The 115,343-nt window shown below is 70.0% G+C and carries 91 protein-coding genes, 1 tRNA gene and 18 pseudogenes (1 of these 110 running past the window's edge); 57 read left to right on the top strand and 53 right to left on the bottom strand.

Annotated elements, in window-relative coordinates; all coding sequences use genetic code 11:
* Positions 1-36 precede the first annotated feature (36 nt).
* From ACZ8ZB_RS00850 to ACZ8ZB_RS00835, 4 genes and pseudogenes are all read right to left on the bottom strand, one after another.
* Positions 37-639 (bottom strand): TetR/AcrR family transcriptional regulator, encoded by a 603-nt coding sequence (locus ACZ8ZB_RS00850; RefSeq protein ID WP_470735784.1) that lies wholly within the window; start codon positions 637-639, stop codon positions 37-39.
* 167 nt (positions 640-806) lie between these two features.
* A pseudogene (locus ACZ8ZB_RS00845) lies at positions 807-1,079 on the bottom strand (DUF3000 family protein); the annotation flags it as partial.
* Positions 1,080-1,168: 89 nt separating this feature from the next.
* Positions 1,169-2,167 (bottom strand): hypothetical protein, encoded by a 999-nt coding sequence (locus ACZ8ZB_RS00840; RefSeq protein ID WP_470735783.1) that lies wholly within the window; start codon positions 2,165-2,167, stop codon positions 1,169-1,171.
* A gap of 389 nt (positions 2,168-2,556) precedes the next feature.
* Positions 2,557-3,423, bottom strand: coding sequence for a GNAT family N-acetyltransferase (locus ACZ8ZB_RS00835; RefSeq protein WP_470735782.1), 867 nt, complete (start codon positions 3,421-3,423; stop codon positions 2,557-2,559).
* Positions 3,424-3,811: 388 nt separating this feature from the next.
* On the opposite strand from ACZ8ZB_RS00835, the gene ACZ8ZB_RS00830 reads away from it, so the two are divergent.
* From ACZ8ZB_RS00830 to ACZ8ZB_RS00820, 3 genes and pseudogenes are all read left to right on the top strand, one after another.
* The gene (locus ACZ8ZB_RS00830; protein ID WP_470735781.1) at positions 3,812-4,327 is read left to right on the top strand and encodes a winged helix-turn-helix domain-containing protein; all 516 of its coding nucleotides are present in this window, start codon (positions 3,812-3,814) and stop codon (positions 4,325-4,327) included.
* Positions 4,285-4,575: pseudogene (locus ACZ8ZB_RS00825) on the top strand (hypothetical protein); the annotation flags it as partial. The gene ACZ8ZB_RS00830 and the pseudogene ACZ8ZB_RS00825, both read left to right, overlap by 43 nt.
* A 65-nt stretch (positions 4,576-4,640) precedes the next feature.
* On the top strand, positions 4,641-4,913 hold the full coding sequence (locus ACZ8ZB_RS00820; protein WP_470735780.1) for a transposase: 273 nt from the start codon (positions 4,641-4,643) through the stop codon (positions 4,911-4,913).
* Here the strand turns inward: ACZ8ZB_RS00820 and ACZ8ZB_RS00815 are convergent.
* Positions 4,907-7,159: an MMPL family transporter gene (locus tag ACZ8ZB_RS00815; protein ID WP_470735779.1), complete on the bottom strand. Its 2,253-nt coding sequence runs from the start codon at positions 7,157-7,159 to the stop codon at positions 4,907-4,909. The two genes, ACZ8ZB_RS00820 and ACZ8ZB_RS00815, sit on opposite strands and share 7 nt — an antisense overlap.
* A 236-nt stretch (positions 7,160-7,395) precedes the next feature.
* Here ACZ8ZB_RS00815 and ACZ8ZB_RS00810 point away from each other — a divergent pair, with 236 nt between their 5' ends.
* The 3 genes and pseudogenes from ACZ8ZB_RS00810 to ACZ8ZB_RS00800 form a co-directional block, all read left to right on the top strand.
* Entirely contained in the window at positions 7,396-8,127 is a 732-nt protein-coding gene (locus ACZ8ZB_RS00810; RefSeq protein WP_470735778.1) for a response regulator transcription factor, read from the top strand.
* A gap of 128 nt (positions 8,128-8,255) precedes the next feature.
* A complete protein-coding gene (locus ACZ8ZB_RS00805) occupies positions 8,256-9,257 on the top strand; it encodes a sensor histidine kinase (protein ID WP_470735777.1) in 1,002 nt (333 codons plus the stop codon).
* A gap of 285 nt (positions 9,258-9,542) precedes the next feature.
* Positions 9,543-9,641, top strand: a pseudogene (locus tag ACZ8ZB_RS00800) (short-chain dehydrogenase); the annotation flags it as partial.
* Positions 9,642-9,685: 44 nt separating this feature from the next.
* On the opposite strand, the pseudogene ACZ8ZB_RS00795 reads toward ACZ8ZB_RS00800, so the two are convergent.
* Positions 9,686-10,760 (bottom strand): annotated as a pseudogene (locus ACZ8ZB_RS00795) (IS630 family transposase); the annotation flags it as partial.
* A gap of 298 nt (positions 10,761-11,058) precedes the next feature.
* A complete protein-coding gene (locus ACZ8ZB_RS00790) occupies positions 11,059-11,784 on the bottom strand; it encodes a leucine-rich repeat domain-containing protein (RefSeq protein WP_470735776.1) in 726 nt (241 codons plus the stop codon).
* 416 nt (positions 11,785-12,200) lie between these two features.
* Here ACZ8ZB_RS00790 and ACZ8ZB_RS00785 point away from each other — a divergent pair, with 416 nt between their 5' ends.
* On the top strand, positions 12,201-12,392 hold the full coding sequence (locus ACZ8ZB_RS00785) for a hypothetical protein (protein WP_470735775.1): 192 nt from the start codon (positions 12,201-12,203) through the stop codon (positions 12,390-12,392).
* Positions 12,393-12,512: 120 nt separating this feature from the next.
* Here ACZ8ZB_RS00785 and ACZ8ZB_RS00780 read toward each other — a convergent pair whose 3' ends face one another.
* The gene (locus ACZ8ZB_RS00780) at positions 12,513-13,232 is read right to left on the bottom strand and encodes an IS6 family transposase (protein ID WP_470735774.1); all 720 of its coding nucleotides are present in this window, start codon (positions 13,230-13,232) and stop codon (positions 12,513-12,515) included.
* 67 nt (positions 13,233-13,299) lie between these two features.
* Between ACZ8ZB_RS00780 and ACZ8ZB_RS00775 the strand changes: the two are divergent.
* Together ACZ8ZB_RS00775 and ACZ8ZB_RS00770 are read left to right on the top strand one after the other, a co-directional pair.
* Positions 13,300-13,431, top strand: a pseudogene (locus ACZ8ZB_RS00775) (IS6 family transposase); the annotation flags it as partial.
* Positions 13,432-13,557: 126 nt separating this feature from the next.
* Positions 13,558-13,820: pseudogene (locus ACZ8ZB_RS00770) on the top strand (transposase); the annotation flags it as partial.
* Positions 13,821-13,898: 78 nt separating this feature from the next.
* Here ACZ8ZB_RS00770 and ACZ8ZB_RS00765 read toward each other — a convergent pair.
* A complete protein-coding gene (locus tag ACZ8ZB_RS00765) occupies positions 13,899-16,256 on the bottom strand; it encodes an ATP-binding protein (RefSeq protein ID WP_470735773.1) in 2,358 nt (785 codons plus the stop codon).
* 518 nt (positions 16,257-16,774) lie between these two features.
* Between ACZ8ZB_RS00765 and ACZ8ZB_RS00760 the strand changes: the two genes are divergently transcribed.
* From ACZ8ZB_RS00760 to ACZ8ZB_RS00715, 10 genes and pseudogenes are all read left to right on the top strand, one after another.
* A complete protein-coding gene (locus ACZ8ZB_RS00760; protein ID WP_470735772.1) occupies positions 16,775-19,330 on the top strand; it encodes a metallophosphoesterase family protein in 2,556 nt (851 codons plus the stop codon).
* A complete protein-coding gene (locus ACZ8ZB_RS00755; RefSeq protein WP_470735771.1) occupies positions 19,327-22,992 on the top strand; it encodes a DUF6603 domain-containing protein in 3,666 nt (1,221 codons plus the stop codon). The genes ACZ8ZB_RS00760 and ACZ8ZB_RS00755 overlap by 4 nt, the downstream gene beginning before the upstream one ends.
* A 61-nt stretch (positions 22,993-23,053) precedes the next feature.
* Positions 23,054-29,149 (top strand): hypothetical protein, encoded by a 6,096-nt coding sequence (locus tag ACZ8ZB_RS00750; RefSeq protein ID WP_470735770.1) that lies wholly within the window; start codon positions 23,054-23,056, stop codon positions 29,147-29,149.
* Positions 29,150-29,226: 77 nt separating this feature from the next.
* Positions 29,227-33,750: a hypothetical protein gene (locus ACZ8ZB_RS00745; protein WP_470735769.1), complete on the top strand. Its 4,524-nt coding sequence runs from the start codon at positions 29,227-29,229 to the stop codon at positions 33,748-33,750.
* 3 nt (positions 33,751-33,753) lie between these two features.
* Positions 33,754-35,418, top strand: coding sequence for a hypothetical protein (locus ACZ8ZB_RS00740; protein WP_470735768.1), 1,665 nt, complete (start codon positions 33,754-33,756; stop codon positions 35,416-35,418).
* Positions 35,419-35,639: 221 nt separating this feature from the next.
* Positions 35,640-36,442 (top strand): annotated as a pseudogene (locus tag ACZ8ZB_RS00735) (IS5 family transposase).
* 387 nt (positions 36,443-36,829) lie between these two features.
* The gene (locus tag ACZ8ZB_RS00730) at positions 36,830-37,363 is read left to right on the top strand and encodes a pyridoxamine 5'-phosphate oxidase family protein (protein WP_470735767.1); all 534 of its coding nucleotides are present in this window, start codon (positions 36,830-36,832) and stop codon (positions 37,361-37,363) included.
* A complete protein-coding gene (locus tag ACZ8ZB_RS00725; protein WP_470735766.1) occupies positions 37,245-38,486 on the top strand; it encodes a hypothetical protein in 1,242 nt (413 codons plus the stop codon). The genes ACZ8ZB_RS00730 and ACZ8ZB_RS00725 overlap by 119 nt, the downstream gene beginning before the upstream one ends.
* Positions 38,487-38,823: 337 nt before the next feature.
* The gene (locus tag ACZ8ZB_RS00720) at positions 38,824-39,750 is read left to right on the top strand and encodes an RNA polymerase sigma-70 factor (RefSeq protein WP_470735765.1); all 927 of its coding nucleotides are present in this window, start codon (positions 38,824-38,826) and stop codon (positions 39,748-39,750) included.
* Positions 39,751-39,932: 182 nt separating this feature from the next.
* Positions 39,933-40,097: pseudogene (locus ACZ8ZB_RS00715) on the top strand (IS6 family transposase); the annotation flags it as partial.
* A gap of 91 nt (positions 40,098-40,188) precedes the next feature.
* On the opposite strand, the gene ACZ8ZB_RS00710 reads toward ACZ8ZB_RS00715, so the two are convergent.
* Positions 40,189-40,503, bottom strand: a complete 315-nt coding sequence (locus tag ACZ8ZB_RS00710) for a hypothetical protein (protein ID WP_470735764.1) — start codon at positions 40,501-40,503, stop codon at positions 40,189-40,191.
* Here ACZ8ZB_RS00710 and ACZ8ZB_RS00705 point away from each other — a divergent pair.
* Complete coding sequence (locus ACZ8ZB_RS00705; RefSeq protein WP_470735763.1) at positions 40,502-41,041, top strand: hypothetical protein; 540 nt, start codon at positions 40,502-40,504, stop codon at positions 41,039-41,041. The genes ACZ8ZB_RS00710 and ACZ8ZB_RS00705 overlap by 2 nt on opposite strands.
* 26 nt (positions 41,042-41,067) lie before the next feature.
* On the opposite strand, the pseudogene ACZ8ZB_RS00700 reads toward ACZ8ZB_RS00705, so the two are convergent.
* Positions 41,068-41,327, bottom strand: a pseudogene (locus ACZ8ZB_RS00700) (transposase); the annotation flags it as partial.
* Between the two features lie 114 nt (positions 41,328-41,441).
* Between ACZ8ZB_RS00700 and ACZ8ZB_RS00695 the strand changes: the two are divergent.
* A complete protein-coding gene (locus ACZ8ZB_RS00695) occupies positions 41,442-41,819 on the top strand; it encodes a peptidase inhibitor family I36 protein (RefSeq protein WP_470735762.1) in 378 nt (125 codons plus the stop codon).
* A gap of 23 nt (positions 41,820-41,842) precedes the next feature.
* On the opposite strand, the pseudogene ACZ8ZB_RS00690 reads toward ACZ8ZB_RS00695, so the two are convergent.
* The 7 genes and pseudogenes from ACZ8ZB_RS00690 to ACZ8ZB_RS00660 all read right to left on the bottom strand — a co-directional run.
* Positions 41,843-42,058 (bottom strand): annotated as a pseudogene (locus tag ACZ8ZB_RS00690) (IS630 family transposase); the annotation flags it as partial.
* A gap of 69 nt (positions 42,059-42,127) precedes the next feature.
* A pseudogene (locus ACZ8ZB_RS00685) lies at positions 42,128-43,275 on the bottom strand (IS3 family transposase).
* A 417-nt stretch (positions 43,276-43,692) separates the two neighbouring features.
* On the bottom strand, positions 43,693-44,712 hold the full coding sequence (locus ACZ8ZB_RS00680; protein ID WP_470735761.1) for a pectate lyase family protein: 1,020 nt from the start codon (positions 44,710-44,712) through the stop codon (positions 43,693-43,695).
* Between the two features lie 14 nt (positions 44,713-44,726).
* The gene (locus tag ACZ8ZB_RS00675) at positions 44,727-45,749 is read right to left on the bottom strand and encodes a pectate lyase family protein (RefSeq protein WP_470735760.1); all 1,023 of its coding nucleotides are present in this window, start codon (positions 45,747-45,749) and stop codon (positions 44,727-44,729) included.
* A gap of 10 nt (positions 45,750-45,759) precedes the next feature.
* Complete coding sequence (locus ACZ8ZB_RS00670) at positions 45,760-46,782, bottom strand: pectate lyase family protein (RefSeq protein ID WP_470735759.1); 1,023 nt, start codon at positions 46,780-46,782, stop codon at positions 45,760-45,762.
* 15 nt (positions 46,783-46,797) lie between these two features.
* Entirely contained in the window at positions 46,798-47,853 is a 1,056-nt protein-coding gene (locus ACZ8ZB_RS00665; protein ID WP_470735758.1) for a pectate lyase family protein, read from the bottom strand.
* Positions 47,854-48,354: 501 nt separating this feature from the next.
* A pseudogene (locus ACZ8ZB_RS00660) lies at positions 48,355-49,445 on the bottom strand (integrase core domain-containing protein).
* A gap of 54 nt (positions 49,446-49,499) precedes the next feature.
* On the opposite strand from ACZ8ZB_RS00660, the gene ACZ8ZB_RS00655 reads away from it, so the two are divergent.
* The 4 genes from ACZ8ZB_RS00655 to ACZ8ZB_RS00640 all read left to right on the top strand — a co-directional run bounded on the left by ACZ8ZB_RS00655 (position 49,500) and on the right by ACZ8ZB_RS00640 (position 51,646).
* Positions 49,500-49,943 carry a hypothetical protein gene (locus tag ACZ8ZB_RS00655; RefSeq protein WP_470735757.1) on the top strand — a complete coding sequence of 148 codons (444 nt, stop codon included), beginning with the start codon at positions 49,500-49,502 and terminating at the stop codon, positions 49,941-49,943.
* Positions 49,913-50,398: a DUF6292 family protein gene (locus ACZ8ZB_RS00650; protein ID WP_470735756.1), complete on the top strand. Its 486-nt coding sequence runs from the start codon at positions 49,913-49,915 to the stop codon at positions 50,396-50,398. Before ACZ8ZB_RS00655 ends, ACZ8ZB_RS00650 begins: the two co-directional genes overlap by 31 nt.
* A 193-nt stretch (positions 50,399-50,591) precedes the next feature.
* Complete coding sequence (locus ACZ8ZB_RS00645; protein ID WP_470735755.1) at positions 50,592-50,930, top strand: ArsR/SmtB family transcription factor; 339 nt, start codon at positions 50,592-50,594, stop codon at positions 50,928-50,930.
* Positions 50,927-51,646 (top strand): cation efflux transmembrane domain-containing protein, encoded by a 720-nt coding sequence (locus ACZ8ZB_RS00640; protein ID WP_470735754.1) that lies wholly within the window; start codon positions 50,927-50,929, stop codon positions 51,644-51,646. The genes ACZ8ZB_RS00645 and ACZ8ZB_RS00640 overlap by 4 nt, the downstream gene beginning before the upstream one ends.
* 296 nt (positions 51,647-51,942) lie before the next feature.
* Here ACZ8ZB_RS00640 and fabG read toward each other — a convergent pair whose 3' ends face one another.
* Together fabG and ACZ8ZB_RS00630 are read right to left on the bottom strand one after the other, a co-directional pair.
* Positions 51,943-52,737, bottom strand: coding sequence for a 3-oxoacyl-ACP reductase FabG (gene fabG / locus ACZ8ZB_RS00635; RefSeq protein ID WP_470735753.1), 795 nt, complete (start codon positions 52,735-52,737; stop codon positions 51,943-51,945).
* A 216-nt stretch (positions 52,738-52,953) separates the two neighbouring features.
* Positions 52,954-53,187, bottom strand: a complete 234-nt coding sequence (locus tag ACZ8ZB_RS00630; protein WP_470735752.1) for a hypothetical protein — start codon at positions 53,185-53,187, stop codon at positions 52,954-52,956.
* Positions 53,188-53,313: 126 nt separating this feature from the next.
* On the opposite strand from ACZ8ZB_RS00630, the gene ACZ8ZB_RS00625 reads away from it, so the two are divergent.
* On the top strand, positions 53,314-53,682 hold the full coding sequence (locus tag ACZ8ZB_RS00625; protein WP_470735751.1) for a hypothetical protein: 369 nt from the start codon (positions 53,314-53,316) through the stop codon (positions 53,680-53,682).
* Positions 53,683-54,108: 426 nt separating this feature from the next.
* Here the strand turns inward: ACZ8ZB_RS00625 and ACZ8ZB_RS00620 are convergent, their stop codons facing one another.
* From ACZ8ZB_RS00620 to ACZ8ZB_RS00605, 4 genes are all read right to left on the bottom strand, one after another.
* On the bottom strand, positions 54,109-54,339 hold the full coding sequence (locus ACZ8ZB_RS00620) for a hypothetical protein (protein ID WP_470735750.1): 231 nt from the start codon (positions 54,337-54,339) through the stop codon (positions 54,109-54,111).
* A 256-nt stretch (positions 54,340-54,595) separates the two neighbouring features.
* Positions 54,596-54,904, bottom strand: a complete 309-nt coding sequence (locus tag ACZ8ZB_RS00615; RefSeq protein WP_470735749.1) for a hypothetical protein — start codon at positions 54,902-54,904, stop codon at positions 54,596-54,598.
* 196 nt (positions 54,905-55,100) lie between these two features.
* Entirely contained in the window at positions 55,101-55,586 is a 486-nt protein-coding gene (locus ACZ8ZB_RS00610) for a hypothetical protein (RefSeq protein WP_470735748.1), read from the bottom strand.
* 195 nt (positions 55,587-55,781) lie between these two features.
* Positions 55,782-56,339: a DUF6461 domain-containing protein gene (locus ACZ8ZB_RS00605; RefSeq protein ID WP_470741388.1), complete on the bottom strand. Its 558-nt coding sequence runs from the start codon at positions 56,337-56,339 to the stop codon at positions 55,782-55,784.
* 656 nt (positions 56,340-56,995) lie between these two features.
* Between ACZ8ZB_RS00605 and ACZ8ZB_RS00600 the strand changes: the two genes are divergently transcribed.
* Positions 56,996-57,068: transfer RNA gene (locus ACZ8ZB_RS00600), tRNA-Gly, on the top strand.
* Positions 57,069-57,135: 67 nt separating this feature from the next.
* Here ACZ8ZB_RS00600 and ACZ8ZB_RS00595 read toward each other — a convergent pair.
* From ACZ8ZB_RS00595 to ACZ8ZB_RS00575, 5 genes are all read right to left on the bottom strand, one after another.
* Entirely contained in the window at positions 57,136-57,534 is a 399-nt protein-coding gene (locus ACZ8ZB_RS00595) for a peptidase inhibitor family I36 protein (protein ID WP_470735747.1), read from the bottom strand.
* A gap of 512 nt (positions 57,535-58,046) precedes the next feature.
* The gene (locus ACZ8ZB_RS00590; RefSeq protein WP_470735746.1) at positions 58,047-60,308 is read right to left on the bottom strand and encodes a M4 family metallopeptidase; all 2,262 of its coding nucleotides are present in this window, start codon (positions 60,306-60,308) and stop codon (positions 58,047-58,049) included.
* A 533-nt stretch (positions 60,309-60,841) separates the two neighbouring features.
* Positions 60,842-61,132 carry a hypothetical protein gene (locus tag ACZ8ZB_RS00585; RefSeq protein WP_470735745.1) on the bottom strand — a complete coding sequence of 97 codons (291 nt, stop codon included), beginning with the start codon at positions 61,130-61,132 and terminating at the stop codon, positions 60,842-60,844.
* Between the two features lie 500 nt (positions 61,133-61,632).
* Positions 61,633-62,064 carry a DUF4262 domain-containing protein gene (locus ACZ8ZB_RS00580; protein WP_470735744.1) on the bottom strand — a complete coding sequence of 144 codons (432 nt, stop codon included), beginning with the start codon at positions 62,062-62,064 and terminating at the stop codon, positions 61,633-61,635.
* A 53-nt stretch (positions 62,065-62,117) separates the two neighbouring features.
* Positions 62,118-62,923, bottom strand: a protein-coding gene (locus ACZ8ZB_RS00575; RefSeq protein ID WP_470741387.1) for an IS5 family transposase whose coding sequence is annotated in 2 segments (ribosomal slippage) — positions 62,118-62,593 and positions 62,593-62,923 — 807 coding nt in all. Because the reading frame shifts where the segments join, the coding sequence is not laid out codon by codon here.
* Between the two features lie 175 nt (positions 62,924-63,098).
* On the opposite strand from ACZ8ZB_RS00575, the gene ACZ8ZB_RS00570 reads away from it, so the two are divergent.
* On the top strand, positions 63,099-64,799 hold the full coding sequence (locus ACZ8ZB_RS00570) for an IS1182 family transposase (RefSeq protein ID WP_470735743.1): 1,701 nt from the start codon (positions 63,099-63,101) through the stop codon (positions 64,797-64,799).
* Positions 64,800-65,038: 239 nt separating this feature from the next.
* Positions 65,039-65,695, top strand: a complete 657-nt coding sequence (locus ACZ8ZB_RS00565; protein WP_004993909.1) for a class I SAM-dependent methyltransferase — start codon at positions 65,039-65,041, stop codon at positions 65,693-65,695.
* Positions 65,696-65,731: 36 nt separating this feature from the next.
* Here ACZ8ZB_RS00565 and ACZ8ZB_RS00560 read toward each other — a convergent pair whose 3' ends face one another.
* Positions 65,732-66,295 carry a site-specific integrase gene (locus ACZ8ZB_RS00560; RefSeq protein WP_470741386.1) on the bottom strand — a complete coding sequence of 188 codons (564 nt, stop codon included), beginning with the start codon at positions 66,293-66,295 and terminating at the stop codon, positions 65,732-65,734.
* Positions 66,296-66,375: 80 nt separating this feature from the next.
* On the opposite strand from ACZ8ZB_RS00560, the gene ACZ8ZB_RS00555 reads away from it, so the two are divergent.
* Positions 66,376-66,642 carry a hypothetical protein gene (locus ACZ8ZB_RS00555; RefSeq protein WP_470735742.1) on the top strand — a complete coding sequence of 89 codons (267 nt, stop codon included), beginning with the start codon at positions 66,376-66,378 and terminating at the stop codon, positions 66,640-66,642.
* Positions 66,643-67,023: 381 nt separating this feature from the next.
* Here the strand turns inward: ACZ8ZB_RS00555 and ACZ8ZB_RS00550 are convergent, their stop codons facing one another.
* The 3 genes from ACZ8ZB_RS00550 to ACZ8ZB_RS00540 all read right to left on the bottom strand — a co-directional run bounded on the left by ACZ8ZB_RS00550 (position 67,024) and on the right by ACZ8ZB_RS00540 (position 70,459).
* A complete protein-coding gene (locus ACZ8ZB_RS00550) occupies positions 67,024-68,394 on the bottom strand; it encodes an amidohydrolase family protein (protein ID WP_470735741.1) in 1,371 nt (456 codons plus the stop codon).
* A gap of 98 nt (positions 68,395-68,492) precedes the next feature.
* Positions 68,493-69,446 (bottom strand): DMT family transporter, encoded by a 954-nt coding sequence (locus tag ACZ8ZB_RS00545; RefSeq protein ID WP_470735740.1) that lies wholly within the window; start codon positions 69,444-69,446, stop codon positions 68,493-68,495.
* Between the two features lie 143 nt (positions 69,447-69,589).
* Entirely contained in the window at positions 69,590-70,459 is an 870-nt protein-coding gene (locus ACZ8ZB_RS00540; RefSeq protein ID WP_470735739.1) for an NAD-dependent epimerase/dehydratase family protein, read from the bottom strand.
* Between the two features lie 130 nt (positions 70,460-70,589).
* Between ACZ8ZB_RS00540 and ACZ8ZB_RS00535 the strand changes: the two genes are divergently transcribed.
* Positions 70,590-71,489, top strand: a complete 900-nt coding sequence (locus ACZ8ZB_RS00535) for a LysR family transcriptional regulator (RefSeq protein WP_470735738.1) — start codon at positions 70,590-70,592, stop codon at positions 71,487-71,489.
* A gap of 314 nt (positions 71,490-71,803) precedes the next feature.
* Here the strand turns inward: ACZ8ZB_RS00535 and ACZ8ZB_RS00530 are convergent.
* Positions 71,804-72,841 (bottom strand): annotated as a pseudogene (locus ACZ8ZB_RS00530) (MFS transporter); the annotation flags it as partial.
* 269 nt (positions 72,842-73,110) lie between these two features.
* Here ACZ8ZB_RS00530 and ACZ8ZB_RS00525 point away from each other — a divergent pair.
* Entirely contained in the window at positions 73,111-73,902 is a 792-nt protein-coding gene (locus tag ACZ8ZB_RS00525; RefSeq protein WP_470735737.1) for an IS5 family transposase, read from the top strand.
* On the opposite strand, the gene ACZ8ZB_RS00520 is transcribed toward ACZ8ZB_RS00525, so the two are convergent.
* The gene (locus ACZ8ZB_RS00520; protein ID WP_470735736.1) at positions 73,859-74,353 is read right to left on the bottom strand and encodes a hypothetical protein; all 495 of its coding nucleotides are present in this window, start codon (positions 74,351-74,353) and stop codon (positions 73,859-73,861) included. The genes ACZ8ZB_RS00525 and ACZ8ZB_RS00520 overlap by 44 nt on opposite strands.
* Complete coding sequence (locus ACZ8ZB_RS00515) at positions 74,256-75,887, bottom strand: ISL3 family transposase (protein ID WP_470735735.1); 1,632 nt, start codon at positions 75,885-75,887, stop codon at positions 74,256-74,258. Before ACZ8ZB_RS00515 ends, ACZ8ZB_RS00520 begins: the two co-directional genes overlap by 98 nt.
* Before the next feature lie 267 nt (positions 75,888-76,154).
* Here ACZ8ZB_RS00515 and ACZ8ZB_RS00510 point away from each other — a divergent pair, with 267 nt between their 5' ends.
* Complete coding sequence (locus ACZ8ZB_RS00510) at positions 76,155-77,357, top strand: MFS transporter (protein WP_470735734.1); 1,203 nt, start codon at positions 76,155-76,157, stop codon at positions 77,355-77,357.
* A 143-nt stretch (positions 77,358-77,500) separates the two neighbouring features.
* Here the strand turns inward: ACZ8ZB_RS00510 and ACZ8ZB_RS00505 are convergent, their stop codons facing one another.
* Complete coding sequence (locus ACZ8ZB_RS00505) at positions 77,501-77,737, bottom strand: hypothetical protein (protein WP_470735733.1); 237 nt, start codon at positions 77,735-77,737, stop codon at positions 77,501-77,503.
* Positions 77,738-78,973: 1,236 nt separating this feature from the next.
* On the bottom strand, positions 78,974-79,273 hold the full coding sequence (locus ACZ8ZB_RS00500) for a hypothetical protein (RefSeq protein ID WP_470735732.1): 300 nt from the start codon (positions 79,271-79,273) through the stop codon (positions 78,974-78,976).
* A 179-nt stretch (positions 79,274-79,452) separates the two neighbouring features.
* Here ACZ8ZB_RS00500 and ACZ8ZB_RS00495 point away from each other — a divergent pair, with 179 nt between their 5' ends.
* The 4 genes from ACZ8ZB_RS00495 to ACZ8ZB_RS00480 all read left to right on the top strand — a co-directional run bounded on the left by ACZ8ZB_RS00495 (position 79,453) and on the right by ACZ8ZB_RS00480 (position 83,151).
* Entirely contained in the window at positions 79,453-81,087 is a 1,635-nt protein-coding gene (locus tag ACZ8ZB_RS00495; protein WP_470735731.1) for an IS4 family transposase, read from the top strand.
* A gap of 42 nt (positions 81,088-81,129) precedes the next feature.
* Positions 81,130-81,651, top strand: coding sequence for a Mu transposase domain-containing protein (locus ACZ8ZB_RS00490; RefSeq protein ID WP_470735730.1), 522 nt, complete (start codon positions 81,130-81,132; stop codon positions 81,649-81,651).
* Between the two features lie 109 nt (positions 81,652-81,760).
* Complete coding sequence (istB, locus tag ACZ8ZB_RS00485; protein ID WP_470735729.1) at positions 81,761-82,528, top strand: IS21-like element helper ATPase IstB; 768 nt, start codon at positions 81,761-81,763, stop codon at positions 82,526-82,528.
* A 26-nt stretch (positions 82,529-82,554) separates the two neighbouring features.
* Positions 82,555-83,151: a hypothetical protein gene (locus ACZ8ZB_RS00480; protein ID WP_470735728.1), complete on the top strand. Its 597-nt coding sequence runs from the start codon at positions 82,555-82,557 to the stop codon at positions 83,149-83,151.
* A gap of 223 nt (positions 83,152-83,374) precedes the next feature.
* Here ACZ8ZB_RS00480 and ACZ8ZB_RS00475 read toward each other — a convergent pair whose 3' ends face one another.
* Positions 83,375-84,181 (bottom strand): transposase family protein, encoded by an 807-nt coding sequence (locus tag ACZ8ZB_RS00475; protein WP_470735727.1) that lies wholly within the window; start codon positions 84,179-84,181, stop codon positions 83,375-83,377.
* 161 nt (positions 84,182-84,342) lie between these two features.
* Here ACZ8ZB_RS00475 and ACZ8ZB_RS00470 point away from each other — a divergent pair.
* The 4 genes and pseudogenes from ACZ8ZB_RS00470 to ACZ8ZB_RS00455 form a co-directional block, all read left to right on the top strand.
* Positions 84,343-84,468, top strand: a pseudogene (locus tag ACZ8ZB_RS00470) (IS5/IS1182 family transposase); the annotation flags it as partial.
* 23 nt (positions 84,469-84,491) lie between these two features.
* Complete coding sequence (locus ACZ8ZB_RS00465) at positions 84,492-84,836, top strand: hypothetical protein (RefSeq protein ID WP_470735726.1); 345 nt, start codon at positions 84,492-84,494, stop codon at positions 84,834-84,836.
* A gap of 927 nt (positions 84,837-85,763) precedes the next feature.
* On the top strand, positions 85,764-87,110 hold the full coding sequence (locus ACZ8ZB_RS00460; protein WP_470735725.1) for an IS4 family transposase: 1,347 nt from the start codon (positions 85,764-85,766) through the stop codon (positions 87,108-87,110).
* 21 nt (positions 87,111-87,131) lie between these two features.
* Positions 87,132-87,387, top strand: a pseudogene (locus tag ACZ8ZB_RS00455) (ISAzo13-like element transposase-related protein); the annotation flags it as partial.
* Positions 87,388-88,269: 882 nt separating this feature from the next.
* On the opposite strand, the pseudogene ACZ8ZB_RS00450 reads toward ACZ8ZB_RS00455, so the two are convergent.
* Positions 88,270-88,536 (bottom strand): annotated as a pseudogene (locus tag ACZ8ZB_RS00450) (transposase); the annotation flags it as partial.
* Between the two features lie 192 nt (positions 88,537-88,728).
* Between ACZ8ZB_RS00450 and ACZ8ZB_RS00445 the strand changes: the two are divergent.
* A complete protein-coding gene (locus ACZ8ZB_RS00445; RefSeq protein ID WP_470735724.1) occupies positions 88,729-89,787 on the top strand; it encodes a tyrosine-type recombinase/integrase in 1,059 nt (352 codons plus the stop codon).
* A 439-nt stretch (positions 89,788-90,226) separates the two neighbouring features.
* Here ACZ8ZB_RS00445 and istB (ACZ8ZB_RS00440) read toward each other — a convergent pair whose 3' ends face one another.
* On the bottom strand, positions 90,227-91,000 hold the full coding sequence (istB, locus tag ACZ8ZB_RS00440) for an IS21-like element helper ATPase IstB (protein ID WP_470735723.1): 774 nt from the start codon (positions 90,998-91,000) through the stop codon (positions 90,227-90,229).
* Complete coding sequence (gene istA / locus ACZ8ZB_RS00435; RefSeq protein WP_470735722.1) at positions 90,997-92,595, bottom strand: IS21 family transposase; 1,599 nt, start codon at positions 92,593-92,595, stop codon at positions 90,997-90,999. Before istA ends, istB (ACZ8ZB_RS00440) begins: the two co-directional genes overlap by 4 nt.
* A 281-nt stretch (positions 92,596-92,876) precedes the next feature.
* Here istA and ACZ8ZB_RS00430 point away from each other — a divergent pair, with 281 nt between their 5' ends.
* From ACZ8ZB_RS00430 to ACZ8ZB_RS00405, 6 genes are all read left to right on the top strand, one after another.
* Complete coding sequence (locus ACZ8ZB_RS00430) at positions 92,877-93,461, top strand: ArsR/SmtB family transcription factor (protein ID WP_470735721.1); 585 nt, start codon at positions 92,877-92,879, stop codon at positions 93,459-93,461.
* Positions 93,462-93,475: 14 nt separating this feature from the next.
* Positions 93,476-93,664: a hypothetical protein gene (locus ACZ8ZB_RS00425; RefSeq protein WP_352375624.1), complete on the top strand. Its 189-nt coding sequence runs from the start codon at positions 93,476-93,478 to the stop codon at positions 93,662-93,664.
* A gap of 176 nt (positions 93,665-93,840) precedes the next feature.
* Positions 93,841-95,733, top strand: a complete 1,893-nt coding sequence (locus ACZ8ZB_RS00420; RefSeq protein ID WP_470735720.1) for a tyrosine-type recombinase/integrase — start codon at positions 93,841-93,843, stop codon at positions 95,731-95,733.
* A gap of 1 nt (position 95,734) precedes the next feature.
* Positions 95,735-96,223 carry a protein-tyrosine phosphatase family protein gene (locus tag ACZ8ZB_RS00415; protein WP_470735719.1) on the top strand — a complete coding sequence of 163 codons (489 nt, stop codon included), beginning with the start codon at positions 95,735-95,737 and terminating at the stop codon, positions 96,221-96,223.
* Complete coding sequence (locus tag ACZ8ZB_RS00410) at positions 96,220-96,867, top strand: hypothetical protein (protein ID WP_470735718.1); 648 nt, start codon at positions 96,220-96,222, stop codon at positions 96,865-96,867. The genes ACZ8ZB_RS00415 and ACZ8ZB_RS00410 overlap by 4 nt, the downstream gene beginning before the upstream one ends.
* Before the next feature lie 35 nt (positions 96,868-96,902).
* Positions 96,903-98,113, top strand: a protein-coding gene (locus tag ACZ8ZB_RS00405) for an IS3 family transposase (RefSeq protein ID WP_470735717.1) whose coding sequence is annotated in 2 segments (ribosomal slippage) — positions 96,903-97,149 and positions 97,149-98,113 — 1,212 coding nt in all. Because the reading frame shifts where the segments join, the coding sequence is not laid out codon by codon here.
* Positions 98,114-98,142: 29 nt separating this feature from the next.
* On the opposite strand, the gene ACZ8ZB_RS00400 is transcribed toward ACZ8ZB_RS00405, so the two are convergent.
* Positions 98,143-98,472 carry an ankyrin repeat domain-containing protein gene (locus tag ACZ8ZB_RS00400; protein WP_470735716.1) on the bottom strand — a complete coding sequence of 110 codons (330 nt, stop codon included), beginning with the start codon at positions 98,470-98,472 and terminating at the stop codon, positions 98,143-98,145.
* A gap of 75 nt (positions 98,473-98,547) precedes the next feature.
* Positions 98,548-99,441, bottom strand: coding sequence for a hypothetical protein (locus tag ACZ8ZB_RS00395; RefSeq protein WP_470735715.1), 894 nt, complete (start codon positions 99,439-99,441; stop codon positions 98,548-98,550).
* A gap of 374 nt (positions 99,442-99,815) precedes the next feature.
* Between ACZ8ZB_RS00395 and ACZ8ZB_RS00390 the strand changes: the two genes are divergently transcribed.
* Complete coding sequence (locus tag ACZ8ZB_RS00390) at positions 99,816-100,007, top strand: hypothetical protein (RefSeq protein WP_470735714.1); 192 nt, start codon at positions 99,816-99,818, stop codon at positions 100,005-100,007.
* 127 nt (positions 100,008-100,134) lie between these two features.
* Here the strand turns inward: ACZ8ZB_RS00390 and ACZ8ZB_RS00385 are convergent, their stop codons facing one another.
* From ACZ8ZB_RS00385 to ACZ8ZB_RS00375, 3 genes and pseudogenes are all read right to left on the bottom strand, one after another.
* Positions 100,135-100,269 (bottom strand): hypothetical protein, encoded by a 135-nt coding sequence (locus ACZ8ZB_RS00385; RefSeq protein ID WP_470735713.1) that lies wholly within the window; start codon positions 100,267-100,269, stop codon positions 100,135-100,137.
* Between the two features lie 432 nt (positions 100,270-100,701).
* Positions 100,702-100,986: pseudogene (locus tag ACZ8ZB_RS00380) on the bottom strand (transposase); the annotation flags it as partial.
* Between the two features lie 31 nt (positions 100,987-101,017).
* A protein-coding gene (locus ACZ8ZB_RS00375) for an IS3 family transposase (protein ID WP_470735712.1) occupies positions 101,018-102,255 on the bottom strand; the annotation gives its coding sequence in 2 pieces (ribosomal slippage) (positions 101,018-101,923 and positions 101,926-102,255; 1,236 coding nt in all).
* A gap of 1,558 nt (positions 102,256-103,813) precedes the next feature.
* Here ACZ8ZB_RS00375 and ACZ8ZB_RS00370 point away from each other — a divergent pair.
* From ACZ8ZB_RS00370 to ACZ8ZB_RS00355, 4 genes are all read left to right on the top strand, one after another.
* Positions 103,814-104,704 carry an ISL3 family transposase gene (locus ACZ8ZB_RS00370; RefSeq protein ID WP_470735711.1) on the top strand — a complete coding sequence of 297 codons (891 nt, stop codon included), beginning with the start codon at positions 103,814-103,816 and terminating at the stop codon, positions 104,702-104,704.
* A gap of 66 nt (positions 104,705-104,770) precedes the next feature.
* Positions 104,771-105,840 (top strand): IS630 family transposase gene (locus tag ACZ8ZB_RS00365; protein WP_470735661.1). Its coding sequence is split into 2 segments (ribosomal slippage): positions 104,771-105,217 and positions 105,220-105,840, totalling 1,068 coding nucleotides; the frame shifts between segments, so codons are not numbered across the junction.
* A 59-nt stretch (positions 105,841-105,899) separates the two neighbouring features.
* Complete coding sequence (locus ACZ8ZB_RS00360) at positions 105,900-106,202, top strand: hypothetical protein (protein ID WP_470735662.1); 303 nt, start codon at positions 105,900-105,902, stop codon at positions 106,200-106,202.
* Positions 106,203-106,340: 138 nt separating this feature from the next.
* A complete protein-coding gene (locus ACZ8ZB_RS00355) occupies positions 106,341-107,063 on the top strand; it encodes a transposase (RefSeq protein ID WP_470735710.1) in 723 nt (240 codons plus the stop codon).
* Here ACZ8ZB_RS00355 and ACZ8ZB_RS00350 read toward each other — a convergent pair.
* Both ACZ8ZB_RS00350 and ACZ8ZB_RS00345 read right to left on the bottom strand, forming a co-directional pair.
* Complete coding sequence (locus tag ACZ8ZB_RS00350) at positions 106,969-107,418, bottom strand: SCO4402 family protein (protein WP_470735709.1); 450 nt, start codon at positions 107,416-107,418, stop codon at positions 106,969-106,971. The two genes, ACZ8ZB_RS00355 and ACZ8ZB_RS00350, sit on opposite strands and share 95 nt — an antisense overlap.
* Before the next feature lie 16 nt (positions 107,419-107,434).
* A pseudogene (locus ACZ8ZB_RS00345) lies at positions 107,435-108,384 on the bottom strand (IS630 family transposase).
* A gap of 683 nt (positions 108,385-109,067) precedes the next feature.
* On the opposite strand from ACZ8ZB_RS00345, the gene ACZ8ZB_RS00340 reads away from it, so the two are divergent.
* The 4 genes from ACZ8ZB_RS00340 to ACZ8ZB_RS00325 all read left to right on the top strand — a co-directional run bounded on the left by ACZ8ZB_RS00340 (position 109,068) and on the right by ACZ8ZB_RS00325 (position 113,089).
* The gene (locus tag ACZ8ZB_RS00340) at positions 109,068-109,562 is read left to right on the top strand and encodes a hypothetical protein (RefSeq protein ID WP_470735708.1); all 495 of its coding nucleotides are present in this window, start codon (positions 109,068-109,070) and stop codon (positions 109,560-109,562) included.
* A 48-nt stretch (positions 109,563-109,610) separates the two neighbouring features.
* On the top strand, positions 109,611-110,360 hold the full coding sequence (locus ACZ8ZB_RS00335) for a DsbA family protein (RefSeq protein ID WP_470735707.1): 750 nt from the start codon (positions 109,611-109,613) through the stop codon (positions 110,358-110,360).
* Positions 110,357-111,223, top strand: a complete 867-nt coding sequence (locus ACZ8ZB_RS00330; protein WP_470735706.1) for a cytochrome c biogenesis CcdA family protein — start codon at positions 110,357-110,359, stop codon at positions 111,221-111,223. Before ACZ8ZB_RS00335 ends, ACZ8ZB_RS00330 begins: the two co-directional genes overlap by 4 nt.
* Positions 111,224-111,640: 417 nt before the next feature.
* The gene (locus ACZ8ZB_RS00325) at positions 111,641-113,089 is read left to right on the top strand and encodes an MFS transporter (protein WP_470735705.1); all 1,449 of its coding nucleotides are present in this window, start codon (positions 111,641-111,643) and stop codon (positions 113,087-113,089) included.
* A 121-nt stretch (positions 113,090-113,210) separates the two neighbouring features.
* On the opposite strand, the gene ACZ8ZB_RS00320 is transcribed toward ACZ8ZB_RS00325, so the two are convergent.
* The 4 genes from ACZ8ZB_RS00320 to ACZ8ZB_RS00305 all read right to left on the bottom strand — a co-directional run.
* Positions 113,211-113,786 carry a rhodanese-like domain-containing protein gene (locus ACZ8ZB_RS00320; RefSeq protein ID WP_470735704.1) on the bottom strand — a complete coding sequence of 192 codons (576 nt, stop codon included), beginning with the start codon at positions 113,784-113,786 and terminating at the stop codon, positions 113,211-113,213.
* Positions 113,787-113,970: 184 nt separating this feature from the next.
* Positions 113,971-114,708, bottom strand: a complete 738-nt coding sequence (locus ACZ8ZB_RS00315; RefSeq protein WP_470735703.1) for a sulfite exporter TauE/SafE family protein — start codon at positions 114,706-114,708, stop codon at positions 113,971-113,973.
* Entirely contained in the window at positions 114,705-115,070 is a 366-nt protein-coding gene (locus tag ACZ8ZB_RS00310) for a rhodanese-like domain-containing protein (protein WP_470735702.1), read from the bottom strand. Before ACZ8ZB_RS00310 ends, ACZ8ZB_RS00315 begins: the two co-directional genes overlap by 4 nt.
* A 36-nt stretch (positions 115,071-115,106) precedes the next feature.
* Positions 115,107-115,343, bottom strand: the 3' end of a protein-coding gene (locus tag ACZ8ZB_RS00305; protein WP_470735701.1) for a rhodanese-like domain-containing protein. 1,128 nt of this gene lie beyond the right edge of the window; only the last 237 of its 1,365 coding nucleotides appear in the window; its start codon lies off the right edge, out of view; the stop codon is at positions 115,107-115,109.

Raw genomic sequence — 115,343 nt, 5'->3', positions numbered from 1 at the left:
CGCGGAAACCGGACCGGACCCGAGTCGTCTCGGTGCCTACGCGTCCACCGGGAGGTCGGCCCGCCAGCCGCGAAGCAGTGTGTGCATCGCCTTCCGGGCGAGCTGCTGGGCGCGCTCGTTGCCGACGGTGCCGATGCGGCCGAGCGACGCCATGCCGGACAGCGTGCCCCAGACGATGTCGCAGGCTTCGTCGAAATCGGCCAGGACCACGTCGTGGGCGTCCGACCACGTGGTGAGGAGTTCCCTCAGGAGGCCGATCATGGGGGCCGCCGCGCGCAGGCGCTCATCCGCGTCGACGGTGTGGTCGTTCATCACCTGGTACAGGTGCGGATGCTCGCCGGCGAACCGGACGCTCTCGGACGCGAGCAGCAGGAAGCGCCGGTCGATGTCGGGCTCCTCGGCGGCCCGCCGCAGCTCGGCCAGCATCAGACGGTAGCCGTGAGCGACGAGCTCCAGCACGAGCGCGTCCTTGTTGGCGAAGTGCTGATAGACGACGGGTGCGGAGTACTCGACGGCGGTTGCTATGCGCCGGATCGTCAACGCCGTGACACCCTCGTTCTCGAGGATGTGCAACGCGGCCTCGATGATTCGTTCACGGGTGCTCGCGCGTTCGCGGGCCCGTCTGGCGCTGGTCGGCATCGTTGGCACCTCGCTTCCAGCGTGTCCTCGGCACGAGCCACCGGCTCGGCGGCACCGTCACGGCACAGCCATCCTAACAACGTTAGAAGGTCGCGGCGGAACGCGCCGTGCGCGGCACGACCGGCTCCGCGGGGTGCACCGCCACCCCGGGCGGACCCCCGCCGCTCCCGAGGCTGCGGACTCCGCCGCTGAGGAAGGGTGACCACCGAGGCGTCGCCTGGCGCGGCCGGTGGCTGGCCCGCGACCTGGGCCAGTAGACCGCACCACGAGGACAGGTGCGCCGCGGTGTCCTGGACACCGTCCAGCCCTTCGCGCGGTGTCCAGGACCCCCGGATTTCGATCTGCGAGGCCGACGGGCGCGCCGAGAGTCCCCTGGAATAGTGGTAACTCACGCGCGCGACCGTGCCGCTGGGCTCCCCGTACGTCAGTCCGCGCGCCTGCGACCGTCACGGCCCGCCTGCACCGCGCCAGCGGGCCGCCGACCACCGTCTCCCTCCCCGATGGATCCGAGAAGACGTCAACGCCCATCTCAAGTTGGAACCGTGGCCGGGCGAATGACGACTGTGCACGTGGCAGCCCTGGCACTTCTTCGCACGTTCAATGACCGCATCTCATTCGGCGACAGGGCACGGCGGGGCAACATCGGATGCCGCGATCCGTCGCGCTCCCGTCCCTGCCAACCGCAGACGATCCACTCCTGGAACATCTCGGCCAGCTGAGCCGGCGTCCACACCGCCTCGCCCTCGGCGTCCTTCCCGCGCCCGCCGGTGTGCGAGGCCGTGCAGGCGGCCACGTGCTGGACGAACGGCGTGTTGATCGAGGAGAAGGAGCGCTCCACGTGCCCCTTGGCCGGCCCGTTGCCCGGTGGCGCGGGCTGCACGGAAATGCCCAGCGACTCGCAGGCGGCGATGAACGAGGACGAGACGAACACATTGCCCTGGCCGACCACGATGGTCTGCGGGGTGGTCACCGACCGCGCCGCGGCACCTTCCAGCCGGGCATCCACGCTCAGCAGCCGCTTGTAAGGCACCACCGAGGGGTCCACCGCCGGCACCTCGGCCCAGCCTGGCCGCATCGGCGCCGGGACCATCATCTGCGCCAGCAACTGCGCCCCGTCCACGCTGCGGGTCCCTTTCGCACGCAGCACGGCCACGCAGATGGTGCGGGTGGCCACATCCAGCGCGATGGTCAGCCCCGGACGCTCCACCACCCCGTCATCGAGCACCACGAAGGCGTCCAGCACGGTGCTGTCCATCATCACCAGCTCACCCGGCGCCATCACCGTCGTCGGGACGGACGGAGGAGCCGGCCGGGCCGAGCGCCAACGGCGCTGCCGCGCACTGCCCAGCAGCCCGCGGCCGTCAGCGAGGGCGCGCGCGAGCCGGTTGAACGTCACACTCGAGGGCAGCGGCACCACCCCGGCCCCGTACTGCTCGGCCAGCAGCCGCTCGGTGTATACCCGAAGCCGCCCCAGCATCCCGCCGGAGCGCTCTCGCCCGGTCGCCAGCACCTCCCGCAGGGCGGCCACCGCCCGCCCGCTCGCACGCACGCCCCAGCACCGTCCGCAGCCGGGTGACACGGTGGTCCACCAGCCCCCACACCCCGTCCTGCCGGTAGCGGGATCACATCCGCCGCCCCGTCACCGCGCCGGCGGACATGCCGACGCCGGTTCCGCCGCCTTCGCCTCCTCGCGCTGCGTCGTCCCGCTCAGCCCGCACCTCGGACAGCTGCTTGACCAACTGCTCCTCGACTGCATCCGGCTCCGCGCAGCGCGCGGTGATCCGCTCATGCGCCTCGGGGCCCACCGTGCGCCGCGGCGTACGAGCGCAATCCGCGACGGCGTACGAGAAACCGCAAAACCCGCACCTGCCAGATGATCCACGCCCCAGACTGCCGCCTTACCGAGCAGCCCCGGCGTCAGGCCGTCCGGATCCGGTCCCGCACCTCCGGCCGCACCTCGAACCCGGCCGCCTTGTACGTGGCGACGCCGCCGACGTTGGAACTCGGCGTGCATACACGTACGCTCGACGAGCCCATCTCCCGCAGCGCGGCCGCCCCGGCCACGGTGATCGCCCGGCCGTAGCCGCGGCCACGGTGGGCCTCGTGGACGCCCATCGGCTCGACCAGCCCCGGCTTCCCCGGGCCGGCCGACCACACCGTCACCACCGCCGCCACGCTGCCCTGGTCGTCATAGGCGCCCAGGCAGCGGGCGTCGGCGTAGAACGGTCCCGCCGACATCGCGTGCCAGTACGCGCGCGTGGGCCGCGAGGTGTTGAACGCCGACCGCAGGACGTCGGCGAAGTCCTGAGCCTGCTCCGGGCCGATCGACTCGATCCGCACGCCGGGGTCCTCCACCGGCTCGGTGAGGTCGCGGAAGAGCGGCGTCCACGGCTCGTCGACGCCCCAGCCCTCCTTGTTCAGCAGGTCGTGGAGCAGCAGGCCCAGCGGCGCCTCGACGGACACCGCTCCTTCCGGCAGCACGCCGCGCTCAGGCAGCGAGAAGTCCTCGACAAGCCGCCGCGCCAAGTCCTCATCCTGGAAAGCGTCCGGAGCGACCGTCATCCGCACCAGCGTCGGCGAGTCGAGCATCCCGACCGCGAGAATCCGCCCGTCCCGACTCCAGGTCCGGACCACCGCGGCCGTCTCGACCGTCCCGAACCGGTAGTTCCAGCCGATGTCCCCGGAATGCAACTGCATCGGCGCTTCGTCGTCCTGCCACACCCGCAGCGCGGCCATCGCCTCGCGTACCCCGTCGGCAGTCGGCGTACCCAGCACAATCGTCATAGCCGGGATCAGACACTCCATCCCGAAGCTCCACAACCGATTAACCGGGCCGGCCGCTGCTCCCGCAATAGCCCAGCAGCTTCGGTACCCCCCCGTTCCGCACGGCGCGCGGTGATCCGCTCATGCACCTCGGGGTCCACCATGCGCCGAGCGTAGGAGCGCAACCCGAGACTGCGGGCGAGAAATCACAGAACCCCCACCTGCCAGACGGTCTACACCCCAGACTGCCGCCCACGACCAGCACGAGTACGCCGAAGACAACTCACGCCAAACCCGTGACCAGCACCTTCACGATGCACACCACTCAATGGACTACCGGCTCAGGATGCTACTGAGTTTTTCGTTGGTTCTGTGGTGGTTGGGGCTTCGGCGGTGTGAGCATGATGGTGTGTCTTCCAAGCCGCAGGTTGCTGTTGCCGAGGTCTCCGTTCTGCCGCTGACGCGGCCGCAGTTGACCGAGGCCCGTCGCATGCGCGCGGCCGAGTTGTTCGAGCGGAGACGTCCTTCGTCCGAGATTGCCCGGGCAGTGGGGATGCCTCCCGAGAGCGTGCGCCGGTGGAAACGCCTGTGGGGGCAGGGCGGGGCTCAGGCGCTGCGGCGGCGTCCGGCCACCGGCCGGCCGTCCAGGCTGGACGACGTCCAGGTCGAAGTGGTGCGAGCCGCCTTGGAGCAGGGCGCCCGGGCGCACGGGTTCGAGGCGGATCTGTGGACTTTGGAGCGGGTCGGTGTGGTGGTTGAGCGGGTGACCGGGGTGACGTTGGCCCGGGCTTCGGTATGGCGCCTGCTGACCGGGCGGCTGGGGTGGAGTCTGCAGCGGCCCCGGCGCCAGGCCGTCGAGCGGGACGAGTGTGAGATCGCCCGATGGGTCGCCCAGGAGTGGCCGCGCGTCAAGAGGGGGCGGTGAAGAAACGTGCCTGGCTCGTGTTCTTCGACGAATCGGGCGTGTCGCTGCTGCCCGAGGTGCGCCGCACCTACGCGCCCCGCGGCCGCACCCCTGCTCTGCGGCAGCGGCTGAACTGGAAACGAGCCTCGATGGCCGCCGCGCTGGGCTATCACGCCGCCGACCCCGATCGCGGCCCGCGGCTGTGCTTCGACCTCAAGCCGGGCAGCTACGACACCACTTCCCTGATCGGGGTGCCGGAACGGATCAAGACCTTCTACGCCGGTGAGCCGGTGGTGCTGGTACGGGACGGACTGTCCGCCCACTGGAGCCGGGCATGCGGGCCTGGGCGGCCGAGCAGGACTGGCTCACCCTCGAGCGGCTGCCGGCCTACGCGCCCGAACTCAACCCGGTCGAACTGCTGTGGTCGGCCATCAGGACCCGCGGGCTCGCCAACCTCGCCGGCGACCACCTCGCCGATGTCGCTGACGCAGCCGAACGCGGCATCCACCGAGTCTGCCCCGGTGAGCAACTCCCGCGGTCCTTCCTCACCCACACCGGCCTGACCATTCATCCCCAGCCGCCACAGAACCAACGAAAAACTCAGTAGATCCGGCGGGTTCCGCCCATCACCGCGCCGACCGGATCGGCCTCCCCGGCCTTCGGTTCGGGCTGCGCGGCCCTCTGCTTCATGAGCCGCTCGCCCTCGATGTCCACGTCGGGCAGGACGCGGCCGAGGAGGCGCGGCAGCCACCACGCCTTGTGCCCGAGCACCGCCATCACAGCGGGGACGAGGGTCATCCGGACGACGAAGGCGTCCATGAGCACGCCGACCGCGAGGGCGAGTCCCATGCCCTTGATGACCTGCATCTCGGCGAGGACGAACCCGCCGAAGACAGCGATCATGATCACGGCTGCGGCGGTGACGACCTTGGCGCTGTGGCCGAAGCCGCGGATCATTGCCTCGATGGGTGGCGTTCCGTGCGCGTACTCCTCGCGCATGCGGGAGACGAGGAAGACCTCGTAGTCCATGGCGAGGCCGAACAGGATGCCGACCAGCAGCATCGGCAGGAAGCTCAGGACGGGCCCGGTCTCCGCGATGCCCAGCAGGTCGCCGAGCCAGCCCCACTGGAAGACCGCCACCAGCACGCCCAGGGAGGCGCCCAGGGAGAAGAGGAAGCCCAGCGCGGCCTTCAGCGGCACCGCGACGGCCCGGAAGACCAGGGTCAGCAGGATCAGGGCGAGGCCCATCACCACCAGGCAGTACACGGGGAGCGCCGCGGAGAGCTTGTCGGCGACGTCGATGTTCACCGCGGTCGTACCGGTGACGTTCACTTCCGTGCCGGTGCTCGTCTCGACGTCGTCGCGGACCTCGCGGATCTCCTCGAGCAGCTGTGTGGTCTCCTCGGACCCGGGGCTGCTGGACGGTGTGACGTTCACCAGCGCGGCCTTCCCGGAAGCCGCCGGTACCACCGGGGAGACCGCCGCCACGTCCGGCAGTCCTTCGATCCGGTCCGCCAGTTCCCGTGCCGCGGACGTCACGATGGTCTTGTTCTCACCCTGGGCGAGAACGACGAGGCCGCCGCTGTAGCCGGGCCCGAATCCTTCATTGATCATCTTCTGAGCCCGCGCGGCGGAGCTGTGGGGGTCGTTCGTCCCGCTCAGTCCCAGGCGCAGATCGGCGGCCGGAGCGGCCAGGACACCCAGACCCAGCACACAGGCGACCAGCACCAGCCAGGGGCGGCGAGCCGCTCCGGCCGCCCACCGCTCTCCCGGGGTGCGGCTGCCGTCCGTGCGTCGGTGACCGTGCCGGGGCCGCCGGGCCAGCAGGGGCACCGTGCTCGTGGCGATGCGGCCGCCCATCAGCCCGAGTACCGCGGGCAGGAGCGTGACGGCGATCAGGACCGACACGACCACGGTGGCGGCGGCACCGAGGCCCATGACGGTCAGGAAGGGGATGTCGACGATCGCCAGGGCGGCGAGGGCGACGACGACCGTGGCACCGGCGAAGACGACGGCACCACCGGCGGTCCCGGTGGCGAGACCGGCGGACTCCTCCGGGTCCATGCCCTGACGTACCTGCGTCTGGTGGCGGGAGACGATGAACAGGGCGTAGTCGATGCCGACGGCCAGGCCGAGCATCACGGCAAGGATGATCGACGTGCTGTCCATCGTGATCACGCTGGTCAGGGCCAGCAGGGACAGCACGCCGATGCCCACACCGACCAGGGCGGTGGCCACCGGGATGACGGCGCCGCGCAGTGTGCGGAACACGAGGACCAGGACGGCCAGGGCGATCAGGACACCGATGACCTCGGCCGGGCCCATGATGGGGGGCAGGGTGTCGAAGGCCGCTCCCCCGAGTTCGACGGCAAGTCCCGCCGAGCGGGCCTCGGTGGCGGCCTTCTCGAGGCTCTGCTTCGTCTCGGCGGGGATGCCGTCGGCCTTCTCGGCGACGAAGACGATCTCGGCGATGCCCGTCCGGCCGTCGGCGGAGACACTGCCGGCCTCGGCCGCGGGGGCGGTGGCCGACGCCACGCCAGGGGTGCGGCCGGCCTCCTGGACGGCCCTGGCGACGCCCTGCGCCGCCTGGCCGGAAGTGATCTTCTGGCCCTCCGGCGCCCGGAGGACCATCGTGCCGGTCACGTGCCCCTCGTGAGCGGAGGGGAACTCCGTCTCCATCACGTCCAGGGTGCGCTGCGCCTCGGTGCCCGGAATGGTGGTGGCCGAGGCGAACGGCTTCATCAGGGCGAACGCCGACACCCCCACGACCACCAGGACACCGAGCCAGGCACCGATGACGGCGCCCCTTCGCCGGTAGCAGAACCGGCCGAGCCGGTAGAGGAATGTGGACACGCGGAAACTCCCCAGGGGACGAACGTGGAGGACGAGGGCGTCCGGTCGGCCTGCTCCGTGCGAACCGGACGTCGTGCCTGATGAGAGGCGCGATCCACGCTAGACCGGCCATCGGGGCGGACCCGTCGTTCGATGCCTCCGGCGGGCCTTGTTCACATGGAACTCCCATGGAACCCCACCCGCCGTTCGGTCATGATCGAAGACGGGAACGGAAGAGAAAGAGGGCGAGGACTCCGATGACAGGCGCCTCAGAGGCCTCCCCGGACACGGGGACCGGTCCGGCAGCGCAGGGCCGCCTCCTGGTGGTCGACGACGAACCGGCGATCCTGGACACCGTCAGCAGGTTCCTGCGGTTCCTCGGTTACGAGGTCCGCACCGCGGCGACGGTCCACGAGGCGGTCGCCGCGGCGCGGGACTTCCTCCCGGAGCTCATCCTGCTGGACGTGATGCTCCCGGACGGGGACGGATTCGAGGTCATGCGCCGCTTGCGGCAGGACGGGCTGCCGCACGCCGTGGTCTTCCTCACCGCACGCGACACCAGAAAAGACCTGGTCAGGGGACTCACCGCCGGAGGCGACGACTACATCACCAAGCCGTTCGGACTGGACGAGGTCGCCGCCCGGGTCCAGGCCGTGCTGCGCCGCACGAGGCCCCGGCCGCTCGCCGATCCGGTACTGCGCGTGGCCGACCTGGAACTCGATCCCATGGCCTACTCCGTCCACCGGGGCGGCACGCCCGTGGAGCTGTCCCCGACCGAATTCCGCCTCCTGCGCTACCTCATGCTGCACCGCGGCCGAGTGGTGTCCCGCGCCCGGCTCCTGGCCCACGTGTGGTCCTACGACTTCAACGGAGACGACACCGTCGTCGCCACCTACATCAGTTACCTGCGCCGGAAGATCGACCGCCTCGGGCCTCCGTTGATCCACACTCAGCGCGGGATCGGCTACAGCATCCGGGAATCCCGTTGAACGGCCGCCGCTGGCGGCCACCGGGTCCCAGGCGCGTGGTGAGGGGCTCGGTGGGTCTCGCGTCCCCGAGGAGCGGTACGTGGAAACGTCCCCGGCACTGGCCACTGCGTACGCGGATCAGCGTCCTGGTGACCGTCCTGTGCGCGCTGGCCATGGCGGCCACGGCGGCCGCTTGGGCCCTCACCCAGGATCCCGTGGTGATCGTGACCACCGAACTGGCCGGTCTCTTCACGATCGCCACGGTCAGCACCCTCGTGGTACGGCGTGAGCTGGGCCCGCTCAAGGACGCCGCCGACGCGGCGGACGCGATCACCGCGGGAGAGCTGAGCCAGCGCGTCGGCGCGGCCGTCACGGCACCGACCACGGAAGTCGGCCGCCTCGCCCACGCCTTGGACAGGATGCTGGACGAGGTACAGGAAGCCCTCGACGCCCGCAAGGCGTCCGAGGAGCGCATGCGTCAGTTCGTGGCCGACGCCTCGCACGAACTGCGCACACCGTTGCAGTCCCTGCGCGGGTACGCCGAGCTCCACCAGCACGGGGCACTGCCCGACAGGGCCGCGGTCGACGAGGCGATGGAACGGATGCTGTCGGAGGTGCACCGGATGGGCAGACTGGTGGAGTCGCTGCTCATGCTGGCCCGCTTCGACGAGTACGCCGATGCGGAACTGGAGCCGGTCGACCTCAGCCGCGTCGTCACCGACTCCTGCCGCGACGCCGCGGCGGTCGAGCCCCACCGACCACAGACGGTCGACGTCCGGTCCGGGGTGACGGTGCTCGGCGACGAGGCGCAACTGCGCGGATTGCTGGCCAACCTGTTGGGCAACATCCGTATGCACTGTCCCCCCGAGGCGTCGTACGCCGTCCGGCTGCGCATAGCCGACGGTCACCCGGTGCTCGTGGTCCGGGACGACGGGCCGGGCATCCCCGAACACGCCCTCCCCCACGTCTTCGACCGCTTCTACCGGGCCGACAAGGGGCGCAGCCGCGCCCACGGCGGCAGCGGCCTGGGCCTGTCCATCGTCGCCGCGGTCGCGGAACTCCACCACGCCCGTATCCACCTCGACAGCGCGCCCGGTCGGGGGACCCGTGTGGAGATCGTGTTCCCGCGCAGTGCTACCGCGGGCCTGTGACCGCGGTGCGGTTCAGCCGTCCTCACCCTCGTTCGAAGGCGCGGCCAGTCCTGCGGTGAGGAAGGCGACGACGGTACCGACGGCAAGGAAGGACCGCTCGAACGCCACGGCGGGGGGACACGGTCGCAGCACGTGACTGGGACACGGTCGTCGAGTGGGATCCGGGGCAGCCCCACGGTGTACTTGCCGGGGGAGTCGGAGGCTGGTCAGTGGAGTTGTCCTGAGCGCTCGCTGCGCGGGGCTTGCGGACGACGCTGACGTAAGCCTTCAGCCAGGGGGCGAGCCGAACACTTCGCAGGCGTAGTCGCCGTGCTCACCTCCGACGATGGTGTCTTCTTCATCACGGGGACCGAGGTACGGGTGGATGGCGGCGCACGCATATGACGACGGCGCGCCACCCGGTCGCCCTTACTGACTTCGGCTTGTGAGGGTGAGGCCGGTTCGTCGAGGGTCAGGCCGGTGCCGGCTATGAAGCCGTCGAGGGTGCCGGGCCGGTATGGAAGGCGTTTGAGCCGGTTGCGTACGAGGGCTTCGAGCCGGTCCAGGGCGACGACGGCGAGGTTGGCCGGGCTGCGTTTGACGTGCGCCCATACCCACTCGACGGGGTTGGGGTCGGGCGAGTACGCGGGCGGCAGGAACACCGTCAGCCACTTCCGCTCGGCGATCAGTTCGCGCATGGCGTGGGAGACGTGGGTGTTCAGCCGGTCCCAGACCAGCACGATCGGCGCCTTGACGAGCTGGTGGACGCCGTCGATCAGCGCGATGAAGTCCCGCTCGCCCATGCTGCGACGCGTGCTCTTGCCCGCCCGATGGGTGCGCAGACGATGGCACAGCCGGGTCCGGGAACCAGGGCGCATGGCGATCAGCCCGGTCACCGACAGGCGCCCCGAGCGGCGGCCGCTGACGGTCACGACCGGGGTGTGTCCGCGCCGACCCCAGGTATGCCCCCGGGGCGGCCGGCGGGTGAACCCGGCTTCGTCCTCGAAACAGACGCAACCTCCGCAGGCCGCCCGGGCCCTTTTACCTCCGTCCAGGTCGCCTCCCTCCACACGGTGACGGCCCTCTCGTCGCGCTCGGCGACCCCGCGTGCGGGCACCTGCGGGCTGAAGCCGAGCCGGTGCACCAGCCGTGTGGCACCCGAGACGCTGTAGGAGACGTGGAACTTCCGGCGGATCAGCGTGGCCGCCCTCGATGCGGTCCACGCCTGGTCCTCCACCCAGCCGTGGGCAGCCGGGCCCTCATCGAAGTACGCAGCCAGTTTCTCCGGGCAGCGCGGGGACAGCCAGCACCGTGATCCGCTCGGGCCACGCGAAGCCAGAGCCTTACGACCGCCGTCCCGCCACATCTGGGGCCACCGATAGGCCGACTTCACGCTCACCGCAGGCGCCGTGCGACCTCCGACGACTTGACCTTCTGCTCGAACAGCTCAGCCGCCTGCATCCGCACCGACTCACGGCGCCGAGGTTCCGCAGCGGTCAGCCCGCCCCCGTCCGCATACCTCACACACCACGAGACGCAGCCATCACCCCCGGCCCTATCAGGGACTTCGTCAAGATTCACCCCGACGAGCCGAAGTCAGTAACTGCACTGTCTGGCTGATCTGCTCGTCCTGGAGGCATTGGCGGAGAAGGGTCACATACGGTTGTCTGGGCGCCCCGTATCTGAAGCGGATTGTGAGGGCCTCGATAGCGGCGGCGATCGCCGGACTTGTTGGTGCACTGCTGGGAGCAGCGTTCGGTGATCAACTCGCTCGGGCTTGTTCACGAGAAATAGCAGCACTGTGGTGGGAGAGGCGTCGCTGTCAGGTCAGGACGATGCACCCCTGCCGCTCCAGCTTGCTGAGAAGCGGTAGAGAGGGATCGATCTCGTTCCAGCGCAGGTCCAGCTTCTCCAGCGATGGCATCAGGGCGAGCCAGTCGGGCAGTCGGCTGAGGTTGTTGCTCCGCAGGTCGATCTGACGCAGTCGAGGGAGGCCGGCGAGGGAGTCCGGCACCTCGGTCAGAGAGTTCTCGCGTAGGTCCAGGTGACGCAGTTCGTGCAGGTTCGCTGTTGACGACGGCAAGTGCTCGATCGTGTTTCCTCGGAGCCATAGCTCACGCAGGCTGGGGAGCTGGCCGATGACGTCGGGAAGGGTGGTGAGCCGGTTGTGCTGGGCCCTGAACTCGATAAGGCCGATCATCCCGCCGATGGCCTCCGGCAGGATGGTGAGGGGGTTCTCGCCGACGTTGAGGTAACGCAAGCGGGTCAGGTTTCCCAGAGAGTCCGGGAGCCGGGACAGCTGGTTGTCGTGCAGGTAGAGGCAGTCCCTGAGCTCGGTAAGGTGGCCGAGCTCTTCGGGCAGCGACGTCAGCGCGTTGTGGCCGAGGTCCAGGGTTTTCAGCCGGTGGAGCTTCCCGATGTCCGGCGGGAGGGCCGTGAGTCCGTTGTCCGCGAGGATCAGCACATCGAGCTCGGTCTGTCGCCAGACCGACTCGGGCACCTTTCCGAGATCTCTACGCCACAAGTTCAGTGTGTGCCTCACGGTCATCTCTCCTTCGTCAGCAGGCTGGGCTCCGATTCTCGTCCGGGACCTTCCCCGACGGCGACGGGTCGCCAGACAGACAGGACTAGATCGGCTGGCTTCAGCGTGCTCGGCTCGGGCTCGTGACCGTCCGGTACGCCACCCCGTACTTGCACTCAGCGCTCGCATCGACGTACCAGCCCGGTGGTCACGCCGGATCGCCGCATACAGCTCAACCTTCGACATCTGCGGCATGACCAGCACCTTTCACCAGAAGCATCCCGATGCCGCCCTGACAAGAACCGCAGTGCTGTCAAAACTCGGGTTCTGACTCACTTTCCGTGGAGCATGCACGCTGAGTGACGGGTCTTGAGCGAGTCGGCCTTGGGGAAGTTGCCCGGAATTGCCTCGTACCGGGTGCGGTGTGACCGACAGTGCGACCCGTGGAAGAAGTGGCGCTCCAGCTAGAGGAGTTGCTGTTCCCGGCGATCGACGACGTGGCGGTGCTGTCGGCCGACGTGAACGACGAGGCGGTCCACATAGAAGCCCGAAGCACAGTGGCTGGGGCCATCTGTCCCGGGGCCTTGACCCCGGATCCTGAACACGGGTTATGCGGCTTCGGCCAGCGTGGTTGATGTTGTTTGGAGTGCTCGCTCATAGGCGACCGGGCTGCGGTGGCCGGGCGCTGTCATGTTGTTGGGCGGGCGGCCTCTGAGGGTGTGTCACGGTCTGGTGGGGCCCGTTCCGGGCTGTGCTCAGGCCGTGGTGGTGAGGCCGGCGACGCCGGTGATCTGCTCCCGGATGGCGAAGCGGACGGTCATCTCGGCTCGGTGGGCGGCGGCGGTCATCAGATGACGGCGGGGCCGGAAGTGGGGTGAGATGCCGTTGAACGCGGCCAGGAACCGCTGTGCTCCGCCCACCGGGCGGAAGCCTTTCATCGCCCGCTCGCGTTGCCTGGTGGGCTGGTGGCTGTTCTCCGCCCGGTTGTCCAGATACTTCGACTGCCGGTGTTCGACGCAGGGCATGACCTCTTGGTGGGCGGCGCCGTAGGAGCGGAGCTTGTCGGTGACGATCACTCGCGGCACCGCGCCGGTCTTCTGCAGAAGTCTGGGCAAGAAGCGCCTGGCCGCGGCCCTGTCCCGGCGGTTCCGCACCAGGATGTCCAGGACGCTGCCGTCCTGGTCGACCGCCCGCCACAGGTACTGCAACCGCCCGTTGATCTTGATGAAGACCTCGTCCAGATGCCGCTTGTCCCCAGGCCGAGGCCGCCGGCGGCGCAGCGCGCCTGCGTAGGCCGACCCGAACTCGGCGCACCAGCGGCGCACCGTCTCGTAGGAGACGACGATCCCGCGCTCGAGCATCAGCTCCTCGACCTCGCGCAACGACAGCGGGAAACGGAAGTACAGCCACACACGGTGGGAGATCACCTCGACCGGGTACCGCTGCCCCTTGTACGACAGCGACACAGCCCCCACGGACAACCCCCTCCAGCACGATCAACCAGAAGATCATCCCACCCGGCCAACCAACGTGACAGCGCCCTTCCGCAGCGTCGGCGCAGCCCAGCGGTTCCTGTCCGCCTTCAGCGGCATCTCGCCCCGCTTCCGCCCCCGACGGCACCTGATGAACGCCCCCGACCACCGCACCGAGATGACCACCCGCTTCGCGCTTTAGGACCAGATCACCGGCACCGTCGGCCAGCCCACCGCAGCTTGAATCAAGACTGAAGGCCTGGGCCAGCCCCACCCTGGCACCACGTCGGATACCCACATGCCCAACAACGTGACAGCGCCCGTCACTCCGCTGCGGGTGTCGCACACCGGCGGGCACCGCAACGACATCACGCAGCTCCTGCCGCTGGTCGACGGCCTGCCGCCGGTGCGGGGCAAGCAGGGCCGCCCCGGCGCAAGCCCCGTACCGTTTATGCCGACCGTGGCTACGACCACGCCAGCCACCGCTGCCGACTGCGTGAGCGTGGCATCGTCCCGAAGATCGCCCGGCGCGGTCAGCCCCACGGCTCGTGCCTGGGCCGTGTACGGTGGGTTGCCGAGTCCGCCATTGCATGATTCCACGGCCCTCGAGGCCACCCGCCGCGGCACCGGCCCCCCCTCCGCCGCCTGCCGGACGGTGCCGTGTGTGGTTCAGCGTCCGTCCGGGGCTGTGGCGTACTCCGTGATCTCCTCCAGTGTCATCGCGCGACCCGCCGCCACCGCGTCCGCGTACTCCCGGCCGTCCAGGGAGGCGCGGGCGCGGGAGGCGGCGCGTTCGCGCAGCGACTCGTCGGGCAGGTAGTAGCCGTACACGTCGGCCCCGGCGGTCTCGCGCAGGGACCGGGCGGCGCCCAGCAGGGTCGACACCCGCACCGGGTCGCCGGTGGTGGTGTCCTCCACCACCGCGAGCGTGTCGAGGAAGTAGGCCAGGTTGGCGAGGTCGCGGACCTGTTCGGACAGGCGGATGCCCTCCTCCAGGTAGCCGCGGGCCGTCTCGTGATCCCCCTGTTCGATGGCGGCCTGGGAGAGGTTGAACAGGGCCACGAACGTGGTGAGCCGGTCGCCGCGGGCCCGAGCGGAGGCCAGCCCCCGCCGGATGGGCGCCTCCGCAGCGGCCGGGCCGGCCGTCACCATGACGGCGGTGCCGAGCCACACGTGGGTCAGCGACTCGATCCACTCGGCGCCGGGACCGGCGTGGCGCGCCAGGCGTATCGCGGAGCGGAACAGGACCGCCGCCGTCTCCGGGTTCCCGTCGGCGAGCGCGACGAGGCCCGCTCCGGGCCGCGCGTGCGCCAAGGCGACGTCGTCCTCGGCCGCCAGCCCGTCCTCGCACGCCTGTCGCCAGTGGCGGTCGGCCGCCGTGAGGTCGCCCTGGGCGAAAGCGATGGCCGCGGCGGAGGCGCGCGCACGGGAACGCAGGCTCGCCGGCAGCGGGTGCTCCAAAGTCGCCTCCAGCAGGCGGCGGCCGAGGATGAGACGTCCGCGGATCCACCAGTACAGCCACAGCGCCCAGCCGAGGCGCGCCGCCGTCTCCGGCTGCTCGTTGTCCAGTGCCCAGGTGATCGCCGCGGCGAGGTTGCCGTCCTCGGTCTCGGTGAGGGCCAGCCACCGAACCTGGTCCGCGCGCTGGTACTCCGGTGCGGCCCGCTCGGCGAGCGTGAGGAAGTACGCGGCGTGGGCGCGTCCCGCCTCCAGGGCCTCGGACGCGGTGAGGCGGGTCCGGGCGTACTGGGCGACCGGTTCGAGCATGTGGTAGCGGACCGGGCGGCCGGGGAGGCAGACGGCGGTGACGAGGGACTGCTCGACCAGGCCCTCCAGTGGGCGCAGCGCGCCGCCGGGGCCCGCCACTGCTTCCGCGGCCTCCAGGGTGAAGCCGCCCGTGAACACCCCCAGGCGTCGGAACAGCCGTTGTTCGTCCTCCCGCAGCAGGTCGTGGCTCCAGTCCAGGGTGGTGCGCATGGTCCGCTGACGCCACGGCAGGTCGCGCGGCCCGCCGAGCGTCATGGCTTCGTCGAGCCGGGCGAGCAGCGTCTGTGGGTCCAGGGAGCGGACGCGTGCGGCGGCGAGCTCCAGGGCCAGCGGGATACCGGAGAGCCGGGCGCAGATGGCCGCGACCGTGGCGGCGTTCTGCGGCGACAAGCGGAAACCGCCCGCGACGGCCTGTGCCCGCTCCATGAACAGCCTGACGGCGGGGGACCAGGCGACCTCCTCGACGTCCGGATCCGGTCCCGAGGGGAGCGTGAGCGGACGCACCGGATACTCGTTCTCGCCGAGCAACCTGAGCGCGGCCCGGCTGGTGACCAGCACCGTGAGCAGTGGGCACGCGGCGAGCAGCCGGGACACCGCGACGGCGGCGTCGGTGAGGTGCTCGAAGTTGTCGAGCACCAGCAGCGTGCGCCGCTCGCGCAGGTGCGCGGCGAGCGCCGTCTCGGGGTCCGGTCCCTCCGGGGCGGCCAGGCCGGTGCCGCGGGCGACCGCGGGGACGACCAGGGCGGCGTTGTCCACCGCAGCGAGCGGGACGAACACGACGCCGTCGGCGAACCGGTGCGCCGTCTCGCCCGCGACCGCGACGGCCAGCCGGGTCTTGCCGACCCCGCCGGTCCCGGTGAGGGTGAGGAGGCGGACCTCCGGCTTCAGCAGCGCCGCGGTGATCTCGGAGACGTCGTCCTCCCGGCCCACCAGGGCGGTGACGGGCACCGGCAGCGCCCCCGCGATGGCACCGCTGGACGGGCCGGGCGCGTCACGGCTGTCCGCGCCGCCTGTTCCGCGCCCGCCTACGAGTAACGACGCCTGGTCGCCGGTGAAGGCGCGCAGTGCCCCGACCAGCGCGCGCACGGTGCTCGGGTAAGGCCGGCTCCTGACCCCCCGTTCCAGCGCCCCTATCGCCTGGGCGCTGAGCCCGGCACGCTCGGCGAGCTCCTCCTGGGTCAGTCCCGCCCGCTCCCGCAGGGCACGCAGCCTGGTGCCGAATGGCGCCCGGGGGTCGATGGGCCCGCCATGGCCGATCACCTGACGAAGTGTAGTAAGAGCTGCACGACCCGCACAGTACACGCACCCCTCGTGCACCTCCCACACACTTCCCGCACGGTCGGCGGTGTGCGGGCGCTGTCGGTGGCCGGGCGGCTGGCTGTGGGGGAGCGTGGTGGTGCGTCGGTGCCGGGGCCGCACGGGGGAGGAGCATCCCGCCCGTGAGGGTGGGCTTCCCGTCGGTGTGGACCGCGGCCCGCAAGTGCGAAGACCGCGTGTGGCTGAGCACGCCGGGACCCGCTGGGCTTGCGGCCGGGATGCCTCGGGGGGGAGCGGCAGTGCGGGCGCTGTGCCTCTGCTGGGACCTGCGGGACCCCGCGCCGGAACGCGCGCACGGCGTCGTTCCGGCAGCCTCGCCAGCCCCGTGCCGGTCACCTGGGGCCGGACCGGAGCAGGCCGCGGGGACGCGACGGGACGCCGGTACGGACGGCGGCCCGCGTGTGCAGGGGTGTCCGGCGAGTCGGCGCGGCGGTGGGCCGCGCCCCGGAGTAGGGAGTTTCGTGGGGATCGTGGAAAGGGGCGGCGGCATGGCCGTGCCCGTGCTGCCGCCGTTGAGTGTGGCGAATCTGCCGCTGGTGCTGGCCGGGCCGATGGTGAGGCGGGTCGACACCACCAGTGTCACGGTGTGGATGGCGCTGAAGGCGCCGCGCAAGGTGACCCTCGACGTGTACGAGGGGGCGACCGGGAGCCTGCCTCCCGAGGCCCCGGTCACGGGCACCGGCGTCACGGCCCGGATCGGTGACAACCTGCACGTCGTGGCGGTGACCGCCAGGGCGCGCTCCGGGCGCGATCTGCGGCCGGGCACCATCCACCGCTACGACCTGCGCTTCGGCGAGGACGTCTCCGCGCCGGCCGGCCCGGTCCCCGCGGGCGCGCCCGACCTCTTCTCCAAGAACGTCGTCGCATGGACCGAGGACGACGCCAAGCATGCCTTGACGTACCCGGACGCGCCGGGCGCGCCCACGCTGCCCAGCTTCGTCACGCCGCCCGCCGACCCGGGCGGGCTGCGAATGTTCCACGCCTCCTGCCGCAAGCCCCACGGCGAGGGGACCGACGCACTGACGGTCCTCGACGAGGTGCTCGCCGACGACGTGGGCTCGGCCACCGACCGCCCTCAGCAGCTGATCCTGACCGGTGACCAGATCTACGCCGACGACGTCGCCGACGGGATGCTGTACATCTGCACCGCCTACGGCCACACCCTGCTCGGCCGGGGCGAGAGGTTCCCCACCCTGCCGGAGGAGAGCCGGAAGCGGCGGCTTTTCCCGGGGCGGCGGCAGGAACTGGTCGACGAGGACTTCGGACTCACCACCACCCACGGGCGCAGCCATCTGCTGCGGCTGTCGGAGTTCCTGGCCATGTACCTCATGGTGTGGTCGCCGGTGCTGTGGCCCACCCTCCCCACGATGGGGTACTTCGCCGACCTGTACCCCAAGGAGGCGGCCGCTCTCGGCAACCCCCACGTCAGCGAGTACCGGGCCCTGCTCCACAAGCCCCGGGACAAGGAGGCCGGCGAACGCCTGGGGGACTACATCACCGAGTCCGACAGGCTGGACGAGTTCCGCGCGACCCTGCCCAAGGTCCGCCGCGCCCTGGCGAACACCGCCACCTACATGATCTTCGATGACCACGAGGTCACCGACGACTGGTTCATCTCCGCCGCATGGGTCAACGACGTCTGCGGCACCGTCCACGGACGGCAGTTCCTCGGCAACGGCCTGGCCGCCTACGCGGTGTGCCAGGGCTGGGGCAACACCCCCGAGCAGTTCGCCGAAGGACCCCTGGGCGAGGCGGGCCGCGACCTGCTGGCGGCCCTCGCCGCCCCGGACCACACCGCGCCCGGGCCCGCCGCCGTGATCGCCAGACGCACCGGCGTGCCCTCGGGCACGGACCCGGCGGGGCGGATCACGCGCGCGGACGGCTCGCTGGCCTGGCACTACTCCATCACATGGCCGGGCCACCAGATGGTGGTGCTCGACACCCGCACCCAGCGGGTCTTCCGCGAAGGCGCCCAGGACCCGCCCGCGCTGCTCTACTCCGACGCCTCCTACACCGCCATGGTGGAGGGGCCGCGCGACCAGGGCCCCGAGAAGGTCACCCTGTTGGTGTCGCCGTGCCCCGTACTGGGCTACCCGCTGGTCGAGGACTTCATCCAGCCCACGGCCCGCGCCCTCGCCTTCGACACCTACGCGAACCAGCTCGAGAACGACTACGAGGCGTGGGCGCACGACCCGCTCGCCTTCGAGAAGTTCGTCTCCCGGGTGCTGGGCCACGCCGACCCCGGCCCCGACGGGGTGCGCCGGCGCCGGGTGGTCTCCATCGGCGGCGACGTCCACTACGCCTTCGCCATCCGCATGGCCTACCACGCCGCCGTCCCGTACCGCGGACGGCCGGGCGAGGCGCGCGGGGTGATGGCCCAGCTGACCGCAAGCTCGCTCAAGAACGAGACCGGGGGCACGGTGCTCCTGCACCGCCTCGGCTACGGCCCCGATCGCTCCTCGGCCGAGGTGCCGTCCACCCGACGGGCCGGCTGGGCCAACGCCGACGGCGAAGGGGTGGCCGTGCGGATCGCTGGGCTCGACGGCGTCCGTACCAGCGTGGTGCGCGAGGTCCCGGCCGTCTACGAACTCCCCCCGCGGTCCACCCTGAGGAGTCCGGCGCCCGAGTGGGAGTACCAGCTGGACTACTACCGCCACAACGACCCCGACGGGAAGGCCCCGCGTCCGGGGAGGCCCGCCCCGGTCTCCTACCCCGCCTGGGGTGACCGCCGCGCCGCCCTGGCCCAGTACGTGCAGGCGGCCGGCAACCACGACGGCTACATGAACCTGTGGGGCAGCGGCAGGGAGGTCGTCGGCCGCAACAACATCGGCGAGATCCAGTTCTCCTGGGGCGCCGGTGACGCCAAGTCGGTCATCCAGACGCTGTGGTGGCACCTGCCCGGCCCCGGGTCCGGCGCCCCCCTGACCCGGCTGGTCGTCCCCCTGGACGTCGGCCCGGCCACAGAACTCGCACCGGAGGCCCCGTCCGGCCCCGACACCGAAGGACTGCCGGAATGAACCACACACCCGAGCCCGGCGCGGCGGCCGGCGGAACGCCGGGCGACGAGATCTCAGCCAGTGCGTTCTCAGCCAACGAGATCCCGGGCAACGAAGCTCCGGGCAACGAGGCCCCGCCGACCGCCACGGACCCCGGGCCCGATCCCGGCGGCCCCGAGCTGCCCGACGGGAGCGAGCCCGACGACACCGGGCCGTCCCTCGACGCCCAGAGCGCCCTGGTCACCGAGATCCTCCACCTGATCTCCCCGCTCACCGACGCCGTCACCAATCCCGGGCATCTCGCCCGGCTGCTCGCCAGGACCGGCTGGAACCCGGCCGCCGCCGGCGGACAGGCCGCCGCGGACGTGGCCACCTGGCTGGAGACCGCCACGAGCGCGGTCGGCGGCCTCCAGGAGCTGGCCGCTCACCCGCCGCAGGACCTCGCAGGACTCGGCCGCCTGCTGGACGTCATCGGCGACGCCATGGCCCTGGTGCGCGACGTTCCGCCCGCGCTGGGCGCGTTCGACGCGGCGGCCTTCGCCGAGGACGTGGTGCACTATCTGGTCGCCGACTGGCTGGGCCGCCACCACGAGGTTCTCTTCTCCGTCCTGGTGCTGCTCGGCGTGCTGGAGCTGCCCGGGGACGCCGGGCCGCAGACCGCGATCGTCAACGAGAACGGCGAAGCGGTGCGCACCGGCCTGGCACGCGCCCGGCTGCGCCCCGGGCGGCTGGCCGACCTGGTCCGCGACCCGGTCGCCGCGTTGCGCTCGATCTACCTCCCGAACGGACTGCCGGACGACGAGGCCGCCGACGCGCTGGCCGAGAAGCTGCTGCCCCGACTCGGCGCCCTGCTGAATGCCTTGGGCGCCGAGGTCCTCGTCGGCCTGGGCGTCACCGAGGACACCGGGCTCGACGAGGCGTCGGTGGCGCTGGGGCGGCGGATGCTCACGTTCGCCGTCCCCGTCGAGACCGCCCCCGGCGTCACCGTCGAGGCTGGGGCGACCCTGGGCATCTCCTCGCCGAAGGCCGGCGACCTCGGCGTGGTGCTCGTCCCGCGCGGCGAGGTCGGCGTGGACCAGATGCTCGGCGGCGGCTGGGCGTTGCGCGCCGACCTCTCCGGCGCGGGCCCCGGCGTGGCGCTCGGCCCGCGCGGCGTCACGTTCTCCTCGGACTCCGCCGGCCGGGTGCGGCTCGGCGTTGAGCTGCGCAAGGCGGGCGCAGGCGACGCCCCGGCCGTGCTGCTCGGCACCGCGACCGGCAGCCGCCTGGAGATCGGGGGGTTCCGAGCCTGGGTCACGGCCGACCTGGAGATCCCGGCCGACGGCGGCCCCGCCAGGGACGACGTCGAGGTCGGCCTCGCCGCCGACCGTGCCGCCGTCGTCGTGGCGGGCGGCGACGGGGACGGCTTCCTCAAGCACGTGCTGCCACCGGACGGGTTGCGCGCCGAGTTCGCCCTCGGCCTGCGATGGTCCCGGCGCAAGGGCCTGGCCTTCACCGGCTCCGCCGGTCTCGACACGACCCTGCCGGTCAACGCCGGCCAGGGCGCGCTCGAACTGCTCGCCGTCCATCTCGGGTTGGACGCCACCGCCGACCCGTCCCTGCGCGCCGCCGTCACGGCGAGCGCTCGTCTGGAGCTCGGCCCGGTGCAGGTCACCGTGGAGCGGATCGGCCTCGCCGCCGAGCTGACTCCGGCGGACGGCAACCTGGGGCCGGTGGGCCTGCGCGCCGGATTCGCCCCGCCCAAGGGCGCAGGGCTGAGGATCGACGCCCGGCCGGTCACCGGCGGCGGCCACCTGTTCTTCGACCCGGACAAGGGCGAGTACGCGGGCGTGCTCGCGCTCCAGCTGGAGAGCGTCGCACTGAAGGCCGTCGGGCTGCTCACCACGAAGCTGCCCGGCGGCGAGGAGGGCTTCTCGCTGCTGATCCTGGTCTCGGCCGAGTTCACTCCGGTCCAGCTCGGGTTCGGCTTCACCCTCAGCGGCGTCGGCGGGCTGATCGGGATCAACCGCTCGGTGTCCGTGGAGACCCTGCGCGCCGGGCTGCGCGAGCGGTCCCTGGACCCGGTGCTCTTCCCGGCCGATCCGCTCGGCCAGGCCACGGGGATCATCTCCGCGCTGAACGCGGTGTTCCCGCCCACCCCCGGCCGGCACGTCGTCGGCCCCATGGTCCGCATCGGCTGGGGCACCCCGACCCTGCTCACCCTGGACCTGGGCGTCCTGCTCGAACTGCCCGCCCCCGTGCGTCTGGTGCTGCTCGGCCGACTGCGGATGGCGCTGCCCACCGAGGAGCGGCCGGCCATCGAGATCAACGTCGATGTCCTCGGCGTCGTCGACTTCGAGCGCGGCGAGGCGGCCGTGGACGCCACCCTGTACGACTCGCGGATCGCCGCGTTTGCGCTGACCGGTGACATGGCCGTGCGCGCCCGGTGGAAGGGCGAGCCGTCGTTCGCCCTGTCGGCCGGCGGCTTCCACCCGCGCTTCCAGCGGCCCGCGGGCTTCCCCGAGCTGCGCAGGATGAGCCTGTCGCTGCTGAACGGCGACAACCCGCGCCTGCGCCTGGAGGCGTACCTGGCGCTCACCTCCAACACCGTGCAGTTCGGCGCCCGCGCCGAACTGCACGCCGCCGCCCTCGGTTTCAGCGTCGACGGCATGCTCGCCTTCGACGCCCTGGTCCAGTTCGAGCCGTTCGGGTTCCAGACGGACATCGTCGGGCAGCTCACGCTCAAGCTCGGCGACCGCGTCCTGATGGGGGTCGCGGCCGAGGTCGGCCTGTCCGGACCCGTGCCCTGGCACGTGCGCGGCCGGGCCCGGTTCGACACCGCGTTCTTCGGCGGCGAGATCGCCTTCGACCGCGCCTTCGGCGAGAACGCGGCCCCGGCCGTCCCACCCGCCGCCGTGCCCGTCGCCGACAGGCTGGAGGCGGCCCTGGCCGACCCGCGCAACTGGACCGCGCAGGCCACCGGCGCCGGCAACACGGTGGTCACCCTGCGGGAACTGCCCGACGTCAAGGCGATGCTGATCGTCCATCCACTGGGCGGGCTCTCCTTCACCCAGCGGGTCGCCCCGCTCGGCGTCACCCTGGATCACTACGGCAACGCGCCGGTCGTCGGCCCGCCCCGGCTGGACCTGGAGCGGGAGTTGACGGTGGAGGACGAGACCAGGGCGCCGGGGGTCACCCTGCGGCTCGCGCCCACGCGGGACTACTTCGCGCCCGCGCAGTTCGTGCGGATGCCGGATGAGGAGAAGATCGCGGCCCCGGCCTTCGAGCGGCTGGAGGCGGGGGCCGCCGCCGAGGGCGCGCTCGCCCGGGAGCGGGACCGGCAGGGCGTGTTCGCCTCCCCGCTCATCTACGAGGAGTTCCCGGACGGCGGCGACGTCACCTCTCCCGGTACCGCTTCCGGCGTCGCGGGGCTGCGCGCCGCCGCCTCGCCAGCCGCCCGCCGCACCGGCGGAAACCGCTTCGCCACCGCGCCGCGCCGCCTCGGCGTACGCGACACCGCCTGGGCCGTCCACGGTGGCCCGCAGGCCGCTCCCCTCGGCTCGCGCGCGGAGCGAACGCCGCGTGGCACCACCTGGGCGGAGGCCGCCGAGTACCGCCGCCGCCTCGCCGCCCCCGGCCTGCGGATCCGCCCCGTCACCACCCCGCCCGCCGGTGAGCCGGCCCTCGCGGGAGGTGCCCGATGACCGGCACCGCGCGCCCGCTTCCCGTCCCATCCACCACCGACCACCCTGCCGGAGGCATCCGTTGAGCGGCCTGACCTTCCTCTCCTGGGTCCGCGAGGGCCTGGCCGCGGCCGGAGGCAAGCCCGACCCCACGTCGGGCGCCATGCCCGCCCGCACCACCGTCACCCTGCGCCCGAAACTCTCCGGCCGCGCCCCCGTCGCCGTCGAGGCCCGCCTGCTCGGCCCTGGCGACGTCACCGGACTCGACCCGGCGCAGGTGCTGCGCTCCTTCCCCGCCCCCGACAGCGACGGTGCCGAGCCGCACCTGTTCCCCGCCGTCGAGTTCGACCGGCCCGACCTGCCGTGGATGTTCACCCCCGCCGCCGCCACCGCCGAGGGCCGGCTCCGGCCCTGGCTGGTGCTGGTCGTCGTGGAGGCCGAGGGCGCCGAGCTGCTGCCCGGCGACGGCACCCTGCCCCGGCTGCGGTGCGACCGGGCGGAGCTGCCCGACCTGGCGCAGTCCTGGGCCTGGGCCCACGCGCAGGTGGCCACCGACGACGACACGGGCGAGGCCGAGGTGGACCGGCTGCTGGCCGAGGAGCCCGACCGCGCCCTGTCCCGCCTGCTGTGCCCGCGCCGGCTGCTCCCGGGGAAGGACTACCTCGCCGCCGTCGTCCCCGCCTTCGAAGCGGGCCGCCTGGCCGGGCTCGGGCGGCCCGTCCCGGACGGCGACCTGGTCCCCGCCTGGCCCGCGCCGGGCGACCGGCCCGAGGTGACCCGGTGGGAGCTGCCGGTGTACCACCACTGGCGCTTCGCCACCGGCCTCGATGGCGACTTCGAGTCGCTGGTGCGCGCCCTCGCCCCGCACGCCCTGGCCGGCGACCTCGGCACCCGGCCGCTGGACGTCGGCGACGCCGGGCCCGGCCTGCCCGCCCTGCCCGAGGGCCACCCCGGCCGCACCACGGACCTGGAGGGCGCGCTGCGCCCGGCCGGCACCGAGCCCCGCGCCTGGGACGAGGACACCGCCGCCGCGTTCCGCGCCGCCTACACGGACGTGCTGGACGCGGGCCCCTCCGGCACCGTGCTCACCCCGCCCGTCTACGGCTCGGCGCAGGCCGGGACCACCGGGCTTCCCGCCGCCGGGGACGGCCCCGCGTGGCTGCGCGACCTCAACCTCGACCCCCGCCACCGGGCCGCGGCAGCCCTGGGCGCCGAGGTGGTGCGCCGCCACCAGGAGGACCTGGTCGCCGCCACCTGGGACCAGGCCGCCGAGGTGGGAAGGGCCAACGAGGCGCTGCGCCAGGGCCAGCTGGCCCGCTCGGCGGCCACGAGCCTGCACCGTCGCCTGACCGGCCCCGCGCCGGACGCCGCTCCGCAGGCCCGCTGGGTCGGCGCGGGGATGCCGGACCGGGTGTTCGTGGTGTCGGCGGACGGCCGGCTGCTGGCCCGAGTCACCCGGAACGGCCGGTCCACGTGGGTGGACCACGGCCCGCCGCCGGGCACCACGGCGGCCTCCTCGCCGGTGGCCCTGCTGGACCGGCACGTGTTCGTGGTGGGCGCCGACGGCACCCTGCGGGAACTGTCCGGCGGCGACACGTGGGTGTGGAAGAGCCACGGCAGACCGGGCGCCGCCCCGCTGCGCGGCGGGGAGGGCGCGCTGAGCGCGGTCTCCGGCCCCGACGGCGACGAACCCCCGACTGTGTACGGCACGGACACCGCGGGCACGCTGTGGCAGCTCGCCGCGGGCGCCGGCCCGGCGTGGACCTGGGCGGCCATCGGACCCGCGGGGCGGCGCGTCACCGCGGTGCGGGCGGTCGATCCCCACAACCTCCTCCTTCTCGACACCGACGGCTGGATGATCGAGTACGCCCGCGACGGCAGGACCTGGACCGCCCGGGACCGCCGGGGCGTCCAGCCCACCAGCTTCGACCCGGCCCGGGGAGCGCCCGACCTGAACTCGCTCCTGCCGTACGCCGTGACCGCGGCCGGGGAGCTGTTCCAGGGCGGGGAGTACATTCACGGGTGGGTGTGGACCAGGCTCGACGCCCCGCCGATCGGGCGGATCGTCGGCAGGCGCCACGACGGGCGGGTGCTCCTGGCCACCACCGACGCGCGTATCGTCACCGTGCACGGCGAGGTCGCCGAGACCGGCGGCGGCAGGGCTCCCGTCGGCCCCGACCAGGTGCTGTCCGCCGCCGTGTCCGGCACACTCGTCTACGCCGTCGGCGACGGCAGGCTGATGGTCACTGACCCGGCGGGGGACGACACCTGGCGCGTCCTCGACGGACCCGGCGTCGCCGACGAGCGGGACGCGCGGACGCTGCAGATCACCTCCGCCGCCCAGGACGCGATCCCGTACGGCGACGGCACCGCCGCGCGGGAGGTGGCCCGCAACGAGGAGGCCGCCGCCGCCATGGACCCGGCGTTCCGGCGGCTCCTGCGTCCCGGCGGCCCGCTGGTTCGCCGCTCGCTGCCCCCGGCCGGAGACCCGGCGGCCGCGCTGGCCGCAGGGCTCGCCGACCGCACCGAGCGGGCCGTCCCTCCCCTGCCCGTCCCCGCAGGCCTGGCCGGGGTGGAGAACGTCTCGTCGGAAGAGACGTTCGAGAACCTGACCGACAGCCGGCTGAGCACCCGGTGGTGGGAGGAGAACCCCACAGAGCCGCGCGAGACCGTGCCGCCCGCCGTGCCGGTGATCCGCTGGGTCGGCGCGGCCATGGACAACCGGGTGTTCGTCGTCACCACGGACGGCCGGCTGATGTCCCGGGTCACCCAGGCAGGCGTGCCCGGCTGGGTGGACCACGGCGCCCCGCCCGGCACCACGGCCGCGTCCGCACCGGTCGCCGTGCGGGACCTCGACGTCTTCGTGGTGGGCGCCGACGGCACCCTGCGCCACCTGTCGTGGGACGGCGACCAGTGGGTGTGGAGGAACCAGGGCATGCCGGACGGCCGGAAACTGACCGCGGGGGAGGCCGCGCTCAGCGCGGTCGTCCGGTACCAGCCCGCCGGAGACATCTCCAACACCAACTACCTGCATCTGGCCGTCTACTGCGTGGACACCCTGTATGGCAAGGCGTGGGAATTCAGCGCGGGCGCGAACCGGAGATGGGCCTGGGAGGGGGATCTGCTGCCCTCCACAACAGCCCCCCGCGGGGGAGTCCGGGTGGTGGGCGACTGGATCCTGTACGGGCTCGATTACCGGGGGTCTCTGTACGAGTTCGTCCACGACGGCACGCGCTGGGTCGCGGCCCCCGACATCAGGGGCGTTCCACGCGTCGGTTTCGACGCGGCCCGGGGTGTGCCCGACTGGTGCGGGCACCACTACGGCGCGGCCGCCGGCGGTCAGTTGTACGAGAGCCGGCCGTCCGGCCAGGGCATCACCTGGGTGCCGTCCGACGCCCCGCCCATCGGCCGGATCATCGGCAGGGGCCACGACGGGAACCTGCTGATGAGCACCACCGACGCCCGGGTCATCACCCAGCCGGGCGGCGGCGCCCCGGTCGGCGGCGGGCGCGCCCCCGTCGGCGCCGACCAGGTGCTGTCCGTCGCCGTGCACGGCAGGTACGTCTACGCCGTCGGCGACGGGCAGTTGATGGTCGCCGACCGGATGGGCAACAACACCTGGCAGGTCCTCGGCCGCCCCGAATACGGCGGCAAGGGCTACCCTGACGCGTTTCCGCCGGTCGACATCGGCTGGCGCCCGCAGCCGGGCTTCCTGTCCAACCTGCTGGTGGGGCACGTGAGCCTCCCGGGCACGCCGCAGCTGCGCCTGGGCCGGGACACCGACTTCGACGCGTCGGTGCACGGCGGCTGGCAGCCCAAGGGCGCCGTCACCGGACCGGAGAAGCGGGCCCTCCAGGGCTTCGGCCTGGCCACCGCGGACCTGGACGGCTCGGGCCGCCCCGACGCCGTCGTCTTCTGGATCGAGGAATACAACAACCAGGGGCACAAGGGGAACTTCGGCCGCTACCGCATCGCCCGGAACCTGGACGGCAACGCCGACCCGGCCTCCTGGGTGGGCCCGGTGACCATGCCCACCCCGATGTCGACCACCACCACCGCGAGCGGCGGCTCCACCGCGGTCGTCACCGTGCAGGCCGGTAGCTGCGCCCTGGCCGACCTCGACGGGGACGGCGGCCACGAGCTGCTCGTCGCCTACGTCGGCGGCGTTTCGGGCAACAACCGGCTGTTCCTGCGGATCGGCTGGAACATCGACCCCGGCACCGGCCTGGCCCGCGGCGGCTGGTCCGACTCGGTGGAGATCCCGTGGCCCGACCGGCCTTCCTACACCGCGCCGGCCGTCCTCGCGCTGGACATCGCCGTCGCCGACCTCGACGGGGACCTGCGGCCCGAACTGGTGGTGCTGCTCGTCGAGCAGACCCCGGAGGGGCCGCGCGCCCGCTACCGCGTCGGGTGGAACATCAACGCCCGAGGCCGCGTCAAGAGCTGGGGCGACGTCGTCACCGTCCCCGGCCCCTTTCCGCCCGGCGGCACGGTGGGCATGGTGATCGCCGACTTCAGCGGCTCGGAGCGGCCCGACCTGGGGCTGCTGGTCCTCGACGACTCCGGGTCCGCCACCTTGCGGGTGGGCTGGGACGTGGAGAAGGCGACGGGCGTGCCCGGCACCTGGTCCGCGCCCGTCCAGGAGGGCGGCTGGCCGGGCGGGCGCCGCCAGGCAGTCCGGGTGGCCCTGGTCGACCTGCCCGGCGACCTGCCCGGCGACCGCCGCAAGTACATCACCAACAGATTCCGCAAGGCCGCCCAGCAGCACCAGCGCGCCCTGCTCGCCGCCTACAAGCTCGCCGATCAAGCCGGCCGCGACGAACCGCCGAAGCTGGCGACGGGTCAGGTGGCCTCCGCCGTGCGCGCGGCCGCCGACCCCGAACGCGCCGTCACCGACCGGGTGGTGGCCCGCATCGACGGCGCGGACCTGACCGGCCCGGACGCGAGGAAGCTGCCCGACCGCCTGGGCCCGCTGCTCACCCCGCCGTCGTTCACCCAGCCCATGGCCGAACTCCTCGCCGAGCTCGGCACCGGCCACCTGCTGCCCGGGACGGAGAACATCCCGCCCGACAGCGTCACCCTGCTGCGCGCCAACGCCCCGTTCGTCGAGGCGTTCCTGGCCGGCGCCAACCACGAGCTGGGCCGGGAGCTGCTGTGGCGGGAGTTCCCCACGGACCGCTCGGCGACCGCGTTCCGGTACTTCTGGGACGCCCGCGGCACGGTGGAGCCCGGTCGGGAGCAGCCCGACGTGCCGCCGATGCGCGAGTGGGGCCGGGACAGCGGGCTGGGGGAGAACCTGCGCCGCCCGGAGGGCGGGGACGACGCGGTGGTGCTGCTGGTGCGGGGCGAGGTGGTGCGGCGCTTCCCGGCGCTGGGGCTGCACGCCCGCCGGGCCCTGCCCCCGGACACCCCCGGCGGGCCGGGGCGGCTGGGCGAGCGGGTGGAGCCGGTGTTCTCCGGGCGGATCGGCACCGACGTGCTGTTCACGGGCTTCCCGCTCACCACCGCGCAGGCCCTCGGCGAGGACGGCAAGCGGGGCTGGTGGTTCGTCTTCGAGCAGCACCCGAGCGCGCCTGCCTTCGGGCTGGACCACCCGCCGAAGGCGCCGGAGTACGGGAAGACGCCCAAGACCTGGCAGGACGTAAGCTGGGCGTCGGTGGCGGACAGCGCCGAGGAGCTGGCGGCCCTGCGCCACGCGGGCATCCGCGCGCCGTTCGGCACCGACCCGCTGCCGCTGTACCCCGCCGCGACGGAACCGAAGGTGTCCTGGGGGCACAACGCGGCCGCCATGGCGCACATCACCCTGCAACGGCCGGTCCGGGTGGCCCACCACGCCTCCGCGCTGCTGCCCGTGCCCGGCCCCGGGCTGCGCGTCAGCCACGTCCGCACCCGTGTACCGGGCGACGGCGAGGTCTTCGTGCGCGAGGTCGCGGGCCGGCACCCGGACGGCCGCTGGTGGCGGATGACCCGCGCCGAGGCGCTGGACGCGCTGGACGGGCGTCAGCGCCTGTACGTGGAGCCCGCGCCGGGCGAGCGGGTGCCGGTCACCGCGGTCACCGCCGGCGGGACGCGCGGGCTGCGAGCCGCCGGCCCCGGTACCGCCGACCACCTGCTGACGCTGCCGGACATCCCGGAGGACGCGTACGCGGGCCGCCCGGCCCTCCCGTCCGCCCGCTGAGGCCGGGCGCCCTCCGGGCCGGCGCGCTCGGCGCCGGCCCCCCTTCTTCTTTCCGCACGCACGTGATCGGACGTGAGATGACCACGCCAACGCCCGCCTGGGAGCTCTCCACCACACACCCCGTGGTGCTGCTGCCCGTCCGGCTGGAGACCCGGTTCACCGCCGGTGAACTGCTCGTCCGGATCTACCCGGACGAGATCCACATCGACACCCACGAGGCGGCGCTCACCGCCGACGAGCAGATGCGAGGCCGCACCTACTGGGAGGGGGTGTGGAACGCGCGCGGCGACGCCGCCGCCGAGGAGGCCGCGTGGGCGGCGCTCGCCGACCGCTTCGGCGCCGAACGGGCCGGCTGGATCGCCCGCCGGCTCGAACCCGTCAACGGACAGTCCCAGCCCGCCCCGGGCGGCCCCGACACCGCCCCGGTCTTCCCCGCCGTGGAGACCCGGCAGGCGAGCTGGACCCGCCGCCCGGTGGCCCGGGCCCTGCCCACCCGCTGGTACGTCCTCGGGCGGCCCCTGGATCCGGCCGCGCCCGTCGTCACCCGGGTCACCTCCCGTGTCGGCGGCCCGTCCGGCGGCGCCGTGCTGCCGGCCGGCCCGTCGCCCACCGCCCCGGTCCCGGCCGACCCCGCCGCCCCGCCCGTGGACGACGCCATCCGCTGGATGACGGACTTCGCCGCCGCCGAGGCCGCGGGTATGGCCGTACGGCTGCCGCGCGGCACCGGCTACGCCCGGCTGCTCGTGTACGGCGTGCGCGAGGAGCAGCCGCACACCGCGACCGCCGAGCTGAGCGCCCTGGTCGAGGCCCAATACCACACCCGGGGCCTGGCGTACGTCCCGCCGGGCGCGCCGTCGAACAACACCGCGACCACCGGGTCCGCCTACAGCCGAGGCGGCCCGGAGGAGCGGGCGGCCTACCGCGTCCGCCCCCGCCCCGCACCGCCGCGCACGGACACCGACGCGGCCGCCCTGGCCACCGCCCTGGGCCTGCCCCTGGTCGGCGGCCAGGGCGGGCGCCCCCTGCCGCTCGCCCTCGCCCTCGGCGCCCAGCGCCGCGACCAGGCCGCCGCCCGCGACATGGCCACCGCCCTGTGGGGTGCCACCTGGGGCTACTACCTGGAGCAGTTCGGCGAGGGCCGCTTCCCCGAGGCGAAGGTGCGCGCCGTCCGCGAGCACGTGCGCCGGTACCTGCGCCCCGGCGGCCCGCTGCCCGCGCTGCGGGTCGGCGACCAGCCCTACGGCGTGCTGCCCGTCCTCGCCCTGGACCGCTGGGCGGACGCGGACGACACCGCGCTGGGCGCCATGCGCCTGGACCCGGCCCTGCCCCGCTTCCTGCGCACCCTGCGCGACCGGATCTGGGCGCCGAGCGCGGCCGACCCGAAGGCCGTTCCCCGCGTCACCCGGAACACCACCGGCCAGGACGCCATCGCCGACATCCTCGGCATGGCCCCCCACGCCCGCCGCGTCCACGGCCGCAGCGCTCTCGGCAAGGAGTACATCACCGCCCTGTGGCGGTACGGCCCGCTCTCCCTCAACGACGAGTGGGGCACCGAGCTGGCCGCGCGGATGCGCGAGCTGGCCGCCCGGCTCGGCCTGCCCGACTGGGAGCTCGGCCCGGGCCGGGTGCTGTACGCGAAGAAGGCGTGGCCGCTGGACCGCCCCTGGATCACGGCGCCCGACGGCACCCCGGGCGGCGCCCCCGCCCAGTACCTCGACGCCCTCGCCGACCCCCTCAACGCCCCCGCCTGGGCTCCGCGCGTCCCCGTCCCGGGATACCGGCAGGGGCAGCCCTGGTCGCGCTGGTGGCACGACCTCGGCGTGGTGGGCCCGGAGGGCCCTGACCCGGCCAACGGGCCGAGGACCCCGCTGCTGTACCAGCTAGCCCGCCACTCCCTGCTCGCAGAGTTCGCCCGCGCCGTGGACCTGGTGCTCGGCACCAGCCTCGCCGAGCGGTGCGAACCCGAGGTGATCGACACCGACTTCCCGGCCATCACCGAGACCGTGTGGCGGCGCGCCGGCCGCAACCTGCCCGCCGAGAACGCCCTGGTGGGCGAGTACCTGTGGAGGCCGGAGGCCAGGGCCAGGCCCGAACTGGCCCCGCTGTACGAGACGACGGACGCCCTCAAGGCGCTGGCCACGCTGCCGGACGGCGACCTGGAGCGCCACCTCGCCCAGACCCTCGACGCCACCTCGCACCGGCTGGACGCCTGGATCACCTCGCTCGCCACCCGGCGGCTCGCCTGGCTGCGCCGGGGTGACCCCGGGACCGCCCCGGGCAGTCACGTCGGCGGCTACGGCTGGCTGTTGGACGTTCGGCCGCGCACCCCGGCGGGGACCCAGGGCCCGCACGCGGCCGGGGACACCGCAGGTCCGGTCCACGCCCCGTCCCTGGCCCAGGCCGCCACCGCCGCCGTCCTGCGCGCCGCCCAGCGCGGCCACGGCGACCGACCCGACGCGCCCACCGCCGTCGACCTGCCGTCGGCCCGCACCCGCGCCGCGGCCTGGCTGCTGGACGGCGTCCGCCGGGGGCAGCCGCTCGGAGCGCTGCTCGGCTACCGCTTCGAACGGGCCCTCCAGGACCACCCGTCCGGCACCCTCGCCTCCTGGACCGACCGCTTCCGGCAACTGGCCCCCACCACCGCCACGCATGTGGACCACGACGACACGGTCAGCGAGTCCGTCACCGCCCGCGACGTCTCCGACGGCCTGCGGCTGCACCGCCTGCGCGCCGAGGGCCGGCTCGACCTGGTCGATGACGTGGGCGTCCCGGCGGATTCGGCCGACGAACTCGCTTATCTGACGGAGGTGCTGGACGGCCTGGACGACACCGTGGACGCGGTCGCCGACGCCCTGCTGGTCGAGGGCGTGCACCAGGCGGTGCAGGGCAACCCGCTGCGCGCCGGCGCCGTGGCCGATGCCCTGGCGGGGGGCGAGGCCCCGCCGCCGGAGCTGGAGTCCCTGCGCACCCCGCGCGGCGGCGACGCGGTCACCCACCGGGTGCTGGTCCTGCTGCCCGAGTCCGCCCCGGCGGCGCCCGCCGGCTGGGTCACCGACGCCCGTACCCAGTCCCGCGCGCTGGCCGAGCCCGCCCTGAACGCCTGGCTCACTACGCTGCTGCCCGCCCCGGCGGCCGTCACCTACCGGGTGCGCGACGTCCTCGGCGGCGTTCGCCCGGTCCCGCTCGCCGGGCTCCCGCTGTCCCCGCTGGACTGGCTCGTCATGGGCACCGAACCCGAGGCGCTGCCCGGCTCCGACCTCGAACGCCACCTGCTGCTGCACGCCGAACGGCTCGCCCGCCCGGACGAGCTGTCACCTGCCGCGGGGTCACCACGGCCCGCCGAGCCGCTGCCCGGTGCCGCGCCAGACGGGACCGGCGCCGCCGCGCCGCGCCCGGTCGCCCTCGCGGAGGACAACGAGGAACTGCACCGTCTCCTGGAGACCGTGCGCGCCGCGCGCGACCTGGTGCGCGGCGCGCGCCCGCTGCGCCCTGCCGACCTCAGCCTCCCCGAGACCGTCGACCCCGCGGCCCCGGAGCCGCAGGACCCCGCCCTGCCGCCGCGCGCGACCGCCGTGCGCGCCCTGGCCGGCGACGCCGCGCTGGACCTCGCCGACGGCGCCGCCGACCGCCGCCACCGCGGCCTCCTCGCCGCCGGCCTGCTCGGCATCCCCGCGGCCGTCCCCCCGCCGCCGCCCCGTCCCGGCGCACCAGCGGCCGAGACGGAGGCGTACACGCGCGAGCTGGCGGGCCTCGCGGCCACCGTCGCCCCCGTGCTGGCCCAGCGTCTCGCGGCAGCCGACGCGCTGGCAGCGGCACACGACCAGAGGGCCCTCACCGACCAGCAGTGGGCCGAGCGGACCCTGACCGCCCTCCTTGGCGAGGACCTGGTCCTGCTGCCCTCCTTCTCCGGCCCAGGACCCGGGCCGCTCACCGAGTCGCTCGCCGACGCCGGCACCTTGCTCGACGGCGACCGCCACGCCCCCGTCACCTGGCTCACCCGGCTCGGCCGGGTCAGGCGCGGCGTTGAGCGGCTGGTCACCAGCCTCGGGTACGCGGAGGCCCTGGGGACCGGTGACGCGCTCACCGCCGTCGTCGCCCAGGCCCCCTACACCAGGTCCCCCGACCCGGCCCGGGCCGAGCGATGGGCTGCCCTGCCCTCGTTCACCGGCGCCAGCCCGGGGCCGCGCCTGTCTCTGGTCCTGCACACCCCCGGCGGTGCCCCCGCGGACCCCGCTGACGTCCTCGTCAAGCCGCTGCGCGGCCTGGTCGTCGACGAGTGGACCGAGGTCGTGCCCAGGACCCGGCAGACCACCGGCGTCGCCCTGCACATCGAGGCCCCCGACGCCGCGCCCCCGCAGGCCGTGCTGATCGCCGTCCCGTCCGACGCCTCGCCCACGTGGACGCCGGAGCTGCTCGGCGCCACCGTCGAGGCCGCCCTCGACCTGGCCCAGTTGCGCGCCGTCGACTATGAGGCGCTGCACCCGGACAGCCCCGACGCCGTCGCCGACATCGGCCAGCTCGCCCCAGCCGCCCTCCTCGCCATGAACACCAGTTTCGAGGACGCGGTCGCCACCGACTTCACCCGCGGCATGGAGAGGTAACCCATGGCTTCCATCACGAGCTGGACCCGGCTCGAACCCCGGGCCCGCACCCGTGACCTGCGCCCCTCGCTGGAGGCCCAGGTCCACGACCCCGCCTGGATGCTGGCCCGGCAGTGGCAGTTCGGCGAGTTCCTCGGCGACGACGCCGGCAGCCCTGTGTGGGTGCGGGTGCACGGCCACGCGGACCGGATCACCCGCTACCGCCCCGGACCCGCCGAGGGCCCCGGCGCCCCCTACGACGGCGCCACCCCGCTGGAGGCGTTGACCGAGGCCGAACCCGGTGGGCCGGGCTCCATCGCCGACGACCTGCGCGCGGGTGCCGAGGCCGGGCAGCACATGGTGCGGCTGCTGCGCGCCTCCCCGGTTCCCGCCGAGAGCGTCGCCGCCGCCGTGGCCCGGATGCTTGCCGATCACCCGCTCACCCTGCCCGAAGGCGGCACGGACGACCCGGCGACGCACCGTTACCTCGCCGTCATGCGCGGCCGGGTCCCCGACGGCCACGGCATCGCCCGGGTCCTGCGCGCCGCCCCGCCCGGCACCACACCGCTGTGGGGCCTGCCCACGACGGCCATCCCCGTCCTGCGGACCTGGCTGGGCTGGTACGACGCGCGCCACCTCACCGCCGCCGACACCACCGGCACCTGGGACCCGCGGCGCCTGGAGCACCGTTTCTCCGTCGGCATCAGCGAGGGCGGCGCGGAGACCACCCTGGCCGCGCCCGCCTACCAGAGCGGCACCCTGGACTGGACCGACTTCACCGCCGGCGGGCCCACCGGCCTCGCCCCCACCGCCGCCCGCGAAGAACTGCTGAGCACCACCTTCCCCACGCCCCTGCGCTACCCCGGCATGCCAGCGCGCCGCTACTGGGAGTTCGAGGACGCCCGGGTCTCTTTCGGCGGCGTGGAAGCCGCACCGTCCGACCTGGGCCGCATGCTGGTCGCGGAGTTCGCCACCGTCTACGGCAACGACTGGTACCTCGTGCCGCTGGAGGTGCCGGTGGGCTCGCTCACCACGCTCACCGCGGTCGTCGTCGGCGACACCTTCAGCTCCGAGCTGGGCGCCACCCAACTGCCCGCCCCGGGCGAGGGGGCGGGTGACGAGCACTGGTCCCTGTTCCAGCTCAGCACCGAGGACGGCGGACGGCGCCCCGGCCTGTTCGTTCCGCCCGTTACCGCGGGCACCCTCGACGGCGACCCGGTCGAGGAGGTGCTGCTCGCCCGCGACGAGGGCGCCAACCAGGCCTGGGCCGTGGAACGCCTCATCACCACGCCCCTCGGCGCGGCTCTGGACCGCACCGGCACGGCCGCCCCCGTGCCCCGCCCGGTCCCGGCCACGCTCACCTACCGGCTGGCCACGGACGTGCCCGCGAACTGGCTGCCTCTCGTCCCCGTTGAGGCGGGCCCCGGTGCCCACCGTCTGCGCCTATCCGGGCTGAACGCCCCGGACGGCAGCCCTCTCGTGCCCCTGGGCCGTCTCCTGAATCCCTGCCTGCCCGGCCCCTACGAGCTGTATGCCGAGGAGGTCCCGCGCGAGGGCGTCACCGTCACCCGCACCGTCCGTCACACCCGAACCGCCAGCGGCCGCACCCTCGTCTGGACCGCGCGCCGAGCCCGTCCGGGCCGAGGTGAGTCCTCCTCCGGCCTGCGCTTCGACCGCCTCGAAGGCTGAGCCCCGCCGGACGGGCTGCGGGGCAGCCGTGTCCTGTCCCGGCCACCCGGCTCGGCGGGAGTGCTGATTACGTGACAGAAATCCGTTTCGGGCGCGCGCGTCGCCGCCCGCCCGGGTGACGTCCGGTGCGGCGGCCACGCGGGACCTCCCTGGGCCGACTGACACCTGACGATCCGCGGAGCGTTTGGAAGTCGTCTCATTTGGGCTCGTAATCTTGAGGCATGACGATCGTGGAGCGGCTGGTCCCGGACGGGTTGTGGGAGTTGTTCCAGCGGGTGGTACCGCCCGCACCGACGCGCCCGCAGGGCGGTGGGCGGCGCCGGTACGGCGACCGTGAGGTGCTGGCGGCGATCGTCTTCGTGGCCACCTCCGGCTGCACCTGGCGGCAGTTGCCGCCGGTCTTCGGCCCGTCGGGGCCGACCGCGCACCGGCGCTTCACCGAGTGGAGCGCCGCCCGGGTCTGGGCGAAGCTGCATCGCCTGGTCCTGGACGAGCTGGGCTCGCGCGGGGAGCTGGACTGGTCGCGGTGCGCGATCGACTCGGTGAACGTGCGGGCCCTGAAAGGGGGGACCTGACAGGTCCGAATCCTGTCGACCGGGGCAAGAAAGGCTCGAAGATCCACTTGATCACCGAGCGGACCGGTCCGCCCCTCTCGATCGGGATCTCCGGCGCGAACCTCCACGACAGCCAGGCACTCAAGCCCCTCGTCCGCGGCATCCCGCCGATCCGCTCCCGGCGCGGCCCGCGCAGACGGCGGCCCGCCAAGCTCCACGGCGACAAGGGCTACGACTACGACGACCTGCGACGATGGCTCCGCAAGCGGGGCATCCGGCACCGCATCGCCCGCAGGGGCGTCGAGTCCTCCACCCGGCTCGGCCGACACCGCTGGACCATCGAACGAACCATGTCCTGACTGGCCGGCTGCCGCCGCCCGCACCGCCGCCACGAACGCAAGGCCGAACACTTCCTCGCCTTCACCGCCATCGCCCGCACCCTCATCTGCCACCGCAGACTCGCCAAATGAGACAACGTCTAAGCAAGGGCATCACCACGATTCTCTTATCCGCTGCGGTCCGACGGCGTTGAGAGCACTGCCGGGGGAGGGGGAAGAGCAACGCACGGTGCCGGGCCCTCGGTGCCGGGACGGCTGGTGCCGCCGACCGGCGGCTACCCGCCCGCTCGCCATCCAGCTCGACGCGCCGCAGGCGAACTCCGCGGTCATGAAGCGTCGTCTCGATCCGCGGACAGGAGGGTCAAGAAGTAACCTACGCGCGTAGACCACCCCGATGGCAGGGTGCAGAGGACACCGCAAAAAAATACGACAGAAGATGTCGGGTTTTGTGGAGACAGTGGGGGCGCCGGTCGGTGCCGTGGTGGCGTGGGCCGGGACGACGGACAGACAAGGACCCTCATGCGTGAGACACCCAACGATCTCCACCGGCTCCAAGCCCTCCTCGACGCCTCGCTCGCCCGCTCCACGGCGCACCTGCGGTCGATCATCAGCAGCGAGCGCACGCTCACCGCCGAACAGCTCACCGGTGTGCTCACTGGCATGTGCACGCTTGCGCTGTCCACCGTGACGGCGAAGGGCGAGCCGCGGGTCAGCGGCGTGGACGGGCACTTCTTGCACGGCAAATGGCACTTCGGCACCGCGCGCGGCGCAGCCAAGGCCCGGCACCTCGCCGCCCGGCCCGCCGTCAGCGCCGCGCACATGCGCGGGGAGGACCTGGGCGTGTTCACACACGGCACCGCGGAGGTCCTCAACCCCCGAGACGGCGAGCCGGCCGCCGACTGGCCGGACCTGCTCGCGTACTTCCGGGACTTCTATGGCGACGACGCCTTCGACTGGGACAACGACGTGGTCTTCTACCGACTGCACCCGCAGTGGATGGCCGTGTTCGCCCCCGACCTCGCCAAGCTCGGTGGGAAGGCGGACAAGGCGTGACCCCGCCCGTGCCAGACACGCGCATGCCGGCCCCACACGCTGCTCCCTCTTCGAAGGCGCCTCCCCCTGGTACGCCAAATGGCGGTCCGGAGAGCACATGTTCGTCCCCGCACTCGCCGTCAAACGCGACGTGGACCTCGACCGCCCCTGGCAGTCGCTGCCCGCAGCTTTCCAGCACGAGATCCTGTACGGCACCGGCGGGGAGGCGCTCGAGGCCACCATCGACATCCCGAACAAGAACGAGACAGCTCGTATGACCTACACCCCCAGCCAACCGCTGCGCGGCGCGCTCGCCGAGGTGGAACGAGTGTTCGCCAACGCCCAGACGGCCGACGCCAAGCAGCGCTACCTCACGTACATGCGCAAGCAGCCCTGCGGCGCCTGTCACGGCAGCGGATCCGATCGGGTCGCCCGGTCCGTACGTCTCGGCGGCTTGACCTACCCCGAGCTGCTGGACGTGGATGTACGCGAGGTCTGCCGCTGGGCCGGGCACGTCGCCGACTCCCTCGACACCCGGCAGCGCACCGCCGGCGAGCCCCTGCTGCAAGACCTCGGACGCCGGATCCGCCTCCTGGACCGGCTTGGCCTGGCCCACCTGCAGCTGTCCCGCAGCGCCGCCACACTGTCCGGCGGCGAGTTGCAGCGCACCCGGCTCGTCGCTCAGCTCGGCACCGAGCTGAGCGACGTCGTCTTCATCCTGGACGAACCCGGCGCCGGGCTGCACCCGGCGGACAAGAATCACCTCCTCGGCATCGCCTTGGAGTTGCGTGAAGCCGGCAACACCGTCCTCCTCGTCGAACACGATCCCGAACTGATCGCCCGCGCCGACTGGATCGTCGATATGGGCCCCGGCGCGGGCCGTCTCGGCGGCGAGGTCCTGGTCTCTGGCTCACCCGCCCTGGCCGCCGCCAACCCCACCTCGGTCACCGGCCGCTGCCTGGCCGGCAACAGGCCGCGGCTGCGCTGTGCCCCCCGCCCGGTCCGCGATGACGCCGACTGGGTGGAACTGCACGGCCTGCGCGCCCACAACACGGCAGCGGCAGGAGCAGCTTCCTGGGCGCACTCGCCGCGGGCGCGGCGGCCGCTCTCAAAGGCACGATCGCCGACACTGTGCGCGAGGTGACCGGACTGGACGGATTCGGCTGGGTCGCCGTGGTCGACCAGGAACCCCTCGGGCGCGCGCCGCGATCCAACCCGGCCACGTACAGCAAGGCGTTCGACATCGTCCGTAAACTGTTCGCCGCCACCGGTACGGCACGCGCGCGGCGTCGACGTCTCCTGGTTCAGCTTCAATACCACCGGCGGCCGCTGCGAGACCTGCACCGGCTACGGCCGCAGGCTCGTCGACATGCACTTCCTCCCCGACACGTGACATAGGCCACCGACCGTGGGTGTCACAGAGCGGCTGGGGCCGGCGTCTTGTGCGTGACACGGTCGAGAACGAACATCGGGAGCCGACCATGAGCGAGCGCAGCGAGTGGACAGGGAACACAGCCGAGCCGCCCGCTCGTGACAGCCACATGGACTCCGCTACCACGGCGTTCGTCGCCCACCGCAACCTGCTGTTCACCGTCGCCTACGAGATGCTCGGCTCTGCCGCCGACGCCGAGGACGTCCTCCAGGAGACGTGGCTGCGCTGGACGGGCGTCGACCTCCACACGGTGCGGGATCAGCGTGCCTACCTGGTCCGGATCACCACTCGACAGGCTCTGAGCCGGCTGCGCACGCTCCGTCGGCGTAAGGAGTCCTACGTCGGCCCCTGGTTGCCCGAACCACTGCTGACCACGCCCGACGTGGCCGAGGACGTCGAGCTGGCCGACAGCGTCTCGATGGCGATGCTGCTGGTGCTGGAGACGCTCGCCCCGACCGAGCGGGCGGTGTTCGTGCTGCGCGAGGTGTTCGATCTGGAATACGACGAAATCGCAGAGGCCGTCGACAAGAGCCCAGTCGCGGTCCGCCAGATCGCGCACCGGGCGCGGGCGCACGTAGCTGCGCGCCGACCGCGCGAGGTCGTCTCTCCCGCAGAGACCCGCGACGCGCTCGAGGCGTTCCAGCGAGCAATCGAGACGGGCGACCTGCAGCGCCTGCTCGACATGATCGCGCCAGATGTCGTCTTGCTGACTGACGGTGGCGGAATCGTAGAGGCCGCGCTTGCGCCCGTCGTGGGCGCCGACAGGGTGGCCCACGTGCTGGGCAGGATTGACTCCGCAGTGTTGCTGCGGCCGACACAGGTCAATGGCTACCCAGCGCTCACTCTCCGGCTGGGCGGCAAGGTCGATACCGTCCTGGCAGTGCACCTCGACGACGGCCTCATCACTGGGCTCTACGCCGTGCGCAATCCCGAGAAGCTGTCACGCACCGACCGCGAAACCACTGTGAGCCGCTGAGTCATCGGCCGCTCTCCCCGGTAGGTCTCCGACCGGCCGCCGCCGTTCTCAGCGGGTTCCGGCAGGTCACTCAGGCCCTTCTACTACTCCAGTTACAGTTCGCTATCTCTGCTGGTCAGAGGAGCCTTCTTGAGTCTATTCGGCTGCCGTGCCGCCTGGTGCCGGAAGTTCGTGACCTCCACTCCGTGGGCGGAGCCCAGCGGTTTCTGTCCGCGTTCAGCGGCATCTCACCTCACTTCCGGCCCCGCCGCCATCTGATGCCCGCATACCACTACCGCGCCGAAATGACCGTCCGCTTTGCAATCTGGGAGCAGATCACCGGAGTCGCCGGCCTCCCCGCCACGGCCCGAGCACCCGGAACCGGCTCCACCACACCACGACGCACCATCAGACAGCTACCCACCCAACAACGTGACAGCGCCCAACGGACCGGGCAGGTCATCGTCGGCACAGGTCGATGCCGCGCTCGGTGGCCAGGGCCAGCAGGGCGGTGACCGTCGTACCCTCGCGCAGCCGACGGCGGACTTGCCGGCCGTCCAAAACGACATCGAGGGCGGCGGGTCTGATGCCGAGGGCCCGGCACGCCCGCGCGGCCGCGGCGCCGTCCACGCTGAGGGCCCTCATCCAGGTCTCCAGCTCCGGGGAAGTCAGCTTGAGCGCGTCCCAGACGACCGTGCGTTCTCGGAGCTGGTGGTGGCGAAGCCCGGGTGCGAGCCGGGCGATGAGCCGCATCACGCGGGAGCGCTGCGCCATGCTTGAAGCGATCATCGGTGGTCTCGTGGGCGCCGTCGCCGGCCTGCTCGGGACCGTCCTCGTCGTCCGGGACAGCAGACGCGGCCGTGAGTCCGCCGCTGAGGAACGGGCTGCCGCCGCCCTGCTCGCACAGCTCCGCCGCGTCCGTGTGGACCCCGATCTCCTCAAGGATCAGCGGGCCGCGACCGAGTTCCTGGAGGAGTGCATGACGGCAGTCCTCGCCTTCCAGGACCGGGACGTGAGGAAGCGTCTGCGAACCTCCGTCGGCATCATCAGCAGCGCCCCCCCGGTCGCGCGGATGGTTCACGCGGAAGAACACACCTACCAAGCGTACGAGGTCGCCTTCCACGACATCTGGCGGTGCCTTGAGGCCCGTCTCGACCGGCGGAAGCTACCGAAGCCCAGGCAGGAATGGAAGGCCGCAGGCGAAAGCCTCCACGGCTGGCTGGGAGACGCTAGGGACGAGTTCGACGCCATCGAGGAAGCGTGGGACGAGAAGCAGGCAGAGCTCAACGCCCGCCTGTCCGAACCCTACTGAGGTTGAACTCGTGATGTCGCCTCGTGTCAGGTGGGTCGGATGGTCAGGCCGGTCTCCGCGAGGCAGCCGTCGATAGGTGGTTGCGGTACTGGATGTGCCGCAGCCCGCGTCGGACGGTCTGGACGAGGTGTTCGGGGGTGCTGAAGGCGACGTTCGAGAGCCGGCCGCGCCGCAGGAGCGACCAGATCCCCTCGACGGGGTTGAGGTCGGGTGCGTAGGGCGGCGGTTAGTAGATGGTCAGCCAGTCCCGGGTTTCGGCGAACTTGCGCAGGTCGACAGCTTTATGGTTGAACCGTGTGCGTGCGCAAGCCGTTCATGACTGCATGCCCTTGAAGAAGAGGGGCAGTAGGCGGCTGCGCCATGGCCGTGCTTTCACGGGCAACGACGGGAAGAAGTACTCATGAAACTGACGTTCAAGACCTCGGTAGTAGGAGCAGTCCTCGCCTCCACCGCCGTACTGGCGGCTCCGGGAACCGCATCGGCTGATGAACCCGTGACCCGCTGCGAAGAAGGCCAGATCTGCCTCTACGACGGCCACAACCTCACCGGGAGCAACCTGCAGCTCCAGTATCGGGTGGACATCCCCAACCTCGGCTGGGCGTGGAACGACCGAGCCAGCTCGGTGTGGAACCGTGCCGCGGGGCCCGTCTGCATCTACACCGATGCCGACTACCGCGGCTACCACTACACCATAATGCCGGGTGCGAAGCAGGAGCTTCTGTTCCTCTTCGAGAACGCAGTGAGCTCCCTTGAGTACGGCGGCTGCGGGGCCCCCTGAGCCGGCTGACCGACCCGAACCCGCTACTGAATTTGTCGGCGTGATGTCGTCAGGGTGAGTCCGGTTGCGGCGAGGCATCCGTCGATGGTTTCGCTGCGGTACTGGAGTTCGCGGAGGGGGGTGCGGCGCAGGACGTGCATCAGGTGGTCGGGGTCGGTGAAGGCGATGTTGTTCCGGCCCGCGCGTCGGACCGGTGACCAGATGCCTTCGACCGGGTTCAGGTCGGGTGCGTAAGGCGGTTGAGCTGCCCCGAGTTTCGTAGAGTCCGACGGAGTGTCCTGAGTTTGATGGAGTCGTGTCGCTTGGTTTTACGCTACAGGTGCTGCACGTAGTTCGTACTCGACCGGAGTGAGCATCTCCAGGGCCGAGTGCCTGCGCTGGCGGTTATGGAAGATCTCCAGGTACTCGAAGAGTGCCGTGGACAGCTCCAGCCTGGTCCGCCAGCGTCGGCGGTTGAGCAGTTCTACCTGGACCCGGGCCCAGAAGGACTCCATCATCGCGTTGTCCACGCAGTCCCCGATCGAGCCCATGGACGGTAGGAGACCGGAGGCGCGGGCTCGTTCGGTGAACGCCCAGGAGCCGAACTGCACTCCGTGATCGGAGTGGATGATGGTGCCGCCGGGCTGGGGATGGCGGTTGCCGATGGCCATGCTCAGTGCATGGGTGGTCAATGCGGCGGTCGGAGACGCGTCGATGGACCAGCCCACCACTCGGCGGGCGAAGACGTCCAGGACCACAGCGCAGTACACCTTGCCCTCCATCGTGGGGTGTTCGGTGATGTCGGTGACCCACAGCTGGTCCCGGGCGTGACGGGTGAAGTTGCGTTCCACCAGGTCGGCGACCGACGGTGTCTGCAGCCTGGGCCGCCGACGGGCTCGGTTGCCCGGCAGGCCGTGCAGGCCGGCCCGCCGCATCAGCAGTTCCACGGTGCCGTGGTGCGCGTGGATGCCCAGACCCAGGGCGAGTTCGGCGTGCACCCGGCGGGAGCCGTAGGTGCCGCGTGAGGCGGTGTGGATGCCGATGATGGCCTCGGTCAGCCAGGCGTGCCGGACCATGCGGGCCGAGGGCGGGCGGTCCTTCCAGGCGTAGTAGCCGGACTCCGCGACGTGCAGTGCGCGGCTGGCCAGCTGGACCGGCAGGCCCTCGTCAGCCATCACGCGGATGGCTTCGTACCGCCTTTTGGGCGGGTCGCCTCGCCGAGGAGTTCCGCGGCCCGGCGGTGGATGGCCAGCTCGGTCTCAAGCTCGGCGATGCGCTTACGAGCCGTGACCAGCTCAGCCTGATCACTGCTGGTAGTACCGGGGATCTGCCCGGTGTCGATCAGATGCTGGCGGCGCCAGTTGTAGATCGTCTGGTCGCTGACGCCCAGGAGCTGGGCGACCTCGGCGACCTTGCGGCCGGATGCGACAAGGTCGAGGACCCGGCGGCGGAATTCGGGCGGATAGCTGCGGGGCATGGTGGCCTCCGGATGCTGCTGGATCAGTCAATTCTCCAGCAACCCGACTCCATCAGACCCGGGGCAGACCAGTCTCTACCGAACCCGGAGCGGTTCAAACTCCGCGCCTCGATGATCTGGCTCGAGGACCTCCTGCGAACAGCCGATTGATCACGACATCACACAGGCCCTAGTGGAACAGCCGCTCGGTCGGCACATCGCCCTCGTTCTTTCCGGGTCGTGACCCGGCCCGTCCGCTGTGTCTGCAGTCGGTCCGCCTCCGGCTTCGTGAGCACGACCTCAGCTCGGACGCGCCAGGGTGGGCCGTGGCCAGGCCGTCGAGCAGGACGCAGCCGTTGCGCGGCTGCGTGAGGACGCCGGCCGGGGTGTCCCGTACGTGCCTCGTCCCCACGGGACGAGGCACGTACGGGATCCGGCTCAGAGGCCGATGGTGCCCGGGCCCGCGCCGCGCATTACGGCGTCCTTGACGGTCCGGGGGTCGTCGACGGTGTAGTCGTAGTAGTCCGCCGGGTCCTCGACGCTGCCGCCCGTGACCGGTTCACCGGTGTCGCCGACGAAAACGTTGTTCCGTTCGACGATGTTGCCCTCCGGCCCCGAATAGCTGTTGGTCATGGGCTCTTCGACGTCGTCGAAGTAGTTGCCCTCGATGAAGCAGCCGGAGTCCGCGTTGCAGGCGGGGCCGGTGTCGCTGTTGTCGAGGAAGTAGTTGTTGTAGATGTGCACGGGGTCGCCGAAGCGGGTGCGCGGATTGCGCTGCGGGGTGCGGTCGTACCAGTTGTGGTGGTAGGTCACCTTCAGCCGGCCGGTGTCCTGGGCGCTGTTCTTGTCGGAGTGGCCCAGCAGCATGTTCTTGGCGTGGTGGTGGGTGTGGTTCCAGGAGACGGTGATGTAGCTGGAGCCCCGCTTGATGTCGAGCAGCCCGTCGTATCCGGCGGACAGGTCGTTGTGGTCGATCCAGATGTGGTGCGAGAACATCTGGATGTTGATGGAGTCGTCACTGGCGTTCTTGAACGTCAGGTTGCGGACGATGACGTTGTGCACGGCGTTCGCGGGCGGTGCGGTGACGTTGTCGCTCGCCGGGAGGCCGATGTTGAGGCCGCCGCCGGTGATGCCGGAACTCGCGCCGACGCCGACGATCGTCTTGTCGGAGCTGACGTCGTACATGCCTGCGGGCAGCGTGATCATGCCGTCGACGCGGACGGTGCGCGGGCCCTCGGCCCTGACGGCGGCGATGAGGTCGGCGGCGGTGGAGACGGTCACGGTCGGTCCGCCCGCGCCGCCGGTGGTCCCCTTCTGGCCCCATGCGTCGACGCTCGCGAACCCGGTGGGTGCCGACTCCGCCAGTGGGGCAGGGGCCGCAGGGGCGGGTGAGGGGGCGGCGGCCGTGGCGGTCAGTGCGGCCAGGGCCGTGAGGAGGAGGGTGTTTCCGCGGTGCATCGTGTGCCTCCTGGTCAGACGATCCTGCCGACACCGACGCCGGCCGGGACGGTGGTGGGGATGGTCGACGGGGCGTCGAGGGTGTACGTGTAGAAGGTGCGCGGCTCGATCACCGTGCCCAGCGTCTGGGGCGCCCCGGAACCGACGTAGAGGTTGTTCCGCTCGACCACCCGGCCGGGTCCGCTGTCGTCGTAGCCGGAGTAGATCGGGTGGGCGACGTTCTCGAAATAGTTGCCCTCCACCAGCACGCCCGCGTCCTCGGTGGAGGCCACGCCGTAGAGCCGGTTGTTCCGGTAGTAGTTGTTGTAGACGTGCACCGGCTCGGCGAACCGGACGCGCGGGTGGCGCTGGTCGGTGCCGTCGAAGAAGTTGTGGTGGTACGTCACGCGCAGCTTGCCCCGGTCGGCGGTGTAGCTGTCGTTGTGGCCGAGCAGACAGGTCTTGCTGTGGTCGTGGAAGTGGTTCCAGGAGACGGTGACGTAGTCCGACTCCCGCTTGATGTCGAGCAGTCCGTCGTAGCCCTGCGAGAAGTCGCAGTGGTCGATCCACACGTGGTGGGCGCGGTTGGTGACGCTGACGGAGTCGTCGGAGGCACGGGTGAAACGGATGTTGCGGATGATGACATTGTTGCCGGGCCTGGTCGTGGAGCCGAGTTGGAGACCACCGCCGGTGATCTCGGCGGCGGAGCCGACGCCGAGGATCGACTTGTCGGCCACCACGGTGATCATGCCGTCGATCTCGATGCGGCCGGAAACCAGTATGGTCCAGGGGGAGTTGCGGCCCGCGTAGTTGGCGAGCTGGGCGCCGGTGGTCACCGTGACGGTGGGCCCGGCGACACCGCCCGTGGTGCCGGTCAGACCGAGCGCGCTGACGCTCGCGAAGCCGTCGGCGCTCTGTGCCGCCGCGGTGGCGAGCCGGCCCGGGGCGATGGCGGCCCGGACGCGCGGGGCCGCGCCGACGGCCAACAGGGCGGCGGCCGCGGTGGCGGTGGTGCCCGTGAGCAGGCCGCGGCGGGTGATCGGTGGAATTTCTGACACGAGGACTCCTTCAGATCCGGCCGGCGCCGGCACCGGCGGGAACGATGGCGGGGAGGTCTGCGGGGTCATCGAGGGTGTACGCGTAGTAGGTGCGTGGTTCGACGACGGTGCCGAGCGTCTCGGGCTGTCCGCAGCGCACGTAGAGGTTGTTCCGTTCCACCACCCGGCCGGGTCCGCTGTCGTCGTAGCCGGAGTAGATCGGGTGGGCGACGTCCTCGAAGTAGTTGCCCTCCACCAGCACGCCCGCGTCCTCGGTGGACGCCACGCCGTAGAGGGTGTTGTTCCGGTAGTAGTTGTTGTAGACGTGCACGGGTTCGCCGAAGCGGACGCGTGGATGGCGCTGGGCCGTGCCGTCGAAGAAGTTGTGGTGGAAGCTGACCCGCAGCCTGTCCCGGTCCTGACTGCCGTTGGCGTCCGAGTGGCCGATCAGCATGGTCTTGCTGTGGTCGTGGAAGTGGTTCCAGGAGACGGTGACGCAGTCCGCGCCGCGTACGATGTCGATCAGACCGTCCGCGCCCGTGCTGAAGGTGCAGTGGTCGATCCAGATGTGGTGCGAGGACTGCTGGATGCTGAGGGAGTCGTCCTCGGCACCGGTGAACCGCAGGTTCCGGATGATGACGTTCTGCCTGCGGTACATGTCCAGGCCGCCGCCGGTGATCTCCGCGTCGGTGCCCAGACCGATGATGGTCTTGTTCGAGCGGACGCCCTGCTTGCTGCTGATGCGCAGGGTACCCGAGACCTGGATCACGTAGGGCTCGTTGCGGTCGCAGTAGTCCAGGAACGTGTCGGCGTCGGTGACGGTGACCACCGGGCCGCCCGCGCCGCCGGTGGTGCCGGACAGGCCCAGCGCGGGGACGCCCGCGAAGCCGTCGGCGGTCTGCGCCGCCAGGGCGGCTCGCGCCCGCCGTACGGCAGCGGGCGCGGCGGCCCACGCGCGCCCGCCCGTGCCGGTGGCCGGCAGGGCGGCGACGGCCGCGGTGGCGGCGGTGCCCACGAACAGGCCGCGACGGGTGAGGGAGGGGAGGTTCCTCATCGTTGTCTCCGTTCCTCAGATCTTTCCGACGCCGGCGCCGGCCGGGACGACGGTCGGGACCTCGGCCGCCCGGTGCGGGGTGTAGGGGTAGTACGTGCGCGGCTCGACGACCGAACCCCGCGTCTCGACGGGGTGGTTGCACTCGACGAGGACGTTGTCGCGCGCGACCAGGCGGCCGAGGTCACCGCTGAAGTCCACGCGGGCGGGGTTGTTGACGCTGTGGAAGTAGTTGCCTTCCAGGACCACCCCGGCGTCCATGGCGGAGGCGACGCCGTAACTGTTGTCGCGGTAGTAGTTGTTGTAGACGTGCACCGGCTCGGCGAACCGGACGCGGGGATTGCGCTGGTCGGAGGCGTCGAAGTAGTTGTGGTGGTAGGTGACGCGCAGCCGTCCGCGGTCCTGTGCGGCGTTGTCGTCGTCGTGTCCGAGCAGCAGGGTCTTGTCGTGGTCGTGGAAGCGGTTCCAGGAGACGGTGACGAAGTCCGAGCCGCGCTTGATGTCCACGGCGCCGTCGTCGCCGTCGGAGAAGTCGTTGTGGTCAATCCAGATGTGGTGCGAGAACATCTGGACGTTGATCAGGTCGTCCGTGGCGCCGTCGAACGACAGGTTGCGGATGATGATGTTGTGCACCGTGTCAGCAGGGGGCGAGGTGACGGCGTCACTCGCCGGGAGGCCGATGTGCAGCCCGCCGCCGGTCAGCCGGGCGGTGCTTCCCAGGCCGACGATGGTCTTGTCCGAGGCGACCGGGTGCATGCCGTCGCGGGAGCCGGTGGGCAGCGTGATCGTGCCACTGACCTGCACGACCAGGGGTTCGGGGCGGGAGATGTAGTCGAGGAACTGTGCGGTGGTGGCGGCGGTGACGACCGAGCCGCCCGTGCCGCCAGTGGTGCCGTTCTGCCCCAGTGCGCTGACGCCCGCGAAGCCGTCGGCGGTCGTGGCGGAGGAGGAGGGAGGGGCGGAAAGGGCCGCAGTGGGGGAGAGGGGGCCGAACGGCGGGATGGTGAGGGCGGAGGCGATCAGCGCGGCGGCAATCAGTCCGGCTCGAGACGCGCGGCGTCTGAATAATCGCATGGGGGATAGCCCTTTCTGTACCGTCTTTCGGACGTGCCGAAGATGACGTTCCTTAACGGGCTGTACTGAGCGAATGACGACTCTCTTGAGGGCAAGCGCTTTCTGTGGAAAGTAGGGGCCTTGTCCTGGGCGCGTCAACAGGCGTGCAGGCATGTGAAAGCGGACGTTCTCAACAGGAGCAGACAGGAGCGTGCGTGAGTGAACAGACGTCACACCCGTGGCGGCAATCCGTGTCCGTACGGTCCGGCCACCCCGGCTTCCGGCAGGGCGCACCGGAGTGCCGCAACAGGTCGTCGCTGTCGCTGGTTCGGATGCCGACTGATCGCCGGGGCACGAACGGAGTGAGTGAGTCCTGCATTGCGCCGCAATCACTCTCGCAAGAGACGCCTGCGCCAACGCGCCGCGGTCGTGCTGCTGCCCACCGCACGCGCTACGCGCGTGTGATCAAGGCGCCCCGAGTGCCTGCGAACCCTGTGCCGCTTGGAAAGTCATCGCTGCTGGTCAAGCCGCATATCGGTACTCGTTGATCGCTTTGCCGAGGATGCGGGTGCGTGGGAGTTTGCCGGGGTGGCCGTGCTGGTGTTCGGCGGTGGGTTCCTCGCTCACGTCGGGCGGGAGTTGGTCCCGGGCCTGGTGGGGCCGGTGCCCGTTGTAGTGATCTTGATGCCGGCCCAGGGCGCGACGCGCATGGGCCTCGTTCACGATCAGCACGTGGTCCGGGGCTTCCCGGTGATCGTGCCGGTCACGCGCTCGCAGTGGGCGTTCATTCGCGGCGCCCGGGGCGTGCTGAGCAGCACGTCCACGTCCTCTGACGGGAAGACGGCGTCGAAGGCCTCGGTGTATTTGGTGTCGCGGTCGCGCAGCACGAGACGCGGGGACTTCATCCGTGTGCCGAAGTCAGCGGCGAGGTTGCGCGCCTGCTGCACCGCCCACTGGCCGGTCGGGTGGGCGGTGACGCCGGTCGGGTGCGGGCGCCGGGTGCCGTGCTCGAGGAACGCCGGCACATGCAGGCGCTTGCCCAGGACGGTGTCGAGGTGGAAGAAGTCCGCGGCCATGATCCCCTCGGCCTGGGCAGTGAGGAACGTGCGCCGGCCGGGGCCGCAGCGGCGTGGGGCCGGGTCGATGCCCGCAGCGTCGAGGATCTGCCAGACGGTGGACGGTGAGAACGGGTGCCCCAGCCGGGCCGGCTCGCCCTGAATCCGGCGATGGCCCCACCTCGGACTCTCCTCGGCCAGGCGCAGGACGAGCTTCTTCGGCGCGGCCGGGGTCGGAGGGCGGCCGGTGCGGCCGCGGCGCTTGGAACAGTCCCACTTCTTCGCGATCAGCCTGCGGTGCCAGGCCGGTACGGTGCCGGGCCGGACCGGGAAGACCTGCGCCCGGCGACGGCGCGGTATCAGCGAGGACAGGGCGGCACACCAGAACCGGTCGGCCGGCTCGTAGCGCACCGGTCCTACGAGTTGGCGGTGCAGGACCGTGTTCTCGTGCCGCAGCACGAACAGTTCGGCTTCCTTCATGGTGTCGCGGCGCAGCAGTATGCCGGGGACGGCCGGCAGCTTCCGGGTCACCCCGTACCGCAGCGAGACGATCACCATGACAGCACCCCAGCTGCTACCGACGCTCCAGGACATGGGTACGCACCTGCAGCGATGACTTTCCGAGCGGTACAGGACCGGACCCGGCTCTACGACGGCGAGCAGATCGACGCCTACCTCGCCGGGCGTCCCGTCCCGGCGCTGCCGACGGCGGATGATGACGATGACCTGCTGGACCGCCAGGAGGTTGCCGCGCTGCGCGGGATGGGCCCGCAGGCATGGGACCGCCGGAAGAAGGATCCGGCCGTGCGTGAGCACATGGTGCTCGTGGGCGGAGTCGAGCACTGGCTCCGCCACGTCGTGCGCGACCACACCCCCATGCCCCGCCGCAGGATCGCCACCGGTGGCGGGGGCCGTCCCGCGGGCGTCGGGGACCAGGTCCCGCGCGATCTGCTCCCGGCGCGTGTCGCGCAGCTCCTGGACGACGACTCCACCGTCACTGCGGCCGTGTTACCGACCGGCTCGGCGTGCACCGCAACACCGCCCAGGCCGCGTTGACAGCCCTGCGCGCGGAGCGGATGGCCGACGTGATGGAGCAGCGCGGGGTGAGCGCCGCGCAGGCCGCCGCCGGAATCGGCTACCCGGCCGACCTGACCCGCCGCGCGGGCATCCGGGCCGCGGCCGTCCCGCGCGGCCGCCAGGCCCGCCCCTACCTCGCCGAGGTCGCCCGCGCCCTGCACGCCCGCGGCTGGACCACCGCCGACACCTCGCCGGCCGTTCAGCACCCCGAGGACGATGAATGCGTCGCCGTGCTCGTCCTGGACGGCCCCACGGTGCTGGCTGCGGCTCTGGTGTGGTCCCAGCGGCACGGCTGGCGCACCGCGGCCTCCCGGGCACCCGCTCGGCCGGGGCGCAGCCTGGCCCCCCCGCCAGGCCCCGGCGTGCGCCACCTCGCCGCCGGCACCGCCCCCGACCCTGCCGACCTCGTGAAGGCCCTGGAAACCACCGGCTGACTGGCTCTCTCCATGAGAAGGAGCAGCACTCCGACACCGATTCGGGAGGCGCCGGGCCGCGGGCTCCCAGACGGAATGTCCACGAGTTCAGACAGCACCGCTCCCCCTGCCCGTGCGAAGCGCAGACGGGGGAAGCAGACTCCCGAGATGATCCATGACTTCCTGGATCCAGGAATGCGTGTACTTTCGTGGTGTGCTGACTGTTGACTCCGACATCGAGGTGCTGGCCCGGTTCGGTCGTGCGCTCGCCGACCCGATCCGCTGCCGCATCCTGCTCGCCCTGCGTGATGCCCCCGCCTACCCGTCCGACCTCGCCGACGCGCTCGGGATCTCCCGTACGCGGCTGTCGAACCACCTGACGTGCCTGCGGGACTGTGGGCTGGTCGTCACCGTGCCCGACGGCCGCCGCACCCGCTACGAACTCGCTGATCCCCGGCTCGGCCACGCGCTGGACGACCTGCGCACCGCCGTGGTGGCCATGGAAACCGACAAGGCGTGCGTCGACGCCGAGGCCCAGGGATGCTGCTCATGACCGCGATGTCCCTCGGGCCCTCCCCGGCCCGCCGTGACGCGCTGGCCAAGCGCATACGCCTGCTGGTCGCCGCGACCATCACCTACAACGCCATCGAGGCGATCGTCGCCATCACCGCCGGCACGATCGCCTCCTCCACCGCCCTGGTCGGCTTCGGCCTGGACTCGGTCGTCGAGGTCTCCTCCGCGGCGGCCGTCGCCTGGCAGTTCTCCGCCCGCGAGCACACCGTGCGCGAGGCCCGCGAGAAGACCGCTCTGCGGATCATCGCGATCTCGTTCTTCGCGCTGGCCGCCTACGTCACCGTCGACGCGATCCGCGCCCTCACCGGTATCGGCGAGGCCGAGCGCTCCATCCCCGGCATCGTGCTGGCCGCCCTGTCGCTGGCGATCATGCCGTTCCTGTCCGCCGCCCAGCGCAAGGCCGGCCGCGAACTCGGATCCGCCAGCGCGGTCGCGGACTCCAAGCAGACCCTGCTGTGCACCTACCTGTCCGCCGTCCTCCTGGTCGGCCTGCTCCTCAACGCCACCCTCGGCTGGGCCTGGGCCGACCCCATCGCCGCCCTCGTCATCGCCGCCGTCGCCATCAAGGAAGGCCGCGACGCCTGGCAGGGCAAGGGCTGCGGCTGCGCACCCCCCACCACCGCGGCGGCCTCGTCCACCGACGCTAAGGCGGACGCGTGCGGCGGCTGCCCGCCCGGATGCGACTGCTGCAACTGACCGCCCGTAGACGTGGAGAGAGCCCCGGTGCTGACCGGGGCTCTCTCCACGTTCAAGATCGGTTGAAAGACCTTCGTGGGTCTGGAGCGAGGGCGGGGGTTGGTAGATCCTCAGGTGGGCCGCTGCCACGAGGACGGCACATCGCATCGGGGTGTGCCGAGCACGTCGGCGATCCGGCCGGCCCCCGTGCCCCGCAGACCGGCGGGGAAGGACATCGCGGCCCGGATGACGTCGGCGTCCTGCGCCGGGTGGGGAGACGGGAGGCAGGCCGGGGGCCGGGCGGTTCTTCGCCGAGGTCAGGATGTGGCCGGGTCAGCGAAGGCGTCCAGGGATTCGGGGAGGGTTTGGCCGCCGTCGACGATGAGGGACTGGCCGGTGACGAAAGAGGCTTCGTCGGAGGCGAGGAAGAGCACGGCGTGTGCGACGTCGGCGGTCTCGCCCAGCCGCCCCAGCGGGATGGAGCCGGCCATCCGGCGCAGGTAGTCCGGCCCGAGGTTGGTCAGCCCTTCGGTGCGAACGTTCCCGGGCAGGACGGCATTGACCGTGATGCCGTACGGGGCCAGCTCCACAGCCGCCCCGCGCAGGAAACCAAGTTGCCCTGCCTTGCTGGCCCCGTAATGGGACCACCCCGCGTAGCCCGTGGCCGGGCCGGTGATCGAGGAGGTCAGAACGATCCGGCCGCGGCCAGCTCGTTCCATCGCGGGCAGACACGCCCGCACGGACAGGATGGAACCCCGGAGGTTGACGTCCAAGACCTCGTCCACGTCCTCGGCGGTCAGCTCGCGCAGCGGACGCTCCGGGAAGATCCCGGCGTTGGCGCACAGCACATCGATCCCGCCGTACCGCCGTTCGGCCTCGGCCGCCATCCTCTCGATCTGTCCGGGCCGCCGCACGTCCACGCCCAGACCCGCGATCCGCCCGCCCGTGACCTGGGCGAGACCGTCCGCTGCTTCGCGGGCCGTCTCCTCGTGCCGGCCCGTGAGCAACACGGCGGCACCCTGCCGGGCGAAGAGTTCGGCGATGCCGAACCCGATTCCCCGCGTCCCTCCGGTCACGATCACGGACCGGTCCTCCCAGCGTGTGAACGTCATACCACTCGCCCCTTCACTGCCATTCCTCCACCGCCGGGAAAGCCCGGCCGCTGTCCCGGTCACGCTAGCGACGGATCCGGACGTGGTGGCGAAGGACCGGCCGGTACGCGTACCGGGCGGGCTCATGAGCCGACGAACTCGTCGAGCAAAGCGATGGGGTTGGGGGCGCGCCGCGCGGCTCGCTCGTGCGCCGGCCAGGTGGTGTGCTGCCGGGTGTCAGGGTGCGGGCGGCTGGGTGTGCTGGGGGGGGCGTCGCCGGATCAGGGGGTGGGTGAGGAGTAGGTGCAGGACGCGGCGGGCGTCGGTGCGGCGGGCGGGGTCATGGGCCAGGACCGCGACGGCGGTGGCCAGCAGGGGGCCGATCACGCTCAGCACGAGGGCGGCCAGGGGCGGAATGAGGAACGTCACGACGGGTGTCTTCCGGTAGCTGGTTGGGTGGTCGTGGTCCATTGAGGCACCTGAGGAGCGTTCGGCGGGGTGTTGCGAAAGACGCCGAACGACAGTGAACGCCCAGGCCACACACCCAGGCCATGGACACCAAGGTCGCCGTCGACAAGAACAGGAAGGGGGGAGGGGGTGGGGGTGGAGTCGGGTGAGGATCCGGTGGAGGAGTTCGCCGCGTGGCTGCGTGAGCTGCACCGGGAGACGAGGAGGCCCAGCTACAGCGAGATCGTGCGCCGTATCCGTGCCAGGGATCCCAGTGCGAGCGTCGTGGTGAGCACGATCTCCGAGACCCTCAACGGCAAGCGCCTGCCGCGCTGGACGACGGTCGAGCCCATCGCCCGCGCCCTGGGCGGGGTGCCCGCGGTCGAGGAATGCCTGCGCCGCTGGAAACAGGCCGATGCCGCCCGCGCAGCCACCACCCCGCCGAACCCGAGGCGACCAGGCCCGTATCCGGCACTCCTTCGCCCGAGCGAGCAGCCACCAAGCTCCCTACTGCCGTAGAGACAGAGCCGGTCGGCACATCCCGGCAGGGAACACCGCAGCTCCAAAAGAAGCTGCTTGTGGTCAGGGTGGCGAGCGCGGCCACTGCCACAGGACTGGGCCTGGCGCTCTGGCTGTCTCTTGTCTCTGTCGGTGGGCGCCCGGTGTTGATTGGGCTGTCCGTGCGGCGGTTGTTCTGTGACAGCCCGAACTGCGGCCGACGGACGTTCGCTGAGCAGATCGCCGGGCTGACGGCGCGCTATCAGCGCCGCAGCCCGCTTCTGCAGCACCCGGTGGAGACGGCCGGGGTGCTGCTCGCCGGCCGCGGCGGCGTCCGGCTCCTGCAGATCCTGAAGGTGCCGCTGCCGCGGACCAGCGTGCTTTTCCATCTGATGCGTTTGCCGCTTCCGCCGGCAGCGATTCCACGGGTGCTGGGCGTGGACGACTTCACGCTGTACGCAGGCGGCGCCGGGCCTCCTCCAGCCGCACGTCATAGTCGGGGAAGAACAGCGCGGGCAGCATCTTGTCCAACTGGCCGGCGATCCGATGGATCGGTGCCCATGCCGCCGGATCGTCGACCGTGTTGCTGAGATCGGTCATCTGCAACCGTTCCAGCCAGTCCGACAGGATCGTCGCTTCGTCGCGGGTGAGCTTGATCGTGATCTCTGGCTCTTCCACCCCGGCCCCACCCCTTCGAACAGGCGATTCAACGTTCCGCGACAACCTACCGATCGCCTGCTCCGCGAGATCGACCAGTCTTCATCGGGGCCGAACACATGCCGTCATCTCTCGTCGACATTCCCGAGCCGGTTGATCGCCAACTGCCTCCGCAACCCATCGACAAACGCTGTTCCTGGAGATGAACGAAGCCGGCCGGCGCCTCGGCACTCACCACACCGAGAAAGCGTCCGTCGCTGAACCAAGGCGCAGCGCCTCACGACACGTCGGGCCGCGCACCCGTGACCGAACCGAGGGCCATCACCGCGTCGTCCATGTCCCCTTCCAGGAACAGGAAATACGCCTGCGCCACCACGGCGCTCAAGGAGCCGTCTCCTTCGCGGCTCTCCTGCAGTTCCGGGCACCGGTCCCGCCATAACTCGGCGAGCGCACCGTAGGGCTCCGGAGCCGCCGGCGCCGAGGCCATCACCCCCACCAAGAACTCCACGGCGACGGCCCGGCTTCCGCCGCAGTGCGCCATCACACCAGCGAGACCGACTCCTGCCGCCACCGACTGATTCGACATTGCCGAAGAATATCCACGGCCAAAGGGTCTGTGCGCCCATCCACTGGGACGAAGGCACCGATCGATGTGTGAAGAGGACCAGTGCCTTTGTCATGCGTCCGCTTGAGGCGAGATGACGGAGGCTGTTGCCCCGCCGTAAGGCGCGGTGTTGGCCGACGAGCGGCTACAGCCGCTCGTGGTCCGCCGGCAGAGCGGGTCAGATGCCCATAGAGGCCATCTCGATGAGTGAGCGGTAGTTGGCCGCGGCGGTGACCACGCAGGCGCGGTAGGTCCGGTCACTCTTGACGGCCAGGAAGTAATCGCGAAGGTTTTTCCAGTATTTGACCAGATAACTGAGTCCGGGCACGAAGCCGACCGGGCGCGGTACGAGGGCGAACGCCTCGCTGCACTTGAGGATCTCGCCAGTGGCTGTGGACAGTACGTCGGCCACCTCGGCGTTCATGTTCCAGCCGACCGCTAGCTCAGGCGTCCAGATGGCACCGGCGATGGCCCGCAGTTGCTCCTGTTCCTCGGGGGTGGGGTCGCTCATCGCGATCGACTGCGCGGTCACCGGTGCGTCGGCCGGCGCACCGCCGGAGGCTGCTGCAGCCGGTCCCGCCATGGCCGTCGCGACCAGAACCGCTGTCAGCGTGACGGCGATCCTGGTGCCTCTGCCTCTCCCATGCCCGCTGCTTGTGGTCACCGTGTGTTCCTCCCGTGGATGACTGCCCCCGGCGCGGGGGGGCGTCTGAAGGTGACATGGCATGGACAAGACGGTCAACGGCGACAATCACGCCACACGCCCTCATGACCCGGCCGGGACCTGAGCGCGCGTCCGGCTGACAACGACGGCTTCTGGCTGAGGGTGCCATTCTGACCGCCGGCCGCTGTAGGTTGGTCAGTCGGCCCGTATGGGAACAACGGCCGTCGGCAGCGACCCCGCCACTTCCTGCGGGTACACCGTCAGGCCGAACTCGCTTTCCACCGCCTCCAGCGCGGCAGCCGGGTCAGAGAAGTCGTCCTCCGGCTCGTCCAGGAAGAAGCCGACTCGCTCCAGGGCCCGGTTGAGCCGGTCCGGATCCGTTCCGGACGCCGGGTCGAACCTCCACGAGTCGAACAGGGCGAGTATCTCTCCGTCACGGGCGTGCGCCACACGAGTGGTGCCGTCGAGGAACTTCCACACAGACACCGCTTCCGTACCCCTGGACAGCTCCTTGAGCACCGGCTCCCTGAACGGGACACCCATCTGCGGGAGCGCATCGAACACATACGCCCACCCCGACCCCTCCGGGCAGTAGACCCGCACCGCCCAGCTGTCCAGGCTGTAGTGCTCAGCCACACCGTCGATGGGATACCGGGGCAGCGGATCCGAGCCGACGGCACCCAGCCGGGCCAATACGTCCGCCTCTCCCAGCCCTCGGACCGCGGTGACGCAGAACCACTCGTCCCCCAGCACATCGAACAACGTGGAAGCCATCACGCCCCGAGCCTTCCCGGTCAGCATCCGTCTGGCGGCCGCCAACGCTACGCCACACGCCTGAACTCCCGTTGACGAACGACGACACCATCAGAAGCCGTATCTCAACCGATCTCGGAACGCGCGGGTGGTGGCCTACTGCTACATCAGACCGCGCTTGAGAGGACCGTGTAGAGCGCGCGGCTGCAGGAGTTCCCGTGCTCGGCCGGGGTTGTGTGAGCGGTCCGGCCGCGGGTAGACGGCTGAGCGACTGGGGAGTGAAGCGCGCGGGTGGCGTGTACCTGTGGTGAGTACGCGCCGCCCTCGCACGCGTCGTGGCGCTGAGGAGATTCGGGCCGGCGGGCCGTAGGAGGGGCGCTTCGGCGGCGTGCTGGGTCAGGAGCGCAGACGCTTTTCGCGGACGGGCCGCACGATGGCCTCGTGAGCCGTCGGCTTGCCTGGCGTCGCAAGTGGCTGGAGCGCCCAGGCCGTTTTCTCTCCCGGGTGGTGCCGCACGGGGGTAAGGCCAAGGACGGCTCCCAGCCTCGGGTGTTGACCGGCGGGTTGGCGAGAGCCGTCCGGGATGTGCGTGGTGTGCTGGGACTGCGGTAGAGTGGATCTTGAGAACGCCGCCAAGTTTGCCGGTGGTGGACTGTGCGTTGGTGGTCCAAGGAAAGACGCCCCGCTTCCTGCGGGGAAATGCAGGTGCAAGGCCTGCCCGGCGCTCCACGAGGAGGACCCCCGACCCCGCTGTTCCAGGGTCGGGGGTCTTCTTTGTATCCACTTGCCGGGGTGTTCAGCCGCAGTCGTTGCGGTTGATCTTCAGCGAGCGGGTCTGGTCGTTGAGGTTGTAGCCGCGCAGGTCGTGGATGGAGCCGCCGCTGCGGGTCACGCACACCCACCGGCCGGCGTGATTGCGCTTTTCGTAGACGCGGGCGGTGCGGTCGGAGTTGTTGCGGATCGAGCTGCCGCGGTCACGGATCGCGGAGGGCAGGTCCTTCACGCTGCCGTCCACCGCACGCCGCACCCAGGGCTGCCCGCCGAAGCCGATCTCCGGGTAGATGCACACGTAACCGGACGGGCAGTCGATACCGGCGCGTCCTGCGGCGGGCTCGCCGGCGGCCGAGGTGGGAGCGGTCAGGGGGAGCAGGGCCAGGGCGGAGACCGCCACGGAGCGCATCAGGGTTTTGATCACGCTCAAGAGATAGCGGCCCCGGGTAGCCTGCCGGCCGGCTGGATGCCGATCGGTTTCACCCGCGTGGAGGAGGCATACAGGCCACCTCCTCAAGCCGCGCTACGAAGGCGTCACGCCTGCCGGCAAGCCGGGGCATCACCCTTGCTGCCCGGGTGAACACCCTGCCCTGGCTGAAGCGGGGGAGACTGGCACAAGATCAGCATCGACGATCTTCTACCAGGGGTGCGCGAGCTCCCCTCCGTCACCACCGAACGTGAAACAGGGCCAATCGCTCGGTGTAATTCCTGATCCTGACCAGGCTGAAGCGCGCGAACATGTAGGGCGGTTGGCCGGTTATACGGCGTCGGACGCGGACGGGGAGGTAATCGTGGACATCGACGGCGTCCTCACCCTGGCACACTCCGAGGAGCAGGACGCCACTGTGCCACCTTGCCCGTGGTCGGCGGGGCGGAGCCCGGCCGTCCGGGGGACGACCGGGCTCCTTGATGTCACGCCGCGGTGGACGGAAGTCTTTAGAAGGTCAGGCTCCAGCCGTCGAGGTATCCGGGGTCGACGGTGAAGATGCCGGGAGTGTTGTCGGTGACGCGCAGCTTCCACGTGCCGTTGGCGGGCACGGCCGACGCGTCCACGGTGAACGTGTCGTGGAGTTCTGTGCCCTCGTCCCAGACGAAGTCCTTCACCAGGATGACCGTGCCGTCCTCGGCGACGAGGTTGATCACCTGTCCGCCGATGAAGTCGTGGACGAGGTCGACGTTCACCTTGAGGTCGTCGGGCGCGTTGCCGGCCCGCCCCGTGACGGTGATGGGGGACTCAACGGTGACCCAGTTGGGTATGTCGACCCGGGCCGGATTGGTGAAGAAGTCCCCGCCGGAGGCCAGCACGGACCAAGCGAAGGAGAGTTCGCGGGTCTCTGAGGCGGAGTTCGTGACGGTGACGACCGTGGAGAAGTCGCCCGCCGCCGTCGGGGTTCCGCTGATGACCCCGGTGGCGGCGTCGATGCTCAGTCCGGCAGGTAGGTTGGTCGCGGCGTAGCCGAGAGCGCCGGGACGGGTCGAGACCGCGTCGATCCGCAGCTCGGTGGGTTGGCCCACTGCGGACTTCTGGGTGGTCGGAACGACGGCCGCGATGTTGTTGACGTATGAGGGGCCGACGTTGACCGCGGCCCAGGCGTTGCCGACGGCCGTGTACGCGCCGTCGGCCATGCCGAAGAGGTCGTCCGCGGCCCGGAGCGTAGCGACGCGGGCGCTCGCGTAGTCGGTGCGGCTGGTCATGTAGACCGTCAGGGCCCGGTACCAGATGGCGGCGGCGTTCTCGATGCCGATGCCGGCGACCGGGTTGCCGTCGTAGGTGGGGCTGTCGTACGCGATGCCGTTGATGGTCTTTTGGCCGCTGCCTTCGGCGAGCAGGTAGAAGAAGTGGTTGCCCACTCCGGAGCTGAAGTGGGGGTCGAGCTTCCTGGTCTCGGAGGTCCAGTAGTCCTGGGACGTCCCTTTCTGGGAGGCGTCCCTGGAGGGCCGGTCCATGTACCGGATCGGCTGGCCGGTGCCGCGCAGGTCGATCAGCTCGGCCATGGTGTAGTCCGGCGTGTCCAGCGGGTTGTCCGCGTAGAACTCCACGGCTGCGGCCATGATGTCGCTGGTCGCCTCGTTGAGGCCGCCTGACTCACCCGAGTAGTGGAGGTTCGCGGTGGCGTAGGTGACGCCGTGGCTCATCTCGTGGGCCACGATGTCCAGGGAGGTCACAGGCCTGGCGTCGCCGATGCCGTCACCGTAGGTCATGCAGAAGCACAGGTCGTCCCAGAATGCGTTGGCGTATCCGCTGCCGTAGTGGACCCGGGAGCGGGCTCCCACTCCGTCGTCGGCGATGCCGTTGCGGCCGAACCGGTCCCGGTAGAAGTCCCACGTCGTCTGTGCGCCGTACGCGGCGTCCACGGCAGCCGTTTGCTCGTGGGCGGCGGTGCCGTCGCCCCAGTGGTCGTCGTCGTCGGTGAGCAGGTTCTGCGTGTTGTCCTGGGCGAACGAGTAGGTCCGGTGGTTGCCGCGCGTCGGGTCGGTCAACTCGTACGCGGTGCCGTTGTGGACCGATCCGATCTGCACGGAGCCGCTGTACTGGCTCTGGCCTTCACCGGCGCGGATCTGCTCCGCACTGTGCAGTTGCTCGCCGGTGGTGGCGTCGGTCACCACCTGGAGGCGGCTCGGGGTGCCGTCCTGCTGGAGGCCGGTGACGAAGGTTTCCCAGGCCAGGACGGGTTCACCGGAGCCCGCCCAGACGACCTGGCGGGGGGCCTGCGAAGTGGCGGCCTTGGCGGTTCCTTTCTCCTTGCCCGCCGCCAGCGCCTCCTTCCTGGCGGTGCCGACGGTGACGGTGGGCTTGGTCGTGTCGACGGCGATCCGTTCCGAGGTGGCCTTGGTGACGGTCGTGGAGGCGCCGTCCTGGTGGACGACCAGGTCGCCGCCGAGCACCGGGAGTCCCGCGTAGGTGCGCTCGTAGCGGGTGTGGACGGTACCGTCTGCGTCCTTGACGACATCTCTCGGCACGAGCTTTTCGCGGTCGCCGAGCTTCAGTCGGCGGGCGGTAGCGGCACCGTCGGCGGCGGCCGACTCGAGCAGCTTCTCCCGCTCTTCGGCAGAGAGTTCGACGCTCCCGGAACCGGGCTCGGGCCGGACCTCGATCTGCTGGGGCGCCCGGTCCTCGTCCGCGGCGAAGGCGGCCGGGCCCGCAGCCGTAGCGACCGGGAGCAGGAGCGCTCCCACGGTGAGCGCCGCGGTCAGCACCGCACGCTTGCGTGGAGTGACAGCGCCTCGAGGAGGGTGAGATCTGGATATCGGAGAATGTCCCGGTAATGACAGTCTGTCAGTCACTTCTGCAGCTCTCCCTGTGTCCGGCCGTACGCGCGACGGCCAGTGACGCGGATGCCGGACGTGAACCGGCACAACCGACCCCAGGCAGCGGCGTGCACCGCCTGAAGCAGCTCGATGCTTTCAAGGAATTAAGCAAACAGGCAGAGGTGAGCGGTTGGTTGTCCGGATCTCATCGACTGATCGGCTGATCCTTCAACGCACTTGAACAGAAACCCACTTGAGGTGACACTTTCCCGCAACATGCCTCTGAACAGCACTTTTAGCGGCGAAGCTTCGCCAGGCAGGCCTCTTCGCATCGCTGTAGGGCATGCTCGCGGTTTTCGGGGAGCCGGGATCGCCTTCACGCCACTCTCGAATCCCCACATCGTCTGCCGGTCATCCAGATGTAACAAAATGAATGACCAACGGCACTTGCTCTCCTCTGCTTTCAACTACTTGAAGACAGATCAGAACAAAAGGTATGTATCGTCAATGAGTTCGTGCACGGTGAGCGGCGAGACGCCGATTTCTTGATCGCCGATCATGGTTGTGTGGTGAGGAACGGGGTGCGTGCGGCGATCACCGATGACCGGAGAATCACGAGCCTCTCGGCCGAAGTGATCGCTGAACTCATTGCAGAGCCAGGAACCGTTGTGGCATGAACGGCACCAGACCAGGCTTGCGTCCAAGCCGCGGAAGCAGACTGTGGGCGCCGTCGCGAAGCACCGGCCGGCCTTCGTCGACCAGCTCCTGGTCATCCTCGTGCACCTTCGACACGGGGGCTACCCGCTACGTACTGGCCTGCTGATTCAGCACGGACCGCTCCACCATTAGCCTCGCGCTTTCATGAAGCGGACCGTCCGGCAGGCGGTCAGGAAAGCAGAAAGTGCCTCTGGCCAGCAAGAATGAGGATTGTCGAGGTCCTTGTTCCTGCCACCGCCGGAGGCACTTCCCAGGTGAAGCACTCTATCGGGTCCTATCCCCGTGTCCGCGTCCAGGACGACGGCCGCCAGGTCGTCTCCCAGGCCGGGACGGCCCTGCTCGTCGAAATGAGGTTCCCCCGAGATGCGGAGGGCCCGGGCGTACACCTGTCACACGCAAGACCTTGAAACCGGCACCCCCGGCACCGGTTTGCGCGTGCGGCCCGCACCGCACCGTCCGGACCACGCAGCCGGCGATCAGTCGAGCGCCCGGAAGTGATCGGCCGTGCCGTATGCGGCGCATCCACGCCGACATCCGCCCATCGGCTCGCACCCGCTCACGACTCGGCCGCCTCCTCGGTCCAGACTCCGGTCGGGTGCTCATCGACCGGAAGCCACAGACTGGGCTGCGCGCGGCAGCCCGGGCTGGCCTGCTCGTCCGACGGCCAGCGGTGATCCCGGTCGGGCCAGACGAGCTGGACGACGGGGACCGGGGCCTGGCGATAGAAGCCGACGGCCGTGCCCAGCAGAGGACGGTGCCAGCCGACGTTCACCGGTTGGACCTGGATCTCGTACCCCTCGACGACACCTGAGAGCAGCGTGCCGGGCTCTGTCGCAGCCCCGTCACGCAGCTCGGCGGCCCCGGCATTGACCCAGTGCATCAGTCCGTGAAGCTCCAGACCGAGCATGGCGACCTCTGGGATTCGATATGAATGCCACAGGCCAACGGTGAAGGACCAGTCTGGGATGTCCCCACCGCCGACGCCCACGACGGGGTGCCGGTAAGAATGCTGTCACCGATCCTGCTGGCTTAGAGGGTGTCTCACGTGGTGAGTTTTGCGAGCTTCTTGTAGCAGGTCAGGGTCGCCGCGAGTCCGAGGAAGGCCAGGAAGTGGCTGCCCTTTCGCTCGTATCGGACGGTCAGGCGGCGGTAGCCGAAAAGCCACGAGATCGACCGTTCGATCTTCCAGCGGTGCCGGCCGAGCCGTTCGCTGGACTCGATGCCGGGCCTGGCGATGCGCGGGACGATGCCCCGCTCGCGCAGCCACTTCAGCCTGTCGGCGGAGTGGTACGCCTTGTCCGCGCGGAGTCTGCCGGGGCGGCGCCTTCGCGGACCGCGCCGGGAGCGGATGGCGGGGATGCCCAGGACCAGCGGCAGCAGCGCCTGGCTGTCATGGACGTTCGCGCCGGAGACGCCAAGAGCGAGAGGGAGGCCCTGGGCGTCGGACAGGACGTGGAGCTTGCTGCCCCTCTTGCCCCGGTCGACCGGATTGCGCCCGGTCAGCGATCCCCCCTTTTCGCGCGGACGGAGGCCGCGTCCACGATGGCCGAGGTCCAGTCCACCTCGCCGCGGGCGCCGAGCTCGTCCAGAACGGCCTGGTGCAGCCGCCGCCACAGCCCGTCCCTGGTCCATGCGGAAAACCGGCGGTGCGCGGTGGCCGGCGAGACGCCGAACGTCTCCGGCAGATGCCGCCAGGCACAGCCGCTGGTCAGCACGTACACCACAGCCGTGAACACGGCCCGCTCATCAACCGGAGCCGTACCGCCTCCCTGCGGACGGGAAGCGAAGGGAGGCAGCAACGGTGCGACGAGCGACCAGAGTTCGTCAGGAACCAACCGCTGCGACAAACCAACACCCATGGCAAAACATCATGCCGCATCCACCTCACACCACGTGAGACACCCTCTTATTCCGTGCCCGGCGGGGCTGGCAGCTCGTTGGACAGGCCAGCAGCGGCCGTCTTGGCGATCCCGGTCGCGGGTGGGGTGTGGAATGTCGATGCGGCCGAGGCCGTGGCCGAAGGTGCCTGAGCTGACCGCGCAGGTGGCGCGGGCTGTGGCGGCACGGGGCCCGTACCCGCTGGCGATGCGGGTCCGTGACGAGCTGGGCGAGTTGTTCGCGGACGCCGAGTTCGCCGAGGCGTTCGGATCCAGAGGGAGGCCGGGCTGGTCACCGGGCCAGCTGGCGCTGGTGACGGTGTTGCAGTTCGCCGAGAACCTCACCGACCGGGCGGCAGCGCATCGGGTGCGGTACGGCATGGACCTGAAGTACGCGCTCGGCCTGGAGCTGGATGATCCCGGGTTCGACGCCTCGGTGCTGTCCGAGTTCCGCACACGGCTGGTCGAGCACGGGATGGAGGAGAAGGTGCTCGACCTGCTGCTGACCGCCCTCAAGGACCGGGGCCTGGTGAAGGCGGGAGGCAGGCAGCGCACCGACTCCACCCGTGTACTGGCGGCAGTACGCGACCTGAACAGGCTGGAGCTGGCCGGGGAAACACTGCGGGCCACGCTGGAGGCGCTGGCCTGCGCGGCCCCGGACTGGCTGGCCGGGGCGGTGCCCGTTCGGGAATGGGCCGACCGCTACGGCCCGCGGACTCACTCCTGGCATCCGCCGGCTTCCACGAGCAAACGCGAGGAGATGGCCCTGGTCTACGGCCGGGACGGGTTCGCGCTGCTGGAGGCGGTGCACGCCCCTGATACCCCGGCCTGGCTGCGCGAGCTCCCGGCGGTGCAGGTCCTGCGCACGATGTGGGTGCAGAACTACCACCGCACCGTGACCGAGACCGGAGCGGAGGTGAAGCGGCGGGAGAGCAAAGACCTCCCGCCCGGCAGACTGCGGCTGGCCTCTCCGTACGACACGAACGCGCGCTACGGCCTCAAACAGGGCTCCTGGTGGACCGGCTACAAGATCCACATCAGCGAGTCCTGCGACGATGCCGATGACCAGGACTCGGCTTCCGGCGGCCAGGCGCTGATCCCTGGAGCCGACGGACCGCCGCCGCGCTTGATCACCAGCATCGCGACCACCGACGCCACTGTGACCGACGCGGAAATGACCGAACCGGTCCATCACATGCTCGCCGCCCGCGATCTCCTGCCCGCCGAGCACTTCCTCGACTCCGGTTACGCCTCCGCCGAGTTGATCGTGGGCATGAAGAAGAACTTCGGAGTCACCCTGGTCACCCCGGTCCTGCTGAACAGCTCACCCCAGGCGCGTGCCGGCGCCGGGTTCGACCGCACCGCGTTCACCATCGACTGGGACAAGCGGCAGGCCACCTGCCCACGCGGGGACACCAGCACCTGGTGGAGCCCCGCCACTCTGCGCGGCACCAAGGCCATCGTCATCAAGTTCGACAAGGAGACATGCCGCCCCTGCCCGGTGCACGACCAGTGCACCCGCTCGAAGACCGGCGGCCGGACCCTCTCCCTGCAACCCCGCGAACTGCAAGAAGTCCTCGACCATGCCCGTCTCCAGCAGGGCGACGAGCAGTGGCGAGCCAAGTACGGAACCCGCGCGGGCATCGAGGGAACCATCCACCAGGCCGTCGCGGTCACCGGGATGAGACGTGCCCGCTACCTCGGTCTTCAGAAGACCCACCTGGAGCATGTCTTCTCCGCCGTTGCGCTCAACCTCATCCGCCTCGATGCCTGGTGGAACGGCCACCCGCTCGACCGCACCCGCGTCAGCCACCTTGCCCGACTCGATCTCTCCCTTGCCGCGTGACCGAATAGGGGTCTTACTGGTGTGATCGCCTAATCAACTGTCGCCGGTTCCCTGAGGAACCCAGCCAGTTGGTGACCGACTGTGGTCGCCAACGGCGTATCGGCTCCGGGTCCCACCGGCCTCATTGCGGAGCCGGGTGGTGGTCTTGTCGTGGTAGCGAGAGCGTCCGCGGCGACGGGCGCGGGATTCGGCACGAGGTGGGAGAACAGCTGCGAACGGCGGGTGTTAACTTCCTTCCCGTGGTGGAGCACCAGGACGAGACCAGGGCGGCCTACGACGGGGTCGTCGAGCTGTATGCGTCGATGTTCGCTGATCGGCTGGAGAAGCAGCCGTTCTCGCGGAACATGATCGGCATCTTTGCCGAGCTGGTGCGCGGGACGGGGAACCCCCGGGCGGCCGATGTCGGCTGCGGGCCCGGACATCTGACGGCCATGCTGCATGACCTGGGGCTGGATGCCTTCGGGCTCGACCTTTCCCCAGCCATGGTCGACCACGCCCGGCGGGCCCATCCGGCGCTGCAGTTCGACGAGGCGCGAATGGAGGCCCTGCCAGTCGAGGACGGCGCGCTCGGCGGCGTGCTGGCCCACTACTCGATGATTCACACCCCTCCTGGGGAATTACCCGCGCTGCTCGCCGAGCAGGCGCGTGCCCTGGCACCAGGGGGCCTGCTCCTGGTCTCGTTCTTCGCGACCGACGGGCCCGAGCCGGTCCGCTTCGACCACAAGGTGACGCCCGCCTATAGCTGGCCGGCGGACCGGTTCGCCGAGCTGCTGGCCCGGGCCGGGCTCGTCACGTTCGCCCGGCTGCTCCACGACCCGGCCTCTGAGCGGGGCTTCCTCGACGCCCACTTGCTGGCCCGCAAGTCGGAGGACACCGTCGAGGCCACCGCACAATAAGCCAGCAGGATCGTCACCAGCCGCAAACGGCGAGGGTCACGTCCCACGACGTGCGGCGGGGTCGCGTTCGGCGACGTGTCGGGCGACCGAGTCGACGCCGGGGCGGGCGTACCGCTCCAGGGAGCGGACGGATGCGTGGCGGGAGCGTGCCAGCAACATCGGGGTGGAGGTGCCGTCTTCCGCGTCGTGCGTCAGGGCACTGTGACGGAGCCGGTGAAGCGTCCAGCCGTCGAGATCCTCGATGTCGTCGGGTGAGGCGAGGGGGTTGGCCAGCAGCCGGGTGTTCTCCTCGAAGATCTCCTCAGCGCGACGGTAGGAGAGCCGGGCCCGGCCGGTCTCGGGGCACACGTCGAGCGTCGGTGTTCCGGCGGGGGCTTTGCGGTCGGTGAGGAATAGCGGGCCGCGGGTACGGCGGGCGATGAGGCGGGGCAGGAGCTGGGCGGTGCCGGACTGCCAGTGAATCCACTCCGTCGCCCCGCCCTTGGCAGTGATTTTCCCTCGCTTGTCCTGCGGGTACAGGCCTTCGACGTTCAGGCACAGTACCTCGTCGGCCCGTGCGGCGGACTCGTAGAGCACCTTCCACTGCGTCTTCTCCCGCAGTGAGACGTCCAGGCGCCACAGGGCGGCGATCTGGTTCTCGGCCAGGGCTTTGGTGCGGTCGGGCGGCGACCCGCCGCTCGATGCCGACCGTCGGGTCGCCGATGATCCAGCCCTGGCGCTGCCACCATCCGATCGCCTTGCGGGCGATGGACAGCTCCCGGTTGACGGTGTCGGCGTCCATCTCGTCCGCCCGTGCCGCCGCCAGCTCGGCCAGAGCCTCCGGCAGCGCCGGGTCGTCGATCGCGGCGACGGGGAAGACGGGCGGCTTCGCGCCCCGGCGGGCGGGTCCGGTCGGCGCCGGTTCCCCGGCGAGCATCCATCCCCACGTCGTCAGCGAGATCCGGTAGATCCGCGCGGAGGACTTCGCGATCCCGGCGCCGGTGAGGTATCGCTCGACCGCCGCGGTGTACGACGCGGGCGGGGCGGACAGGGGCACCACCCGGGCGCGCGGCACACGCAGCACGCCCCCGCTCCCGAGTTCGGTCACCGGTTCGATCGCCACGTCCGTTCCGCCCCTCCGGTCCTGCCGCAGTAAATGCGTACACCTCGCCTGCGGCGGTCGAAGAGTCCGCCGCAGGTCGCGAATCAGAGCGGTGGCACGGGTGCGCAGCTCTGCTGCTACGGGGACGCCGGTTGCGTGTCGAAGCGGTTTCCGGTGCGCCACGGTGACGTGCATCTGTCGGCCGGGTCGTCGTTCGCGTCGGCCCCGTGCCTGCCTGGTGGTCGGCTCAGACCGGAAGCGGCAGACCGGCGGCGTGGAAGAGCCGGTCACGGGAGGCCGCGGCCTCGTCGAAGACGGCGTCGCCTCCCTTCAGTACGCCGTTCTCCTTGAGGATGGCACCGGCCACCACGACCAGGTCGACATTGCCGGCGTGGCCGCCCGCGACGATCGTGGCCGCGGCGTCCGTGGCGGGCAGCATGTTGGTGTGATCGAGGCGGATCATGATCAGGTCTGCCTCCTTGCCCGGGGTCAGGCTGCCGGTGCGGTCGTCGATCCCCGCGGCCCGTGCGCCCTCGATGGTCGCGAAGGACAGCAGGTCGGCGGCGTCGAACGTGGGCAGGCCGGGAACACGGTCCATGGGCCCGGCCGCACCGGCGAGGATCAGCTGCTGGTAAGCGAGGGTCGCCCGCATGACGCCGAACATGTCGCCGCTTACGATCGTCTCGGTGTCCACGCTGAGGCTCGGGCGGACACCGGCGGCCAGCAGCCGGTTGGTGGCCGGCTGGCCCAGGCCCGGCATGAAGACCTCGAGGGCGCCAGCCACGGACGCGGTGGCGCCGCGTGCGGCCAGCATTCTCAGCTCCTCGTCGGTCGACGTGCACAGGTGGATGAACGTCATGTCGGAGGCGAGCAGCCCGGCCTCCTCCAGTTGCCGTACGGCCTGCTGCTCCGCCCCCCACTCGCCGAGGCCCACGTGCATGCTGATGCGCAGGCCCAGTTCACGGGCGAGCTGGATGTCACGCTCGGACACATCGGGGGTGGACAGCTCCGGTCCGCGGAGCATTGCGTTGAGGGTCACCCGCGCCGAGTCGTCGGAGAGGACCTCGTTGCGGATGCGCCGAATGTCGTCGGGGTGGGTGCGGTTGCTGCCGAACTGCCACTGTTCGGCCTCCGTCGACGGCCAGCCGTGGCCGAAGACGGCACGGATGCCCGACTCCCAGTGCGCGGCGATCGCCGCGTCCGAGTGCTCGGGGCTGTTGCTGATGTGCGATTCGTCCCGAACGGTCGTCACCCCGGAGTCGAGGGACATCAGGTCCGCTGCCAGGTTGCCGATGTGTACGTCCCGGGGGTCGAAGTACTGTCCGAGGCCGATTTGCACCTGGCTGCGGTACTCCTGGTAGGTCCAGGCGGGGCCGAGATTGCGCAGCGCTCCCTGCCAGTTGTGGCGGTGGGTATCAATGAAACCGGGCAGTACGGCGTTCCCTGTGCCGTCGATGACCCTGGCCCGGTCGTCGGACAGGTCCCGGCCGACCTTGAGGATCCTGCCGTGGGCGATGAGGATGTCGCCCACGAAGTTGCCGAGCTTGTCGTCCTGCGTCATCAGGTATGCGCCCTTGATCAGGATGCGTTCGTTGTTCTGCGGCTGGTTCTGGGACACCTGTGGTTCCTTTCGTGCCGTGGGCGGCACTGTGTTGCTTCTCCATCGAGAGAGGGGTGGTGGGTCGGGTCCGCGTCCGGTCCGGGCGCGGACGTGGATCACTTCGCGGTGGTGTCACGAGGGCGTCGGGAGGCAATCCAGACGGCGCCAAACGTGAGCAACGCACCGAGGACGGTGAGGACGGAGGGGGACCGACCGCCCGAAGGGACCAGGAAGTCCAGGGCGATCGAACTGGCGAGCTGCCCCGCGATAGAGGCCATGCTCAGCAGCAGGACACCGATCCGGCGCACCAGGAACGCCGAGGCGCCGATGAACACCACGCCGCACAGACCACCGAGGTAGACCCACAAGCTGGTGGGCAGCGGGCCCCCCGCGGTCCCCTGCACGAGTGTTTTCACCCCCCAGGCCGCGGCGAGGAACACCGCACCGACAAGGAAGTTGAGCCAGGTCGCTGCGATCGGCGAGCCCGACGCGGCCGTCGTCGCTCCGTTGAGTGCCTGCTGCACACCGAGGAGGAAGCCGGCGGCGATGGCGGCGAGGGTTGGCAGGATGATCGTGGCCGGCGCGAGGGTGTCGGCGAAACGGGGCAGGGCGGACACGACTGCGGCCACCAGGATGACGGCCGCTCCCGTGAGCCGGGCGGCGCCCGGGCGCTGCCGCAGGCCGCCGCCGATACCCCGGCTGTCCACGATCAGACCGCCGAAGGTCTGACCGGCGATGGCCGACACGGTGAACACGGCGACTCCAGTGACCAGCGCGGCGGTGGACTGGGCCAGGGCGAACGTGCCGCCGAGCACACCGGCCAGCAGGTACCGGCGGGGAAGCCGGCCACCCCGTGAAGCGCCGGCCAGGCGGCGCAGCGCGCCGCGCAGCCCGGGGGAGAAGAGCGCGAGGAGGGACAACAGGACGAGTCCGCCCGAGAAACTGATCGCCGCCGCGGCGATGCCGTCGTCGAGGCGATGACTCAGCTCGCCGTTCAGACGGGCCTGTACCGGCACCACCATGCCGGCTGCGATGGCTGCCGCGACGGCCAGCGAGCTGCCGCGAGGCACGGATGGGCGGGACTGTTCCGCCGACTGGGGACCGGGCCCAGCAGGACGGCGATGACCTGACCCGGTTGGAGCGGTGGGAGTACTCATGTCGAAGTTCCTCAAAAAGGGTTGCGGCCGGGCAGGGCCCGGGGCGCGGGCCTTTCTCAGAAGTCAGTACGCGCGATGTCGTCGAGGACCGACTGTCCCGTGGGGGACCAGCCCAAGACACGCCGGGCCGTGTCGCCGGAAGCCTGCTGGTCGAGGAGAAGGGCCTCGCCGAGCCGATCGAGCGTCTGCACGACGGGTTCGGGCTCGACGCGTCCGGCCAGGCCGACGGAGCGGCTCACCGCTTCGGTGATCTCCCGTACGGTCGGGTTCGTACCGCTGGCGCCAATGAAGTACGAACCGGCCGGGGCCTTCTCCAGCGCGAGCACGTAAAGCTCGGCCAGGTCGTCCACGTGCACGGTGCTCCAGTGCTGGTCACCGGAACCGATCATGGTGAGCGCCGGGGTGTTTCCGCTGGTTCGAGGACCGGCGGCGACGAGGTTCAGCAGACCGCCGCCGTGGCCGTACACCACTGCCGGTGCGATGACCGAGGTCCGGACGCTCTGCGCGTCGCGCACGAGCTTGTCGAGCGGCGCCCGCCAGGCGGTCAGCCGCGGGGCGTTCATTCCGGACGACTCGGTGATCGCCGAACCGCTGCCGTGCAGCCAGACGCCGGTGGTGTGCACGAACGGCCGGTCCGTGTTCCGCAGCGCGTGCAGGAAGCTGGTGACGGCGACCTCGTCGACGGTCGCGCTGGTCTCGTCGCCTGGCGACGCCAGGTGGATCACGCCGTCGCTTGCAGTCGCGAGTTCCTCCAGGGCGTGGCCGTCTGCCAGGTCGGCAACCGCAGGCTCGGCGCCCTTGGCCCGCACCAGCTCGGCCTTCTCGGCTGAGCGGACCAGGGCAGTGACCTGATGGCCGCCGGAGATGAGCCGATCGAGCACCGCGGCTCCGATGTAGCCGGTGCCGCCTGTGAGCAGTACGCGCATGGTCATCCTCTTTCGCTGACGTTTCCTGGTCCGGGCGTTGGCCCGCACGACAACAGTCGCCCTGCCCGGCTATCGTGTCCAACGAATGTTTTCGAATATTCGATCGGACATACCGATGAATGAGGTGAGTGTGGACCAGAAGCGGCTGGAGTACTTCATCACCGTCGCCGAGGAGCTGAACTTCACGCGGGCGGCCCAGCGGCTGCACGTCACTCAGTCCACGCTCTCGGCCGGCATCAAGGCCCTGGAGCACGAACTCCGGACCGAACTGCTCCTCCGCTCCACGCGGTCGGTCAGACTGACGGAGGCCGGCTCGGCGTTCCTCCCCGAGGCGCGGACCGCGATCGAGGTACTCGACCGGGCCCGGGCGGCAGTGGAGCCGCTCTCCACGGGGCTGCGCGGCAGCCTCACCGTTGGCGTCCTCAGCGGGCTGACGGTGATCGACGTACCCGCGCTGGCCGGTGAATTCCACCGCCGTCATCCCGAGGTCCGGTTGCGCACCGAGACCTCCCAGCGGGGAACCTCCGGGCTGATCGAGCGGATCAAGGAGAGCCACGTCGACGTGGCCTTCGTAGGAGCCGACATCAAGGACGAACACCTCAGATCGAGGGCCATCAAGAGGTACGAGGTCCAGCTGCTGGTCCCCGCCGCTCACCCACTGGCCCGCCGGAAGCGTGTGCGGCTCAGAGACATCGCCGGGGAATCCTTCGTCGACATGCCCGCCGGTTTCGGGCAACGCCAGATCGCGGACGACGCGTTTACGAAGGAGGAGCTGTCCCGGCGGGTCCTCATCGAGGTCTCGGACATCACCACGATCGCGGACTACGTGGCGCACGGCTTGGGCGTGGCGCTGTTGCCCCCGGACTTCGCCGCGGCGGCCGGGGACGCCGTTTGTACCGTCCCCCTCGCGGACGCCCGACTGGCCTGGACGCTCAGCGTGGTCGCCTCCGCGACGCGTCCGCCGACGCGGGCGCTGCATGCCTTCCTCGACCTGATCCCACACCACATCCGGCGCGACCGCGTGTTCTGAACGGACATCCCCGGCCGTGTCCGGATCACTTCCCGAAATCCACCGGGCTCGCGTGGGCGGGGTACGAGAGCACCTCCGAGGAGGACACCATGATCACCATTGTAGGTTCCGCGTCCGGCTGTCCACCGGCGTTGCTCTGAACAGCGGCTTTCACGGGAGTCCCGCCCTGCGTCCACAGGTCCTCGTCCCGTTGCCGTGTTCATTTCCTCGGTCCGTGCGCGCCTCGGGCCCGGTGTCCCGTCTCGTTCAGGGCGGAGGAGAGAGGGCCGCTGATCTGGGTGCCGTCAGTTTCAGGTGGGACTGCGCACTCGTGGTCACTGACGAGGTAGGACCGGCTCGCCATCGGGATTCAGCGGGGGTTTGGAGTTGCTCGTTGGCTGACGGGACGTCGGCAGGTCTCGGGATCGCCGGATCGGAGAGAAGAACAGGATGAGGGCGGCGAGCGGGACCCCCGTTGTCGTGATTGCCATTACTGTGCGGATGCCGAGCGCGGTTCCGAGCGCGCCGCCGAGCAGTGCTCCGAGGGGGATCGTCCCGTAGCTGAGGAATGCGGTGCTTGCGGTGAGGCGTCCGAGGAGATCCGGCGGGCAGTAGCGTTGCTGGAAGCTGGCCTTGATGATGTTGCCGGCCACGACGCCCGCGGAGACGTAGAAGCCGCCTGTCACAAAGAGCAGGATCCCGGCTCCGCCGACGGTCAGCGGGATGAGCAGAGCGAGCATGGGAAGTCCCAGTTCGAACAACAGTGTCGCGCGGGCCGTGCCGATCCGGTCAGCGACCCGGCGTGCGACGAAGGCCCCGGCAACGCCTCCAGCGCTGGTGACCGCGATGAGTGTGCCCACCGGCCCGGGGGTTAGGCCGACGCTCCGGACCAGGAAGACCACCTGGATTGACTGGTACCCCATCAGAGCCAGGTTGGAGGCAGCTCCGAAGAGCGTCAGTGTGCGCAACCAGGGATCGTTGGCGATCAGCCGCAGACCTTCGCGGACTTCGCTGACCAGTGATTGGGAGCGATGTTCGGTTCTGGTGAGGCGTGGCTCGCGGTGCCGGATGCCTGCCAGGCAGAGGAGTGAGACGAGGAATGTCGTGGCGTTGGCGAACATTCCGTTCACGGCACCTGCCACCTGTGCAATCAGGCCGCCGGAGCCGAGCCCGACGATCTGTGCGGCGGACGCGCTGCCGTGCAGTTTGGCGTTGCCCTCGGGCTGGTCATCGGGTTCCAGAATGCTGGGGAGGTAGGCGCTGTAGGCGGTCTGGAAGAACATGGCTGCCGTGCCCGTCAGCAATGCGACTGCCAGCAGTAGTCCGATAGTCAACCAGCCGAACCATGCGGTGACCGGGACACTGGCGAAGAGTTAGTAGCTGTTGTCGTTTCGGTCTTGAGAGGCGGGCGTCGAACGGGAGTCTCGATCGGGTGATCGCGGCGGACTGCGGGCATGAAGGCAGGGCCTCTTGGTAGCTCGGGGTTGCGAAGCCGACCGAGATCCAGGAGACCCTGTTGCCGCAGTTTTACGTGCTCACGCCGGTGGAGTTCAACTCGGCTGCACCATCGTGTGATTGCCTCGCCCACCGGATCGGGAATGCGGTCGATCACCCGGAGCGTGTTCGGCGGTATCCCTCGGACATGACGGACGCGGAGTGGGCCGTGGTCCGGCCGCTGCTGCCGGTGCCGGGCTGGCTGCGTGACCGGGGCGGGCAGCCGGAGGCGTACTGCCACCGGCAGATATTGGACGCCGTCCGCTACCTGGTGGACAACGGCATCAAGTGGCGTGCGATGCCGGCCGACTTCCCGCCGTGGGGCCGGGTCTACGCGTTCTTCCGCCGATGGCGCGAGAACGCCCTGGTCAGGGAGTTCCACGACCGGCTGCGCGGCCGAGTCCGCCTGGAGGCGGGGCGGGATGCGGAGCCGACGGCCGGGGTGATCGACTCGCAGTCGGTCAAGGCGGACGCCGTGGTGGGTGCCGACAGCCGCGGCTTCGACGGCGGGAAGCTGATCAACGGACGCAAGCGGCACGTCGTCGTCGACATCCTCGGCCTGCTGCTGGGTGTGATGGTCACCGCAGCGGACATCGGTGACCGCGCCGCCGCGAAGGTGCTGCTCGAGCGGGTGGCCGACGCTCACCACCGGCTGGAACTCGTCGGGGCCGACGGCGGTTACACCGGCAGCCTCGTCGAGCACTGCCTGGCCGCGCTCGCTCTGGTCCTGGCGATCGTCAAGCGCAGCGACGACACGCGCGGTTTCGCGGTGCTGCCCAAGCGGTGGATCGTCGAGCGGCTCTTCGCCCACCTGATGCGAAGCCGCCGCCTGGCGCGCGACTTCGAACGCCGCACGACCAGCGCCGAGGCGATGATCTACTGGTCGATGACCATGGTCATGACCCGCCGTCTGGCCCGCTCACGCTCCGCGCGAGCGTGAACCGGCCCGGTGCCGGCTCGGCCAGCCAGCCCCGCGAGACCAGGCGTTTCGCCTTCGACCGCAGCGCCTCCACCTTGGCCGGCACCACGTCCATGCCGAACAGGACGGTCATCTCCTGGCAGGTCAGCGGGCCCTGGCCGAGACGGACCCGATCCGCGAGCGCGGCCAGGATGCGCTGGTAGTCCGCCGACAGTGCCGTCCGGGCCAGCCCTTCGCGCCATACCGGAACCTGCGACTTCGCCTTCGCCGCCACGAGCGCCGACGCCTGCACCCCTGCTTCCAGCCCGGCACGGCCCGGTTGCTCGGCGGCCACCGCGTCGGCTGAATCGCCGCCCGGCGCGGACAGCACCGCATCAACGCGCTCGCGGGCGATCGTCCACTCCAGCCATTCCTGCTCGGCCGTTGCAAGCTCGGCCTGGATGCGGTCGGCCTCCTCGCGCAGCCCGTCCACACGACGACGGGCGGCAAGCTCGTGCTGTTCCAGCAGTCCGACAACCGACGGCATCCGCAACCTCCGCGGGAGCGACGAAACGATGGTCCATCACTCCCACACCGACGCCGCACCTATCCCGGTCCTCGCGGATGGCGTTGGCCAGGCCGGCCAGGGCCGGGAGGCCGGCGTCGGACAGTTGCTCGGGCCAGTGCGCCAGCGGGCGGGCGTCACGGGCGTCGAGCATGGCGGCGAACTGACGGACCAGGTCGTGGGTTCGTGCCAGTTCCGGGCAGTGGGTGAGCAGCCGTCGGAGGGCCTCGGTGGTGTGGAGGTCGCGTCGGGATGGTGCGGTGGTGATCCAGCGGGTGACCTGGCGGGGTGAGGGCGGTCGCTCGCGTGGGGTGTCGATCGGCAGGCCGCGGCGTAATGGTGCGATGGCCATCTTGACCCGTTGGTAGTGGCCGCCGTAGCCCTTGGCGGAGATCTCCTGGTGCAGCACCGTCGCGGTGTGCTCGCCCTCCTCCCAGCGCTGCCTCAGATAGTCCAGGTATGGATCAAGACTCGTGGGCCGACGAGGCGGGATCCGGCGTACGCATTCCTGCCAGGTGGCGGCCCGGGCGTACTTGCCCACGGTGCGGCGGTTCAGGCCCAGCTCACGGGCTGCCGAGTTGAGTGAGCGGCCAGTGTCGGTCACCGCGTGCACCGCCTCGAACAGCCGCTTCGCGTGGCGGCGGGCGGGGGTGTCGGCTTCGTCGGACGGTGCCGCCGGGCTCGTTGGCGGTGATGTAGCTTCGGGCTCCGGGACCGCAGCGGACAAGCATCCTCGGTGGGCCGCGGCAACATCGCCGACCCGCTTCGACAGGCCCTGCCACAGGTGGAAGCGGTCGCTGACCTGCACCGCGTTGGGGGCGCCGTCGGCGATGCCCTGTCGGTAGACCAGCGAGCCGTCCCGGCAGGCGACGTCAACACCGGGGTGCGTCCGCAGCCAGGTGGCCAATTGCTCGGCGTCGCGGCCGGCCCACAGCTCGATCGGCAGCCGGGTGTCGGCATCCACCAGCAGGGTTCCGTAGACGTCCGCGTACAGCGCGAAGTCGTCCACGCCCAACACCCGCGGGGTCGCTGCCGGCGGAAGGGGCAGGCGCATCAAGTGGAACAGCACGCTGGTCCGCGACAGCGGTACCTGCAGGATTCGCAGGAGCCGGGCGCCGCCACGGCCGGCGAGGAGCACTCCGGCCATCTCCACCAGGTGCTGCAGCAGCGGGCTGCGGCGCTGGTAGCGCGCCGTCAGCCCTTCGACCTGCTCGGCGAACGTCCGCCGACCGCAGCTCGGGCCGTCACAGAACAACCGTCGCACTGACAGCTCGATGACCACCGGCCGGCCACCCACAGCAACATCGGCCAGCGCGCGGCGGTAGCGGCTGTGCACCCGCGCGGAGCCGCGACCGCAGTCCGGACACGCCACCGACAACTCGCGAGTGCGGGCCTCGATGCGGACTACGCCTCCCGCCACCCATACCCGTTCCACCCGCACCGCATCGAGGTGCGGAGACATGATCCATATGAGGTCATCACACTGGTCGACACTGCCGCTACCCATGACGGAGCGTCACCGGCGCACAGTCGCACACCCCAGCATCACGAAAATCTTGCCAGGGCCAGAAAAGTCCGTACGCCGACACCGGGCTCCGGCACGTCGCCTTTCGGGTGGCCTGCTGCCGAGCCGGGGGGCGGTTCGGGTCCACGGTCTGGGGGTGATTAGGGTCGGCTTTCGGCCGTAGCGAGGTCAGAAGAGCAAGGTCTCGGTCCAGGAGGGGCATCTGTGAGCGTCGGTGTGCAACGCGGTGCGATCGCCGCCGTGCAGGTACTCGGCCTCGCCGTGTGGTTCTCCATGTCGGCGGTGGTCCCCGGCCTGCGGAACGACTGGGGGCTCACGGCCGGCGGCGCGGTGTGGCTGACGGCCTCCGTGCAGTTCGGCTTCGTCGCCGGGGCCGTGGCCTCGACCGCCCTGAACCTGGCGGATCGCGTCCCGCCCCAGCGCCTGCTCGCCGCCGGTGCCGCGGCAGCCGCCGCCTGCACCGCGGCGCTGGCCCTGGTCGCCGACGGGCCGGCCGTCGCCGTCCCGCTGCGCTTCATGACCGGGGTGTTCCTGGCCGGGGTCTACCCCACCGGCATGAAGCTCATGGCCTCCTGGGCCGGTAGCGCCGGACGGGGCAGGACCATGGGCGTCCTCATCGCCGCCCTCACCCTCGGCTCCACGCTTCCCCACCTCATCGCCGGGCTGGGGTCGCTGCCCTGGCGCGGTGTCCTGCTCGCCGCAGCGGCGGCCGGACTCGTCGGCTCCGTCATCGCCCTGGTCCTGGTCCGGCCCGGTCCCTACGCGGCGTCGGCCGCACCCGCCCGCAACCCCCGATACGCGCTGTCCATGTTCACCGAACGAGGGCCGCGCCTGACCAACCTCGGCTACTTCGGGCACATGTGGGAGCTCTACGCCCTGTGGACCTGGATCCCGTCCTTCCTGCTGGCGGCCCCCGCCGCAGGAGGACTCCCGGGCTCGGCGGAGACCACGGTGTTCCTCGCCATGGGACTCGGTGGCGCGGCCGGCTGCCTGCTCGGCGGCTGGGGCGCGGACCGCTTCGGCCGTCCGCCCGCCGCCCTGACGGCACTCCTCCTCAGCGGCCTGTGCTGCCTGCTCTCCCCGTTCCTCTTCCACGCTCCGCCGCCGCTGCTGTTCGCCTTCTGCGCGCTGTGGGGCGCCGCCGTGATCGCCGACTCGGGGGTGTTCTCCACCTCACTGAGCGAGGTCGCCGACCACCGTTATATCGGGACGGCGCTCACCGGCCAGACCGCGATCGGCTTCGCCCTCACCGTCGTCAGCATCCAGCTCACCCCCCTGCTGGCCGAGGCCGTCGGCTGGGAGTACGCCCTCCTCCTCCTCGCCCCCGGCCCTCTGGCCGGCGCCCTCGCCATGCGCGCCTTCGGCAAAGACGCCGTCCCTGCTTTCTCCCCGCAGGGCACCTCCTGAAGGTCGGCCGTCGAGCGGGCGTCGGCTGGCGAAGAAGCCCCGCACCTGACCAGGCTCCGCCACTTGGCCGACCGGCAACCTGAAAGGTCGTGCCCCGCCCAGGGGAAGTTTGGGCGGGGCATGACTGCGGGAGGTGAGTGTGCTTACCTCACCGCGCTGGGACTGGGGGTGGCTGCAGGGTTCTCGCTTTCCGCGGTGGCCTTGTTGCCCCCTCCGAGCAACAGGACCAGGGCGGTGATGACCGCGGCGGCAGAGGCGATGGCGCCGACGGTGTCGCCGCGGCTGGCCGGCGCGCAGGACGCGCGGGTGTGCCGGTAGACGATGCAGCTCACCATGATGCTCACGAGCAGGATGGCGGCGCCGAGGGGCTCGATGTACACGGTCACTGGATGCCCTCGCTTCGCGAGGTCTTCATGGCCCTCTTCATGGTGGGGGCACGGTGGTCGGGGTGGTCGCCTGCTTGCGGGGCTTGCGCGGCCGAAGGATGGCGGTGCGCGCGTACTGGTAGGCCATGGTCACGCCGAGGGGGGACAGGGGGGCCTGAAGTTCCCCCTTTGAGCTGGACAGCTTGATACTGGGACGACAGGTCCCGAAGAAGTAGTTCCAGGTAGTGAGCAGGAAGAGCAATACGAGCAAGCGGCACATGGCCGGGCACAGCGTTTGCGCCCTCCTGTCCTGCCTCGGTCCGATGCACCAAGGGACCTTGGAGGGCGGCACGACGTTCGGCGTCCGAGTGACGATCGACTACTGGCTCATCGGACCCCTGGCCACTGGCCGCCCAGGGCCGGATGCTTGAGCAGTGCGACTCAGTCCGGCGCGGAAGGACCCCAGCTCGCCCGACGCGACCCGACCGCAACCCTAGCGATCATTCTCCCTCAAGCTCCAATCTTGGGTCGTTCTGGACACCGGCTGGTCGAAGTCGTCAGCTGGGAACAGGAGAGACTCGCCCAGCGACACTCCCTGACGCTCGGCCCGACTCGCCACCGAATCGACCCGGGGCACGGGCCGGTGAACGGGAACCCGCAGCAGCACCGGACGCCACCGCCGACGGCCCAGACCTGCGCAAGGGCTGCGCAACGCAGGACTGCGCACTGCGCAGCCCGCGTCACGACACTGCGCAGCGCGCGACCGCGCCGAGCCGTGACGGATCTCGGTCCCGGCGCCAAAGGCCGACTGTCCTGTACCTGCGCAATCGTCTGCGCAGCGCGCTGACCTGCATGGTCGGGGGCATGGTTGGGGTGGGGCGTACTCCTGGGTGCGCCGGGATGCTCCGTGCGCAGTGGACGGGTTGCTGCGCAATCCGCCGCCTGGGTGTGCGCAGTGTGGTTGGGAATGTGGGCGGCTGGTGGCCGGGGTGGGTTGTTCTTACGGTGGGGCGATGGCGTGTGACCTCCCCAGGTCTTGTCCGCCACCGCCCCGCCGTGTTCCCACCGGCACCCGGACGTCTGCCACTTCGTCCAGCCGCCCGTCCTGCTACCCCGCCTCGAGCTCCTCATACCTGTGCGGGCGACGGCATGGCGCCCCCACCGCCCGCTGGGCTTCCCCCCTACTCGCGCGCCCGACGGCTGCGCAGGACCGTGGTCGGATCCCGACCACGGTCCTGACCATGGTGGTGGTCAGGGATGTGGGGTGTGCATCCAGTCGACCCTGTGGTCAGGGTCGTGGGCGGGCCGCCAGATGGGTGCGGTGGGGCCGTGGTGGAGCAGGTCGGTCATGGGGGTGGCGAGGACGGGGACCTCGCGCAGGAAGCCGGCCAGCGACACATCGCGAGCGGCTGTGCGGAGGGCGTGGACGCAGTTCTCGACTCCGGCGGGGCCGGTGCCGTCGAGGACGAACAGCAGGCGGGGGAAGAGGGGGTAGCGCTGTCGCCAGGTCTCCTGTGCTGGTTCGAGGAAGGGCTGTTGCCGCTGCCGCACGGTCGGTATGGGCGCGTAGCTGTGGAGTCGGGTGTAGCTGCCGAGGGGCCTTGACCCAAGGCCAGGTAGTTAGCGTTTTCGCAGGTCAGGCAAGTGGCGATGAAGAAATCTTGACGTAGAACAACGGAGCTCGTTGGTACAGGCAGTCGACCAAGACAGCTTGTCTCCAAGGAGCTCCGTTGCCGTCTCATCATCCCCTGCCCGCGCCGATGATGGCCATCACTCGTTCGGTCGCCGTGGCAGCGGGCAAGTTCGCGCCCGGTCATCTGGGCGAGTTGACGACCGTCATACCGTTCGAACTGGTCGACGCTGGCCTTCACGAGACCCGTCGCTTCCAGAAGCGACTGCGTGATCTCCCGTCCCGTGTCGGCATCTACTTCCTGCTGGCGATGGGTCTCTTTCCCGAAGTCGGCTACCGGCTCGTCTGGGACAAGCTGACGGCCGGGCTGGGCGAGACGCCGGTGGCTTCCCCGACTCCGAAGGCCTTGCGGGACCTGCGCCGCAGGCTGGGAACCGCTCCGGTGCGGATGTTGTTCGACGTACTGGCCGGGCCGCTGGCCCGGCCAACGATCCCAGGAGTGAGCTTCGGCCCGTACCGGACGGTGTCGTTCGACGGCTGCAGTTCACAGAAGGTCCCCGACACGGAGCGCAACCGGGCATGGCTGGGCCGGACCTCCCATCACGGCTATCCGACACTTGAGTTGATGACGCTCATCGAGACCGGGACACGGGCCCTGATCGGCGCGGTCTTCGGTCCCACCGACGAGGGCGAGACCAGCTATGCCTCCCGCCTCCTGCACCTGCTGCGGCCGGACATGCTGGTGCTGTGGGACAAGGGCTTCGACGGCAACGTCTTCCTCGCCGCGGTGAGCGCCACCCGTGCCCAGTTCCTGGGCCGGCTCCGCAGCAACTGGCGGACCCCGGTCCTCACACGTCTGGCCGACGGCTCGTACCTGTCGGTGATCGGCACCGTAAAAGTGCGCGTCATCGACGCGCGCATCACCGTGACGTGCGCTGACAGCACACACTTCACCGGTTCCTACCGCCTGGCGACCAGTCTGACCGACGCCCGCCGCTACCCCGCCGCGTCCCTGATACGTCTCTACCACCAGCGGTGGGAACACGAATCGGCGTACTACGCACTCCGGCACACGATCATGGCCGGACGCGTCCTGCGCTCGGGCGACCCTGTCGGCGTCGAACAGGAGATGTGGTCGCTGCTGACGCTCTACCAGGCACTGCGAACGGTCATGGCCGATGCCGCCGAGTCCCTTCCGGGAACCGATCCGGACCGCTGTGGCTTCACCATCGCCGTCCAAACCGCCCGCGACCAAGTCGTCCAAGCCGCCGGCATCGGCACAGCGAACTACGGCGCGGCCGGCCGCATCGGACAGAAGCTTCTCACTCACCTGCTTCCGGCCCGACGGCAGCGGGTGAGTACCCGCAAGGTCAAATCACCGATCTCCCGCTACAGCCAGCGTCACCGCGACAGACGGCCCGACGTCGCTCTTGCCGTCGTCCGCCTCGACATCTCCGTCCACGAACCCCCGGACATGCAGCCGGCCCTGCCCACCCGCTCCCGTGACGACCGGTATGCCATCCCGGCCCAGCGCCGCAGGCACCGGGTCCTGGCCCTCCTCCATGAGGACCCCACCCGCCTCTGGCGCCCCCGCGAGATCGCTGCGCATTTCGGGGACATCACCCTGCACACCATGTACAGACAGCTCTCCCGATGGGCCGACGACGGACTCATCCACAAGATCGGTCCTGGCCTCTACACAGCGACGGCATGGGAATCAAAACCCCTTGCCTGACCTGCGAAAACGCTAACTACCTGGCCTTGGGTCAAGGCCCAGGTGCTGATCGTCCGCGAGCATGTCTTGGCTGGCCGGGCTTTCTCCTCGGTCGAGGAACTCAATGCCGCGTTCACCGCCTGGGTGCCGCTGCGGCGGGCGAAGGTGCATGGCACCCATGGCGAGGTCATCGGGCTGCGGGCGATCCGCGACCACATGGCCCTCCGCCCACTGCCGCAGACGCCCTATGTGGTCACTCAACGACACCTCCGCCACGTCGGCAAGGACTGCCTCGTCGCCTTCGATGCGAATCTCTACTCGGTGCCGGCCTGCAAGGTCCGCCCCCGTCAACTGGTCGAAGTCAGGGCCACGAAGTCCCAGATCATGCTGCATGCCACCGCCCCCGATCGCACTGGCGAAACCCTGCTGGCCGCCCACCCACGGGCGGTCGGCCGAGGCGCCCGCATCGTGGATGAGAAGCACTGGGACGGCCTGCCCACGGGAGCCGGCCGCCGCGTCACAGCCTGCCCCGGCCCCGCCGGCAGAACACAGGTCCCGAATCCGGGCCGCTGGCGGCCCTGCTGAACCGGGCCGCGGTCACCCAGATCGAGGTCGGCCGCCGGCCTCTGTCGGTCTATGACGAACTGACCGGCACCCGCCCCTTCACCACCAAGCCGAGCGCGAAGGAATCGTCTTGAGCGAGCTGGTCTCCACCCGCATCCGCAACACAGCCGGCAAGCTGGGCCTGCCGCACCTGGCCGAGGCCCTGACTCAGTACGCTCAGCGGGCTGACGAGGCCAAGATGGGCTACCTCGACTTCATCGACCTGGTCCTCTCCGAAGAACTCGCCGTCCGTGAGGACCGCCGCTTCCGCACCGGTCTGCGGATCTCGAAGCTGCCGCACCACAAGACACTGGACGACTACGACTTCTCGTTCCAGCCCGAGCTTGACCCGCGCGAGGTCAAGGACCTCGCCACGTTGTTGTTCGTCGAGGCCAAGGCCAACGCTGCCCTGATCGGGCCGCCGGGAGTGGGCAAGACGCATATCGCCGTCGCTCTCGCGGCCTGCCGGGCCGGGTACTCGATCTACTTCACCAGTCTCGACGACATGGTCCGCAACCTCAAGACCGCCGAGGACGCCGGACGGCTGACCAGCAAGCTCACCAGCTACCTCCGACCGGCGGTTCTCGTGGTCGACGAGGTGGGCTACCAACCCCTCGAGCGCGCGGAGGCCAACCTGGTGTTCCAGGTCATCTCAAAGCGCTACGAAAAGGGCTCGATCATCCTGACATCGAACAAGACCTTCAGCGAGTGGGGACAGATGTTCGGTGATGAGGTTCTGACCACCGCCATCCTCGACCGACTCCTGCACCACTGCGACGTGATCTCCATCAACGGCTCCAGCTACCGGCTCAAGAACCGGCTCGCTGCTATCGAGCGAGACCAGGAAAGCGCAGCCTAATAGTTCGTGTGGTCGACAATGAGCGCATGGACGTCCCTGAGCTGCTCGAATCAGCTTCTCTGCTTGTTCCGGAAGAGACCGCCACCGAGAACGACATCACGGTGCGAGACATCTGGGACTACCTCGTTCACGACGAGTGGGAGATCGCCCTGGGCCTGCTAGAGGAACTTGGGGACGGTCGCTCGCTCCCGCTGGCGTTCTGGGAGAAGCTCGCCGACGCGGCTGAGCAGCTCCGACTTGAGCGGAGCGCGGCCTGGTGCCATTGGCGGTGCTCTGAGATTCGTCATGGCGTAATTCGGGCGGATCTGACGCTCCGTCCTGCCGCGGAGGCGCGACGCACCACGGCAATCTCCGGCGCCGGAGTTCTACGACCCATGTGGGACATCGGACATCTCTCGCCCACCGGTGGACGTTCGGTCAGCATCGCCTCGCTTTGGGTTGAAGACATGCCCTATCTGGAGCCCGGCGGGCGAGCCACGGTTCGACTCGTGCCCCTCACTCCCTCCCACTGGACGCACCTCCAGCCCGGCCAGCAGATCGCGATGCACGAGGACCGAACCGTGGCCGGCACGGCAGTCATCCTGGAGGTTCATCGCCTTGCCACCGCCATGCCCGCAGGGTGACGTGACTGGCTCACAGCCTTTCTGCTGGTGCACGTATCTCCGGACGTGGTGGAGTTGGTTCTCGATCTTCCAGTGCCCTCGGATCCAGTCGGCGATCTGTTCACCCGTGGCGGCCCCGGGCGGGAGACTGGTGACGAAGTAGAGCCGTTCGATCGTGATCTTCTTGCTGGCCAGGTCCATGCACCAGCGCATCACGCGCAGGGCCTGGCGGGCGCCCGGGTAGTCAAGGTGACGGAAGGCGACGGTCTTCAGGTGCCGGACCTTGAGCCGGCCCCGGCCACGAGTGCGGTCCTTGTGCTCCAGGCCGATGTCGTGTCACGGCAGTTGCCTCAACTGCCGCAGCAGGCGGGGGTGGTCGCCTTTGACGACGGCGATGTAGTGGGCCGCCGTGGTTACGCAGCCACTGGCCGTTGGCGTGCTGGGTGTGGGTGGCGTTTGCGGTGACCACGGTGTTCTCCAGCGGCAGGCCGTCCAGGAGCGGGATGAACGCGGGTGTCTCGTTGCTCTTCGCGTCGATCTGGCGCTGGGCGATCACGGTCCCGGCGTGGTCCATCGCGGCCAGCAGCCACACCGCTTTCCCGCCGCCCGCTCGCGATCCGCGCAGCTGCTTCCCGTCGACGGCCACCGCCCGCCACCGGCGGGATTCCCCGCTCTGCCGGCTATGGGCTCTGGCCTGTAGGAACGTGCAGATCACGTTATCGAAGGCGTCGCCGTCGAGACGGCCGAGGAGCCGCATCACCGTGGTGGCGTGCGGGACAGCGAACGACCTGGTGAACGGGTCGACAGTGAACCCGAGGGCACGGAGGGCCCACGGGGGCGCGTCCGCGAGCCACTCGGCGATCGCGGTCGGGGACCGGGCGCCGGCCAGAACACCAGCGGCCGCGGCCGCAACGAGCGCCGTCAGCGAGAAACGCCGGCCACGACGGTCACGTGGGTCGGGCAGCCCGGCAAGAAACCGGACAAGGCGCATCGCATCGGGCAACGGCTGCGGCGACGGGATACGGGCCAGTTCCTCCAGGCCCGACGGCATGGGAAATGATGAGGCAGCAGGCACGGTCTTCGGTTGTGGTCACGTGAACTCGACACTCACATGATCAACGAGACCGTTCCTGCACCTGCATCCGGACCCAACTGCCATGACCGGCCATCACCGGGCGATCCCACCCAATCCGCAAACACGCAAGGTCCCTGGCCCTTGCCCACCTCCACGGCCCCCGCCGCCTACGAACCCGCTGGGAGACCCGAGACGACATGCACGACGCCTTCCTCCAACTCGTCCACTGCATGATCCTCGCCCGCAAGAATCCAGTATTCTGACAAAACCCCTGAGAGGGCACGACATGAGCACGGAATACCAAAGGGTCAACCGGTTCGGGTTCGCGGAGTACGACGTCATGGCCGGCACCGCCCGGGAGGCGGACCTGTCGGCCATGACGGAGACGCTCCGCCAGATTGTGGACCTGGTGCTCGCCGAGGACGAGTCCGGCCTCGCCGAGGCGATGTCGATGGAGGCCCAAGCCGACTTCGCCGTGCCGCTCGGCATGGCCGCCAAGATGCTCGAAAGCGGTAGGTACTCGGATATGGAGCTGGTCTCGGCGGCCTGCACCGTGCGGTATTGCGCGGAGCGTCACACGAACGAGTTCCCCGAGCCGTTGACCGCCCTTCTGCTGCGGCTCCCGCGCTGAGCCACGCGGGGACGTGAGCGTCCTGGGCGGAGCGCCCGATGGTGCTCAGGACGCGCGTGAACCGTTGGTCCAAAGGGTGACCCCATGTCGGGTCACCCTGCTGCCACTCGGCCAGCCGCCGCCAGCAGGTGGACCCGAAACCGAAGCCCAACTCCTGCGGTAGGTACTCTCATTGAGGTCGTTTCATTTTGAACTCGCAGGTCGCGGTACTGGTGTGAGTCCGTGATGCGGTCCTCGTGCTGGCAGGCCGATTGATCGTCGTCGGGTGATCGTCTGTCACCGCTGGACTTCGCGGTTCGCCAGAACGAGCAGGGCTCGTAGCAGTGTGGTGGCGTAATGGGCGTTCATGCGGTTGCCGGCTGCGCATGTGTGTGACGTGCCTCGTCGGACAAGATGGCACCCGCCCCGAAGTCGTAGCGGGTCCTCCGCAGATCCCGATGTGCTCAAAACCCGGTGAACCAATTCACGATCGACTTCGTCTAGACGGTTGAGATTCGTAGACGCTGCTATCCGGGTGCGCTCTTACCGTCAAGCCGCAATCCTTTCATAGAGGTAGATATGTCCCTTTCCGTAATCCTGCTCTTTCTTGTCGCAGCCGTCACGCTTTTTGTATACAGGTTTGTGCGGCGCCGACTGACCACCGGCGCGGCGTTGGGAGTGGCGGTTGGCGCTCTGGGGCTCCAGCTCTTCGGTCTTTGGGTCATGGCCGAGCTCACATTCGCCAACATGGGCTGAGCTCGGCTCTGTCGGGGATCTTGGAGTTTTCCGGTGCGTCGCGGTGGCCGGTGGGCATGCTCGGGGTGTTGCTGGAGTCCGTGCAGTTGTCGAGGTGTCCGTAGTCGCTCCCTCCTCGTTCCGGTGCAATGCCGTTGTTTGAAGGATCAGGCAGTGCCGTGACCTGTCGGTGTTCTGGTCGTTGGGCGGGTCATGCATCCGTGGGTGGGGTTGTCTGATGATGTGCGGCTGGAGGCGCTCACCAAGTGGGTGACGCCGGGTTTGGTGGATGAGGTACTGGCCGAGTGCGGCCGGGGCGGGGTGAAGCCGGGTGCCTTGTCGCCAAGGTTCATGGTCTACTTCACGCTCGCATTGGCGCTGTTCGCGCAGGACTCGTACGACGACGTCGCGGAGAACCTGGTCGGGGCGTTGGAGGGGATGCACGAGACGGTCCCGAACCGGGCCTCGTTCACGAGGGCTCGGCAGCGGCTGGGCCCGGAGGTTTTGGAAATGCTGTTCCGACGGATTGGCGGAGCGGTGGCCCCAGACAGCCTGGGTGGGGCGTTCTGGCGTGGGATGCGGCTGGCCGCGGTGGACGGGTTCGTGCTGGACGTGCCGGACAGCGAGGCGAATCGGGCGTTCTTCGGTGGGCCGACCGATGCCCGCAAGGCTGAGGCGGGGTCCCCTCAGGTGCGGGTGGTGACGCTGACGGAGACAGGCACGCACGCCTCGATCGACGCCCGGATCAGAGGCTTCAACGGGGGCGAGCGGGAACTGGCGGTGCAGATGGCCGATTCGGCGGCCGGGATGCTGGTTATCATGGACCGGGGCTTTCCCGGGGTGGAGCTGTGGAAGGCATATACGGGTGCCGGAGCGCACCTGCTGCTGCGAGCCCGGTCGACGGTCGCGTCCCGGCCGACGGAGATGCTGCCGGACGGCACCTATCTGGGGCGCATGAGCCTGGCCGGTCAACGGGCCTCACACCCCGGCGGGGTGACGGTGCAGGTGATTGAGTACCGGGTCGACGGCGGCGAAGTGATCCGGCTGCTGACCGACCTGATGGACATCGAGGCTTACCCCGCAGCGGAACTGGCGACCCTGTACCACGAGCGGTGGGAGGCGGAGTCGGCCTACCGCCAAGTCAAGACGTTTCAGCGTGGCCCGGCGCAGGTGCTTCGCTCGACGGCGCCGGCGCTGGCCCGCCAGGAGGTCTGGGCGCACCTGGTGGTGCACAACTGCCTGACCCGGATCATCATCAGGGTGGCCGACGGCGAGCGGATTGACCCGGACCGGATCTCCTTCGTGAAGGTCCTCAAGCATGTTCGGCGCAGCGTGGTCAAACAGGCCAAGGACGCGATGTCGACCCTCGGCTCGTTCCTGGCGATGCTGGAGGCCAAGGTCCGCCGCAAGCTCGACAGCGGTCCCCGCCGTCACCGCACTGCACCATGGGTCCTCAAGCACCCGGACTCGAAATATTCACCCTCGGTCAAGAAACGGCAGCACGGACCCACCCGCCGCGCCCCGGTCAACGTCATCACCCTGACTCCCCATGATGCTTAACCCTTCAAACAACGGCATTGGCCGGGTACCTCGAAGTGGAACAGGACTGAGCACCGGCTGTTCTCCCACATCACTATGAACTGGCGCGGCCAGGCCCCTGACCAGCTATGAAGCCGTCGTCAACAGCATCGCTGCGACCCGCACCCGTACCGGCCTGCGCGTTCACACCGAGCTGGATGCCGGTGCCTACCCGGTGGGCATCTCCGTCAGCCGCGACCACCTGCGCTCTCTACCGATCACGCCCCATGACCAGCACGGATCCTGGAACTACACGATCGCCGCCGCCGGTGCCGAGGACGGCAGCCAGGTCAGCCCCAGCGATCGAGACCGCACCAGGGCGCAGGTCCTCACGATGCTCACCGACCCCCGCTTGAGCGGCATGACCGCATCGGAACTGGACACGCTGCGCGACCAGTTGGCCCCCGCACAAGCCGCCCAGGCGGAACAGCGCAAGTTCCAACAGCGCGGCGGCCGACGGCTGCAGGCCCCCGGAGCCCACGGCAGACCCCTGCTCTCGAACGCCGATCGTGTCCTGATCACCGTGATCTACTTGCGCCGCGTCTGTTCCCAGAAGGTCCTGGTCGATCTGCTGGCCATCAACGCGGTCACCATCGGCAAGGTCATCGGTGAGACCCGCACGCTCATGGACGCACAGAAGATCACCGTCACACAGACCGCGCATTACTTCTCCTCCGCCCGGGAACTGCGCGACTGGGCGGAAGGCGGTGCGACCACCAGTCGCATGGAACTCTCCCAAGCTCTGTCCCACCCCGCCCTCACCGGCATGCCTCGATCAGACCTCCAGGCACTGATCGACCGGATCACCCTGCCCTACCAGGCCGCCATCGAGGAACGCCGGCATCGCCAGCGCGGCGGTGACAGGCGACCCGGAACCCGCGGCGGCCTCTTCCGCCAAAAGATCACCGACGCCGACCGGATCCTGGCAACTGTCCTTTCCCAACGAGGTTTATGCGACCAACAGGCCCTGGCCGCCGTGTTCGGCGTCAGCCGCGGCACCATCCGCAACGCCATCGAGGATGTCCAGCCTCTCCTCGACCAGGATCAATACGTCGTGACACCCGCCGAACGACGCTTCGCCACGGCCGCCGACGTACTCAAATTCGTCGCGGAAAGAGGGGAAATACCATGTTGATTCCTCACGGCTTCGGTGGACCACGCAGGTCTGGACGATGGTGCGGGGCCAGACGGTCTCCACCGCCTCGGGCAGGCCATTGAGCCCGTCGCAGACAAGCATGAGGACGTCCTCGCAGCCGCGGTTCTTCAGCTCGGTGAACACATGCAGCCAGTACTTGGCGCCCTCGCCGCCGTCGCCGGCCCAGATGCTGAGGATGTCGCGGGTGCCGTCCACGGTCACCGCCATCACCACGTAGATCGGGCGGTTCGCGACCTGCCCATCCCTGATCTTGGTTCTGTCGACTATCTTGTGATCCGGTGGGTTGGGGCTCATCGTGTGAGCAGGACGCGTTTGCGAAGGAGATCGAGGCTGGCGCGGCCGAACATCTGGCGTTTCAGCATTTTAAAAGTTACGTGGAATCTGCCGGGGTGATCATGTCTCCCTGGTGCAACCACGGACTTGGGAGATCGCTTGAGCGCCACGATGGTGCTGACGGAGAAGTGGCCGGTGTTCGCCCGGCACGAGCAGGCAACGGCATGGCTGTCAGTCTGGACGGATCTCGGACGTGCACCACGCACGATCGACGCCTACGGTCGCGGACTGGCCGAGTACCTGGTGATGTGCGAACGAGAGGACATCGACCCGGTCGCCGCGAATCGGTCCCACGTCGCCCTCTACGTACGGGAGTTGACCTCGCGGCCCCACCGTCGCGGTGCGAACGTGATCTCGATCGATTCGGGGTCGGGACTGGCTAACGCCACGATCCAGCAGCGCCTGGTGCCGGTCCGTCTGTTCTACGACTTCCTGATAGAAGAGGGACTGCGGAAGTCCAACCCCGTCGGCCGGGGCCGTTACACCCCCGGTCGACGGGCCGGCGGCCAGCAGCGCGGCCTGGTGCCGCGGCTGACGAAGCTGCCATGGATCCCGGGTGAACAGGAGTGGCTGCACATCCTGGAGGTGGCCCAGCGGGAGCCGATCCGCAACCGCGTGATGCTTGCCCTGGCCTATGATTCCGCGCTGCGGCGCGAGGAGTTGTGCTCGCTGCGGACTGATGATCTGAATCCGGCTCACCGCACGTTGCGGGTGCGCGCGGAAACGACGAAGAACCGACTGGAACGGGTGGTGCCGTACTCGGCGTCGACCGGCGTGCTGATGTCGGCCTATCTCGCCCACCGGGCCACGGTCAGCCGGGCGAGAGGTCCGCTGTTCCTGTCGGAGTCGCGGCGCAACTACGCACAGCCACTGAGCCTGTGGACGTGGTCGAAGGTGGTACAGCGGATCGCCGTGACGGCCGGAGTCCCGCAGTTCTCCACGCACACCACCCGGCATTTGTGTCTGACCGATCTCGCCCGGATGGGCTGGGAGTTGCACGCGATCGCATCCTTTGCCGACCACCGTCACACCGACTCCACGCTTCAGTACATCCATCTGTCCGGCCGGGACCTGGCCGACAAGCTCGCCCGCGGCATGGAGCACATCCACGCGTGGCGAATACAGGCGCTCACCTCCCCGAACGGCACGTCGCCGGAGGTGGCACGGTGAGTACATCTCGACTGGCCCTGCCTGCGGAGAACCGGCCCGAACGCTGGTCCTGGCCAATCATCCCGGACCACTACGACACTGCTGTCGAGATCCGGCCCGCCGAGGCGCTGGCAGTGAGCGAACTCGGGGTGCGGAATCTGCGCCGGCTCAAGGACCACGATCCGTCCGCTGCCGGCTGGCGGGTGATCCGCCGTTTGGTAGTCCCGCTGGAGGCGGTCAACGCCGCTCTGGACTCACCACCCACCCCGCACCGCCGACGCGCCATGCTCGACGTGATCGCTGTGCTGCTGACACGTTGCGCGGAGATCGGCCGATCCTTTTGGGGATGGACCCCGCAAGAGTGGACCCATCTGCTCGGCCGCAACCAGAGTTGTGGACGTTCACGTATTTCCCCGGATCTGAGTTCACGTAATTCCCCAGCCCCGGGTGCCGATGGCGCCTACTTGACTGACGGCTTGGCGGGCTTGTCGGTGGGGTTCTTGGGGCGCTTGTTCGGGCGGTAGCTGGGGCCGTTCATGATGACCTGGTGGCTGGTGTTGATGAGCCGGTCGAGGAGGGATTCGGCGACGACGGGGTTGGGGAAGAGCGGATACCAGTCGCTGGGCGCCCGGTTGCTGGTGATGATCAGGGACCGCCCTTGCCGCTCGCTGACGAGTTCGTAGAGGTCGTCGGCCTGGGTTGCGGTGAGCTGGCGCATGGCGAAGTCGTCGAGGATGAGCACGTCGGGCCGTACCAGTTCACGGATCCGTTTCTCCCAGGTGCGGTCCGCGTGGCCGCCGGCGAGTTCGGCGAGGATCCGGCTGGTCTTGGCGAAGCGGACGTGGGCGCCCTGGCGGACGGCGAGGTGTCCCAGCGCCTGGGCGATGTGGGTCTTGCCGACCCCGACGGGGCCGAACAGGATGACGGACTCGCCCGCGTGGAGCCAGCGCAGGGCGCCGAGGTCGCGGATCTGGGCTGCGGGCAGTTTCGAGGAGGCGGTGAAGTCGAACTCCTCCAGGGTGACCTGCTGCTCGAACTTCGCCCGCTGGAGCCTGCGTTGGAAAGCGACGGTCTCGCGGCGGGTGATCTCGTCCTGGCAGAGGACCTGAAGGAAGTCGAGGTGGCCAAGCTCGCCGCCGTGGGTCTGGGCGAGGCGGGCATCGAGGGTCTCCAGCATCCCGGACAGCCGCAGGGACTTGAGTGACTCGCGCAGGGCGGTGTCCATTACGCTCATCGCGTTGCCACCTCGTCTTCGCCGTGGGCCTGGTCGTCGCGGGTGTCCTCTGGGGCGTTCGGGGGTGCGACGGAGCCGAACAGTCCCTGCGGGCCGTGGAGGAAGGCCGCGGCGCCGGCATCTCCGCTGGTCTCGGGCTCGGGGTCAGTCTCGGTGCCGGCGACGAGGACGCCCTTGATGGTGCGGTAGGACGGGTCGCCGACCGTGATCGCTCTCGCGCAGGCGGCTTCCAGGCGGGTGTCGCCGTACTTCTTGCGCAGTCCGAGAACGCCCTGGGCGGCGCGGAGCCGGTAGAGCGCGTTGACCTCCAGGAGCTGGTCGACGACCTCGCGGCAGGCGGCGCCGACCTCGGACGCCTGGGTGCGGCACCAGATGGGGGTCTTCATCTGGAAGGCGATCTTCTCCGGTGGGTAGTCGCTCTTGTCGGTGCGTTTTCCCTGTTCAAGGGCGGCGTGGGTCTTGACCAGGTTGCCGTCCAGGAAGACCTGCACCATCGTGGCGGTGGAGCGGACGTCGACCTTGCGGCCGATCAGTTTCCAGGGCACGGAGTAGAGGGTGCGGCCGACCTTGATGTGGATGTCCGGGCCGACGGTGGCCGTCGACCAGCGGGCCAGGGTGAACGGGGTGGGTGGCAGCGGCAGCAGGGCGGCGGCCTCGACGGCGCCGAACACGGCCATCGGGGCCGCCCCGCCCAGCGGCCGGCACTGCCGGCGTCCGGCGACCTGCTGGCTCCAGGTGACGGCTTCGGTCTGCATGTGCTCGATCGAGGTGAACTCCCGCCCACGCCAGAACGAGTCGCGGACATAGGGCATGGGCCGCTCCACCCTGGGCTTGTCTTTTGGTTTCAGGGCTCTCGCCGGGTCCACCAACGCGCCGTAGTGGGTGGCGAGTTCGGCATACGCTTTGTTGATTTTGGGGTCGCAGAGGTCGGGCTTGTCGACGCCGGTCTTCAGGTTGTCGGGCACCAGCCGGCGCGGGACGCCGTCGAAGTAGCGGAAGGCTGCGACGTGTGCCTCGGTCCATGCGTGCTGGTCCAGGTTCAGGACCGGGCGGACGAACATGTGCCGTGAGCAGGGCAGCACCATCACGAACGCCCAGACGCGGTGCCGTTTTCCGGTACGGGGGTTGGTCCACTGGCCCAGGAAGCCGTAGTCGATCTGGGCTTCCTCGCCCGGCTCGATCTCGTCGCGCAGGACGGTGACCTGCGAGCGGCCCACCTCGTCGGGCAGCGTGGCGTGGACCCAGCGGCGGAATGAGGAGATCGATACCTTCAGTTTGTGCTCGTCCCGCAGCCGCTGGTGGATCGTGGAGACCGTCACCGTTCCGAGCAAGTCCTTGATGTAGTCGCGGTGTTGGTCGATGTCGGACCAGGTGACCTGCCGCAGTCTCCTGTCGACGAGGCCGGGGAACCACCCCTCGATCAGCCCGGCCCAGTCGGCCTCGGTCATCGGCGGGCCACCCGGGGTGATCCCGGACGCCTCCGCCGGCGCCAGGTACTTCCTGACTGTCTTGCGGTCCACCCCCAGCGACGCGGCCAGCGCGCTCTTCGAGCGGCCCGCGTACCAGTGGACGTAGATTTCGGTGATGTCGACCACGACGAACGTTCTCCTTGCCATCCGGGCTGCCCATCGGCGTTCGGGACCCACTGGGCGAGGGTCATCCGCAGCTCCGCGATGACCAGGTCCCTCGATCCCGAACTCCGCCGTACTCATGGCCAATCAGGAGGATTCAGAATAGAGATCGCATATCTATCAAACCGCCCCATATGCTGAAAATCTGGTGACTGCGACGCCGCCCTGCAGGGCGCAGCTATTCCAAAGAATCCGATGCAAAGATTGCATTGCAAGCATTCCTTTGCATCGCTATCTTTGTAGGCATGAAGGAGCCCCAGGACTCGCACGTCCGCAATCTCGATGCCCGATCCCTGCGCGGGCTCGCACACCCACTGCGCATGCAACTGCTGGACGCCCTGCGCTTCGGTGGCCCCGCCACCGCGTCCCAACTCGCCGAAAAGCTGGGCGAGTCAAGCGGTGCGACCAGCTACCACCTGCGGCAGCTCGCCGTTCACGGCTTCATCGAGGACGCCCCCGAGCACGGCAAGGGCCGGGAGCGGTGGTGGAAGGCGGTCCACAAGGGCCTGCGCTTCGACGACGCACTGCTCACGGACACCAGCCCGGACGTGCGCGGGGCCGCCGACATGTATCTCCACGAGGTCGCCACCACCCAGACCCGGGACCTGTCGACCTGGCTCGGCAACCGTCAGACATGGCCAGAGGAATGGAACCGTACCTGGGACATGAGCAGCGCGACACTGCGGCTGACGCCCGAACTGACCCAGGAACTCGTCGAGAAGATGCACGCGCTCGTCGACACCTACCGTGACCGGGCCGCCGGCGGGGACGACGCCAACACCGCCCAGGTACGCATCCACACGCACGCGTTTCCCCTCACCACGGAATGAAAGGCCACAGTCCGATGCGTCCCGAGATCCACCTTGCCCTGCACCATGTCCGCGCCGCTGAACTCCGTGCCGAAGCTGACGCGTACCGTCTCGCCGCAGCGGCCAGGCGCCCCCGGGACCTCCGTACCCGTCTCGGCTGGGCCCTCGTGGAAGTCGGCCTGCGGCTGGCTGCCACCCCCAAGCCGGCAGCCGCCATTCCCTAGTGCCGTTCGCGACCGCCGTCCCCGTGGGGAAACATGACCGCGAGGATGGGGAATTGGTTGACGCCGAACCCACCTGAGGTGGGGAATTACATGACCGTCGACACGAGTTCCACCAGCATGCCCCCGACTGGGTCAACGACGAGGTCCGCCCCTATCTCGCCGCGCACGCCTACCTGTTGGGCTCCTTCAACGAATTCCACCGACTCGGCAGCTTCCAGCGACTCACCCTGTCCTGGTGGATCTTCGGACGGGGCCTGGTGAGCAGCGAGATCACCCGCATCCGCGCGGTCCTCGCGTCCTGGGGCTATCAACTGGGGCGGGACGACGACACGCTGCTGTCGATGGTCGTCTGCCAGCTGCTTCTCCTCAACCGGAGCCCGCATCTGGAGGATCTCGACACCACGCTGTTCGATCGGGTCCGGCGCGAGAAGATGCTGGCAGGCTCACAGCACTACACGCTGCACGTCACGCAGCGGGCGGTTGCCGAACTCGGGTTCTGTGATCCTCCGCAGCCCATCACCGGCCGCCAGTCGGCACGGGCGACCGGCGGCGCGAAGACGTGGGAACAGTGGGTCGATCGCTGGTACGCCACCTCTACGCTCACCTCGGGCGTCCGCGGCGCCATGCGTTCCGCCCTCCTCAGGGTGGGCCGCTGGATCGCCGCGGAACAGTCCGACGTTGCTGACCCGACAGACTGGACGCGGCAGACCTGCGCGACCTGGATCGCCGCGGTGGACCGGATGAGGGTCGGTGACTACGTTCAGCGGACGGCGGGCCTGGGGGACCGTCTCGGCAAGCCGCTCGAAGCGGCGACCAAGGCTGGGCAGATCACCGCGCTGCGGACCTTCTTCAGGGACTGCCAGGAATGGGAGTGGCTGCCCCGCAGCTTCGACCCACTGCGCGCACTGGCGATCCCTCGCAGCATCACAGCCCTCCTCGGCCCCGACCCGCGGGTGATCGCTGATGAGGTCTGGGCGAAGCTTCTGTGGGCGGGCTTGAACCTGGAAGCCGCGGATCTCCCACAGTCCCAGGCCGGGCAGTTCTACCCCTTCGAATTGGTCCGCGCGGTCACTCTGACTTGGTTGTTCTCCGGTCAACGCAGCAACGAGATCGCCCGATTGAGGGTGGGCTGCATCCGCTGGCAGCACGACGGCACCCCCATCACCGGTGACTCACAGCAGGTCCTGGCCCGCGACACGGTCTGCCTCCTCGACGTCCCGCCTCACAAAACCGGCACCGCCTTCAGCAAGCCCGTCGACCCGATCCTCGGCCAAGCCGTCGACGCCTGGCAGGCCGTCCGTCCCGACCAACCGAAGTTCACCGACCCCCGCACCGGCGAGCGCGTCGACCTGCTGTTCGCCATCCGGGCCCGCCGCGTCTCCACCCACTACATCAACAACACGATCATCCCGATGCTCTGCCGAAAAGCCGGCGTCCCCGCCGCCGACATTCGCGGCAACATCACCAGCCATCGCGCCCGGTCCACCATCGCGAGCCAGCTCTACAACGCCAAGGAACCGATGACGCTGTTCGAACTGCAAGCCTGGCTCGGACACCGATCACCGCAATCCACCCAGTACTACGCAAAGATCACACCGAACGCCCTGTCCAAGGCATACTCCGAAGCGGGCTACTTCGAGCGGAACGTCCGCGCGATCGAGGTCCTGGTCGACCGTGACGCGGTCGCCTCCGGGGCCGCAGCCACCGGCGAACCATGGCAGTACTACGATCTCGGTCACGGGCTGTGCTCCGACACGTTCTTCGAACAGTGCCAGCACCGGATGGCCTGCGCCCGCTGCGATTTCTACACGCCCAAGGAATCGACGAGAACCCAGCTCGTCGAAGCCAAGGCCAACTTGCAGCGCATGCTCGTGAGCATTCCGCTCACCGACGAGGAACGCGCCGCCGTTGACGACGGCCAGAGTGCACTCGATCGCCTCCTTGAGCGCCTCGCCGAAGTGGCCACGCCGGCCGGCCCGACCCCGAACGAACTCCGCGCCGAACCCGGCCGGCTCCTGCCGCTGGCCGTGCACTCAGCACCCGACCCCACCGACCGAAAGCACTGCTGACATGCAACCAAACCTGTTCACCATCGACTTCCCCGGCCCCGGACGGGTGAGCACCATGGCCCGGCCTCGTGGCGGCGACTGGCTCGAAGACGAGATGACCGCGCTGAGACGCTCTGGCGTCGACATCTTGGTCTGTGCACTCACCAGGCCCGAACTCCACGATCTCGGCCTCGCCGAGGAGCCGCAGGCAGCTGCCGCGGCCGGGCTGCGGTTCGTGGCCGTCCCCATCACAGACCGCACCGTCCCCGAGCTCGCCACGGTCCTTCCCACCCTGGACACGCTCGCCGAACAACTCCGCGAAGGCGCACATATCGTCACCCACTGCCGAGCCGGCATCGGACGCTCGTCCCTCCTTGCTGCCGCACTCCTCATTCTCAGCGGCATCGGCCCTGACATCTCCTGGAACCTGATCGAACGCGCTCGCGGGCTCGCCGTCCCCGACACCGCTGAGCAGCGCGAGTGGACGATGCAACTGCGCAAAGCTCCATGACCTTGACAATTCAGATTCCACATAATCAGTCGGTTGATGTTGTCCTCGACGGCACCGGAGTTGTGGGGCAGGGACAGTCCGTTGCGGACGGCGTCGAAGTCGCGGCGGAGGTTGCGGGCGAAGCCCGCAAGCGGAGCCAGGCTGTCTCGTTCGACGTCGATGATCCAGTCTTCGAGGCGGTCGCCGTGGCGGCCGGTCATCATCGCGGCGAACTTCCTGACGTGAAGGGTGAGCCGGTCGAGTTCCAGATCGCGTTCACGCAGCCGGTGCAGCTTGTCGGCGTTCTCGTCCCGCAGGTGCTCGGGGTGGGTCATGATCCAGGAGGTGACCTCGCGGACCGACGGAGGCTTGGGTCCCGGGTCGGGTGCGTGTCCGCGTCCGGTCCGGTAGCACCGCAGGTGGCGCTGGACGGCCAACTCGCCTCCCGGATAGCCGAGCTCTTGGATCTCCCGGTAGAGCTGAGCGGCGTTTCGGATGCCTTCGTTCCAGCGCCGGTGCAGGTGGCCGACGTATGGGTCGACGATATGCGCCCGCTGCAGGCTCTTGGCGACGACGTCATCGGCGGAGCGAGCACTCACCAGCTTGCGGACGGTCGCCTGGTGCAGTCCGAGTTTGAGGCTGATCCTTTGGAGTGGACACCCTGACAATGGATCTTGATGGTTCAGGGAGGGATGTCCAGATGGGACGCAAGTCTCCGTATCCGGAGGAGTTCAGGAAGGACGCGGTAGCGCTCTACCGTGCCGCGGCCGGGAAGCGGACGTACGCGGCGGTGGCTGCGGATCTCGGTATCACCGCGGAGTCGCTTCGGACGTGGGTGCGCAAGGACGAGGCCCAGGCCGTGCCCGAGGGCCGCGACGGCAGCGGGAGCGCGGCCGAGGAGCTGGCCCGGTTGCGAGCGGAGAACGCCCGGCTGCTCAGGGCCGAGCAGGAGTGGCACCTGGAGCGCGAGATCCTGCGCAGGGCTGCTGCCTATTTCGCCCGGGAGGTGAAGTGAGACCCTACCGCTGGGACTTCATCTCCGACAACCGCGTCGACTTCGGCGTCAAGCGGATCTGCCGTGTGCTTGGAGCGTCCCGAGCCGGCTACTGCCGGCACCTGGCCACTGAACAGGCCCGCGCCGAGCGCCGGGCCGAGGAGAAGCGGACCGTGAGCGAGGTTCGTGCCATCCACGCCGAGCACCAGGGCGCCTACGGCGCCCCGCGCGTCCATGCCGAGCTGCGGGCGAGAGGACGCAGGATCAACCGCAAGCGCGTCACCCGGTTGATGCGGGTCAACCACATCGTCGGGCGGCACCTGCGGAAGAAGAAGCGGACGACGATTGCGGACAGGACCGCGCCGCCCGCGCCGGACCTGGTGATGCGCGACTTCACCGCGGACACGCTGGACATCAGGTGGTGCGGCGACATCACTTACATAGCCGTCGGCGCGAAGTGGCTCTACCTCGCCACGGTGATCGACAGCTGCTCGAGGAAGGTGGTGGGCTGGTCGATCGCCGACCACATGCGCACCTTGCTGGTCACCGACGCGATCGAAATGGCTGTGGCCGCCCGCGGCGGCCGGGTCCACGGCGTCGTTTTCCACACCGACAGAGACGCCCAGTACAGCGCGGCCGCCTTCGCCGAGGTCTGCCGCCGGCACGGCATCCGCCGCAGCATGGGCCGGGTCGGCTCGAGCTATGACAATGCCCTCGCCGAGTCGTTCTTCCAGGGCCTCAAAAGCGAATTGCTCCATGGCCGCCGCTGGACCTCGAAGGCCCAGACCCGGCTGGAGCTGTTCCGCTGGCTGTCGTACTACAACCGGCGCCGTCGACACTCCGCGCTCGGCTACCTCACACCAGCCGAGTTCGAACAGCAACTGATCACGTCACGTACGCTGTCACTCGTCGCATGAAACCCGGTGTCCACTCCCGGGGATCAACCTCAACCGGCGCTTGGCCCACTGACGTGGGCCCGCAGCAGGTTCACCGCCAGGTGGTGACCGTAATGATCGGCCATGTCCAGGGGAGTACGACCGTCTGGATCTGCAAGCTCCGGGTCAGCCCCAAAGGCCAGCAGCACCGCAGTGGTATGCACAGCCAACGGCTGGCCGCTTTGGAGCGAGCCATCAGCCTCGACGTCGATGGCATGCGTCAGCAGCGTCATGTTGCTGAAGACCTCATCGGGGTCGGCACCATCGGCCAGCAACCAGGCCAGGGTCTCCACATCCTCGTGCTCCACCGCGTGATGGACAGGCGTCCAGTAGTCGCTCACCACGGCATTCAACCGCCACCGCAACGCGTCTGCCAGCAACTATCTACACCGGCAACCACCAATTGAGATGACGTCTTACCCGACAGTCACCGGCCGCAGCGGTGATCTCCGGCTGCCGGGCGCGAACCCGCATGAAGCGGCGTGCTTCCAGGGGGCGGCCGCCGCTTCGTCGTGCCCCCGCCCTCCGGCGCTGCTGACCGACGCCACGTGCACACCATGGGGCTGGGCGGGCGGCTCGGCCCCGCGGGCCATCCGGACAACGCCGCGATGCCGCACGGCACCGTTCTCGACTGCCGCTCCGGCGAACAGCGGCTTCAGCAGCACGCCGACTTGTGACTGCCGCCCCTGACCAGCGCCGCCCCGAGGGCGTACGGCGGCGTGAGGTCCGATGTCCTGGACCAGACCGACCGCGTACTGCTTGCCCAGGGCGAAGAGGCTGGGGCCGCCGACGAGGACAGCCCGCTGCAGAACGTGTCGGCGATGATGGGTCCGCCCCGCCGGTCCACGGCCGAAGACGACCCCGAGTTGGCGGCAGCCGCCCTCGCAGACAGCGGAACTCTCGCCTTGCACCTGTAGCGGCTGCTCTCTGCGTGGCCCGCCGTTCCTGGCGCTGGCCGGCCTCGTGACTGTGCTGCATGGCGGGTCCGGTGCGCGGCACAACAGCTGCGCGACCGTTACGGCAGTCCCCTGGTCCCGGCGGTGGTGTCGTCCAGACTGTTGGTCGTAGGGGCCGGTGCGCAGGCCGGTCTCGGCGCCGTCGTTGGTGACGAACACCCCGCCGTGCTGGAAGGGTTTCCTCGTCCCCGGGGTGACGTTGAGGTACGGGTCGAGTTTCTGCATCACGACGCGTAGAGCGCAATTCTGGAGCAGTATGCCCAGGCTGGAGGCGGTAAGCCGCTTACCGAGCGAGGAGGTGACGCCTCGGGGGGAGGCTTGCGGTGCGAGACCTTCAACCTTCGCTCTGGTCACGCCCGCTGTTCGTGTCTCGGCGACACCCCGGGGGGCTTGCGGTGCGAGGTCTTCAGCCTTCGCCCTGGTCACGCCTGCTGTTCGCGTCTCGGCGCCGCTGAGCCGGCGGCTCACAGCCACTGTTCGTACGTCCCGGACGCGCAGGCCAAAACGTCGCTGTTTCCTTACCCGGCGGTCACCCGTTCGGCGGACCGGGGTTGTCCAGAGCGGCACACAGATCATCTACAGGCATCGTACTCTTCTCGGCATCAGCGAGCCCTTCGACATGACGAAGGGAGACCCGCAGGAGGCTCTTGCTTGGCGGCTGGCCTCTTTCAGGTCTCCCTCTCGTCTGCCGTGGGGTCACCCACCCGATTGCGAGAAGAGCGGAACCCATGACATCCATCGACCGTACCCGGACGGAACCTGAAACGAAGCGTCTTCTCCGCTGGATCACAGCCGTCACGAGTTTACTGTCTGTTGCTACGGTGGCCCTCTTGGTGCTCATCGGCCAAGTCGAGGCGGCGGTTGTCGTCGCGGTCGCCGGCGGCACCGCTGCCAACGTGACGGTGAACATCCGCCGGTGAACCCCTGACCGGAACGTCTTGCAGCCCCGACCGGTCAGGACGGGACCACCGAGGCCGGCAAAACCGGCCGCACCACGCCCGTACCGTCTCCGTCCCGGGCCAGACGGTCTGCCAGAAGACGGACGGCTCAGGTCCGCGTCTGCCGGATCTCGAGGACCTTCAACTGCTTCTCGCCGGGCAGGGCGCCCAGGAACCGGGCGGCACCGTAGGCGGCCTGCTTGGCCTCGACGGCCTGCTCGGCCGTGGCTGCGACGAACGGCACCCACGCCGCAGTGCACCACGGCTCTTTACCGCCGGGGAAGCTGTGGAGACATCCGTGATCGAAGCACCACACGTATGCACACGGAGGTGAACTGGCCATGTCGAACACTTCTGGTGTCCGGCGCGGATGGTCACGGCCGGCGCCGCCCGGTTCAGCGCGGACGCCCGTCCTGATGGTGTCGGCGGGGTGTGACATCCAGTACCGCCCACCACCTGGTCAGCTGGTCGTTGCCCACCATGCAGGCAGGTGTTGAGCTCTCAGCTGGGGTGCCCCTGCGGCCGGATGTGGCTCAGGACATCGCGCAGTGCCTCCTCCAGCACCTTGACGCGGTCGGTGCCGGCGCTCTGCTCGCTCGCCGCGTCCCGGGGCAGGGGATCGGCGACGAAGCTTGCCCCTGCCCTGCACGACGTGGACTAGGCGGTTTCGTTTGGATCATCGGGTGGACCAGAGGAAGATGCCTGCGATGTGGAGTCCGGCCAAGTAGATGGTGGCGGTCTTCTCGTAGCGGGTGGCGATGCCGCGCCACTGCTTGAGGCGGTTGATGCACCGTTCGACGGTGTTGCGTTGCTTGTATGCCTCCCGGTCGAAGGCCGGTGGTCTGCCGCCGGCCTGTCCGCGCCGTTTCCGGTTGGCCTGCTGGTCGGCCCGTTCCGGGATCACCGCGCGGATGCCGCGTTTGCGCAGGTGGCCACGGATCTCGCGGGAGGAGTAGGGCCTTGCCCCCGGAAGGTGGACACCATTCGTGTCGTTATGCGACAAGTGTCAGAGTAGCTGACTGCTGCTCGTAAGCGATCGGTGCCCGCTGCCCGAGGCGTGAGTGCCTGCGGCGGGTGTTGTAGCGGGTGGTCCAGCGGAAGACGGCCAGGCGGCAGACACGGACCCCGTTGAAGCGGCGGGCGCCACGAAGCGTTTCGCGTTTGAGGGCCGCGTTGAACGACTCGGCGAGGGCATTGTCCGCGCTCGTGCCCACCGCGCCCATGGACTGGGTCACTCCCAACTCGGCGCAGAATGACGCGAATTCACGAGACTTGTACTGCGCCCCATGATCGCTGTGGAAGATGGCGCCGGCCAGGCCGCCGCGGACCCGGGCGGCTGTCCGGAGCGCATCGGTGACCAGCTCGGTGCGCATGTGATCGGCGATCGACCAGCCCACCAGACGACGCGGGAAGCAGTCGATCACCGTCGCCAGATACAGGAACTCACCGTCGCCCACCGGCAGATAGGTGATATCGCCGACGTACTTGAGGTTCGGCTCACTCGCGGTGAAGTCGCGCCGCAGCAGGTCCGGCACCGGGGCGGCGGACGGTTCGGGCACCGTGGTGACCTGGCGCCTGCGCAGCCGCAGACCGGCGATGCCGTACTTGCGCATCACCCGCCCGACGCGCTTGTGGTTCACGCGCTCGCCGTCGTCGCGCAGCTCGGCGGTGATCCGGGGGCGACCGTAGGTGCCGTCCCACTCGGCGTGCACGGCCCGGATCCGCTCGGCGAGCGCGGCGTCGGCCCGTTCGCGTGCGGCGCGGGCCGCGCGGCCCGTCCGCCACTTGTAGAAGCTGGAGCGGGCCACCTCCAGCACCTGGCACAACCGCTTCACGCCGAAGGCGCGGTGGTGGTCTTCGATGAACTGGAAGCGGTTGATCACCAGGTCATCTCTTGTGCGAAAAACTTCGTCGCCTTGCGGAGAATGTCCCGTTCCGTGGCGAGCCGGTGCATCTCCTTGCGCGCTGCCGCCAGCTCCCGGCGCAGGGCCCCGTTCTCGGCCTGAAGTTCTTCGGCCGTCGGCGGGGAATCCACCGTGTTCTTCTCCGTGCTTGTGCTCGTCGTGCTGCCCCCGCCGTGGCGGGCCCGTTCGGCCCGCACCCAGTTGCGCAGCGTCTCCCGGCTGATCCCCAGATCCTTGCCGATGCCCTCGAAGGTGTGGCTCGGATCTGACAGGTACAGCGCGACTGCGTCCGCCTTGAACTCGGGCGAGTAGACCTTCATCACCATAAAAGATGCCTCCTGCCCGGCCCCTGCCGGGGCCGGTATCAGAGGTGTCCACCACTCGGGGACAGGTCCCGGGTCCGGTGACGTGGACGATCTGCTGGGCGCAGGCGTCCAGGGTGTAGGCGGTGCGCATGTGGGCGGCATCGGGCAGCAGGGTCGGCCACAGGGAGCGCAGGCCGCCTTCCAGCGGTGGGCAGTCGGCTCCGGCGAGGAGCACGCAGACGGCGGTGAGGGGAAGGTGGGAGGTGCCGGTAGCGGCCGGCACGGTCAGGGCGGTGGCGGACAGCACGGCGCTCAGGTGGCAGGGCGCTATCAGGCCGCATATGTCGGCCAGGTGTCCCAGTAGCGGCAGTCCGGCGGCGGGGGCGATGCCGTACAGGGCGGCCAGCAGGCCCGCGGTGGCCAGGGAGTGCCCGTCGGATCGGGCGGCGAGGATCAGGGCGACGGGCACCATTCCCAGCGGGAGGCGGCCGATGACCGAGGCGGCCAGCAGCCGGGCACAGTGCCGGTGGCGCAGCACCGCACGGAAGGACGGTGGGGCGCCCGGGGCGGCATCGGCGGGCGGCGGCACTGCCGGAGTGGGGGCGGGCGTGTCAGGAGTGCGGGGGTGGGGTGGATGCCCCGCCCGCACGGCGGGTGTGTCAGGGGGAACTCATGCCGTGCGGGCGGTGCCAGCGGCGCAGGGATGAGCCGCTGCGGCACAAAGCCCAACAGCACCTGCGCCTTCGCTTCAACGCCCCGTCCCCGCCTGCGGTCGGCCTCAGGTGCAGGGTGTCGGCCTCTGGTGCGGCCGGCTGCCGGGCTGTTCCGCCGTGCGGGGGGTGGGTGTTGGGCGGGGGACGCGTGCGGTCGTATCGCGGCGACGTGGTGGACCGGGCTCTGGTCTGGTCAGCCCGCGAGTCCGGCCAGGCCGTCCTGGTGCACCCAGCCCCTTGGTGCCCTTGGCCAGGCCGGAGGTGGAGCACCCGGGTGAGCTGGGTGTGGTCCCAGGTGCCCCGGGATGTGCCCTGGGCGGTCACGCCCCCGCGCCAGGGCCTGCCGGGGAAGGGCGGGCGCGGCAAAGGCGGCGCGCGGCTTTGTCCACGAGTTTGGGCTCTGGCTCAACTTCTGTGACGTGACCCCGTGAGCCGGGTTGTCGTGAACGTTCGGGGATATGCGAGATGGGAACCAGCCGAAGGGGACAGGAGGACCTCATGCAAGGTGGCATGACGCCTCTGAGGAATCGCTACCTCGCTGCGTGTTTTATCGTCGTCATGTATCTGATGGTTGGCGCCCTGTTGGCCGGCTTGCTCGCTGCGGCGCTCTCGCCCAGCGGCGTGTGGGCAGGAGCGGCAGCTCTCATGGGCGGGGCTCTTGGGGTCGGCTTCGGTGCGTGGCGTCTCCGACGGACGCCCGAGGATGAACGCGCCGACGACCACATCTACTAGGCATAGGGCCGTCGTTGAACGTGCGTCCGCGTCACACAGCTCGTGCCAGAACCAAATCGGCTCTGTCCGCAGTTTCGTGAATCCCCAGGTCAGCGAAGTGAGCGAGGGATCGTTTCGGCAGAGTATGTCCCGGCATGGTGAGCAAGACGGTCGAGGCTGTGCTGTTTCCCGGGATCGATGTGCGAGTGGAGCGCGTCAGCGACTCCTCCGATGTCCTGGTGGTGGAGGCGGTGTCCACCGCTCGCCCGGGCCGGTGCCCGGACTGCCGGAAACAGGCGAGGCGCACGCACAGCTCGTATCAACGCGACCTGAACGAAAGGCCGTTGGGCTCTCACCGGGTCATAGTCCGGCTGCGCGTCCACCGATACTTCTGTGACCGGAAGAGCTGTTCCCGCAAGACGTTCGTCGAGCAGGTCCCGGGCCTGTCCGAGCGGCACCGTCGCTCCAGCACCGGGCTGACAGGCTGGCTGCGGTCGATCGCGATTGAGCTTGGCGGACGTCCGGCCGCGCGGTTGTGCCGCCGACTGCGGCTGGTCGCGGGCCGTACCCGGCTGCTCAGGCTGCTGACGGCGCCGACGGTGCCGGACCGCGCGCCGGACCGCGCGCCGCGGGTGCTGGGGGTGGACGAGTTCGCCTTCCGCAAGGGCTGCACCTACGGCACCGTGCTGGTCGACGTCGAGGCCGGCCGGGTCGTGGACGTGCTGCCCGACCGCACCTCGGAGACGTTCGCGGCTTGGCTCACCGCTCATCCCGGCGCCGAGATCATCTGCCGGGACCGGGCCACCGCCTACACCAAGGCAGTCAAGGAAGCCGCCCCTCACGCCCTCGAAGTGGCCGACCGATGGCACCTGTTGCAGAACCTGTCCGCCGCGGTGGAGAAGACCTGTCACCAGCACCGCGACTGCCTGCGCAAACGTGCCGAGGAGGAGACGGTGACCGAGGTGCCCGAGCCGCCCCCGATGCTGTTACCGCCTGCGGAACTGCCCCGCACCCAGATCATCGAACGCACCCGCCACCGCTACTGAACTTGATTGGGTGATGTCGGTGCTGTTCGCCTGACAGCCGGCCGTCAGTACCGGTAGCCCTGGGGTGTGAGATATGCGCAAGGCGGTGGTCTGACCGACGCGGGGAGGGCCGCAAGGGAACGGGTACGGCAGCAGGCCGTGGAGCGTTTTCAGGTGGGACAGAAGAACGCGGAGGTTGCTGACGCGCTGCGGGTGAGCGAGCGGTCAGTGGAGCGGTGGCGCCGGGCATGGCGCGAACTTGGGGAGGCCGGGGTCCTGTCAAAGGGCTCCCCGGGGCGGTCCCGGCTCAATGATGCACAAATCGCGCGGCTGGAAAGTGAGTTGGAGCGTGGTCCGCTGGCCCATGGCTGGGCAGACCAACGGTGGACGCTCGCGCGGATCAAGACGCTGATCAGCCGGCTGTTCCACGTTTCCTACACGGTTGAGGGCACCTGGCGGCTGATGAAGCGGCACGGCTGGAGCTGGCAGCAGCCCGCCCGGCGGGCAATTGAACGGGACGACTCAGCGGTCGAGGTGTGGAAGAAGGAGACCTGGCCGCGGGTAAGAGCATCGCGGCGGAGCGCGGGGCCTGGATCGTTTTCGAGGACGAAGCCGGCCAGTCGATGACTCCGCCGCGCGCCAGGACCTGGGGCCGGATCGGCCGGACGCCCGTCGTTCGGGTCAGGAGGCGGGGCTCGGGACGGGTGTCGATGGCAGGCATGGCCTGCTACAAGCCGGGTCAGCGGTCCCGGCTCATTTACGCGATCCGCGAGTACCAGGGCCGCAAGGATGAGCCGAAGGGCTTCGGTTGGCGGGACTTCCGCGACCTGGTCGTCCGCGCCCGCATCCAGCTCGGCGGCCCAATCGTGCTGGTCTGGGACAACGTCCGCCTCCACCTGACCGCAGGCATGAAGGAGTTCATCGACGCAAACGCCGAGTGGCTGACTGTGTTCCAGCTGCCGGCCTACGCTCCCGATCTGAATCCGCAGGAAGGCATCTGGTCGCTGGTCAAGCGCGACATCGGTAACCTCGCCGCCGCCGACCTCGGCCAGATCACCCGGGCGGTGAAACACCGACTCAAGCAGATCCAGTACCGCCCGCAGCTGGTCGACGGTTGCCTCGCCGGCACCGGCCTGAGCTTCGATCCGGCCCGCTGACGGATGCGGTGGTCTTTATGCCCGTCGCTGGCGGCGGCAGGTGTGGCAGCATCACCGCCATGTCTTTGCTGACCTGGGACTACGACGGTGATCCGTACTGCGCTCTCACCACCGAGACTGGTGCGGGTGAGGGCCGGACCACCCATTTCGAGCTCAGCGAGGCCCGCATGGTTCCGGGCAGAGCCCCTGCCATGCCTGCTTCACCAGCTCCCGGACCGGCAGCCGTGACAGTGGTTGCCTACGCCCCCGAGGAGGAGAAGCCGGCAGAGGTCTTCTTCGACGAGACGCAGACACTGCCGTTCGCCGTCTTGCAGCACTTCGTGGCGATCATCGCCTCACGGTTGGCAAGCACGGGATCGTAGAGCAGCCGTCCTGCGGCACAGCAAGCCCTTGAGCCGACATCACGAGTTCAAGTTCAGTACGAGGACATCCACCGCCTGCTGGAGAAACGCTGGACGATCAGCGCCATCGCCCGCCGTCTCAACCTCGACCGCAAGACCGTGCGCCGCTTCCGCGACACTGCTCTCGACGAGCTGCTGGCCTCCGCCCGCGAGCGCCGCCCCAACGGCGTCCTGGAGCCGTTCAAGGCATACCTCAACGCCCGCTTCGCCGAAGCCCAAGGCCAGGCCAGCGGCACCCAGCTCTTCCTGGAGATCCAGGCTCGCGGCTATCGCGGCAGCCGCCAGGTCGTCCGCAAACACCTCGACGCCCTCCGCGCGGGCACCGCTGAACCGGTCCGGGCCGACATCCCGAGTCCCCGGAAGATCACCTCGTGGATCATGCGGCCCCGGGAGACGCTCACCGAAAGCCAGGACGAGCGGCTCCTTGAAGTCCGGCTTGCCTGCCCGGACATCACCCGGGCCTGCGACCTCGCTCGGGCGTTCGCCGACATGGTCCGTCACCAGCGCGGATACCTACTGCTGGAGTGGATCCGACAGGCCGAGCAGGATGCACCGAAGCCCATGGAGGGCTTCGCCGGCTTCCTCCGCCAGGACCTCGACGCCGTCACCGCCGGTCTCACCCTCCCGTGGAGTTCAGGCGTCGTCGAAGGACACGTGAACTGGGTGAAAACGCTCAAGCGGGCTATGTATGGCCGGGCCTCGTTCGAACTCCTCCGGAAGCGCATCCTCACCCAGCCGTCGATGCCCCCTCAGCGGGCCGCTGGCGGTGAGGGAGGTTTAGCTGTTCATGCAGGAGAGCCGCAGCCTGGAGGTCATTGGTGACCATCATCTGAGCCAACCTGCCCGCGACTGCGATCACGTTAGTCCAGGCTGGAGCATCCAGATAGACCTCGTCCGGGGCACCGCGACCTACTTCTTCCTGCACGGTCGAGTAGACCTCGCCCAGCTCCTTCATGAGCGCGACTTCCTCCTCGGTCCGCAGGCTCTTGCCCAGCCACGGTGCGGGATCGTCTGCGTTGCAAAAGTCGTCGAACAGCACGGTGACTACGTAGTCCAGGTCCTCGAACTCCTCTGGCCGCAGCCAGACATCGCGTTGCCACGAGGGACTCGCAAGAGCGAGAACCGCTGGTACAGCATGAAGTCGGAAGACCGGGAACTCAATGCCGTGATCCGTCACGTCCCGAGCCTATTGATCAGAAACTCATGGGGTTCTCGTCCAGGACGTAGCGGACGTGTGGGCCGCCGAAGTAGCCGCGGACGATGTGTGACTGGCGTTGGCGTCTGCGGAAGAAGCGGCGAGTCTCTGCGGCGAGTTCGGCCTGGTCCCGAGCTCGGTGCTGCTTGGGCAGGCTGTGTTTGAGGTCGGCGTTGACCAGCTCGTCGGGGTTCAGCTCGGGCGAGTACGGGGGCAGAAAGTGCAGCTCGACAGCCTCGGGGTGGGCAGCGAGCCAGTCCCGGACCTTCTTCGAGCGGTGCGCGGAGTGCCCGTCGACCACGAGATGGACCTTGTGGTCGAAGTGACCGGCCAGCCGGTCCAGGAAGCGGCACATCACCTCGGCGGTGAAGGACTCGGTGAAGACCATGAAGTGCATCCGGCCTTGGTGCTGATCGCCGACATCGCGTTCACCGAGAACCGGTTCCCGCTCCGCCGCACCACGGGCGTCCTGCCCTTCTCGCCCCAGGTGCGGCCGGTGACCTGGTCGGATCGGATGCCGACCTGGTCGGCGAAGAGGATCTCACCGCCTTCGGCCTTCGCGCGGATTTTCGGCCAGGTCTCCTGGTGCCAGCGGCGCACGGACTCCGGGTCCTGCTCGACGGCCCGTTTGCCCGGGCGCTGGAAGGACAGCCCCCACCGCCTCAGGTACTTGCCCACCCCCGGTTCGGTCAGCCGCACCCGGTATAGCTTCACGATCAGCTCGCCCACCAGCCGCCGCGTCCACAGCTGCCCGCTCAGCCCCACGTCACAGGGGCGGTGATCGGGGACCGCCTGCCGCACCGCTTCCTGCTCGGTCTCGCCGAGGACCTGGTGCACCCCGACCGGCTTGCCCCGCGGCCGCATGACCAGCGCCTCCCGGCCGCCGGCCTGCCACTTCGCCCACCACTTGTCGACCGCCTTCAGCGACACCCCGAAGACCGCCGCCACGTCCTCACGGTCCCGCCCCGCCACCAACGCGGCCACCGCCCGCAGCCGCAGGGCCTCCTGCGCCGACGGCGACAGATGCCGCGCGTCCCCCACCAGATCGCTCACACACCACCAACGACCCAGAACCCAAACCGTTTCGGATCAATAGTGGCCAGGACCAGGATGGCAAGGACACTTTCTTCGCCGGTCTGGACGACCAGGGCCCGGAGCGAATGGCCTAGGGTGGCCATGTCCATGAACAGGGCGCAGGAGCGGTGATGAGGCGAGCAGTACACGGGCGGGCGCACGCTCGGTTTCGTGGTGTGCTGGCTCTGCTCGTGGGCGTGGTGGCGCTGTTGTGCGTCTTCGGGCACGTGGAACGTGGAGCGTCGGACACACCGCCGTCCATTGCGGAGCACGTGCACGTTCCCACCGTTGCTGAACCGTCGGACGGCGCAGCGGCGCCGTGTGGCAAGAAGGTTATTGCTGATCATGGTGCGCAGCGGGCCGAGAATCCTCCGCCGTCTGCTTCGTGCCCTGGTCCTGCATCCCCGTACACCGTTTCCGCACCTTCCGTGTCACAGCACTCCGGTGTGCTGTCGGGGGGCCCGGCTCCGCCGCCGACGACACTTCACTCCGTCCTACGGATTTAGACCGGCCTGTTGGCCGTGTCCCTGAATCCTCGGAGAACGGAGTTCTTCAGCATGTCCTCTTCCTCGCGTTCATGGAGCCGGGCGGGTGCGGCACTGCGTGGTTGGCGATCCCGGCAGTGGGCTGTGGCGGGCGTCGGTGCCCTGGCCACGGCGATCCTGGTCGGCGTGCCTACCGACGTGGTGCCCAATCCGCTGTTCGGCCGGTCGGTCCCGGTGCAGTGGTGGAACTACCCGGCCCTTGCCGTCACGGCCGTCCTGGCCGGCATCGTCCTGAGCACCTACGTGCGCCGGCCCTCGTCTTCCCCGGAACCGAAAGCCGAAGACGGCACCCGTTTGGGAGCGATCGGCGGGGTGCTGTCCTTCTTCGCCGTCGGCTGCCCGGTCTGCAACAAACTCATCCTTGTGCTCCTCGGAGCTTCCGGCGCCCTGAGCTACTGGGCTCCCCTGCAGCCGCTGCTGGCCTTCCTGTCGGTGGGGCTGCTGGCGGAGGCCGCGCTGCGCCGCTTGTCCTTGCAGACCGCGTGCCCGGTCACGGCTTCTGCCTGATCTGCGGCCGGTTCTGCACCCTTTCCTCCTCAACACCTGAGGTGTCCCATGCCTGGATCCCCCCTGTCCTCGTCCCGCCGCAGCCGCAGGCGGACCATCGCGGCCGTCGCGGTTCTCGCCGCCGCCGCGGTGACCGCGGCCTTCGCCCTCACGCTCGACGATTCGGACAACCGCAACGAGAAGGCCGACGAGCCCGCGGTGGTCACTGAATCCGCTGTTCCCGCGCCCGCTGCCGAGAGCCTGCTCGCCCTCGCCCGCCGCGATCCTTCCGACCCGCTGGCCTTCGGGCGTGCGGACGCCCCGGTGGTGATGATCGAGTACTCCGACTTCCAGTGCCCGTTCTGCGGCCGGTTCGCCCGCGAGACCAAGCCCGAACTGCTGCGCTCGTATGTGGACAAGGGAGTCCTGCGCATCGAATGGCGCAACTTCCCCGTCTTCGGCGAGGAATCCGAGCAGGCCGCGCTGGCCGGCTGGGCGGCCGGACAGCAGAAGAAGTTCTGGGAGTTCCACGACGTCGCCTACGGCAAGCCGCGCGAACGCAACGCCGGCGATTTCGGTGCCGAGAACCTCATCGCCATGGCCCGCGAGGCGGGAATCACCGACATCGAGCGGTTCCAGGCCGACATGGCCTCCGACCAGGCCCGCAAGGCCGTGCAAAAGGACCAGGAGGAGGGCTACGTCCTCGGCGTGACCAGCACTCCGGCGTTCCTGATCAACGGCAAGCCGATCCTGGGGGCCCAGCCCACGGCCACCTTCGAGGAAGCCGTCGAGACGGCGGCGAAGGCGGCCGGGCGATGAACGGGGTCGGCCTGGCGGCGGCGTTCCTCGGCGGGCTGCTGGCCTTGCTCAGTCCGTGCAGCGCACTGCTGCTGCCGGCCTTCTTCGCCTACTCCTTCACCAGCCGCACCCGGCTGCTGGCGCGTACCGGCCTGTTCTACATCGGGCTGTGCACGACGCTCGTACCGCTCGGCGTGGCCGGCTCGTTCGCCAGCCGCCTCTTCTACGGCCACCGCGACACCCTGGTGACCGTGGGAGGGTGGACGGTCATCGCTCTGGGCGTGGCGCAGATCGCCGGGATGGGCTTCGGCTCCCGCCGGATGGCACGCGCCGCGGGCGGACGCCGTTCGGGCTCGGCACTGTCGGTGTTCGCCCTGGGAGCGGTGTACGGGCTGGCGGGATTCTGCGCGGGACCGATCCTCGGCTCCATCCTGACCGTGGCAGCCGTGGACGGCGACCCCCTGCACGGCGGTGTACTGCTCGCCGTCTACGCCCTGGGCATGGCGGTTCCGATGTTCGTGCTGGCGTTGCTGTGGGACCGGTTCGATCTGGGCCGCAAACGCTGGCTGCGCGGCCGGACCTTCCAGGCGGGGCCGGTGGCCCTGCACAGCACCGCTCTTCTCGGCGGCCTGTTCTTCATCGCTCTCGGGGCGGCGTTTTTGGCCTTCGACGGCACATCCGCGCTGCCGTCGGTACTGAGCACCGATACCGAGTTCGCCCTGGAGGAACGGCTGTCCGATGTCGGCGCAGCGGTGTCCGACCGGCTTGTCCTGCTGGTCCTGGCCGGTGTGGCGGCACTGGCCGCCCTGCTGGCGCTGCTTTGGCCGGCCAGCAGGCGGGAGCCGCAGTCACCGCCGGAAACGGTGCCGGCCGCACGCGAGTGATTGTTCGCTCCAGAATACCTCCAGGGGGCATTGGGAGTGGCTGAACGGGCGGCCTCGGCCGCCCGCGGCGGGGCACGCACGCGCCTCCTCGTGCGTGGCCATGTGCCGGCCCGGTCTTCCGGTTCTCCTTCCGGCGTCCGGGCCTGCCCGGCTGCCGGGACCCCTGCGTTCCCTCGACTCCGCCAGGAGCGGGCCGCAGATGTCCGCCGCTCAGGGCTGGTCCGCCCACCCCGGTGATCGTTCTGCCCCCGTCATGCCTCCGGGCGCCTCACCTCCCGAGTGGAATACCCCCCTCCCGTATGTGTTTAGATACGGGAGGGGGGTATGTGATCGGTCGGGTGACCGCAACGGCGGTCAGGTGTCGTGACCACGCGCCGACGACTGGAAGCCTTGCGTGTACCGAGTGAAGGAGACAACGTGACAACGGCGACGAAGCAGCGGGCCGGAATGATTCCGCTGCTGGTCATCGCGACCGCTCAGCTGATGCTGGTGCTCGACGACTCGATCGTGAACATCGCGCTGCCGAGCATCCAGCGGGAGTTCGGCGTGACGGCGGAGCACCTGCCCTGGGTGGTCAACGCCTACATCCTCGCGTTCGGCGCGCTGCTCCTGCTCGGGGGCCGGATCGGCGATCTGTGGGGACGCCGCCGCACCCTGCAGTTCGGTATCGTCGTCTTCGTGATCGCGTCCCTGGCAGGGGGGCAGGGGCAGAACGTCACGATGCTCGTCGTCGCCCGTGCCGTGCAGGGCATCGGAGCGGCGCTGACCGCCCCGAACGCACTGGCGCTGATTGCGACCAACTTCCCCGACCGCAAGATGCGCGACCTGGCGCTCTCCCTCTACGGGGCGATGTCCGCGCTCGGCATCGTCGTCGGACTGCTCCTCGGCGGTGTGCTGACCGACCTCCTCGACTGGCGGTGGGTGTTCTTCATCAACATCCCGATCGGCCTGCTCGTTCTCCTCGGCAGCCGCACCCTGGTCGCGGCAGACCGTCACCCCGGCCGGGTCGGCACGGTGGGTGCCGTACTGGGCACCGGCGGCATGGTCGCGCTCGTCTACGCGATCACGCGGTTCGGCGAGGACGGTTTCACCGACCCCGTAGCGCTGGTGCTCCTCGCGGCAGCAGTCGTACTGCTCGTCGCGTTCGTCCTCACCCAGGCCCGCAGCTCCAGCCCTTTGGTGCCGCTGAGTCTGTTCAAGGACCGCAACCGTTCCGGCGCCTACCTGACCATGCTGCTGCTGGCCATCGGCCCGATGGGCACGTTCTACGTCATCACCCTCTACCTCCAGCAGGTCCAGCAGTTCAGCCCCCTTCGCACAGGGGTGGCATGGCTGCCGTTCGCCGCCGGACTCGTCCTCGGCGCCGGCGCCGCCCCGAAGCTCCTGCTGAAGATCGCCCCTCGCTCCGTGGCCGCTCTCGGTGCGTTGCTGGGCGCGCTGGCCGCGTTCTGGTTCTCCGCGATCACCGTCGACACCGGCTACTGGCTGCACCTGGCACCGGCGATGTTCGTCCTCGCACTCGGTTTCGGTCTGGGCGTGCTCGCCCTCACCCAGGCCGCGGTCTACCGCGTCGACGCGGACAAGGCCGGGATCGCCTCGGCCCTGCTCAACTCCGCCCAGCAGATCGGTGTCGCTCTCGGCCTGGCCGTACTCGCCGGGGTCGCCGCCACCGTCACCGCGCAGCCGGAAAGGGCCGCGCGGGGCACCGGAGAGGCACTGGTCGCCGGATACGGCACGGCCCTGATCGTCGCCGCAGGCGTCCTCCTCGCCGCCGGCCTTCTCGCGCTCACCACCCTCAGCGCCCACCCGGCCACAGAGCAGGACACGCCTGAGCCGGCAGGCACGAACACCACGCAAGGAAACTGACCGAACACTGCTCGCGCGCCGGAATCGCTCTGAAGTGATCATTCGATCGGGGTGCCTTCGGTTGCACGCTTGACATGCGTTGAGGAGGGAACCGGATCCGGCCTCCTCCTCAACGCATGGTTCAGCGGTTGCGCAGTGCGGTCAGGGTGTTGTCGAGGTCGGCGGCGCGGGGGCGGTTGTGGGGCAGCTTGGCGAGTATGGCGGCCATGCCGCAGGTGTTGGTGAGGGCGGAGAAAACCAGGCCGCCCGCGATGCCGGCGGAGAGGAGCTGGAAGGCGGGGTGGACGGCGAGGCCGAGCAGCAGGCCGAGCAGCACGATTACTCCTGCGGTGAGCCTCACCTGCCGCTCCATGCCCCAGGTGGCACGCGGGGAGCCCTGGGGGCGGTGCAGCTCGTGGCCGTCGGCCGCCCAGGCGCCGGTGCCTCCCGTCAGAGTGGCGGCGGGGACGCCGTGCTCCGCGAGGATCCGGCGGGCGTTCTCGGAGCGGGCACCCGAGGCGCAGACGACCAGGACGTCGCCGCGCTCGGCGGCGTCCCGGAGGTCGGGCAGCGCACGCTGGATCTGGTCGAGGGGGAGGTTGAGCGCGCCGGGGAGGTGACCTCCGGCGTATTCGCCCGGGGTGCGCACGTCGACGACAGTCAGTTCGTGCAGGCGGGTGCGTGCCTGGTCGGTGGTGAGGGCGGTGGACGTGGTCATGGCAGAGGTCATCCTTGCGTGTCGATGGTGCCCCCGGCGGGGGTCCTGTTGTCGTGAGGGGTCGGAGGGAGCTTGAGCTGACGGGAGCCGGACCGCGGGCCACAGCGGCGTCCGGTCGGCATCGGAGTGGGCCGCCGGCGCGGTGCGGGGCAGGAGGAAGAACACAGCCGACGGGCCTTGCGTCTCAGACGATCACGTCGGCGAGCATGAACGCCGCCACTGCCAGCAGGAGACCGGCGAAGATCTTCTGGAGGGTGGTGCCGGAGATTTTCGCCGCGAGGCGTTTGCCGTCCCAGGCGCCGAGGATCGCGGCTCCGGTGAAGGGCCCGATGACCTCCCAGTGGAGGCCGGTGCCGGTGCGGGCGGCGAGCGCGGCGAGCGAGTTCACGGTGATGACGAGCAGGCTGGTGCCCACCGCCTGCCTCATCCGTAGTCCCAGAACGCTGACGAGGGCGGGCACGGCGAGGAACCCTCCACCGACCCCGAGAAGCCCGGTCACGGCGCCCAGTCCGGCACCGGTACCGGCCGCCTTGCCGGGACGGATCCGGTGCGGCGGCTCGGACGCGGACGGACGCAGCATGCGCAGGGCCGCCAGCGCGGCGATGAGTGCGAACGCCGCGGTCAGTACCGCCTGGGGCAGACGTCCGGCGGCGGCCCCGGTGAGGAAGGCGGGGACGATGCCCGCCGCGGCGAACAGCGCCCCCGTCTTCCACGCCACGTTCCCGTCGCGGGTGTGGGCGTACAGGGCGGTGGCGGAGGTGGCGGTGACGATGATCAGGCTGGCCGTGGTGGCGGCGGCCGGGGTGAATCCGAGCAGGTAGATCAGTGCCGGCACGGCAAGAACGCTGCCACCGCCGCCGAGAGCTCCGAGGGCGAGACCGATGACAGCCCCGGCGACGAGGGCGAGAACCAGTACGCTCACGCTGTCTTGCCGCTGTTCCCGCGTGCGTCGACGACCGGGTGCCCGGCGGCGGCCCACGCGTTCATGCCGCCCTCGACGTCCACCGCCTGCGCCCCGCGTCCGGCCAGGAGTTCGGCCGCCCGCTGGGAGCGGTGACCGCTGCGGCAGATCACCACCAGCCGACGCCCCTGCGCCTCGGTGGGCAGGGCGGCGCCGGCGGCCAGTTCCGTCAGCGGTACGTGGACGGCGCCCGGGGCGTGGCCCGCGGTCCACTCGGGCTTCTCACGGACATCCAGCAGGACGGCCTCGGGCTGATCGCCGCTGGTGCGGCTGTGTGCCTCGTCGACCGTGACGCGGTCCCCGGCTCGGGGGAAGAGGGACATCACACGCTTCCTTCCTTACAGGCAAAACGGCCGCTCTCAGCCGGAGGTCAGGGGCAGCCCGGCATCCGCGGCGGCGTCGAAGCCGTCGTCGACGGCGACCACGTCGCGGCCGGCGGCATCCAGCAGGGAGGCGGCGATCGCCGCACGCATTCCACCGGCGCAGTGCACCCACACCGTCCCGTCCGGCACCTCGCCGATGCGGCCGTGCAACTCGTGGATCGGGATGTGGACCGAGCCGTCGATGTGAGCGCCCGCACGCTCGGAGTCCCGGCG

It is taken from the genome of Streptomyces sp. 12E (assembly GCF_055633275.1).
Note: the sequence above shows the minus strand (reverse complement) of the source record. Positions and strands in the feature narration are given on the sequence as shown.

Bases quoted from the DNA above. Each gene is read 5' to 3' on its own strand.
- ACZ8ZB_RS00480 (WP_470735728.1), top strand. From the start codon at position 82,555: ATGGACGTCCCTGAGCTGCTCGAATCAGCTTCTCTGCTTGTTCCGGAA.
- ACZ8ZB_RS00555 (WP_470735742.1), top strand. From the start codon at position 66,376: ATGCCGACCGTCGGGTCGCCGATGATCCAGCCCTGGCGCTGCCACCAT.
- ACZ8ZB_RS00425 (WP_352375624.1), top strand. From the start codon at position 93,476: ATGCGTCCCGAGATCCACCTTGCCCTGCACCATGTCCGCGCCGCTGAA.
- ACZ8ZB_RS00850 (WP_470735784.1), bottom strand. From the start codon at position 639: ATGCCGACCAGCGCCAGACGGGCCCGCGAACGCGCGAGCACCCGTGAA.
- ACZ8ZB_RS00360 (WP_470735662.1), top strand. From the start codon at position 105,900: ATGTCTTTGCTGACCTGGGACTACGACGGTGATCCGTACTGCGCTCTC.
- ACZ8ZB_RS00725 (WP_470735766.1), top strand. From the start codon at position 37,245: ATGGCGACGACGCCTTCGACTGGGACAACGACGTGGTCTTCTACCGAC.
- ACZ8ZB_RS00310 (WP_470735702.1), bottom strand. From the start codon at position 115,070: ATGTCCCTCTTCCCCCGAGCCGGGGACCGCGTCACGGTCGACGAGGCA.
- ACZ8ZB_RS00740 (WP_470735768.1), top strand. From the start codon at position 33,754: ATGGCTTCCATCACGAGCTGGACCCGGCTCGAACCCCGGGCCCGCACC.
- ACZ8ZB_RS00320 (WP_470735704.1), bottom strand. From the start codon at position 113,786: ATGACCACGTCCACCGCCCTCACCACCGACCAGGCACGCACCCGCCTG.
- ACZ8ZB_RS00655 (WP_470735757.1), top strand. From the start codon at position 49,500: ATGACTTTCCGAGCGGTACAGGACCGGACCCGGCTCTACGACGGCGAG.
- ACZ8ZB_RS00615 (WP_470735749.1), bottom strand. From the start codon at position 54,904: ATGTCGAATCAGTCGGTGGCGGCAGGAGTCGGTCTCGCTGGTGTGATG.
- ACZ8ZB_RS00835 (WP_470735782.1), bottom strand. From the start codon at position 3,423: ATGACGATTGTGCTGGGTACGCCGACTGCCGACGGGGTACGCGAGGCG.
- ACZ8ZB_RS00585 (WP_470735745.1), bottom strand. From the start codon at position 61,132: ATGACCAGGAGCTGGTCGACGAAGGCCGGCCGGTGCTTCGCGACGGCG.
- ACZ8ZB_RS00430 (WP_470735721.1), top strand. From the start codon at position 92,877: ATGAAGGAGCCCCAGGACTCGCACGTCCGCAATCTCGATGCCCGATCC.
- ACZ8ZB_RS00475 (WP_470735727.1), bottom strand. From the start codon at position 84,181: ATGCCGTCGGGCCTGGAGGAACTGGCCCGTATCCCGTCGCCGCAGCCG.
- ACZ8ZB_RS00335 (WP_470735707.1), top strand. From the start codon at position 109,611: ATGCCTGGATCCCCCCTGTCCTCGTCCCGCCGCAGCCGCAGGCGGACC.
- ACZ8ZB_RS00720 (WP_470735765.1), top strand. From the start codon at position 38,824: ATGAGCGAGCGCAGCGAGTGGACAGGGAACACAGCCGAGCCGCCCGCT.
- ACZ8ZB_RS00540 (WP_470735739.1), bottom strand. From the start codon at position 70,459: ATGCGCGTACTGCTCACAGGCGGCACCGGCTACATCGGAGCCGCGGTG.
- ACZ8ZB_RS00665 (WP_470735758.1), bottom strand. From the start codon at position 47,853: ATGCGATTATTCAGACGCCGCGCGTCTCGAGCCGGACTGATTGCCGCC.
- ACZ8ZB_RS00705 (WP_470735763.1), top strand. From the start codon at position 40,502: ATGCTTGAAGCGATCATCGGTGGTCTCGTGGGCGCCGTCGCCGGCCTG.
- ACZ8ZB_RS00525 (WP_470735737.1), top strand. From the start codon at position 73,111: ATGACGGACGCGGAGTGGGCCGTGGTCCGGCCGCTGCTGCCGGTGCCG.
- ACZ8ZB_RS00465 (WP_470735726.1), top strand. From the start codon at position 84,492: ATGAGCACGGAATACCAAAGGGTCAACCGGTTCGGGTTCGCGGAGTAC.
- ACZ8ZB_RS00515 (WP_470735735.1), bottom strand. From the start codon at position 75,887: ATGTCTCCGCACCTCGATGCGGTGCGGGTGGAACGGGTATGGGTGGCG.
- ACZ8ZB_RS00445 (WP_470735724.1), top strand. From the start codon at position 88,729: ATGGTGCTGACGGAGAAGTGGCCGGTGTTCGCCCGGCACGAGCAGGCA.
- ACZ8ZB_RS00415 (WP_470735719.1), top strand. From the start codon at position 95,735: ATGCAACCAAACCTGTTCACCATCGACTTCCCCGGCCCCGGACGGGTG.
- ACZ8ZB_RS00745 (WP_470735769.1), top strand. From the start codon at position 29,227: ATGACCACGCCAACGCCCGCCTGGGAGCTCTCCACCACACACCCCGTG.
- ACZ8ZB_RS00695 (WP_470735762.1), top strand. From the start codon at position 41,442: ATGAAACTGACGTTCAAGACCTCGGTAGTAGGAGCAGTCCTCGCCTCC.
- ACZ8ZB_RS00670 (WP_470735759.1), bottom strand. From the start codon at position 46,782: ATGAGGAACCTCCCCTCCCTCACCCGTCGCGGCCTGTTCGTGGGCACC.
- ACZ8ZB_RS00390 (WP_470735714.1), top strand. From the start codon at position 99,816: ATGACATCCATCGACCGTACCCGGACGGAACCTGAAACGAAGCGTCTT.
- ACZ8ZB_RS00710 (WP_470735764.1), bottom strand. From the start codon at position 40,503: ATGGCGCAGCGCTCCCGCGTGATGCGGCTCATCGCCCGGCTCGCACCC.
- ACZ8ZB_RS00640 (WP_470735754.1), top strand. From the start codon at position 50,927: ATGACCGCGATGTCCCTCGGGCCCTCCCCGGCCCGCCGTGACGCGCTG.
- ACZ8ZB_RS00340 (WP_470735708.1), top strand. From the start codon at position 109,068: ATGTCCTCTTCCTCGCGTTCATGGAGCCGGGCGGGTGCGGCACTGCGT.
- fabG (WP_470735753.1), bottom strand. From the start codon at position 52,737: ATGACGTTCACACGCTGGGAGGACCGGTCCGTGATCGTGACCGGAGGG.
- ACZ8ZB_RS00680 (WP_470735761.1), bottom strand. From the start codon at position 44,712: ATGCACCGCGGAAACACCCTCCTCCTCACGGCCCTGGCCGCACTGACC.
- ACZ8ZB_RS00330 (WP_470735706.1), top strand. From the start codon at position 110,357: ATGAACGGGGTCGGCCTGGCGGCGGCGTTCCTCGGCGGGCTGCTGGCC.
- ACZ8ZB_RS00630 (WP_470735752.1), bottom strand. From the start codon at position 53,187: ATGGACCACGACCACCCAACCAGCTACCGGAAGACACCCGTCGTGACG.
- ACZ8ZB_RS00410 (WP_470735718.1), top strand. From the start codon at position 96,220: ATGACCTTGACAATTCAGATTCCACATAATCAGTCGGTTGATGTTGTC.
- istB (WP_470735723.1), bottom strand. From the start codon at position 91,000: ATGAGCGTAATGGACACCGCCCTGCGCGAGTCACTCAAGTCCCTGCGG.
- ACZ8ZB_RS00820 (WP_470735780.1), top strand. From the start codon at position 4,641: ATGCGGGCCTGGGCGGCCGAGCAGGACTGGCTCACCCTCGAGCGGCTG.
- ACZ8ZB_RS00790 (WP_470735776.1), bottom strand. From the start codon at position 11,784: ATGACCGTGAGGCACACACTGAACTTGTGGCGTAGAGATCTCGGAAAG.
- ACZ8ZB_RS00730 (WP_470735767.1), top strand. From the start codon at position 36,830: ATGCGTGAGACACCCAACGATCTCCACCGGCTCCAAGCCCTCCTCGAC.
- ACZ8ZB_RS00370 (WP_470735711.1), top strand. From the start codon at position 103,814: ATGGTGAGCAAGACGGTCGAGGCTGTGCTGTTTCCCGGGATCGATGTG.
- ACZ8ZB_RS00755 (WP_470735771.1), top strand. From the start codon at position 19,327: ATGAACCACACACCCGAGCCCGGCGCGGCGGCCGGCGGAACGCCGGGC.
- ACZ8ZB_RS00460 (WP_470735725.1), top strand. From the start codon at position 85,764: ATGCATCCGTGGGTGGGGTTGTCTGATGATGTGCGGCTGGAGGCGCTC.
- ACZ8ZB_RS00810 (WP_470735778.1), top strand. From the start codon at position 7,396: ATGACAGGCGCCTCAGAGGCCTCCCCGGACACGGGGACCGGTCCGGCA.